This is a genomic window from Cyclobacterium salsum, assembly GCF_010119245.1.
Taxonomy (GTDB): domain Bacteria; phylum Bacteroidota; class Bacteroidia; order Cytophagales; family Cyclobacteriaceae; genus Cyclobacterium; species Cyclobacterium salsum.
Genome location: NZ_WNKG01000014.1, coordinates 1 through 115,343, shown reverse-complemented (window position 1 = coordinate 115,343; position 115,343 = coordinate 1). Strand labels below are relative to the sequence as shown.

The window sequence follows — 115,343 nt, the reverse complement described above, 5'->3', positions numbered from 1 at the left end:
GCCTTTTTATTTTATTCAGCCCAATGACATTTTGTATTTACAGCCGATGCAAATACGGCAAATCGGGTCAGGGGAAAATTTTTCCGCAAGCCTGCAGCTGGGGATTTCCATCATCACGGCGATGATGTTTATATATGGTATCACCTCTGGAATTTTTTAATTATGGAAAATTTAGATTTATCCAAATTTGAGGAACAGGAGCGGCCCATTGATATCAAATATTATATCATCAAGTATTCCCGTTACTGGCCGCTTTACCTTTTTTGTATCCTGATAGGTATGCTTGCTGTTTTTCTCTTTCATCGCTACACTATGGAACGGTACGAGGTAAAAGGCAGTGTCATGATAAAAAGTAACCTGGCACCGGAAGTAAGAATCCTGGACCGTTCCAATATTTTTTCAGGAGGAGACAACCTTACCAATGATATTTTGTTGTTTTCTTCTAAAAACCTGGCCGCTGAGGCGTTAAGCAAAGTACATTTTGATGTCAGTTATTTTGCGTCCACCAATATTAAGGAAATTGAGTTGTATAAAAACAGCCCGATCCGGGTGGAGGTTGATTGGGAATATCCGCAGTTGGTTAACAAAAAACTCCGTATTAACATCCTTTCCGATTCTACTTTTCAGCTTTTGCCCGGCGAAAACATGTTTCTGGATCGGTTTTTTATGAGTTACCAATATGAAGAGGAAGACAGGGATATTTTTCAGAGGGAATTTTATTTTGGAGAGGAAGTAAAAGGGGAGAACGCAAAATTCACTGTTTTTTTGCTGAACATGACAAGGCAGTATGATGAGTATGAATTTCTGCTACATTCGCCCCAATCGCTAATTGAACGATATGCCGGTGTGGTGCAGGTGAGACCACTGGTCAATTACGGATCGGTATTGGAAGTGAGTATGGTGACCAAAATCGTGGAAAAAGGGAGCGATTATGTGAATGCATTAATGGATTCCTTTCTGGAATACGATCTCAGGGAAAAAAATCGGATCTCTGAAAATGCATTGAAATTTATAGAAGAGCAACTATATATTGTCGAAGATTCGCTGAATTCCGTAGAGCGGAGGATGCAACGGTTTAAAGTGGACAATAAGATGCTGGATGTGAATGCCGAATTTGGGGGGGTCTTGAACAGCATTCAAATGTTGGAGGAAAGCATCCAATCCATTGATTTTGAACTGGCTTATTACAAAACTCTGGAGAATTACCTGGTTAACAAAACGGGAAATTTTGAGGAAATCGTTGCTCCCTCTTTAATTGGCATTTCGGATGGCTTGCTCAATGACCTGATCCAGCAACTGGTAAGCCTTTCGCTTGAAAGAAGAAAGTTGTTAGCAGTGGTGCAGGAAACGCATCCCGATGTCGCTGCACTGGATCAGCAGATGGAGCGGTTGAAAGAAAATGTTTTTGAAAATATCGAGAACCTGGTGAGCAATACCGAAAGAAAGAAGGAGGAATACCAGCTAAAGTTGGAAACCTTTGATCGTCAGTTTGCTAACCTTCCTCAGGCAGAATCCGACTACACCTCTATTTTCCGGGAGTTTAAGCTAAGGGAAAACCTTTACACTTATTTATTGGAAAAAAGGGCAGAAGCTGGCATCGCAAAAGCTTCTAACGTGCCGGATAACAATATCGTGGACTATGCTAAAAGGGGTGTACTTATTTATCCTAAAAAAGCGCAAAACTATTCCTATGCATTGGGCCTGGGTTTTTTCCTACCCTTGGGCTTTCTGCTTTTATTTCATTACCTCAACAATCGTATCATGGACCAGGTGCAGCTAAAGAACCTCCTGAAAATACCACTGTTGGGTACGATTGGATACAGTGACAAGGATACCAATTTGCTAGTCGCTGAGCACCCGCGATCACTGGCATCCGAATCATTCCGGTCTCTGCGATCGGCCTTGTTTTACATTGCAAGTGAGAAAAAATGTAAAAAGATACTGGTGACTTCCAGTGTTTCCGGGGAGGGAAAAACCTACATTAGCCTGAACCTGGCTTCTGCCATGGCTTTAAGTGGTAGAAAAACTTGTATTTTAGGCCTGGATTTAAGGAAGCCCAAGCTTTCCAATTACCTGGAAATTTCCAGTAAAAAGGGCTTGTCGGGATATTTGATAGATAAGGATTCGGCGGATGAAATTATCATTCCTACCCAATACGAGAATTTATCGGTGGTTCCCTCCGGGCCCGTGCCCCCCAACCCCGCAGAATTATTGCTAAAAACCAAAATGAATACCTTTTTGGAAAAACTGGAGCAGGATTTTGACATCATTATCATGGATTGTCCTCCAGTAGGCTTGGTTTCGGAAACCATGGATTTGCTGCGGTTTTCAGATGTGAATTTATACATTGTCAGGCATGATTTTACGCACAAAAATCAACTCTTGATGATTAACGACCTCTATGCCAACGATCAAATAAGGAATTTTTATGCCATTTTTAATGGCCTTAAAAGCGGAGGGGACACCTATGATTTTGGTGGCTACAATTACGGCTATGGTTATAATTATTCCTACATGAAGAAAAACAGGTATGGAGAAGGGTATTATTCCGAAGAGCCAGTCTACAAATCCGGATGGTTTAAAAAATTTATCAATAGATTCAGAGTATGATTTGCTTTTTGACAAAGCTTTTGGAGATTTACATGTTAGTTTGTTTGGATACATAAATTATGGAAAAATCTGTTTTGATTACCGGAGGAGCCGGGTTTATAGGTTCGCATGTGGTAAGACTTTTTGTAAACAACTATCCCGATTACCGCATCATTAATCTGGATTGTCTCACCTATGCGGGAAACCTCGAAAATCTTTCCGACATAGAAGGTAAACCCAATTACGTATTTTCGAAAGTGGATATAAATGATGCCCAGCTTTTGGAGCAGGTTTTTAACGATTACCAAATTACGGATGTGATCCATCTGGCAGCAGAATCCCACGTTGACCGGTCCATTTCAGACCCTTTGTCCTTTGTGAAAACCAACGTGATGGGGACCGTGAATTTGTTAAATACCGCAAAAAATTTCTGGAAAGACCTGCCTAATCACCTTTTCTACCATGTTTCTACCGATGAAGTCTATGGATCACTGGATCAGGGGGGGTATTTCACTGAACACACCGCATACGATCCGCAGTCTCCTTACTCTGCTTCAAAGGCAGCTTCAGACCATTTTGTACGGGCTTATGCCAATACCTATGGTTTGCGCACGGTGATTTCTAACTGTTCTAATAATTACGGACCCAATCAATTCCCGGAAAAATTGGTTCCCCTTTGTATTCACAATATCAAAGAAGGAAAAACCCTCCCTGTCTATGGCAAGGGAGAAAATGTGAGGGATTGGCTGTATGTAGAAGACCATGCGCGTGCCATTGATCTGGTATTTCACCAGGGGGAGCAAGGGGAAACGTACAATATTGGTGGTTTTAACGAATGGAAAAACATCGATATCGTAACGCTAATTTGCCAAATCATGGACCGAAAACTAGGAAGAGAGGAGGGAGAATCCGCCAAACTGATTACTTTTGTGAAGGACCGGGCCGGACATGATTTACGCTATGCCATCGATGCAGCAAAGATCAATTCGGAGTTAGGATGGAGTCCGGTGCAGACCTTTGAGTCGGGCATTGAAAAAACGGTAAATTGGTATTTGGAAAATGAGTCCTGGCTAAGCGGTGTCACCTCAGGCGATTACCTGAAATACTACCAGGAACATTACGGTTAAGAAATGAGATTATGAAACAATACCATCAGCTACTTCAACATATTTTAGACAATGGTATCCGGAAGGGAGATCGCACAGGTACCGGCACCTTGAGTGTATTTGGGTACCAAATGCGATTTGATCTCTCGGAAGGATTTCCCCTGGTGACGACCAAAAAGTGTCACACCCGCTCTATTTTTCACGAGTTGCTCTGGTTTTTGAAAGGGGATACCAATATCTCCTACCTAAAAGAAAACAAGGTGTCCATATGGGATGAGTGGGCGGACGAGAAGGGTGATCTTGGCCCCGTGTATGGCTACCAGTGGAGGCACTGGCCGGACGGAAAAGGGGGAGAAATAGATCAAATCAAAAACCTAATCCATCAAATCAAGACCAACCCGAATTCCCGCCGACTGATTGTAAGTGCCTGGAACGTGGCGGATGTGGACCAGATGGCACTGCCTCCCTGTCACCTGCTCTTTCAGTTTTATGTGGCGGGGGGAAAGCTTTCCTGTCAGCTGTACCAGCGAAGTGCTGATGTATTTTTGGGCGTGCCGTTTAATATTGCCTCTTATGCCTTATTCTTAACCATGATAGCGCAGGTTTGTGATCTCGAACCAGGTGAATTTATCCATACTTTTGGCGATGCTCACTTGTATAGCAATCACCTGGATCAGGCAAGATTACAACTCAGCCGGGACTGCAGGCCCTTACCTCAGTTGAAACTAAATCCGGAAGTGAAGGATATATTTTCCTTTACTTATGAGGATATCCTTTTGGAAAATTACGATCCGCATCCGCACATAAAGGCCGCTGTAGCGGTCTAAAAATTCTTGATTAGCTTTGTGTGTCAAGGTTGAAGATGGATTCCAGTTCCGGAATGGGATGCGTATCAAACTGCCGCCCGTTTAGGTGTTTAAGGTAACTTATTCCGGAAATATTACTCACAAATACCTGCTCGGCATCCATAAGTTCATCGGGTCGGAAGCTACCCTCGGAATGTTTGATTTTCAGTTGTCGGAGTCGTTCTAAGATATGTTTTCTCCCAACACCGGCAATGCAGGCATGATTTAAGGAGGGGGTGAAGATCCGGCTATTTTTACGCCAGAAAAGATTAGAACTTCCCGCTTCGGATAAAAATCCCTTGTTATCCAGAAGGATAACTTCGTCCATCTTTCGTTCCACTCGTTCCTGATTAGCCAATACATAGGGAAGGGCATTTAGGGTTTTACAGTTTGCCCAAAGGAAATCATACAAGCGAACAGATTCACTGATGAAAGCCCTTTCCTTTATTTTTGGGGCTGCCTGAAAGCCCGAGATCGTGAGCAATTCGGAAAAATCAGATGCCACTGGGGTATACTTGCCCAATCCGTTGCGAAAAATATTCCAACGAATCCGGTACGTGTTTTGGCTGTCAAAATGGCTGCTAATCAGGGTGGAAATCCGGGCAATATCAAGGGGCTTTTCGGGCAACAGGTGAAGAATGCGGAGGCCCCGGTTTGCTCTTTCCTGGTGTGCACTGCTAAACCGAACTTCTCCTTGATGATAAACCATGGTTTCAAAAATACCATCCCCGAAAAGCATCGCCCTGTTTAACGACAGGGAATCGACTTCTTCAAATGCTTTTTGGTTGTTGGAAAGAAAATGTTTCATTACCGTACAGTTGACCGCCCGAATACGGACAGTGAGTATTCACTTATTTTATCGAAGGTTAAATTTAATTAAAAAATCAGGTTCAGACGGAGCTATTGCATATATTCGCATAAACTTATAGGTAGTGCTGAATGTTAGCATCAATTTTGGATGCTGTTGAAAAGTTTTTATTAACTTTATAGTCATCTTTTGTATTCATATCATGCTTCGATATAGTTGTTTAGGTAAATTCCAATATACCCTCATTTCATGAAACACATTTTACTGGCATTTTTATTAGGACTGGGTCAATGGACCACTGGGTTGTCTCAAGATACCGCAGGAAAATTATCGCTGGAAGAGTGTGTAGCCATTGCATTGGAGAACAACCTTAATTTAAGAAGGAGCGAGTTGAATTTGGTTTCATCGGAGGCCACCTTGTTGGAATCCAAAGGACAAAAGTTGCCCTCCTTCTCAATGGGAGGCTCTTCCGGATTTCGCTGGGGAAGGTCTATTAACCCTGTTACGAATCTTTTTGAAACCAGGAGAATTGGGAATGTTAATATTTCTGCCAGCTCAAGTTTACCCGTCTTTGCGGGTGGCCAGATTCGGAATAGTGTGAAGCAGGCCTCTTTGAATGTGGAAACGGATCGGTTGAATCTGGCAGCAAGCCGAAATGATATTACGCTGAATGCGATCAATCTATTTATCAATATTGCTTTTTCGAAAGAACAACTCAACATTGCAAATTCCCAGTTGACCACAAGTAAGGACCAGCTTTCACGAACCGAAAAATTAGTAGCGGCCGGTTCTTTGCCAATGGCAGATCAACTGGATTTGCAGGCACAAATGGCGACCAACGAGCTGGAAGTAATCAATGCGGAAAACAATTTGAGGATTGCCCGACTAAATTTATCACAGGCACTTCAAATGCCTTTTTCAGAGGATTTTGACATCCTTATTCCGGAACTTGAGGTAGATGGATTGGTAGTAGGTACTGAAGGAGTGGAGCAGATCTACTCGGTTGCCGTTGGTACGTTACCGCAAATTAAGGCAGCCGAATTTGGGGTGCAAGCTGCGGAATACGGTATAAAGATAGCCAAAGGAGCCTACCTGCCAAGCCTCAACCTGAGTGCCAATGTCTTTTCCAATTACGTAGATCAGACTAGTTTTACCACCTCAGACCCGATTCTGCGGCAATTTGAAAACAACCTCTCCCAGTCCGCAAACCTGGGGCTATCCATTCCGATATTTTCTAATTTCAGAAACCAAGCCGGTGTACAAAGGGCGCGGGTGCAAAAACGCTTGAGTGAAATTCAGCAGATTGAAGTAAAGAACCAGTTGCGACAGGATATTGAGTCTGCCTACACTTCGGCCTATGCTGCCCGACAATCTTACAGAAGCTCACAATTACGAGTAGAGGCCTTGGAGGAAGCGTTTCGAATGGCCCAGCAGCGTTTTGAAGTAGGAGCCATCAACGCCGTGGATTTTCAGGTAGCCCAGAACAATCTTTTCAATGCGCAGGCGGATCTCGTTACCGCCAAATATGAATATGTTTTCAGTGCTAAAGTGCTGGACTTTTACCTGGGAAACCCACTTACACTATAATCCAACCAAAATCATGGCAAAAAAGAAGTCAAATAAGTTAATTTATATCCTTTTGGCCATCGTGGTGGTCTTGGTACTGGCTACGGTTATCGGAAGAAAAGCAGGATGGATTGGAGGAGAAAAGCCGTTGGAAGTAGAAGTTGGAGCGGTCGTCAAAAGAGATATTGTGGAGAAGGTAAGTGCCTCAGGGGTGGTGCAACCCGAAACGGAGATAAAAATGAGCCCGGATGTGGCGGGAGAAATCATCGAACTGAACGTCAATGAAGGCGATTCCGTAAATAAAGGGGATTTGTTGGTGAAAATCCGACCGGATAATTTCATATCTGCTTTGGACAGGGCTCAGGCCAATTTAAACCAGCAATTGGCAAATCTTGCCCAATCCAAAGCGACGCTAAAACGTTCCGAAGCGCAATTTAACAGGGCGGAGCTTTCGTTTAATCGAAACACTAAGTTGTACGAGGATAAAGTGATTTCGGATGCTGATTTTGAACAGGCGAAAGCGGATTTTTTAACGGCTCAGAACGACTTGGAAGCGGCCAGGCAATCGGTATTAGCTGCCGAATACATCATCAAAAGCTCACAGGCATCTGTAGATGAGGCAGCTGAAAACCTACGGTTGACCAACGTGTATTCTCCCACCAACGGGGTGGTATCCAGTTTGCTGGTTGAACAGGGAGAGCGGGTAGTGGGTACAGCCCAAATGGCCGGAACCGAAATGTTGCGTATAGCGGATCTGTCCCGAATGGAAGTACGGGTAAATGTGAACGAAAATGATATTGTACGCATTAATTTGAAAGATACGACTTTAATTGAGGTGGATGCGTATACTTTTAGCGGGAAAAAGTTTACGGGGGTGGTGACCGCCATTGCCAATTCTGCCAACGAAAAAGCAAGTTCAGATGCCGTTACGGAGTTTGAAGTCCGCATACGAATTCTGAATGATTCCTATAAAGAACTAATAACGGATGAAAACCCCTTTCCCTTTAGGCCCGGGATGACCGCGAGTGTAGAGATCATTACCGAGAAAAAAGAGGGGGTGCTTTCAATTCCACTTGCTGCCGTTACTACTCGTGCCGGTCAAACGATTGATTCCGAAGATGGAAATGGTACCATGAAGGAATTGGTGTTTATCAGGGACGGAGAGCTTGCCAAAATTCAGGAAGTAAAAACCGGTATATCTGATTTTGAAAATATTCAAATTTTGGAGGGGCTGGAAGAGGGAAAGGAAGTGATTACGGGCCCTTATTTTATCGTTAGCACTCAATTGGAAAATGATAAGCCTGTGAAACTGGTCGAAGGCGCAGATGCTCCAGGCGAGTAGCGTAACTCATTTTAGATCAGAAGACAAGCTTCAACCTACGTTCATTTCCTTCAAATATATCTCTGGCAGATTTTGTTGGGAGTATTTTCGTTATTCTACTATTTTTTTTCTTATTTTAGCCTAATCACCCGCTTTTATGGTATGATTAGGTCAACTTGTATTTTCATTTACAACCGGGTCCTTTTGGGAGTCAGTGTTGTTGTATTATGGGGTTGCGGCCCATATCCTCCGGAGGCCGTTCGCGAGGAAGCGGAGCTGATTCCCGAACAAATCGTATATAACGTACATGTAAAGCCTATTTTGTCTGATCGGTGTTTTTCCTGTCACGGACCGGATCCCAATACCAGGGAGGCAGGGTTAAGACTGGATACGGAAGCGGGTGCTTACCAGTCGTTACAAGGAAGCTGGATAAAAAAAGCCGTATTTCCAGGCAAGCCTGGAAGAAGCGGTCTGTATCATCGAATTATTTCCAACGACCCGGCTTACCTAATGCCCCCTCCTGAGTCAAATCTAAGTTTATCGGATCGGGAAAAAGCCATTTTAATTCGCTGGATTGAACAGGGAGCAGTTTACCAACCCCATTGGGCTTATATTTCACCCCAAAAAGCATCCATACCCCGACCAACCGATTCTCGAAAGGTCGTAAATGAAATAGACGCATTTGTTTTTAGCCGCCTGGACAGAGAGGGATTGTCTCCCTCTCCGGAAGCTTCGCGGACCACCCTTATCCGCAGATTGGCCCTGGACCTGACCGGTTTACCTCCCGATTGGGAGTTGGTAGAAAGGTTTCGACAAGATACTTCCCAGGACGCCTATGAAAAAGTTGTGGACGAATTATTGCATTCAGATGCTTACGCCGAACGCATGGCACTAGATTGGCTAGATGTTTCCAGGTACGCGGATTCACATGGATTGCATGCAGATGGCATTCGGATGATGTGGCCCTGGAGAGATTGGGTAATCAAAGCCTTTCAGACCAATATGCCCTACGATCGCTTCGTGCAGTGGCAAGTCGCGGGAGACATGATGGAGGATAGGGAAAAGGAGCAGGTACTCGCAACGGCCTTTAACCGAAACCATCAGATGACGGCGGAAGGGGGAATTATTGACGAAGAGTACCGCCTGGAATACGTTTTTGACCGCTCTGAGACTACCGCCAAGGCATTCCTGGGTCTAACCATGGAATGTGCCAAATGCCACGATCATAAATTTGACCCACTTTCCCAGAAAGATTATTTTAGTCTGGCTGCTTTTTATAATAATGTAGACGAAGTCGGAATGACCGGTGATGATATGAATGCCGGTCCCATGATGCTGTTTACCGATGAAAAGACGGATGCTGAAATCGCCCGCATCAAAGAAGAAATTAAGAGGCTGGAAAGAAAATTAGCGGATTCCTACCGGGATGGGGAGCTGGGAACCGAACCGATTTCACCCGCCAAAACCATCGATAAGGGGTTGGTGGCCCATTTTCCTCTTAGTGATTATGCCAATGAAACAACCTTATCCAAACAAAAAGGTAGGGAAGGACGGGTTTCCGGAAGTCCGGAAATCGTTCCCGGACCAATACCAGGAGCGAAAGCCTTGCGATTTAAAGAAGATTACGATATTATCGAAATTCCCGCCACAGGACTGTTTGAAATGAACCAGCCATTTTCCTTTAGTATCTGGATTAATCCGGAAACGATCGAACCTTACCGGTTTATATTGGGGAATATTGGTAATAAAAACACCTATTGGAGGGGCTATGAGCTATTTTTGGATAGTTTAAATCAGGTCAACGTTCAGTTGATCCATGCCCTTCCCCATAACGCGATCAAAATTAGTGGAAGCCCCATTCCATCCAACCAATGGACACAGGTAACCTTTACCTACGATGGCTCGGGAAAAGCCCGGGGACTAAAGCTCTTTGTAGACGGGAGAGAATCACAGAAGTTAATTGAAAAAGACAACCTGTATAAAAGTATCCTTCCTATTAATACGAGTTACAAAACAGTAAAGAAAGCCCTGCGGCTTGGCAGAAGCTATCGGGTTTTTAGCGGGGATGACGGCATATACACCGGAAGCCTGGCAGATTTAAAAATATTTGACCGGGAATTGACCGCATGGGAAGCATCCTGGATTTTTTCCGAAGGTACTGGTAGACCGTTTTCCGATTCATCAATGAAGCTTGCCCATGTAAATTACTGGGAAAATTCTGAAGGGGGGGTAATCAGAGACTCCCTTGCCCGTTTAAGAGCCGAAAAATTGAAGTTGATGGCAGGAATCGAAGAGGTCATGGTCATGCAGGAACGCAGCAGCCCTAGAAAAACATTTGTGCTGGACAGAGGCGCTTACGATGCCCCCGGGGAAGAGGTACAGGCTGCGGTTCCGGAAATTCTATCCGGGTTTTCTCCCGATTGGCCAAAAAACCGACTGGGTTTAGCGAAATGGCTCACCAGCAAACAAAATCCTCTGGTAGCCAGGGTTACGGTAAACCGATACTGGTATCGGATTTTCGGTAGGGGCATCGTGCCCACGGTAGATGACTTTGGCAGTCAGGGGCAGTTGCCCAGCCATCCTGAATTGCTGGACTGGTTGGCAGTGGATTTTATGGAAAATGGATGGGATTTGCGCTACCTGATCAAAAAGATCGTCATGTCGGCGACCTACAGGCAATCCTCTGAAACGAATGAACCGCTTCTGGAAAAGGATCCGGATAATGTGCTGTTGGCCAGGGGGGCTCGTCACAGGCTTCAGGGAGAATTTATTCGGGACAGTTATTTAAAGGCCAGCGGACTTTTGGTCAGCGACCTGGGAGGACCTAGCGTGAAGCCCTATCAGCCGCCAGGTTTATGGGAAGAAAAGGGAGAATTTTCCTATTTTCTGTATAACTATGAACAGGACAGTGCGGAGAGCTTGTATCGCAGAAGCATGTATACTTTTCTTCGCCGAACGGCTCCTCCTCCTTCGATGACAACCTTTGACGTGCCTAACCGGGAGGAATGCATGGTAAGCAGGCAGGAAACCAATACGCCTTTGCAGCCGCTGGTTCTGATGAACGACCCTCAGGTGATCGAAGCTTCCCGGGTTTTGGCAGAGAAAATGCTGAATGCAGCCGATCAGGATTTGGATCGCCAGCTTAGCTTCGGTGTTCGAAACTCCCTGGGTCGGAATCCCAAACGGGAAGAACTGGAAGTATTGAAGCAGATGTATGAGTCAGAAAGGAAACGGTTTGGGGATGATTTGGAGTCGGCCAGGAGTTTAATTTCCGTAGGAGAATATCCCGTCGATAGGGGCATTGCGCCTGAAAAGACGGCAGCCATGACCATGGTGGCAAGTTTGCTGTTTAACCATTATGAATTTTATACCAAAAGATAAGTAGTCGCCATGTCCGATTTGTGCCAGCACACCAACAACTATTCGAGAAGGGAATTTTTGAGCAAAACCGGACTGGGCTTGGGAGGGCTAGCCCTTTCTTCTTTGGTATCCCCCTTTGAATCCAGGGCTGCCTCTACGGGAGGAGTTGGATTCGGGGGAGGTACGCACTTTTCTCCCAAGGTAAAGCGTGTCATTTATCTTTTTCAAAGCGGTGGGCCTTCTCAGCTCGAATTGTTTGACTACAAACCTGAATTACAGAAAAGAAACGGCGACCAATTGCCGGATAGTGTCCGTCAGGGACAGCGGTTGACAGGGATGACGGCCGGGCAGAAGTCCATTCCCATGGTTGGGTCTATCTATGATTTTAAGCAATATGGGCAATCGGGAGCCTGGGTAAGTGAGCTTTTGCCGCATATTGCAGGTATTACCGATGATATTTGCATGGTGAAATCCATGTATACGGAAGCCATTAATCACGACCCTGCCATTACCTTTTTTCAAACCGGTTCTCAGCAACCCGGAAGACCATCGATCGGTTCCTGGGTAAGCTACGGCTTGGGATCCGAAAATGAAAACCTCCCGTCTTTTTGTGTGTTACTCTCACAAGGGAAACAAGGTGCCCAGCCGGTTTACAGCCGCTTATGGGGAAATGGTTTTTTGCCAAGTCTTCATCAGGGCGTACAATTTCGCTCCGGAAAGGATCCGGTCCTTTACCTGAATGACCCGCCGGGTATTTCGGGCAGGGACCGCAGAAATTACCTTGATCATTTAAAGAAATTGTATGATTTAGGTTATCAGCAGTCCCATGACGAGGAAATCAATGCTAAAATTGCGCAGTACGAAATGGCCTATCGCATGCAGACCTCTGTGCCGGAGACGATGAATATTTCGGATGAACCGGAACATATCACAGCCATGTATGGCCCTGAGGTACACCAACCGGGAACCTATGCCGCGAATTGCTTGCTGGCCCGGAAACTGGCAGAAAAGGATGTCAAATTTATCCAGCTCTATCACAAGGGATGGGATCAGCATGGAAACCTTCCCAAAGACATTCAAACCATGTCCCAAAGCATGGATCGTCCAACGGCGGCCTTAATCAGAGATTTGAAGCAAAGGGGCATGTTGGAGGATACCCTGGTCGTCTGGGGAGGGGAATTTGGTCGAACCAGTTATTCCCAGGGTCGCCTAAGCCCGGAAAACTACGGCAGGGATCACCACCCCAACTGCTTTACCATGTGGATGGCCGGAGCCGGCGTAAAGAAAGGCATCACTTACGGTGAGACGGATGATCTGGGATATAACGTGGTCCGTGATCCGGTCCATGTGCACGATTTTCAGGCCACTTTATTACATTTATTGGGAGTGGACCATGAAAAACTTACCTTTAAACACCAGGGTAGACGCTATCGGCTGACCGACGTTCACGGAAAGGTCGTAAAAGGAATTCTTGCCTAACCGCTCAATAATTTAACTCTTCGATTGGTCCAGTGCCCGCTCAATATCCAGGATGATATCGTCCACGTGCTCCAGGCCCACCGAAAGCCGAACCAATCCGTTAAGGATCCCTACTCGCTCTCGTTCCTCTTCCGTCAATTTGCTGTGAGTGGTAGAAGCCGGATGGGTGACGATGCTGCGGCTATCGCCCAGATTGGCGGTGACGCTGATCATCTGCAGTCGGTCAATGAAATTTTTGGCTCTGCTCAGCCCACCTTTTAAGGTTAGCGTGATGATGCCCCCGCCATGGCGCATTTGTTTTTTGGCAAGGCGGTATTGGGGATGGGATGGTAAAAAAGGGTATTTCACTACTTCCACTTCCGGGTTTCCCTCAAAATAGCTGGCAATTTTAAAGGCACTTTCACAATGCCTGTCCATTCTGACGGCCAGGGTTTCCATGCTTTTGGCTAAAACCCAGGCATTGAATGGGGAAAGGGAAGGACCGGTGTGGCGCATAAAGAATTGTACCTCATTAATCAATTCCTGTTTTCCCAGAATCAGTCCGCCCAGCACCCGACCCTGACCATCTATGAATTTAGTTGCGCTGTGCGTCACGATATGGGCTCCCCATTTGGCTGGTTGCTGTAAATAGGGGGTGGCAAAACAATTGTCTACCACTAAAATAAGATTATGGGCATTGGCAAAACGGGCGATGTATTCCAAGTCTATGATTTCCAGGCCGGGATTGGAAGGGGTTTCGACGAACACCATTTTGGTACTCGGCTGAACCAGTTTCTCCCAATTGCCAATGTCCGAAATATCGCCATACGAATGAGAAATGCCCCATTTAGGAAAAACCCGGGTTAGTAATTGATGGGTGCTGCCAAACAGTGATCTGGAAGCAAGTACATGATCTCCCTGACTCAACAAGGCTGCCATACTGCCAAACATGGCCGCCATGCCGGAGGCGGTAGTAACACCGGCTTCGGTCCCTTCGGCCGCACACACTTTTTCGATCAAATCACTGGTATTGGGATTGGCGTATCGGGAATAAATATTTCCAGGTAGTTCATCGGCAAAGAGTTGCCTGGCCTGTTCTGCCGAATCAAAGACAAAACTGGAGCTCAGGTAAATGGGAGCCGAGTGCTCGCGCTGATCAGAGGAAGAGGCAGCTATGCGAACTGCCTGAGTTTCAAAGTTTTTATAGTCCATCTATGGTTTATTTCAAAGGGTTTGGTAAGAAAGGAGGAAATGATTCGAACTCAGCAAAAAACGTTGCCAAGAAGGTAGCGGTTCGGATTGGAAGGAAGTAATTATTATTTTCATATTGTCTAATTTATCGGTCCCAATTGGGTCAGGTCTTGGCACCTTTCCGTTGGGCGGAAGGTTGCCAGAGGTTCACGGAGCCTGTTCTCTCGCCTCTTCTTTATAAATCAGTTTCCTGAATTAAGTGCAAATAAAGGGAGGGGATGGATCATATCCAAATCTAAGGCGGAATTTGGGTGCCTAAAATGAAAAATCATATTGAACCCGGAACCTCCAGCCTGAAGCTTCCCGGTTGATAGACTCCTCTTCGAAATCAAAACGGGTTATATCTACCGTCAGTTTATTCAGGTGATCTTTAAAAAAGCAATTGAAGGCCAGTGTGTATTCCCTTTCCTGATTTCCATCTAACTCCCTATCGGGTTGGAAAAGGGCATACCGACCAGCAAGCTCAAGTTTGGGTCCCATAGGGGCCTGCTTGGGGTTTAGCAAAAAACCTCCCTGAACGAACCAGCCCTGCAGTCGGGTAAACCGATCTGTTTCCTTGTCCAGTATGTTTTTTCGGTGAAACTCACTGTGCCAGCTAAAGTACCTGTATTTCAAACTACTTTCAATGAGGTATTGGTCCATTTGGTACTGTCCCGGAGATTCACTTTCAAACCCCACCAATTGACCACCTCCCTGCGATGAATAGCGCGTATATTGACTGCTATTGGTACTTCCGGCTACTGCCAGGGAGGCCACTGGTTTGGGGTAATATTCTAAAGCCGATCCTGACATCGCTACCCCATCGCCTAAAAAATTCCATTGCAGGCGGCCAGCGTACATAAGTCGATTGTCGTCGTTGGTACGGGCACCGATACCTGTGCCTGTCAAGGCCATTATATGGTAATTGAAATCGGCTAACCCTCCGCCATCCAACCTACCATATAGGGTGACACCTTGCTGCCTGTCCAGGGTAAACGGTCGGTTGACAATGGAACGCTCCATCATCTGTTGCTTGCCACTGGATATCACCCTTTCTCTGGAATATTCTGATTTCCACTGTCCGAATTTAAAGCTTAGCCAGGGCCATTTTTCTACCATAACCCTAAAATCCAGCAGGCGGGATGCGGAGAGCTCGTATTCGAAATAATACTTCAGCCAGGGCTTGTGTGCATGGCCCCCTACCTTAAAGCGTGCCCGGTTGATCTTAAAAAGGTTTTGCTTTTGTTCAAAAAAGTCATCGTAAGTGACCGGATCCTGATCAGCCGGAGTGGCAAATCGAAACTGAAGCCTGCCAGCCAATTGCAACCGATACAAGCCGTCCGCAGAAGTAAACTGAAAGCCTCTAGAACTGTAGGACGTTTCGCTTTGCGGCGGATCGTCCTGAAAAGCCAAAACAGTGCCCTGAAAAAACCATATTAAAATAAAAATAAAAGGTGTTTTCAATGGCATACGTTGTTGGAGTTAGCTTCGCATTTATTTTTTTTCGACGGATTATCAAGCGGCTTTAACGATCGGTAGGCCTGCAGGAATCTAATATTATATATATGTTAAGTAAATGTTAACTTTATGTTACTATACCTGCAAAGGTAAAAATTGACTATTTAGGAAAAAAGAATCTTTTATCGACGGCCTGTTCAAAGCTGAATTAGCCTACAATAGGAAGCAGGATACCCGATTTATAATTGAGTTAGGAAAAAAACTGTTTCAGGTGAAAATGGCCGATGTTAAGGGATAGGCCAAAAAAGTTTATCGAGATCGATTTTCGCCCCAATAGTGGGTGAAAGATCCGCCATTAAGCGTCAAAAAATGAGTAGAATGATAACTCACAAAAATTGAAACACGTTTACTTACATGAAGGATGCACCCGGTTTGGAGGAGTAAAATAGATCTAACGAGCTACAAATATTTCTTAATCTGCCTTGCCCAAATGGAATATCCCTTAGCGTTCATATGAAGATCATCCTCGAGAAAAATATCTTCCATTGGTGTTTTATTGGAATTTAGCATGGGATTCCATAGGTCAGCATAGGATACTTTTTTCTTTCCTCTGGCATATTTTTTCAAGGTGGCATTAAGTTCCCGGTAGTTATCGGCCAGCTCCCATCTAGCCAGGCTGGGCTTGGGACTGATCAAAACGATTTCGGTTTGAGGGCGTTCCAAGTGGATTTGACTAACGATCAGATTATACGTTTCAATGATTTCCTCGATGGTTTTCCCTGCAGCCAAGTCATTATCTCCTTCATATATAAACACCTTTTCGGGCGCATAATCCAAGACCAATTCATCCAGGTAATGCAGTAAATCACTGGCCTGTGAGCCGCCGAAACCACTGTTGACTATTTTTTCTCCTGGAAAATCCTCCTGTAAACTTTTCCACATTCGGATGGTAGAACTTCCGGTGAAAACAACTGAAGCCTGAAAATTCTGAGGAGGATAATCCTGTGTTATTTGCCTGACCTGAGCGGAAAAGCGTTCGGGGTCCTGAGCAAAAGAATCTGGACAAAGCATTAAAAAAAGCAGGGAAAGGAATAGTAGGTTTTTCATGGGGCACATCGTTAACGGGCTCTAAACTACTATAATAATTCGAAAGATTAAAACCTGCTGTAAAAATGACTGTCACAAAAACGGACATAAAAAGCGTACAGTTTTGGATTTTAATGAATCCAGATGCTTAATCAGGGCTAATCTTTAAATTTCCGGATCGAATTTTTCTTAATCCTGTCCTGCTATAAATAATATATATGGCTGTAATATAGATTGTTATATATTATTAATATCAAGGTGTGCTTTTTATTTTCTCCGGCCTTGTGTCGGCACTTCCATGGTATACATTTTGAATGGCAATGTTCAAAAGATTAAATGATAGATGCATAATGTAGAGAAATTCCTGATATTTTGTTCCGGTGCTTACCTGCCATTGGTGCGGAGGTGTCCGGTAAGTATAAACAGGTTTTTAGGGATTGGAGCAACGGTCCTTTTTACGGCAGTTTTTGCAGGACTATCTGTAAGCTATGCCTTGTCAACCATTTTTTCCTCTTTTTGGGTGATTTTGGTCATCGCTTTGATCTGGGCGTTGATGATTTTTAATTTAGATCGCTACATCGTTTCCACGTTAAAAAAGCAGGATCAATTTTTTCCGGAATTCAAACAGGCCCTTCCCCGATTGGTCTTGGCTTTACTGATAGCCCTGGTTATTGCCAAGCCCCTGGAGTTGCGGATTTTTGAAAAGGAAATCAATAGGCAACTGGATGAACATCGACTCCTTACCATTGAAAATAGCCGGGAAAAAATTTCCGAGGGGTTTCCGGAAATTTCAGCCCTGGAAAGTAAAATCCAAGGTCTCAGAGATGCCATCGCAGCTAAGGAAGCGTTCCGAAACCAAAAGCAAAGGGAATACGATCAGGAGAGATTTGGCATCAAAACCGAAGGCACCACGGGCCTGGCCGGAATCGGTATAAATGCCGAAAAGAAAGAAAGGCAACTGGATCAGGCGGAACAGGATTATCAATATACACAAAGGCTAAACGAGTCTAAAATCCAGGAATTGGAGGAAGAGATCAGAGGAATTAATGTATTAAAAGAGCAGGAATTTCAGAACCAAATGGTTTCAGTGGATGCTTATGATGGATTGGCGGCCCGATTGCAGGCTTTCAAGGATTTGACATTGAAAAATACGGCGATTTACTGGGCCAATTGGATGATTATTTTGCTGTTTGTCATGATTGAGATGGCACCCATCCTGGTCAAGCTGATGGGAAACAGGGGGCCTTATGATCAGTTGCTGGATTTCCATGAAGCAGGTATTGTCCTGGCAGGAGAGGAGCAATGGCACAAAAAATCGGGCGATAGTGCACTGAGAAAGGAGGTCTATGATGATTTGTACGAAAAGAGGAAGGAGAATCGTGTGGATTTTGAACTGGGTATGCTTGGCGAAAAATAAAACAGCAGAAAATGCGCTATTCGACATTTGCAATGTCGAATCCAGATAAACAGGGTTTGCAACCCTGATAACGGGATCGACCGATGATTCGTAGCTGGTTCCGAAGCTGGTACCAGGTTGAAGCATTTCGCTACATTTACTCCAAAGCGCAGGAATTTACCATCAATGGGGCAAAGCATATCTCTGATACTATTATTAGCAGGTGATATGGGTTATGGGAATATAGATGGCTCAAATCCAGGTTTCAGCAAAAACTCCCTTACTTGCTGTAATATTTTTACCCTTGGATGCGATTCTTGTTTTTCAGGCCTGCCTGTTTATTTAATGACTGATCAATTTCAAATGCTTTTTTTGGCCAGGTAGAAATCTACCATTTCCAAATCACTATTTTCCCTTTCCTGCATCTCAGCTACGGTTTTTGGCGGGGGAACAATGACTTTATCCCCTTCCCGCCAATTCAATGGCATGGCTACCTTGTATTTGTCAGCCGTTTGTAAGGCCACCAGCGACCTTTTTATTTCGTCCATATTCCGTCCTACATTTAAAGGATAGTACATGATCAATCTTATTTTCCCTTTAGGGTCAATAAAAAATACAGCCCTCACGGCTGCCGTTTCACTTTCTCCAGGTTGGAGCATGCCGTATTTTTTGGAGACCTTCATGTCAATGTCTGCGATAATGGGAAATTCAAACAAGACACCTGTATTTTTTTTCACATTATTTACCCAGGCAATGTGGGAATGGATAGAATCGATACTTAATCCTGCCAATTTGGTTTTCTTCTCATCAAAGAAATCCTGTTCCAGTGCAAACCCACTCATTTCTGTGGTGCAAACAGGTGTAAAATCAGCCGGGTGAGAGAACAGTATGGTCCAGCTTTCTTTGATGTATTCTGAAAATTTCATCGGTCCTGTAGTTGTCATGGCTTCAAAATCCGGAGCCTGATCACCTATTCTAGGTATGGTTATTATTTCTTCTTCGTTCATGGTATTTTAATTTATTTGATACCATAAAATTCCCATAAATTAAATTCAGACCCAGTGATTATTATCACTTCGAACGGGTTTTATTTCAAATCGATCAGGTAATTTTCATTTGTCCAATGGTTATTCAGACGATCCCTGTATTGGATACTTATGACAAATGGCCCGTTTAGCAAAGATGGAGTGAAGTACAGTTCATTATCCTTAGCAGTACTCCAATAAAGGATGTTCCGGAAATCAGGAAAATGGGCTTCTATATTTTGGCGGGGCAGGGTGTTGTTAAATGACTTCGGATGTTGCATTCCCTTGTATTCGATAAACAAGGCTTTCTCTGGCAAACTAAATCGGCCAAAGTCATTTTCGAAAGAACTTAGGCTCACCAAACCATTGAATTGGTGGTCCTTGATGTAAAGGTTTCTGTTGATAACATCCATTTTACGGATATTTTCTGGATTGAAGGAGGCAAAATCGTCACTTTCAAAGACAGGCATGCCATCTACCAAAAGCAATGGGTTTTCCCGGAATACTTCGTCGAATGGAATATTGAAGTTTTTGAAGATGGTCTTCTTGTTTTGGCTTCTTACCAGCACTTTGGGCACATATTCCCGGATGACGGTGGCCATGTCATCAAACCGGTTGTAATCGTCCAAAAGATAGGTGTAGTCCGGAATGAATTGAAATGGGACGGAATCCACTTTTTGCCTTTCTGGTGCCAGGTAATACTGATGGCTGGCTCTTGCCAATAAGCGCTCTTCCATATATTCCCTGTCCTCCGGACTCATGATCAATTCAGGAAGTTGAAAGCTTTCATTCGGCCTGACCTCCCAAAAGGGGGAGTCCAGGATAAAATTTACCTGCTCTTCGGCCGATGAAGCCTGGACGACGACATAATCGAAATCCATAAAATGACCGGTTTCAAAGTAGCAGGTGCCGGTGCTGTCCGGTCGGCTGATAAAAAGGTGAAACTGTTTTCCATGGGCAGTCAGGTAGTAAAAAATTTCAGGGTCGATGGTTTTATCCAACACCCTGCCCTTGATGATATGTCCGTATAGTTCCGGAACCAGTGGGCTCTCCGGGCTGACTTTCCCATACATTTGCTCAAAATCCAGGACGATTTCCGGTTGAATGGAAGGGTTAGCCTTGCGGATGACAACTGAGGTCATGGAGTTTTTGGGTATGGAAACCTTGATTTGACCCAGGCTGTCATTTTCAAGGCTTCCGGGAAAGGTCGGGTATCCGCTCTCTTTACCGGTGGAAGGCCGGGTATTATCCGTGATTTTAGGTGGTTTGTTGGGATTGATGATGGTAATGACTTCCTGATAAACACCCTGGTCCCCAGTAGCGAAGGGACTGATCCTCGTGTAAACCCTGAGCAGGTAGTGGTCCGAATCAATAGTGGAAGGGATATCCAAATAGGCCTGCACCTTCCCATTTTCCAATAGCGCCATCTCCTGAACTACCGGTACGCCCTGTCTGTCCAGCATTTCCATATAAATTACCCTGGAAGGACTTGGATTGTTCTCCACCAGGACCTTGATATCCAGCCACAGGTATTCTTCTGTCAATAGAACCGGGTTGGATAAATGTACTCCAACAGCTTCTCTTGGAAGGTCAGGAATGGACTGCCCCTTCAGGCTAAGCGAAGTACCGACCAGAAGGATTGCCATAAGGCTTACCATTTTAATAGGAAAAACGTGTATTTTTTTATTTTCTTCATTCATCTTTCCAATAATCAGGTTTAGTAGTGGTTCCACCCCTTATCCGACAATCAGTGCAACCTGTAGTGGATGCGAAAAAACCGGAACAGGGAAAGACTTCACAATCTTCGTATAAGGGGACATATTCACCTTGCCCGAATTTTTCATCATAGTCGGCTATGGCCACGGTGTCGATCAGGCATCCCTGATAATCTCCAATAATTGTCCGCCAGGGACTTACCTCATCCCGATTGATGTATAATTCCTTCTCCCGGGAAACGCCTGCGGAGATGTAGCCAATTACCGGAATATCCGGGTTTTCAGCATGGTGTATGTTGCTGCTGACAGCGGAAGGCAAAGGACTGAATATGCTGCCAATATCATCCGAATTTCTACGGATTCCTTCCCAAAACACATAAGCTTCCCTGTCCAGTACATACTGCCTGGTATGGATCCTGTAGCGGATACCCAGCTTTTCGGAAAGGCTATCAATGGTTAGCAGTTCTTTTTGAAAAATCCGGTTATTCTCAAATCTGGCGGAAGATTCCAGAATAACTCTTCTGGACTGATCAAAATTCCAACAGCGGTAAGTCAGGTCTTCCTGGTCGATCAGCACCATATTGCCACTCGCTTCGTCGTAATTGAAAAAAGAAATTTGAGGCGTCCGGTACATCCAGGTCTCCTCATATACCCACAGGAAAAACTCCGTTTGTTCCTCTCCACGGGTATTGGTATACACCTGAACGTCTCCATTCTGCTTGGTGTAGCTGATGTCAAAATCTGGAGAAATCAGGGGGCTGATCATTTCAGATAGGTACCTTTCCCCATTCTCCAGGTGGATACTTAGGGAATAATTTTGATTTTCGGGTAGATTCTCGGAAAGCAGGTATTGCCCATTTCCCATAGACTGGAGGGGCCACCTTCCTTCCTTTTCTCCCTGGATCACCAACTCCCCACCTGAAATGGGGGAGGTGGCGATTTCGCTGTATAAGGAGGAGGTGCCGCTCAGGTTGATCTGAGTGGTGCCTCCACCCACCTCAATGTATCCTTCGACTACCAATATGTCATCTTCAAAATCACTGATTTCAGGAAAAAATGGTTCCCGGCATCCCAAGTTGGTTAATAGCAGGAGACCAATGATGTAGTAGGAGGTATTGTTCAGTAGGACATCCATTAAAATTTAAAATTATAGGTGATAAAAGGGATGGGTCTTGCAAAAATGGATAATTTGTATCCCTGTATGGTTCCGTTTTCCGGAGAGAAATAAATGGAATAAGGGTTGGCCCTGCCAAGTAAATTATAGATGCCCAGAGACCAGGATGCATGGGCAAGTTTACGGATTTTATGGTTGCCTTCAATATTAAAAGAAAGGTCCACTCTGAAATAGTCCGGGATCCGGTAAGCATTTCTATCTGAGTAATATACCCGTTCTGATCCATTATAATTGAATTTGGCCACCGGGTAGGTTATGGGTCTGCCGGTACTGTAATTGGCGTTTATAGAAGTATTGATTCTTTTGGTGAATTCAAAATTTCCTGCCATCATGATATCATGGGGTTGATCAAAATTACTGGGGTACCATTTTCCTGAGTTTACCCTTTCTCCCCATTCGTTGGGATTGGTTCCCAGCAAGGACCTGGAATAGGTATAACTGATCCATCCATTTAGTTTTCCCTCATTTTTTTTAGCCATCAATTCAATTCCGTAGGCTTGGCCACGGGTATTGAGCACGTCCTGTTCCAGTTCATTATTCAAGATCAGGGTAGCACCACTTCTAAAGTCGACCAGGTTTTTCATTTTACGGTAGTAAATTTCCGCAGAGGTTTCAATGGTATTGTTTTTAAAGTTTTTAAAATATCCTAGGGCAAATTGGTTTCCCCTCTGAGGCCTCAGGTAGGGATCACTTAATTTCCAGGTGTCTGTGGGGGCTATGGCTGCGGTATTGGTCAACATGTGCAAATGCTGTCTCATGGTATTGAAGCCTGCTTTGATGGAAGTGAAATTGTCGATGGCATACCTGGCAGATATTCTCACCTCTGGTCCCTGATAGGTTTGGATAATTTCGCCGGCTCCGTAGCTAATTTCGCCGGTTTTAGTATCATCCGTCCTGATGGTCTGATTGGGGTATTGATTGATGGTGTTTGGGCCAAGGTAGTTGTATACCACATATCTCAGCCCATAATTAATGAGCAGTTTTGGATCCAACTCAAATTCATCCCCAATATAAAAGGCGGATTCAAGGGCTTTTTCCCGGTTCACCCTTTCATCTAAAACGATCGACTCCTGACCTCTAGGGATTTGTTTTCCAGGGTTGAGGTTATAAAAAATGTGATTCATGCCAAAACTGAGCTGGTGCTTTTCGTTGAGATCAAAGGTAAAGTGGTTTTTCCAACTGCTTTGATCCATTGAAAATCCGAAATGAAAGGCATTAAGTGAATCCGGCTGACTCAAGATTCCAAAACCATATTGATCATGGCCCAGGTGAAAATGACCTTCCAGTTTATCATTGAAAAAATGCGTCCAACCCACATTGAGGTTCAGGTTGTGGTAATCATACAAGGTATCCTTGTCAAAACGAAAAGCATCCTGACTCCAATAGGCTGAGAGGGTGATCTCGTTGTTAGGGTCTGGTGCATGTCTGAAGTTCATATTTAAATCATGAAATGAAGCCCGACTGTCGCTAAAACCGGATGCTTCATCTAAAAAGCCAAAAAGCCAATTTGAATAGGTACCCCTGCCTCCTAAAGCAAAGGTGGAGTTCTCTGAAAGTGGACCCTCCAGGTAAAGTCTGCTGGTCATCAAACCAATTCCTCCTCCGCCTTGTATTTTTTCCTTATTACCAAATTTGCTTTTCACATCCAGGACAGACGAAAGCCTGCCACCGAATTGTACCGGAATGCCTGCTTTGTAAAGGTCCACTCCCTCAATCATATCGGGATTAAATGCGGAAAACATTCCAAAAAGGTGGGTAGGGTTATAAATGGTAGCTTCATTGTATAAAATCAGATTTTGGTCAGCAGCACCGCCCCTGACATTAAACCCCGCACTGGCTTCGCCCACCGTTTTTACCCCCGGTAAGGTCAAAACAGCCCTTAATACATCTACTTCTCCCAGGACTGAGGGGAGTTTTTTTAAAGATTGCACCGTAATACTGGCCAGACCCATTTCCGGTCTTTCAATATTGGCGGATTTTTCGGAAGTTACGGTTACTGCAGAAAGGGATATGATATTGTCATCCATGGCTACATCAAGCTGTCCATCTCCCAAAAGGTTGATTTGACGCTGTTCCTGGTAAGCGCCAAAATTTTGAAAAATCAAGGTATGCCTGCCCTTAGGCAGGGTTATTTCATACTGCCCAGACTCGTCCGTAATGGATCTGGCATATTGTCCTGAAGTATAGACCAGGGCACCGATTATGGGTTCTCCCGATTCCACACTCTGTACGATACCTTTTAGGCTGGCATTTGGTTTTGAGGAGTTCGCGTTTGATTGGCCTACTACCCATAACCGGTTTTTGGCAAAATCCTGATTGGCATTTTCCGCAGGGCTGGCCTCAATCTCATTGGGTTGAACAGCATCCTGTTGGATTTGGAAGAAATCTGCCGGAAGCCCTATTTCCAATCGTTTTTGTTTACTAAGAAAAATCCGTTGTTCAGGGTCGATGGTGAAAAATATCGCTTCGGGCTTGAGTATTTCTCCTAATAAGTCTTCTATCGGACTGTCATAGGCATTGACGTTGACGACAATTCCGTTGACATCCTCGGTATTAAAGAAAAACCGATAGGAAGTTTTATTTTCAACCATCTCTGCAAAACGCTCGAATTCCAAACCCGCAAAGATACCGCTGATGCGCTCCTTTTCGGTTGTTTGAGCGATGCTAAGGGAGCTTGCCACAAGACAAAGAAAAACCACCGAAAGTACCTTTTTACTCATTTTTCCCTTGTTCATTTGCCAGGTTTACCAAAGTCTTTAGATAGGCTTCCCTGTTTTTCCTAAAACGCAGCCCATCTTTCCGTAATCGCCTTTTGGTTGTTCGCTTGTCAATTTCCAAAAGGGAAAAAATTCTTCTTTTCGCCGGCACAGCTATCAATGCACCATTCATTTCAAAAAAATATTTTTGCACCTCCTCATAACTTCTGACTAATCCTAATGTGGAAGTCTCTTGCTTTCGTTGTTTGCGGTGCTTGCAATAAAGGCCGATGTGGCCGTTGACGATCTCCCGATAAAATCCATTTTGGTGAAAAATAAATCCTTCGGGCTGACTCTTTTTAATAATTACCGTCCCATCATTTAGCACGATGTAATCAATTTTAGAATGATTCAGAATCATTTTTTGTTTGAAAGTAGAGGAAAATGAAAGTATCAGGTCATCCCATATTTCATATTGGATGGGAATATTCTCAAAAATAAAACCAGCGATAGACAAGGTACCGTTTTCCATTGTTGAGCTGGAGTAATAGGGATGTCCATCCAGGGATCTCCTTTTTTCTATATAGTGGCTTCCGGTATTGATTTCCGGGTACCATTGGATTACTTGTTCATATTGGTTGATGAAACCGATTTCGGGTACTGATTGGCCATTTGTAAATTCAACCCGGAAAAAGAGGAAAAAAAATAACAGGAAACATTTTATCATGATACTGGTTTGATGGGGAATTTCGCAATTCATTAAAGCTGATTTAAATATAACCTAATTTTCTCCTTATTTGATAGTTGCATGCTTTTAATTCTTTATTTTTGTTTCCTTGATCTCAGCCTCATTTGCGGTTCAATCGTTAAAAAATAAATTTCTGATATCAAAATGTAGCCATGGTAAAAGAACCAAAAAAAATTATTAATCCCTTGGTTAACCCCGAGGAAGAAGCTTTTATGGCTGGCCCTCAGACCAGGTTAAAGGATTTTAAATTTTTAATTAAAGTGATGCTTGAATTTATACGCGGATTCCGGATGCTTCATTTCGTGGGGCCTTGCGTGACCGTCTTTGGCTCGGCCCGGTTTGAGCCTTCTGATTATTTTTACAAGTTAGGGGTTAATGTAGGGCAGGCAATCAGCCATTTAGGCTTTACGGTAATGACTGGGGGAGGGCCTGGCATTATGGAGGCAGCCAATAAAGGAGCGAAATTGGTGGGAGGCAAGTCGATTGGTTGTAATATCGTGCTTCCTTTTGAGCAATTCCCCAATACCTACTTGGACAAATACATGGATTTTAATTATTTTTTTGTGAGAAAAGTTTTGCTTTCCAAATACAGTTTTGCTTTCGTAGTGCTTCCGGGAGGGTTTGGTACGCTGGATGAGTTTTTTGAAGCATTGACCCTGATTCAGACTCGGGTGATGAAGCGATTTCCCGTAGTATTAATGGGAAAGGAATTTCACCAGCACCTTTTCGAGCATATCCGCTCCATGGCCAGGGAGGGAACAATCAGTGACGTGGACCTGGATTTATTTTTATTGACAGATAGTGTGGAAGAAATGGAAAATCATCTCAAAAAATACGCAATAGAGGAATTTGGACTGAAAAGAAAGAGTCCGGTGAAACCGTCTAAATTACTAGGGGAGAGCCGTTAATATCAAAATAGTGTCAATCGGAAGATTACCTTTTTTAATTTGGCCTGATTGTTGAAAACCGAGTAAGATAAAGTGTGGATTATTTTTTTAAGGTGAATATAGTTAGTATCAGGCCCAATGAATAGCAGTTCGAAAAAAGAAAGAAGTAAGCATATTGTTTTGATGGGAATTGGCCTTTCCGGAATTGAATTCCTTAAGGAGTGGTTACCAGCGCCCAATGGTTTTCGGCTAACGATCATTGCGGAACACCCCTCTGATCTTTTCTATTTGAATGCCCTTTGTGCCCTGAAAGGATTAAACCGATCGTTTTCAAGTGAGCCGAAGAAGCTATCTGATTTGCAATTTATAGTTGCATCCGTAGAAGCGATTGATTTTGATAAAATGAGTCTCTTAATGCCTGATGGGCCGCTTGGATTTGATAGGTTGGTAGTGGTAAATGAACCTAAACCTAAGTTGTTAATCCACCGAAAGGGTGACTTTCTAAGGCATTTGACTGCTGATGACTATTTATATTGGATTCAGGAGTCGGTCAGGGAGGCCATTGTAAGAGGCGATGGATTCATGGCCATCGCTATGGCTGATCAGTTGCAACGAATGGGCTTGAGGGTTACGCTAATCAGTAGCGAGAGCAGATTAGCGATACAAAGCATGCCCGAAGAAGAGGCATGCCTGGTAGCCAAGCAACTAAAAGGAAGCGGCGTTCATCTAATTTTTAATGAGATAATAAGCAACTATTTGTTGGGTGAAGAAGGGGAAATCAGAGGCGTACGACTGGATAGTGGTAAGGAATTGCCCGTTCAGGCGGTGATACACGAAAAAGGAAACTTTCCCGATTTTTTCTTTTTGAGAGGTCAACCGGCTTATTCAGGAGAATCGTTTCGAGTAGGCCCAAACTATGGGTTGGAGACTAAGGATGGCATTTTTGCCATTGGTCAAAACCTAAAGGGACTCCATGCTGGTTCGGCTGAGGACCTCAAAATCCCACTATCCACCCAGGGGATTACCCTGGCAAGGTATCTAAAGGAAAGCTCCCTACAAGAAGCGGAAACATTTGAATGGAAAGACCCCTATCAGTTAGCGGGCCTGGATTGGTGTACGTATGGAGATTTTTCCACTTTTTGGGGAGATAGTTCACATAATTTTTACTGGGAACATCCCAACGGCGAAATAGCTTTTCGTCTCTTATTTCGTCAACATGATTATTCAATTTTGGCTTTAGCTACTTTGGGAATTACGTTTGATCAGGAATTTTTAACCAATGCCTTCAACGAGCGGTGCAAGGCATTGGACTTCATTAATAAAATGAAAAGCGAAGTTTTTTCCAGGGAGAGTTCTGAAGACATGATCTTGCTCATTTCCAAAGCTTTTGCGGTGGAATTCAAAGGCATAAAAAACGAAAACAGAACCTCCTTATTTAGTAAAATTCTGGAAAAGTTCCTCTAGTTAATGGAAGTTTAGGTATCTTCACTGCAATCGAGTTCTTGAATTTCGGTTTCAGCCTCTTCCACTGCATTTTGCCAATCTGACCTGCTCTGACCGGTTAGGGCTGAACAATTTCCATAGGGACGTAATGCTTCCAAATAGTCTTCTGCAGCCGTTCGAAAGTTTTCGCAGGTAGTTGGACCTGGGTTTTGTCCTCGCGCGACCGCAGCCTGTGACAGGGCATTTATTTCATCCTGGAGTTCAATCGACCATTGAGCGGAGCAGGATGCCACATCGTTATCCTCTCCAACAGAACAACCAACGTTTAAGAAACAAAAGAGTAATGGCATGCTTACAATCAGTGATTTCTTTAAAAATTTCATAATTACTTATTTACGTTTAATCATTTAACAAACTTTAAATTAAAAAATACTTTTTAAAATGTAAAATAAGCTACGAAATAATGGCATTAAAAAGCTAAAAATTAGATGTAAAAGGAATGCTTGTACCGCTATGAACCCCATTATTAGAAATGAGTTGGTTTTTTAAGAATAGAAAACTGAACTACTGACCTTGCTCCCGTAGCCCTCCAATCTGCCTTCCCCCTGAATATTTTCACTGCTCTACAAACATTTGTATGGTAGCGGAGTTTATTCTAAAACTGGAAAAAATAATCATTCAATCAATATGGGACTCAAAGAAAATATACAGGAAATAGCGGATAGAGCGGTGAATGGCGTGGCGGATACTTATGATGGATCCAAAGAGATTCTTATCAAAGATGCTATTTTCATAAGGGATAAAGGTTGTCTAACCAAAATTGCCTATTCCGAAATCGTTTATCTCAAAGGAGATGGCAATTATACCACCTTGGTGACCAGGGAAAAAAGTTTTTCATTACGAAATATATTGAAAGAGTTTGAGGAAATTTTGCCAACGGAATCGTTCCTCAGAATTCATAAATCCTTTATAGTGAACCTGGAAGAGATCCGAACTATTTCACCCAAGGAGGTTTCCGTTCGAAACGAAAAGGTTCCTGTGGGGAGAACGTATTACCAAACGCTCATCAGTGGCGTTCAAAAGCTAGGCAGCAACGGGTTTGATTAAAAGATTAAACCTCCAATTTATTGTACCATAGCAAACTGCTGTCTCCATAGCTTAAAAACCGATATTCATTCTTCAATGCTTCTTCGTAAATCACCCGCCATTGCTGATGGGTGAAAGCAGCAATCAGCAGAATTAGCGTGGAACAGGGTTGATGAAAATTAGTTACCAGCCCGTTGCAGACCCTGAAACGATAGCCAGGAAAAATGAAGATCTCTGTGGCACCGATCAGTTGGGCCTGATTGGTGTTTTTCATATGGGCCAAAATGGCTTCAAAGCTTTTTTGTTTAGAAATGTTTTTTTCCTCGCCATGGTAGGGGTCTAACTTTCCTACCTGAAACTCAGTATTGGACCCCGAAATTAGCTTAACCCCGTACCAATACAAGCTTTCCAGGGATCGCAAGGAGGTGGTGCCGACCGCCACTATATTTCCCCGGGTACGGCACAAATTTTCGATATTTTCTTTGGAAAAGACCATTTGTTCCCGATGCATGGGGTGCTCCAGGATGTTTTGGTGCTTAATCGGCAAAAATGTACCTGCTCCCACGTGAAGGGTAAGGTAGTGAAGGGGGATTTTTCTTTTTTTGAGTTCCTCCAGGGTCTTTTCAGTAAAATGAAGTCCGGCAGTGGGAGCGGCCACAGCTCCCTGAATTTTCGAATAGACCGTTTGGTATCTTGATTTATCCGAGTCATCTGCTTTTCTATTCAAGTAGGGAGGGAGCGGTACTTCTCCGCTAGCTTCCACAATGGAGGCAAAGGTAAGTTCAGCCGGATCCCAACTGAATTCCACCGCTTTCGTTTCCCTTGAGAGTAATTTTGCCCGGAGCACTATATTTTGCTGGTTCAAAGGTATTTCGCATTCAATCTGCTCGCCTTCCTTCCACCGCTTTAAGTTTCCCACCATGCATTCCCAGACCACCGGTCCATGGCTCTCCATGCTTTGTGGAATAAGCGTAGACGGCTTCAGTGGGTTTAGTAAAAAGAGCTCGATAGCCGCGCCAGTAGGCTTTCTAAAATGCAGTCTGGCCGGAATAACCTTGGTGTCATTGAATACCAATTGCGTATTGGGAGGCAAGACCGTAGGTAGGTCTGAAAAATGTGCGTGTTGAATTTTTCCATTTTCGTAATGGAGTAATTTGGAGGCATCGCGCTTTTTTAAGGGGTATTTGGCGATGAAAGCATCCGGTAAATGGTAGTCGTAGTCCTTGAGGCTGGGGGTAATCTCCATGTGCAATGTCTGGTAATCCTTTCAATTTTAAATTCGGGCAAATATAGTATTTTTAGGCCAATTGCCGGTAACCTGACCATGCACAGATACGACTATTTGGGAGGTCATTACCAGGATTTGGGAATAAAAGGGTGTCGGGATTAAAAGAAAATGCGCATATTTGAACCTATTTAAAGACGGAAATGACTCAAACCTTTAAAGTCAAAGCAGCCATCAAGCCCTACATCCTGGATTTCTCATTCGATGCAGGTACCAGTAGGGGGGTATTGAAAGATAAACAAACCCACTTTATCCGGGTCCAATCCCCCGTTTTTCCTGAAATCTATGGGATAGGAGAGGCAGGACCCCTAAGAGGGCTGAGTCCGGATGACCTTCCGGATTTTATGGACCGGGCGATGGAAGTTTTAGGAGAACTGGAGACCATTCCTTTTTCAACGGAACCCACAAAAATCCTACAGATGCTTTCTGAAGTGGGGCTAGATGAGTTGCCCAGCCTCCGGTTTGGCCTGGAGGCAGCCATGTTGGACCTCGTAAACGGGGGGATAAGGAAAATTCTTCCCAACCGTTTCTACGAATACGGCACCGAAATCCCCATCAATGGACTTATCTGGATGGGTGAAAAGCCATTTATGAAGCAGCAGATAGAACAGAAGTTGCAGCAGGGCTTTGATTGCATCAAGATGAAGATTGGTGCCATTGATTTTGAATCGGAGCTGGCCTTACTGGAGTCGATCCGAGAAAAATACAGCAAAGAACAAATCACGTTAAGGGTAGATGCCAACGGTGCTTTTAATCCAAACGAGGCCATGGGTAAGCTGAATCGATTGGCAAAACTGGGAATTCATAGTATTGAACAGCCTATTGGTCCAGGAAATGGGAAAGCCATGGCGGAATTATGCCGAACATCCCCCATTCCGATTGCGCTGGATGAAGAATTAATCGGAATCAACGATATCCAGCAGAAAAAAGCCCTACTGGAGGATCTTAAACCGGCCTATCTGATTTTGAAACCGAGCTTAGTAGGCGGGATTCTGGCAACAAAAGAGTGGATCAGTCTCGCTGAGGATTTGGGAATTGGATGGTGGATGACCTCTGCGTTGGAAAGTAATATCGGTCTAAATGCCATTGCTCAATTGACCTCTTCCCTGAACCCTATACTCCCACAAGGCCTGGGGACCGGGATGCTTTACCGGAATAACGTTTCGTCCCCTTTGGTGATTTCTTCGGGGAAACTAAAATATGATAAAAATATATCCTGGTCCATTCCCGATTAGGCAGGCGTCTTTCGAGTTTATTGGTTGGAAAGGCATGCAAAACATCCCGTTTTCAACAAGAAAAATTCTAACCCTATACGTAAATTTTCCATCATCAATGCTGCAAACCAATGATATTTGATGCTTCCTTTCGGTATATCCTGACACTATCGCTGATTGCGGCGATAGGTGGTTTTTTGTTTGGATACGACACGGCAGTGGTGTCCGGAACCATAGGTCAGGTAAGCGAGCTTTTCGATTTGGATGCCATGTCTCAGGGATGGTATGTGGGCTGTGCCTTGCTGGGATCTATTTTGGGAGTAACCATTTCGGGGCGGTTGGCAGATCTTATTGGCAGGAAAAAGGTGATGTTACTGGCAGCCCTTTTGTTTGCGGTATCTGCCTTGGGATGCGCTTTGGCACCTACCTTTTTTTCACTCGTAATTTTCAGAATCATTGGCGGAGCGGGTATTGGAATGGTTTCCATCGTATCTCCCATGTACATTTCAGAGGTGGCACCAGCCAAGATCCGGGGCAGCCTGGTCTCCCTGTATCAATTGGCCATAACCGTAGGCTTCCTGGGGGCCTACCTGGTGAATTTTCAGCTATTGGAATGGTCAGTAACGGACCTTTTTAGCGAGCAGAAGCCCTGGGATTTGCTTTTTCACCAGCAGGTATGGAGGGGAATGCTTGGGATGGAACTACTGCCCGCATTGTTTTTTCTGCTGGTATTGTTTATCATACCGGAAAGTCCCCGATGGTTGGTCATTAACCAACGTGCGGATCGCGCTGAAAGGGTGTTTAGCCGGCTATATCCGGATAGGAAGTTGGCGAAAATTAAGATTGAGGAAGTAAGAAAACAGGCAGCTAAGACCAGCGAATCCAACTTCGAGCTGTTGAAAAACCCGAAGATCCTCCGGCCAGTCCTCTATGGGATGGCTATTGCGGTATTGGGGCAGTTTATGGGCGTAAATGCCGTATTGTATTACGGTCCCGGGATTTTTGAGCAAAGTGGATTATCCGGTGGGGATGCCTTGTTTTACCAGGTAATGGTAGGCTTGGTCAATGTCCTGACCACTATTTTGGCCCTGTTGATCATTGATAAAGTGGGTAGAAAAAAGCTGGTGTATTTTGGGGTAAGCGGAATGATTCTTAGCTTACTTTTGATCAGTTTCTATTTTTATGCTGGTACCCATTTAGGTTTGTCCTCGTTGTTGCTGTTGACCTTGTTTTTAATGTATATTTTCTGCACTGCCATCAGCATTTCAGCGGTAATCTTTGTGTTGCTTTCGGAAATGTACCCCAACAAAATACGGGGGCTGGCCATGTCGATTGCCGGGTTTTCGTTATGGGTAGGGACCTATCTGGTGGGGCAATTGACCCCCTGGTTTTTGGAAAAACTGGGCCCCACGGGGACCTTTTTGTTCTTTGCGTTGATGTGTTTCCCTTACCTCTACCTTATTTGGAAGAAAATCCCGGAAACATCAGGCAGGAGCCTGGAGGACATTGAATCGTATTGGTTAGGAGACCAAAAAGACCAACATAATAGCATATGAAACAGTTTCTGGATACGTACAAAAACGAACTTCTCGATCAGGTGATTCCATTTTGGCAGGAACATAGTCCCGATAAAGAGCAGGGCGGGTATTTTACCTGTTTGGATCAAAAGGGAAAAGTCTATGATACCGATAAATTTGTTTGGTTACAAGCCCGGCAGGTATGGTTCTTTTCCATGCTATGCGAAAAGGTGGGTACCAACCCTGACTGGTTGAATATGGCTAGAGACGGTGCTCATTTTCTTCAAAAAAACGGCAGCGATGCGCAGGGTAATTTTTATTTTTCATTGAACAGAGCCGGTAAACCCTTGGTGCAGCCATACAATATTTTTTCGGACTGTTTTGCAGCCATGGCCTTTTCGGCACTATATAAAGTGGATCAGCAGGAAGAATATGCCCGCCTGGCAGTCAGTACCTTCGAAAACATCCTCTCGCGAAGAAGCAATCCCAAAGGGAAGTACAATAAGGCATTTCCCGGTACCCGAAGCCTGAAGAGTTTTGCGCTTCCGATGATTCTTAGCAACCTCACCCTGGAAATGGAGTCTTTGTTGGATGAAGGGCTGGTGCAAGACCTGGCATCAGGAGTTATTCACGAAGTGATGGATGTGTTTCTGGATCCCCATTCGGGATTGGTCTTGGAAAATGTGTTGGAAGATGGCAGCTTCTGCGATTCCTTTGAGGGAAGACTGACCAGCCCGGGGCACGCCATAGAAGCCATGTGGTTTATGCTGGACCTCTCGAAGCGATTTGGCGATCCAACATTGCGGGACAGGGCCATCGAGACGGGATTGCGAACGCTGGAATACGGTTGGGATTCCAAATACGGTGGCATTTATTATTTTTTGGATATCAAAGGCCATCCGCCCGATAAACTGGAATGGAATCAGAAGCTTTGGTGGGTGCACCTGGAATGCCTGGTATTTCTGGCCAAAGCATTCCAGATGACCGGGGATCCGGTTTGTCGAAGTTGGTTCGAAAAAGTGCATGCGTACACCTGGACCCATTTCAAAGACCCGGACTATCCGGAGTGGTTTGGATACCTGGACCGGTATGGTAAGGTGCAGCTACCTTTGAAGGGAGGAAAGTGGAAAGGCTGTTTTCACGTACCCAGGGGCCTTTATCAGGTTTGGCAATCACTAGCTCAATTATAAGTTTATATTATCATCCATCAGCCCAAAATTTGTAATCGTATGAAGAGAAGAGACTTTATTGGAAAGGTAGCGCTAGGAACGGGTTCCTTTGCTTCCGTGATAGGAACGCCCGCCGCTGCGCTGGGATTAAACAGGGAAGTGAAGGTGGCGGAAAACGGAGCGGTTTTTGAAGCCGATCTGGTCATTGCTGGAGCAGGTTTAGGCGGTTGCGCATCAGCGCTGGCTGCCCTAAGAAACGGCCTTTCTGTACTGATGACGGAAGAAACCGACTGGTTAGGGGGGCAGTTGTCTCAGCAGGGAGTGCCACCAGACGAACACCAGTGGATCGAAACCCATGGTGCACCGGCACTTTACCGGCAATTTCGGGAAAATGTCCGGGAGTATTACAAGCGGCACTATCCCCTTACTCCGGAAGCGGCTGCCAATGAACGATTAAATCCTGGAAATGGCTCTGTTTCCCGCTTGTGTCATGAGCCAAAGGTAGCACATCGGGTGTTGGAGGAAATGTTCGCACCCTACGAAAGTGCCCGAAAAATTCTCATCCTAAAAGAACACAAAGTTGTTTCTGCTAACGTACGCCAAAATCGGGTTCAGGAATTGAGGTTCAAAAATTTACGGGAAGGCAGTACCATCATCGCCAAAGGCAGGTACTTCGTAGATGCCACGGAGCTGGGAGACTTATTACCACTCACAGATACCGAATACATCACCGGCAGTGAATCCCGGGCGGACACCGGAGAATTTCATGCTGGGAGCAGCCACCGGCCGGATAATAATCAGGCATTTACGGTTTGCTTTGCCATGGATTATGTCAAAGGGGAAGATTGGACCATCCCAAAGCCAGTTGATTATGCCTACTGGAAAAATTTCACTCCCCAAATGGATCCGCCATGGGCAGGGAAAATGCTGGAACTGAATTACAGTAATCCCCGTAACCTGGAACCAAAAGAACTGGGCTTTCACCCGGAGGGGATCCCCACGGCTGACAAGCTTAACCTGATGCTTTACCGGCGAATTTTACATCAGGACAATTTTAAATCGGGTTTTTATCAGGGGGATGCCACCATTGTTAACTGGCCCCAAAATGATTACGTATCCGGAAATATCATTGATGTAAGTGAAGCGGAGTTTAACCGACATGTAGATGCCGGCAAGCAGCAAAGCCTTTCCATGCTTTACTGGCTCCAAACGGAGGCTCCCAGGCCGGATGGTGGAAAAGGTTGGCCGGGTTTGCGATTGCGGCATGACCTGATGGAAACCTCTGATGGACTGGCTAAATATCCGTATGTACGGGAATCCAGAAGAATAAAAGCGCTATTTACGGTTCTTGAGGAACATGTGGGCGCCGAACAGCGGGCGAGTATTACCGGCTTAAGTGGGCAGGAGCTCACATCGGCAGATTTTTACGATAGCGTGGGGATAGGATATTACCATATCGACCTGCACCCCAGTTCCGGTGGGGATAATTACATTGATTTTGGGTCGCTACCCTTCCAGATTCCTTTAGGGGCCCTTATCCCCAGAAAAACAGAGAATTTATTGCCTGCAAATAAAAACATAGGCACCACCCACATTACTAACGGTTGCTACCGGCTGCATCCGGTAGAGTGGAGTATCGGAGAAGCGGTTGGCATGCTGGTGCCCTTTGCGCTGGAGAAAAAGGTTCGTCCAAAAATAGTCAGGGAAGACAGGTCGCTGCTGGCCGAGTTTCAGGATTTTATCCGGTCTCAGGGAATAGAAACAAGGTGGCCGGAAAAATGAACGTAGCAATCCGGCAGTGGGTCTGAAGAAATACCCCTGCCGGATTTTCCTTTGAATTCGTTATTCGACGCCTAGTTTTTTCATGATCCAGGCATGGCCTTCTTCGCTCTGTTCAGCATAGCGCCAATGAGCGGCATCCTGATAAAGAGATAAGGTCTTATCCCCAGGGATGACATTGTAGGCTGCATACATGGAGGTTGGCGGGCACACATTATCGTTGAATCCCCAGGAATAGAATCCGGGTACTTTAATAAATCGGGCAAAATTGGCCACATCATAATACTTTGAAGTAGCAACCTTGGCCGGTTGATTGGTCCATTCCTCTTTGAATAGGTGAGGCCAGCCGCCGGCCCGTCCGTGCAGGTACCCGGTAAGATCTGAAAGGGCAGGGTAATAACTTACCAGGAAATCAATTCGGTCGTCGAGACTGGCCGTAACGATGGACAAGGCGCCTCCCTGACTACCTCCCATAACGGCCAGGTTTTCGCCGTCGAATTCACTCAGCGAATAGATAAAATCCACTGCTCTAACGCAGCCCAGATACACTCTTTTGTAATAATACCGGTCTTTATCTTCCAGAAAAATCCGGTTGTAATCCCTTAGGGCTCCAGCCGAGAGGTTTTGATAAATGGGGGAATCGTACAGGTTTACCGGAATGCCATGTATACCAATTTGCAATGAAATTACATTTTCATCCTTATTGGCCCCATAATAAGGTCTAATTCCGGCTCCCGGAACATGTAAAATAGCCGGATAGGTACCGGGTTTTTTGGGCTTGCTGAGAGTCCCATAGATGTACCCGCTGATATTTCTGAATTGTACATGGTATACATCTGTTAGGTGGGTTGACCGATCGGGAAGGTGTGTCAGGACGGGTTCGAGGGGGATTTGGCCTAACTCCTCTTTGCCCTTTTTCCAGAATTCGGAAAAATCATCCGGCAGACTGGTGGTGGGTTCAATGGATTCGGGATCGATGCCAGCAGTGCCCGTGTTTTGATAGGTTTTTCCATCTTCCTGATAGGTGATTTTGCACCTGATAAAACCCGGAACGGATAACTCTCCTCCTTTAATCTGTCCGCTACCCGTTTTTAGCACCGTTTGGCCTTTTATTTCGGGTTCCATTAGCTCCGGACCAATCTCGTACTGGATGTCAGCGTCTTTTACTAATTGTCCAAATTTGTAGATCGCCACATCAAACGTGATGGTCTCTCCGGTACCATAGATCATGTCCGGTGCGGATGGGCTGACCATGATGCGGATGTACTGGCCTTGCTGGGATTGGGCCAATGAGTCCAGGGAAGTAATCCAGGCTAGAAAAAACAGTAGTAATGCAGTCTTTCTCATAAATAGGGGTGGGTTAGATGTGGGAAATTTTGGTTGGTTTTGAAGTTGTTGGCAAAATTAGTTTCCTAAATTAAAATGGAATACCGAGTATACCAATCGCTTACCCGAATTAAACTGGGGTAAAATCAAAATAGAAGCACATTGAGAAATATATTGCAGCAATGAAATAGGAAAAATCCATTTTTTTGGTCAAATTTGTGATCCTAAAAAGCCACAACATGCTTTCCAGGATTAGGTTACTGATCGAAATTGATTTTTTTATTTCAGTTCCTAGTGTCGTTCGATTAGTAGAAACATCAGGCTTTTATGCAATCTTATTCGGATAATCTGTGTTGTGTGTTAGGAGTAAGTTACGTTCAACAAAAATTAATTTATGGCAAAATCGAAAGAAACTTTTAACAAAAAAGAAAAAGAGAAAAAAAGATTAAGGAAGAAGAAGGAGAAAGAAGAAAAGAAAGAAGCCAGAAAATCGAATTCCAATAAAGGGGGCGATCTGGATGACATGATTGCCTATGTCGATGATGAGGGCAATATTACTTCTACTCCTCCCGATCCAACGGTAAAAAAGAAAAAAATCGAATTGGAGGATATTGAAGTCAGTGTGTCCAAACAAGCTCCTGTGGATCCGGAAGATCTGCGAAGGAAGGGAAAGGTCACCTTTTTCAATGAGTCCAAGGGATATGGTTTTATCAAAGACCTGGAATCCCAGGATAGCGTGTTTGTACACGTAAAGGGTTTGGTCGATGATGTTCGTGAAAATGACCAGGTCACCTTCGAAACCGAGAGAACTCCGAAAGGGCTGAGTGCCATTGATGTGAAGTTGGCCAAATAGTCGCTCCCCCTTTGTGAATCGCCTGGCGGTGGAGCATCGATGATGGGAAATCCCTACCGGTTTCTTTTGCGACAATTCTAATATTTCTCATTCCCCAATTAATCCTTTACATTAATTATTACATGAGAAACAGGTGATATATTCTTCTATGATGTTATAGGGCAAAGAATCACGTTAAACCACAAGGGTGAGTCGGCGAGCTTTTCTTTTGAGTGCCATGAGGGCAAAAATCAGGGCTTTTTCCTGTTGATGGATGCTTTCAGGCATTTGATAGGGCTTCCCGATATACATCTACCCATTGGAATAGCTGTTGCCATAGAGCAGGTCTCCGATGAAATAAAGTAGCATACTGGCGAAGAGTCGCCCGAGAAAGGCTACAAATAGCAACTTGTATTTTTGTTAATCCAATCGCCCTTTGCCCGCTTTTTGCTAAAAAAATAAGACGGCAGGATGGTGTAGAGGATTTTGACTGACCCGCCTTTCGAAAGCTTGTCTCGTTCAAGCTTAGGAGCTGCCCAAACGCACCATTGATATTCCGGTTCGATGATGATGGGCGTGTAGGTTTTTCCGGTCAGTTCCGCAGCAGTAGCCCGATCCCGCTCCAGGTCGTCCAGGTATTTCAAAAACAACACCCAGGAAGTCTGCTCCACATAATCCAATTCACTACCACAGCCGGCATCTTTGTGCAGGATATCGTCTATATTTTTGAAGGTTTGTTCGAACATTTTTTTCGATTATTTCAAATTTTTAGTTTCATTCTTTTCTGACCGTGGGCTGCTGAAAACCAAGGTTCTTCCTTCTTTGTTTTGGGATATTGTCTCAAGAAAAACCAATTTTAAATAAATTTGTGTAGTATTTTATTATATGGTAATACCAACCGTATAACCGTCAGATTTGGGTTTACATGCGTTAATTTTTACCCTTAATATTTTCTTCGGTTGAATACAATATTGCCCATTCAGTTCTTGCTTTGTTCTCAATATCTGATAGGGTTTCTCCATCATCAATTTTAATATTTACAAATTTGGTGTTGTCATAAAATTTGCTTCCCATCTCATCGCCTATCTCTGTAATTAATTTATCTCGCAGAATTGCATTCATAAAAAAACTTTCACTTTTACCTTGGACCTCATAAATTATTATTCCTATTTCATCGGCAGATATCCAAAATACATCTTCATATTTTTTTATATTCATATCGATTTTTTCGATAAGACCACCAGACAGAGATTTTTTTACCTCCAAAGCATTTTTGCCTAATTTTCCATAAATCAAGCTAACATAATGATTTTTTGGCCTAACCTTAAAAGTATAACTTAGATTGTTTTGAATATCAATTTTTCTTTCCAAATTGTATTTAAGTATTCTTACTTCTTGTTGATAGTAAATCATACTTAGCCAGATTATCAGGAAAATTATTAAAAAGAAAATAGCTTCTGTACTCCAATAATAATTAGCATAACTATATAGGTTGTTTTTTAAAATCTCAAACTTTTCTTTCAATATTTTCGAATCTTTCTCAATAAAAAGTGGTAAAATTCCCAATATAGTTGCGATACCTAAAACCCAAGCAGAAATAATATTCACCAAAGACCTATTTGCATGAATTACTAACTTACTTCTATTTACAAATTTGTAAACACTATTACCTAATCCTTGACTTAATTTCCTTTTGTTAATCATTTAAAACTACGTTCTTGGACTTCCTACTTTTTTAACATCTCTTAGTTTTTCTTCTCCAATTTGAAGAAGCTCTCTAAACGTTTTTGCCCTATTAACTTCTACTGCAGCAAAACGAAAGGATATTTCAATTGAGTCTTTCTTATAATTTGAAAAGAAATTAAATTTTTCACAATTATTTTTTATTCGTACAAAAATTTGATTGGTTTTAATTAAGCTTTTAGGAATGAAAAATATAAATTCATCTCCGTGTCTAAATCTTAACGTTATTGATCCTTTAGGTATTGAACTTCTAGCTATATCAATAAATTTTAAGATTACTTTATCTCCTGTGTCATAGTCATAAATATCATTCACAATATGAAAATTTTTTAAGTCTAAAAATACAATTGAATAATTACTATTTCGCTTCTTAACAAGGTCAAAAATCGGTGGTAAATATTCTAATCGTGGAATTAACAATAATGGGTCTAAAGCACACATTGGTTCCAGATGGTAATTATATTCTTGATTTTTAAAAAACGAATACGATTGATGGTCATGCATAGGGGATTTTCAATTGAATTATAGTTTTGAATACTAATGGCTACGTATTTTATCCATGACAAAACTAGCTTTGTTTGCCCAAATTGGGTAAATAATCTCGGTTATTAAATTTTGCTACCGGGCCATTCTAGTAACAAGGAGCAAGGAAAATTCTATAGTTTCGGCTATACAGTGGTTTTTAAAAACATATGAATTAGTTAAGAACCAATCTTGCGATCAGGTTCCAAACCTTACTCCATATACACGAACAATATAGTACATTTTTCTTAAATGGGTAGGGGTCCGTTTCGAAAAATCCAATCCTGCCATCAAAAAAAGCTGATAGCAAGAAAATTTCCGGAAGGAAAAAATAAAAAAAGGATACTTCCGAATTGCCTGGAGGTACTTCGCAAGTACCCCCCTCCACTTATGAAGTCCCTTCCCCTACTTGCGAAGTGGGGGGAGGGACTTCAAACTGACAAGCCTGAGGTTCGGAACTCGAACGTTGCGGTTCGGAAGTACCCCTTTGCGGTTCGGAACCTCAAATTTTGACCTAAAATTCGGAACTTTCAGGGAAAAAATAGAAATTCCTGACATTTTGACCGGAAATTATTCAGGTTCTTATGCGAAAGGGGTACTTCCGAAGTGGGGGGGAGTACTTCGGAACTCGGCCTGTCAGGTTCTGAACCGGAAGCTTGGAGTTCGGAAGTGGGTCAGTGCAGCTAAAAGGCGGAAAATGGTGTCTTTTTGGCAGATCAGTCGAGCAAAAAGCCACATGATTGAAGTTAAAAAGTGAACGTTTTCAATTGAGAACCGCAGATTTGAAGTTGGGACGCTTAACACGGCGCCTGGAATCGAAATAAGGAAGTTTAATTTGGGGACTGCCCGAAAATTGAAAAAGGGCGCAGTCTGGAGAAATCCACCTGCACCCTTTAGTTAATTTTAGGTGACATAAGCAACTTTTCTTTTTTTACACATCCGTTCCATTGGTTGAAGCACTACCGGGCTTTTCAAACCGTTTCCTGAGGTCCTCATAGATTACCTTGGCATCTGCAGCGTTCATTTTTGCTCCGTAATTAACGGAATCATTTTTTCGATTTTCTCATTTTTGTACGAAGCATCCTGTTGACGTCTTCGTCTGTCCATCCTTTTTCATCCCAAACCTTGTTTGCCGATTTTATCGCTCTGTCAGCGAAAAAGGTAGCAATCGTTTCCTTGAAATCCTTTAGCTCCTCATCGGTCAGATTGTGGGAAAAGGCTTTTAAAATTTCAAGTTGCCCGTTGGACAATGGCTGTTTTATTTCATCCATGATTGGTTCACTTTTCTTCCAATCTACTTATTTTATGTTTTGTGTCCAAGAACAAGCCATGAAGTTAAAAGGGGAAGATTGTGTCTTTGTGCAAAGAAATTGGAGCAGAAATGCGTTTGACTAAAGATAAAGAGCTGAAAATTCGACTTCTGCACTGCAGCATTGAATTTCGGAAAAGAAACGCTCGGGCCTGGAATCTAAAAAAGAAAGTTTAATTTGGGGCCTGCCCGACAATTGAAAAAGGGAGCCGCCTGGAGAAATCCAACTGCACCCTTTAGTTATTTTTAGGTGACATAAGCAACTTTTCTACAAAGGGGGCAGTGCCATCTCCCATTTTAGGAATAGTTTGCCGCTCGGAAGGCGAAAGTGCCGCCAGGTCAAACCACTATATTTACTACCGGTTATTTCAGGTTAAATAGTATCTTTCCGCCTTGCAGGTTTTGGCGTTAAGAAATCCGGGCAGTGAGGTGGTAAAGGCAGAGGCATGTCTGACGATGGTTTTGGTTTAGTATTGCTTTACTTAAAACATGCATTTATTACCAAAACCTGAGGAGTTTGCCTATGCGCGGGAGGCGCCCGGGTTTTAGCCAAAAGATGCACAGCGGCGGGGTTTTTTGGTCACTTTTTTGATCCCGATTCGCTTCCCTGCTCGGGACGGGCTCTGCAGCAAAAAAGTGACAAGGTAAAACAAAGCTAAAACGCTATGAAGTTCAGGTTTAGCGTTAATACATATAATCGGAGAAATCACCGGGAATAGAGTCTATTTTATTCTAAAAGCTCTGTTTTACATAGAGAAAACGCATTTGAGTGGTCTTCTTCGCACTATTTCATTGATCGTTTATTATTCCAATCTGGATTACTGGCGAAATTCCTAATTTAAAAATTTCAATCTGATAATTTTCTTGTAACAAATGAGATTTCCAAAGATCAATTAACCTACCTTATCGAAGTCCCAAGAAAGAACATAAAAAAAGCCTCAAAGTCAATTTGAAGCTACTATAAACTTGCCTGGGCTACATTTGGGAGCTTAATTTCCATTTCTTTGGAAATAGCCAAATCAGTCCTGAAATAAATCGATTCCTACTACGGGATTGATTAATTTCCCATTGATGCTGTTTTGATTTGCGGTTAACAGGTCCCAGGGCTCCATTCTAGGTTCGTCCGATAAGTCAAACGTTCCGAAGTGCATGGGAATAAAATAGCTGCCTCCCAGCGTATTAAAAGCCTTGATTGCGTCGGTTGGGCTGATATGGGCTTGGGCCATAAACCATTCCGGTTTGTAGGCACCTACGCCCATCAGGCAGTATTGGGGCTTGCCCATGATGTCAGAAATATCTCCGAAATGGGCTCCGTATCCGCTATCTCCCATAAAGTAGACGGTCTTGTCCGAACCTGTCAAATAAAAGCCTCCCCATAAATTTTCATTCAGATCCCAAAGCCACCTTCTGGACCAGTGACGGGCTGGCAGGTAGGTGATGCTAAGTCCTTCGGTCTTAAATTCCTGGTACCAGCCGGCTTCCTGAATTTCCTGGCCGTTTGTCCATCCCCCAATGACTTCTCCCAGCTTTAAGCCGGTGAGAATTTTCATATCGGGATGGTTATCCGATAAAAAACGAATGGTCTTTTTGTCGCAATGATCCCGGTGATTGTGAGAAAGGAGAAGGTAATCGATCGGCGGGAGGGATTCGGGTGAAAATGGTAGTTTGCTTTCTCTTTTCAGAAAGATGTTATCAAATAATACCGGATCGGTTAAAATCATCTTCCCGTTAATTCGCATCAGGTAGCTGGCATGCCCCAGCCAGATTAGAAAATCACTTTCTCCTTCTGGTAGGGTAGCTATTTCTTTGACGTTCAGGGTACGTGTCTCTGCTTCCTTTTCCTCCTTTTGCGGGTTTTCGGAGGTTTGCCATTTCCACAAGTCCCCAAAACTGGACTCAAATTCATGGTATAGGTTGGTAAATTGACCTTTACCGTTGACCGGATTTCCTTTCCAATCCGGCGAGGGGTGCACGGTCTTCAATTCGGGGTTGTGCATGTAAGTGGTTTTATTTGAATCTTTTGAAGAACTGCACCCAACAGTTAGAAAAAAAACCGTGCTTGCCAGGATTAAGAGTCCTATTTTCACTTCGGTCCTTGTGTTATAATTCATTTGCTTACGGAGTATTCAAGATGACTTCAACTGGAAAGGAATGGGCTTTGCTAAGTCTGGTAAATGGAAAACCACCTCGCTGATAAAAAGGTTTTAATCCAGGCTAACCATGACATGGTTACTGCTGCCATTTATCAGGGTCGGGAAGTAATAGCTTCTCCACCTCTTTCCAGGAGCTTACCCGAACATGTTTTCCCGGAGAAGTGGTCTCATTATGGGGTTGGCTGAAAAGGTACGTTTCTCCGCTAAAGTGATCCAGGTTTTTAAAATGATCGTCGATCATTATATCCGTTTTGATAATTTCCTTCGACCCACAAAATACCATCTGCCGCCAATGAATAAAGGGAAAATGCTTGTTCAGCCAGCGTTGTTTTTCGTATAAGCTCAATGGGAATTCGGTGGCTGCGGAGACAATAAATACCTTATAATGAGCACTTATTTTTTTCAAGGAATCCTGCGCCCCAGGGATTAATGGAGCATTTTCAAAAAAGCCCGGAGCATACACATGCTTTTTTAGTAGTGGAAAGGCCTCTGCTTCTTTTAGGCCACGGATGGCCTCCGGACTTATTTTTTCTCCTGTATCCTGAAAATGCATTTCTAAAAATTGACGGTAGACATCAGCTAATACACCGTCCATATCCACGGCAATGCTCTTCATGCGTCTTTGTTATTTAAGGCATCTACCAATTGCCTGTTGAGTTTGCGTTCCCTTTCCAAGGTATTGCGGCGGTGTTGATCAAATTCTTCCCGAAGATCTTCCAGGGTCTGTTGGGTTTCGGCCGTAATTTTATGGCCGCGTTTGAATTGAATAAACGAAATAATCAGAACAAGGAGTAGAAGGACTATGACTCCCCATACCAGATTGTTGTAAAATTGCTTGTGCAAAAGGAACCCAAAGATACTGAAGCTGTCTCTTTCTTCAATGGCACGAGCCAGTTCCTCCCTGGTTTCGGCCAATTCACTGTTTAATTGGGTAACCTGGTTGTTGTTTTCCGAGAGGCTCCTTTTTAACTCCTGAATTTCATTCTGATACCTTTGTGTAGAGTCAAGGATGGTGGCCTGAAGTTGATCCAATTCCGCTCTTTTGATTACCTTGTATTCCTGATAATTGGAAGAAATCCGTTTCAGGTTTTCAAATTGTTCCTGGATCGTGCCGTTTTCTGCGGTTTCCGTTTCGGCGCTTTCACCTTGAGCGAAGGTTGCTGCCTGAAAGGCTATAAAAAGCGTAAATAAAAAAAAGGTAACTTTCATAATAGGGCTGTGTTATAATGCTGATTCGTATTGCTTCCCTCAACAATATTCATGCAAAACTAAAAAATAATACACGAATTCAGCTTATTTTTTTCAAAGAGATCGGCTTTTTATGTTTTTTCTTTGAAATCCATGGAGATTGAATTTATACAATACCGGGTACCTCCCTTGTCTGATGGGCCATCTGGAAAGCGATGTCCTAAATGGCCGCCACAAACGGCACAACAAATCTCCTCTCGCACCATGCCATGCGAATAATCCATGGTAACAGTGATGGCATCTTTTGAAACCGGATGGGTAAAACTGGGCCAACCGCATCCACTGTCGTATTTATCACGGCTGTGGAATATTTCATTCCCGCAACCACGACATTCATAAATTCCTGTGGCCTTATTGAGATAATATTCTCCGGAAAAAGCCCTTTCTGTTCCTTTTTGCCTTAACACCCGGTAGGCATCCGGATCCAACTTGCTTTTCCAATCTTCTTCAGTCAGCTTTTTTGCCGCATCATTTTCCATACTATCCTATCTTTATTTCTATACCATAACTCCTATTTAGCCGGAATGGTTTCGCTACGAATCGATGGATCGAATAATCTGGGAACAGGCAAATTCAATTTCCGAGCGACTAATCGTCAGGGGAGGGGCAATGCGCATGGCATTGTCACAAAACAAAAACCAATCGGTGATCACGCCATTATCTATGCACCGGTCAATGATCGGTTTCAGGACTTCAAAAGACTCGAAACTTAGGGCCATCATTAGTCCTTTGTTTCGAATACCGGTTATTTTTGGATGCACCAGAAGCTTTTTGAACAAGTTGGCTTTTTCGGTCACAGCAGCGACCAATGCCTCGTCCTGAATAACCTGAATGGTGGCCAGGGAAGCGGCAGCACTTACCGGATGTCCCCCAAAGGTGGTGATATGACCCAAAAGCGGATTATTCTTTAATACTGACATGATCTCCCTGGACGAAATAAAGGCACCGATAGGCATGCCTCCGCCCATACCTTTGGCGCAGACCAGGATATCCGGTTGGATTCCAAAATCCTCGAAAGCCCAGAATGTCCCTGTTCTTCCGAATCCGGCTTGTATCTCGTCCAATATGAGAAGGGTTCCTGTTTCATTGCACTTTTTTCTCAAGGCCTGAAAATAGGCCCTGTCAGCCACCCGTACTCCTGCCTCTCCCTGTATGGTTTCCAGGATTATGGCTGCTGTATCAGTGGTAATCGCTTCCAGATGGTCCTGATTTCCGTAAGCAATTTGGCGTATTCCGGGTACAAGCGGACGATAGGCTCGTTTAAATTGTTCATTACCTCCGACGGAAAGTGCCCCATGGGAGGATCCATGGTAGGCATTTTCACAGGACAGTATTTCCCGGCGATTGGTGTACCTTTTAGCCAGTTTCAAGGCTCCTTCCACCGCCTCACTGCCACTGTTTACCAGGTAAACGTTGTCTAGCGGGTCGGGTAAGGTCTGTACCAGTGCCCGCGCCAATAGGGCCTGGGGTTGTTGCACGTATTCGCCATACACCATCAGGTGAAGGTACTTGTCCAGTTGTGCCTGTATGGCTGCGAGGACCTTTGGGTGCCGGTGGCCCACGTTACTTACCCCGATACCGGAAATCAGGTCCAGGTACTGCTTTCCGTCCGGCCCGTAGAGAAATACGCCCTCGGCTTTCTCTATTTCGATCATAAGCGGGAAATCGGTTGTCTGGGCTAAATGAGCAAGAAATAGTTGACGATTATTCATGAATTGCGATGCAGTTTATTGGGCGTATCGGCTTGGGTTTACGAATGCTGCAAAAGTACACATATGCCAGCGTTAAATAAAACCGAAACGAATCCCTGCCGGTTTACAGTGAATTGGCTGCAAACTTTAAATAATTTCGCTGGGATGACGGATTATTTCATTCAAATCCCTTAATTTGATCCTTCAATAAACCGTAAACTAAAAAAAACCTATGAAATTTAAATGCCTTAGCTTGTTGTTATTGCTGGGATCAGTCAGTTCATTTTCCCTTTTTGCCCAGCAAAATGAAACCAAATTACCACCGGAAGCAACCGAATTCTACGAACCAAAAGTACAGCCTGTAAGCCCGGGTAGCGAAAACCACCTTCCGCCTGCAGATGCGATCGTACTCTTTGGGGGCAACGATTTGAATGCCTGGGTAAGTGAAAGAGATGGAAGTTTTCCTAAATGGAACGTGGAAGATGGGATTCTGACAGTAGCTCCCAGAACCGGCGGCATAAAGACCAAAGAAGCTTTTGGAGATGTTCAGGTACATATCGAATGGCGTGCACCTAGCGAAGTGGTAGGAAACGGACAGGGAAGAGGTAATTCCGGATTTTTCTTTATGGGAAAATACGAGCTGCAAATTTTAGATTCCTACGATAACGAAACCTATTCGAACGGTCAGGCCGCCAGCATTTACAAGCAACATCCCCCCCTCGTTAACGCCATGCGTGCTCCCGGGGAGTGGAATACCTACGATGCCGTATTTACGGCTCCCAGATTCAACGAAGACGGAATGTTGATTTCACCGGCACGGATAACCGTTTTTCATAATGGTATTTTGGTACAAAATAATGTAGAGCTGAAAGGCCCAACCCAATACATCGGGATTCCTCATTATGTGGCGCATCCCGAAAAATTACCCTTCCATATCCAGGATCATAGTAATCCTGTTAGCTTTAGAAATATCTGGGTGAGAAAACTAGATTGAGGTATTCGCTGTAATAAACCAATCAAATCATGAATTCAAGAAGAAAATTTTTACACCGTTCTTTACTGGCTTCGGCCGGAATGGCGGCTTTTCCCGCTGCGCTATCCGCAGGAGAATTGAATGCACCGTTTAGGAAAGTCGGCGCTAATGATCAGATCAACTTCGGCCTTATTGGATGTAAGGGCATGGGTTGGTCTAATATGAACAGCCATTTGCTTTTACCAGAAGTCAATTGCGTAGCATTGGCAGATGTGGATCAGAATGTACTCGATCAACGCACCGAAGATGTCTATAAACTGAGGGGAAAGAGACCCAAACAATACAAGGATTACCGGCAGCTATTGGAGGATCCGGATATCGATGCCGTCATCATCGGAACGCCTGATCATTGGCATTGCCTGAACCTGATAGACAGCTTATCTGCCGGTAAACACGCCTATACCGAAAAGCCATTGGCTAACAGTATAGAAGAGTGTAAGCTGATGGTAAAAGCGGCGGATCGATACGGAAAACTGGTGCAGGTAGGACAGTGGCAGCGTAGCGGATCCCAATACGCCCAGGCGATCGATATGGTTAAGTCTGGAAAACTGGGAAATATTCGCCTGGTAAAAACCTGGGCCTACCAGGGTTGGATGAAGCCTGTGCCTGTAGTGCCTAACGCACAGCCTCCGGCGGGAGTCGATTATCAAATGTGGCTGGGACCTGCTCCCGACAGGCCGTTCAATCCCAACCGATTTCACTTTAATTTCCGCTGGTTTTGGGATTATGCCGGAGGGCTTATGACTGACTGGGGCGTACACGAAATTGACATTGCCTTGTTCGCCATGGGAGTCAGTGCCCCCAAGTCCATCATGGCTTCGGGTGGTAAATTGGCTTATCCGGATGATGCTTCGGAAACACCCGACACCCTGCAAACCGTTTACGAATACGATGGGTTTAACATGCTGTGGGAGCATGCTACGGGTATTGATGGCGGAAATTATGGAACCACGGAAGGAATCGCCTTTATTGGGAATAACGGAACCCTGGTGGTCAATAGGGGTGGCTGGAAAGTCATTGCGGAAACAGAAAATGTGGATGGCCAGCGAAAAGAGAAAATTGAAGCCATGGAGCTGGTCCGACCCGAAGGAAATGCCCAGCGCATTCATTGCAAGAACTTCGTAGAATCCATCAAAGCAAACGACCCAACCATGCTTAATTGTGGCATAAAAACCGGATCGGTGGCGGCCATCAATGCCCATATGGGAAATGTCGCCTATAAACTAGGTGAAAAGATCTACTGGGATGCTGCCAAGGATCAGTTTACGAATAAAAAAGCCAATAAAATGATGAAGTCAGACTATCATAACGGCTGGAAACTTCCCAGCGTTTAATAGTTCATAATAAAAAAGGGGCCAATTGGCCCCTTTTTTATTAATAATTTTCCAGCATGCGTTTTATGTGCGCTTTGGCATCCAGCATGTTTTGAAAAACATCCTTGATGTGATGATTCTCATCCAACAGGTAGGTGATTCGCTTTGGAATTCGAATAAGCGGAACCAGGGCATCGTATTTTTCGCATACCTTGCCGGAAGTATCGGAGAGCAATTCAAACGGTAAATCATGCTCTTTCTTGAAGCGTAGGTGGGTGGGCATATCGTCCCGGCTAATTCCGATTACGGGTAACTCCAAGCCCCTGAAATCCTCAAATTGATCCCTGAATTCACAGGCTTGAGCGGTGCATCCTCCGGTAAAATCCTTTGGATAAAAATAAACCACACAGGCTTTGCCTTTTAGATCATTCGATAGTGAAAATAGCTTGCCGGAAGTAGATGGCAAAGTAAAATCAGGTGCTTTTTGACCAATTTTTAATCCCATTTCTTTTTTAATTTATTACTTCAAATCCGCTACCTAATCCTATATTCAACTGATAAAGTAAAGGTTAAACCGGTCAGGTTTCCTCTACCCAACGTTTATTGTTGGCTGAATAGCAACAAAACCTGACCAGTTTTCGGATGTTAGGTAGTAACAAAACGAGGGGAAATTAGTTTAGAAACAGCCTGAAATATTCCTCTGGAAGGAACCAAAAGCAGTAATTTTCACTTATCCTAAAAGTTTTCTCACGAAGTAAATCGATTGGTTTGAGCAATGATAGCGTCCGGCACATGTTGCTGGCTGGATTTTTTTTCGCCCTTATGAATGTGACGGTCAAATATTTACCGCACATCCCTGCAATTGAAATCATCCTTTTCCGCTCTGTTTTTAGTTTTGTATTCAGTTATATTTTGTTGAAACAGCAGCGAGTACCCGTGATGGGGAATAATAAAAAGCTGTTGATACTGAGGGGAGTGGTGGGTTCTATTGGCCTGATTACGTTTTTTTATACCTTGCAAAATATTCCACTTGCCAGTGCGGTGACGATCCAATACCTAGGGCCTGTGTTTACCAGCATTTTGGGGATTTTTATCGTGAGAGAAAGAGTCTTGCCCGTTCAGTTTCTCTATTTTGCCGTGGCTTTTTCGGGTGTATTGATGATTGAGGGCTTTGATTCCCGAATTGATCCGGTGTTTTTGGGAATTGGGATTACCTCAGCCCTTTTTTCCGGCCTGGCCTATAATGTGATCCGGAAGCTGAAAAACACCGAGCATCCTTTGGTAATCGTTTTTTATTTCCCATTGGTCACTACCCCGTTTGCGGGGCTGATTAGCTATTATTTCTGGGTAACTCCTCAAGGCTGGGATTGGGGTTTACTGTTGTTGATAGGTGTTTTGACTCAGTTTGCACAGTATTTTATGACCATGGCCTATCAAAATGCCAACCTGGCGAAGGTTGCCAGTCTGAACTATGTGGGAATTTTGTATGCCTTGGGATTTGGCTATGTTTTATTTGAAGAGACCTATAATCTATGGACGTATGGTGGCATGCTGCTGGTCCTTTCCGGGGTCATCCTAAACTTGCTTCACTCAAGAGGGGTTCCTTCAAATAAATAGGGCAAAATATGGCATAAGAAGTCGAATCCTGTAAATTTGGGTTTTATACCTAGTTTTTATGAAAATCACCAAAGATCTCTACCAAAGTTCGCTGACTTTACTAACCGATTATTACCAATTTACCATGGCCTATGCTTACTGGAAGGCTGGTAAAGCGGAAGAAGAAGCCATATTTAATCTTTTTTTTAGAAAAAATCCTTTTCAGAGCGGATTCACCGTCGCTGCAGGTTTGGACTATATCATTGATTATTGTCGAAACATGACCTTTGGCGACAAGGAACTGGCATTTTTAGCGGAAATGGTAGATAAAAAAGGCGAAAAAGTGTTTGAAGCGGAATTTATCAGCTACTTGAAACACATGACCTTTAGCTGCGATATAGATGCCGTGGAAGAGGGGGAAGTGGTCTTTCCAAACATGCCGCTTGTTCGGGTAAAAGGCCCGCTGATTCAGTGCCAGCTTCTGGAGACACCTTTATTGAATATCATTAATTTTCAGACGCTGATTGCCACCAAGGCTTCTCGGATTGTGCTGGCCGCAAATGGCGATCCGGTGATGGAATTCGGTTTAAGAAGGGCTCAGGGAATAGATGGAGCGTTAGCGGCCAGCCGGGCTTCTTATATTGGTGGTTGTACCTCAACCTCTAATGTCATGGCAGCGAAGCTGTTTGATATTCCGGTTTCAGGCACCCATGCCCATAGCTGGATCATGTCTTTTGAAAGCGAAATGGAAGCTTTTGAGGCTTATGCAGCGACCTTTCCAGATAATACGGTGCTTTTGGTGGACACCTATGATATTATTCAGGGTGTTAAAAATGCCATTACCCTGGCCGGGAAATTAAGGGAAAATGGAAAACAACTGCAAGGGATCCGGATTGATTCGGGTGATTTGGCCTATTTCAGCAATCAGGCTCGGGAAATGCTTGATAGAGCCGGATTTCCGGAAGTGAAGATAGTGGCCAGTAATGACTTGGACGAGCACATCATCACCTCCCTCAAAATGCAGGAGGCCTCGGTGGATATTTGGGGCGTAGGGACCAAACTCGTTACCGCCTATGATCAACCAGCCCTTGGGGCGGTTTACAAACTTTCTGCCCTTAAAAACCGCAAAGGAGACTGGGTGCCAAAAATTAAGTTATCCCAACAGTCGATAAAGATTAACATTCCCGGGTATCATAACGTAATGCGTTTTACTTCTCGTGGAAAAGCCATGGCGGATATGATTTACCTGGAAGGAATGGAACATGGCAATTCCGTAACCATTATTGACCCCATTGATCCTACCCGAAGAAAAAAGATTTCGGTGGAGAACGCCAGCACGGAGGTTTTGCTGAAACCCATATTCAAGAATGGAAAAAAAGTGTACCACAGACCCACCATTCACCAAATTCGTGAGAAAGCTCAAAATAGATTGGAAGCTTTTGATAAAACCCATAAACGGCTTATTAACCCCCATATTTATCCGGTCGGTTTAGAGGCCGGATTATATGAATTCAGAACGAATCTGGTACTGAAGTTAAAATCCATGGACAATGGTACTTGATCAAAAAAAGTGCCTTGCTATATAACGTCGAGCAGCGTGCTTTCCTTCTATTCTATTTTCACCATCGGGGAAATGTGGTAGCTAATGCGACTATTTTGGGAATTGTGAAAGGATGATTTTGATCCTCATCCAGTTTTCTCATTTTCATGATTTCCAGATTCCCACAAGAAAATGAAAGCACTCCCTCCTCATCAATTTCAAACGTATGTGCCGACTTGAGTACGGTTAGGAAAATGTCCTCCCCATCCCCTTCACACCATTTCTCGGTCATTCCCATAAATCCGAGCACATCGATTCCATTTCCTTCCAGGTAGGTAAGAATGCTGAAAATATTGCATCCAGTATGTCCAATAGCGGTCTTATTAGCCGTGTCAAAATAAAGGGTAGGCTTCTTATCCGGAAATAGTTCTTCGAACGGCTTGAATTTGTCGTAGATGTAACTCAATTCCCACAAGCCTTCCAGGTCTTTTTGAGAGGTGTTTTTATGGGACTTTTCGGGAAACGGTTCGATTTCTATGGTATCCGGCATTTGCGCAAATCCTAAACCTGCCAGCATTGAAAACAATACTATCCATATAGGGAATATTTTTATCATGGTTATAGGGTTCAATGTCAAGTGAAATATAACAATTAATTGATAAGATTAAAATGAAAAGCGCAAATATTAAGCCACATTCAACTTGCATTAGATTAAACCCTATCAAAAAGTAAAAACCCTTTAGAAATAAGATTCTAAAGGGTTTTTCATTGCTAAATCAGCCTAAAGGCCGTCGGTAGTGGCATGAAGCTTTCCTAGTTCCTGGTCAATGGTCCATAGCCCTATGCCTTCTTCTCCGATAATTTCAAATATTTCCAACGCCCTCCTCGCAAGGGTTTCTTCCTCCCGTTGCTCCGTCACATACCACTGCATAAAGCTGAAAGTGGCAAAGTCCTTCACATTAAAACAGTGGTCTACGATCAGATTGATGGATTTCGTTACCTCAATTTCATGTTCCAGAATCAATTCGAAGACCTCGCGAAGCGAGTTGAAGTTATGCCGAATGTTCGTAATTTCCGGTTGAACAGCATGTCCGCCAGCCTCATTGATGTATCGGAATAATTTTAGCATGTGCCCACGCTCTTCTTCGGCATGGTCGTATAAAAACCGTGCGGAATTCGTGAAGCCTTGCATTTCAGCCCAGGAAGCCATTGATAAGTAGTAGGCGGAAGACTTTCCTTCCATTTCTACCTGCTTGTTGAGCTTTTGCTCTGTATCGGTAAGTAAGGACCTTTTTAAGGTTACAATTTCTCTTTCAACTGTTTTCATAGCGTGTATATAGTTACATCTTTAACTTAAAAATAACGATTTTTTCATTAAAACAAGCCACTTTCAGAATGGAATTGACCATCAAAGACTTGCTAGTTGGATTTAGGCAAAACCATCAGGTTGATTTTACTAGGGTAATTCTCCGAATGAAATACTTTATGAATGGCTTTCACAAAATCTTCCTCCTCCGCTTCGAAAATGTTCTCCACGTATTTTTGTGGATTTCTGTCGATTAATGGAAACCAGGTGCTTTGGATCTGAATTTGGATCTTATGCCCTTTCTTAAAGGTATGGTAAATATCCTGCAATTGAAAATCCACATCTGTAATCTGATCCGGAATGAATGGCCGGGGCGATTCAAAACTTTCTCTGTATCGGCCTCTTATCACTTCTGACCTCACCATCAGGTGGTAATTACCCATGTCCACACCATCCAAAACGTATTCGTGGTTGGGGTAGTCCCCGGGGAAAACATCTACCACTTTCACTATCCAGTCAGCGTCGGTTTGAGAGGTGGCCACTTTTAATTGGGCCATGATTTCACCGGCCACTGTTAGATCGTCTTCCAGCACAGAGGATTCAAATGTTAGTACATCCGGTCGCCTGGCAGCAAATCGCTGGTCATCGGCCATGTATTTTCTGGGAGTGAAATTGAGTTTGATGTCCTGGCTGTACGGAACCGGATTTTCGGGATCGGATTCAAATTCGGAAAACCGGTTGCCACTGGGTTTATCCGTAGACAAGCCCCCGTTTTCCTGTAGGTAAAAACTCGTCCATTCGCTTTCTTTTGGAGGCCAATTTTCAAATTTGGCCCATTGGTTCTCACCGGTATCAAATAGGTATGCTTCGGGTAATCCGGTATTCCCATTTCCTTCTCCTTTGAGGAAATGGTTGAAAAATGTAAACTCTACCTCTTTTTGGTACCAGGTAGAAATAGAATCACCAAAGTACATGTTGGAAACGGTTTGAACGCCTCTTTCTCTGGACCAGTCTCCATGGGACCAGGGTCCCATTACCAAGGTATTGTAGGTATCTGGGTTGTTTTTTTCGATGGTTTTATAAATGGTAAGGGGCCCGTAGAGGTCTTCTGCGTCAAACCAGCCTCCGACCACCATCACAGCAGGAGAAACATCGGTTAAATGCGGAATGATACTCCGCTCTTGCCAAAACTCATTGTAATTCGGGTTGGATTTCAGTTGTTGCCAGAAAAAATTATCCTCCCCGTAGTAGGCATCGGCGTTTTTCAGCGGTCCCATATCCATAAAAAACTGGTACCCGTCATTCGTTCCGGGATTCACCATTTCATACCAGGCCTCGTCTGTCGGGCCGTCTTTCTGGTACCCGAATACAGTGGTAGCCAACCAGTAGCTCAGAAAGTAGGCTCCATTGTGGTGAAAGTCGTCAAAATAAAAATCGCCGATGGGAGCCTGAGGTGAAACCGCTAGCAGATTAGGATGGGCATAGGGAAGGGCGGCGGCACTATAAAACCCCGGGTAACTGATGCCCCATTGACCGACTTTTCCATTGTGATTTTCCAAATTTTCCAGTAGCCACTCAATGGTATCATAGGTATCCGTGCTCTCATCGATTTCCTCAGGGTCTCCAGTTCGGATACCGACGGTTGGCCGCATATTGTCGTATAATCCCTCCGACATCCACCTACCTCTGACATCCTGATAAATAAAAATATACCCGTCTTTCATTAAAAAAGGAGAGGGACCCAGAGCATTTCGCATGTTCCCTTCCCCGTAAGGTCCCGCGTTGTAGGGAGTACGTTGCATCAGAATGGGATAATTCACCGATTGATCTTTTGGATGGTAGACAACGGTGTGAAGGGTTACACCGTCTCGCATGGGGATGTCGTATTCCGTTTTGACATAATTTTCCTTAACGAAATTTTCGTTTTGTGCCTGCACAAATGAAAACGCTGAAAGGATCCAGAATCCCAGCAGGTAGCGAATTATTTTTTTAGGTTGCATCTTTATTTCTTTGGTTGTGCTTATGTAAACTTTTTATAATTTGAAAGGTTAAAACTTCATTTGGGTAAAAAATGAGTAGTTTTGTTTTTTAGTTTTGTCCCTTCCCCCGAGTCATTGGTTACCGGAGAGTAGAACAGTGTTCGGATGAATAAAGTTAAAACAGTAATTTGAATAAATGAAAACAGTAGCATTAATTCCCGCAAGATTTGGCGCTACCCGATTTCCTGCGAAGTTGCTGGCCGATCTAAGGGGAAAGCCTCTGATTGCCCGAACCTACCTCAGTACCCTGAATACCGGAGTATTTGATGAAGTAATGGTGGTTACCGATCACCAGGATATAGCTGCTGCCATTCAGCAGGAGGGAGGGAAGGTATTTATTAGTAAAAAGGAACACGAAAGCGGATCAGACCGAATCGCGGAGGCAGCCGCGTCCCTGGATGCCGAAATAATCGTGAATGTTCAGGGGGACGAACCTTTTCAGGATGAAAAATCCCTTTCGGATTTAGTAGCGGTATTTGCAGACAAGCAGGTACAGGTGGCTTCTTTAATGACTCCCATCTCCGGAGATGCCTTGATTCAAAACCCGAATATTGTAAAAGTCGTCACTGATTCTGACAATTTTTCTCTTTATTTCAGCCGATCGCCCATACCGTTTCAACGAGACAATAACAGCCAACCGAATTATTTCAGGCACATAGGTATTTATGCCTACAAAAAGTCGTTGCTGATGAAATTCACCGGTTGGGAGAAGTCAGCACTTGAGAAGGTAGAAATGCTGGAGCAATTGCGACTGCTGGAAAACGGTTATCGGGTAAAGATGGTCGAAACCAGCCACCAGGCGGTGGCCATCGATGTACCGGAAGATCTGGAAAGAGCCCTTCGGTATTTCGATGCTATCAACCCACGGTAAAACCGTATCCGCCCCATCCCTTTGCCAATGGTTTGAATAGAAAATTACACCCAGTTTCCTCTTTATTCTTCCGAGAGGTTAACCAGGTTTAACGAATGAACCGCAGCAAGGCCAGCTGTTTCGGTTCTGAGGCGGTGTTTTCCAAGGGAGCAGGGGTTGAAGCCTTTTTCCAACGCCAGGCTGATTTCACCCGGACTGAAATCTCCTTCCGGCCCGATTAAGACTAGGTAGGATCGGTTGGGCTTTGCCAGTTGCATCAAGTGTTGGGTATTATCTTTATCCAGATAAGCAATGTACCGATCGTAGGTAGCAAACGTTTTGTCCGCAACAAATTCTTCAAAGGGAGTGATCTCATTCATTTCCGGCAGCCAGGCTTTAAAACTTTGTTTGCAGGCTGCAATGAGTTTTTTTGTAAGTCGATCCAGGTTAACCTGACTTCGTTCGATATGGGTGGTCTTCAGAAAAGTGATCTCATTAAATCCGATTTCGGTAATTTTTTCTACCATCCACTCCATACGGTCCGTATTTTTGGTAGGGGCCACAGCAAGATGAATGTGAAATGGTTCCTGAGGAGTAAACTCCTGTTCAATAATTTTTAGTTTACACTTCTTTGGATGGTTTTCCGCAATCATGCAGGTAAAAAACGATCCTTTTCCATTGGTGAAAAGCACGGTGTCACCTATATTTTTTCGTAAAACCTTGACCAGGTGGTGGGATTCTTTATCACTTAGTGTAAACGCCTCCCCGTTGATATGTTCTTCAAAAAAAAGTTGCATCCTTGATTTGTTGTTTGGTCGAATTTATAAAAATTCATTCAGAATGAAGGGAGAAAATACGTAATATTGCATGCATATTCAATAATAAACCTCCCCAAACCATGACATCTGAAGACCTGATTGAATCCATAAAATCAACCAACAATCCAGATTGGCAGCAATGGCTGGAACAAACGCTACAGCTATTTGACTGCGTGACGGGTACCTTGCATGTGTTGAATCCTACAACCACTATTTTGGAGTTAAAGGCAAAGCAAGGAATCCCCGACTTTTTATTACCCAAAATGACCCAAATCCCGGTAGGAAAAGGAATGGCCGGGATCGCTGCTGAACGAAAGGAGGCTGTGCAGGTTTGCAACCTTCAGACGGATGACTCCGGTGTGGTCCGGCCTGGAGCAAAAGATACCAAGGTGGAGGGTGCTATCACGGCTCCTATGCTTTTAGACGGCGAACTTTTCGGGACCTTGGGAATAGCCAAAAAGGAGCCTTATGAATTCACCGAAAGTGAAACCGATTCTCTGATGGCTATTGCCGCTTCCATGGCAGTATTGGTAAAGGATTCCGAGGGCTAGACTTTTACGAATATTTTCAGTCGGTAGAGCAGGTACAGAAACACCCAGACCAACAGAAATGCCCCAAATGCCTGGAATACAGGGTACCAATCCTCGGGCAAAGGAGCATACAGTCCTGAAAATAGCTTATTGCTTGTATACCCAAAATCGATGAAACTGTAAGCGAAGTAGATGGTTAGGGAATTCAGTCCGATAACCTGAAAGAAGAACGCCCACTTTCGGATATGCCACACATCGATAATCCAATAGAACATTAGTAAAAACAAAAAGGCCATTCCTGTAGTCAGCAAGATAAAGGAGCTGGTCCAGAGGTGCTTATTGATAGGGAAATGCAGGCTCCAAAGTAACCCCACGGCAATTCCCGCTACTCCTGCTATTGCCAAATATTGCCCCTTTCGCTTATCCAGCCAGGCTTTACCTAGTATTTCACCGGCAAGAGTCCCAAATAGGGTTAAACACAGTGATGGTAGTTGGGTCAATATACCCAATTCGTCATAGGTTCCCTGCAGTAATCGGCCTGGTAGGAAGGTTCTGTCAAACCAGCCGACCAGGTTTCCTTCGAAGCTTAGGTCACCTGCTCCGTATCCCGGCACAGGAATTAAATACAAAGCTGCGTAGTAGAGCAATAAGATACCCAACCCGGAAGCCAATCTTTTGTAAAAATCCATATTCAGGTAAAACAGCGTAGCGACAAAGGTCGCCAGGCCAATCCTTCCCAGCACACTTCCCAACCTGATTTGGGAAGGTTCGAAAAAGGGGATGGGGGAATTTTTATATACGATGCCTAAAAGTATCAGGATAAGCATACGGATAAAGGTTTTTCGATACAAGGTGGAATTGGGCAAGCCCATAGCCTTTCCCTTATTCAAAGAAAAGGTGAGGGAAACACCGGCGATAAATAGAAATAAAGGGAAAATAAAATCGTAAAAGGTAAAGCCATTCCATGCAGGATGTGTTAGTTGGTTGGCCATCCAATCGATGGCTCCGATTCCAGTCTTTCCTTCAAGCAAGACGAGAAAAGTACCCCCTCCTGCAATCAATAACATGTCAAATCCCCTTAGGGCATCTATAGAAAGTAAACGTTTGGATGAAGAAGGAGCGGAAGATACTGGCGATCCTAGCTCAGGATCTTTTCGTTGTTCACTGGAAGTAGTAGTACTCATGATTACTTTATTAGGTGATTTGGGGTTATATATCCGAAAATCCCTTGATTTGGCGGATTCCTACCAATTTATTTTATTTATTTGGAATTTAAAAGTATTTTTAATTTCTCCATCTTTAAAAAACCGCAGGACAGATGGAAATATTTTCGAAATCAACGACAAGATACAGGTATGAAAAAGAATCGAAGAGATTTTATTAAAATAGGAAGTTTAGCTGGCCTTTCTGCCCTATCCGGCTGGCCTACAGAATCAAACGGATCTCCTAACCCCGGCAATATCCCGGCCAGGCCAGCAGGATTTAATATGAGTGGTTACGCCGCGCCCGCCCTGGACAAAGTGAGGATAGGGTTTGTAGGACTGGGAAACAGAGGACCGGGAGCCGTCGTCAGAATGAGTAAAATAGAGGGGGTTGAGATAGCAGCGTTATGTGATCTAAGGCCGGAGCGAATCAGCCACGTGAAAGAACGCATCAAAGAAACTCCTCACGACCCTGCTGTCTATACGGGTTCAGAAGATGCCTGGAAGGAAATGTGTGAGCGAGAGGATCTGGATCTGATATACATTGCAACCCCCTGGTACCTCCACACCCCAATGGCTGTCTATGCCATGGAGCAGGGCAAGCATGCTGCCACCGAGGTGCCTGCAGCGATCACACTGGATGAATGCTGGCAATTGGTGGAAGTCTCCGAAAAGACCCGGAAACACTGCATGATGCTGGAAAATACTTGCTACGATTTTTTCGAATTGCTGACCTTGAACCTGGCGAGACAGGGATATTTTGGGGAAATTATCCATGGAGAAGGGGCCTATATTCACGATATCCTGGAGGGTAATTTTTCTAAAACGAAGTATTACGACATGTGGCGGCTTAAGCAAAACATGCGCAATGGAAGCCTTTACCCAACGCATGGATTAGGTCCTGTGGCGCAGGTGATGAATATCAATCGGGGGGATCGGATGGATTATCTTGTTTCGGTGTCCAGTCGCGATTTTATGATGGGGAAGAAAGCGAAGGCGTTAGCTGCCGAGGATGCCTTTTACCAGCCGTTTGCGGGCAAAAATTTTCGCGGCAACATGAATACCACCACCATCAAGACCGAGCAGGGAAGAACCATCCTGCTACAGCATGATGTCACTTCTCCCAGACCCTATTCCAGGCTGCATACCATCAGTGGTACGGATGCCTATGCCCAGAAATATCCGCTGCCGGGCAAAATTTCCGAAGGACACGAAGGCTGGTTATCAGAAGAGGATATGCAAATCCTGGAAGATAAATACCAGCCCCCCATCGTCAAAAAAATCGGAGAATTGGCCAAGCAAATTGGCGGCCATGGTGGTATGGATTTTTTGATGGATTGGCGAATGATTGATTGCCTTAGAAATGGAATTCCATTGGATATGGACGTTTACGATGCCGCAGCATGGAGTTCCATAGGACCATTGAGTGAATGGTCGGTAGCCAATAGGAGTGGAGCAATCGATGTGCCTGACTTTACCCGTGGTGCCTGGAAAAATAATGCTCCGGTAGATGTGGAATTGAGTAAGGGAGGAACCACCAAAATTCTAACTGCCTAGAAGGGTTATTCACAAAGAAAAAGGACCAGGTATTTAATTCTATTTGGAAATTCATTGAATTTCTCTCACTTTCAGGCTAAACCCTAAAAAAATTGTTGAATGAAAATTTATAAACGTAAAACCCCGGCGGAACTTGGAAAAGCTGCCGGAGAGGAAGCGGCTCTTGCCATCCAATCTGCGATTAAGAATCAAGGTGAAGCAAACATTATTCTGGCCACCGGAACCAGCCAGTTTGAGACAATCAAGGGCCTGTTGGCGCATCAGGAGATCGATTGGAAGAAAGTAAGAATGTTTCACCTGGACGAATACCTGGGCTTGGACATTACACATCCAGCCAGCTTTAGGAAATACCTGAAAGAACGATTTGTCGAAAAAGTCGCGCCCTTGAAAGCCTTTCATTTCATAGATGGAGAGAAAGACCCAATAAAGGAAACGGAACGATTGGGGGAATTGATTCGGAAAAACCCAATTGATGTGGCCTTAGTGGGTATTGGTGAAAATGGCCACCTTGCCTTTAATGATCCGCCTGCCGACTTTGACACCGAGGAGCCGTATCTGGTGGTGGATCTGGACGAGGCTTGCAGGAAGCAGCAGTTTAATGAAGGTTGGTTTCCGGACCTGAATGCTGTTCCCACCCGGGCGATCAGCATGTCCATACGGCAGATCATGAAGTCTAAAAAAATTATTTGTTCCGTACCGGATTCCCGGAAAGCAGCGGCAGTGAAGTCCTGCCTGGAAAATGAACCTAGTCCGGATTTCCCTGCCAGCATTCTTCAGGAGCATCCGGATTGTTCCCTGTACCTGGATGAAGCATCTGCCTCCCTTCTGGATTCATCCACTGCTGTAAACGAATAGCCAAACCCCACCATGCCCAAAACCCAAACCGTAGAAATCGGAACGCTCAACCAACGGCAAACCTATCAATCCATTGCCATTATCGGGGGCTTGTTTTTCATCTTTGGATTCGTTTCCTGGGTGAATGCCATTTTGATACCGTATTTCAAAATAGCCTGTGAGCTGAATAATTTCCAGTCCTATCTGGTAGCCTTTGCTTTCTATATCTCCTACTTTATTTTCTCGGTGCCAGCCTCTTATTTGCTTAAAGCGGTAGGCTTTAAAAAGGGAATGATGGTCGGTTTTTGGGTCATGGCGTTGGGTGCCTTTGTGTTTTTGCCGGCAGCAATGGTCCGTACCTACGAGCTCTTTCTGTTGGGACTGTTTTTGATAGGTGCGGGATTGGCGGTGTTGCAGACGGCTGCAAATCCTTACATCACGATTTTGGGACCAAAAGAGAGTGCCGCCCAACGGATAAGCATCATGGGAATCTTAAACAAAGGGGCTGGAATATTGGCCCCTTTGATATTTGCAGCCGTCATTCTCCGGGTTTCAGACGATCAAATCATTTCACAGTTGCCCCTTATGGAAGCTTCTGAAAGAGAAAGTTTTCTGGATGAATTGGTCCGCAGGGTCATGGTGCCCTATGCGATCGTGGGCACGGTGCTGGTGCTTTTGGGTATTTTGGTGAGAATATCCCCTTTACCGGAGATCAATACCGAAGCAGAAAATGAAACAATCTCTCAGGCGAATGCCAGCAAGTCTTATATTCTTCAGTTTCCCCATTTGATATTAGGTGCTGTAGCCATTTTCTTACATGTAGGCACGCAGGTGATTGCGATCGATACCATTATGAGCTATGCGATTTCCATGGATATTTCTTTGCTGGATGCCAAAGTGTTTCCGTCCTATACCCTGGCAGCCATGATTGCAGGCTATATTTTTGGCATCATCGTTATTCCCAAATTCCTTTCACAGGTGACGGTACTTAAAGCTTTTACCACCATGGGGCTGTTGTTTACCTTTTGTATCGTATGGTGGGGAGGAGCGGTTTCATTTTTGGGAATGGAGGTAGACATTTCCATCTGGTTTGTGGTGTTGCTTGGACTGGCAAACTCCCTGGTTTGGGCAGGAATATGGCCTCTGGCGTTGGACGGATTAGGAAAATTCACCAAACTGGGAGCTTCCATTTTGATAATGGGACTGTGCGGCAATGCGATCCTGCCCATGGTGTATGGGTATTTTGCAGATACGGCGGGATTAAGAGAGGCTTATTGGGTACTGGTTCCCTGCTATCTGTATCTCATGTTTTATGCCTTTAAAGGATACCGGATCAGAAAATGGAGCCGGGCTTAGTCAAAATGACTCCAATTGGAACTATTTAATGCCCGTAGGTCATCCTGCGTATCGATGTCAATCTTTGCAACTTCAAGCGATACCAGCCCAACCTGCTCCGGATGGGTTTGAAATATGTTTTTAGCGCCCTGTTTGTCTTCGAGTGAAAGCAAACTGGAAAAACAACTTTTATCAAAAAGAGCGGGCACCCCTGGGACTCTTTTATAAAAGGAAGCGATCATAGGGAGGGCCGTTTCCTTTTTTTTATCCAATAGGGCTTTTAGATGAGTTGTGGTGATCAACGGCTGATCGGACAGAAGTATAAGGAGCTGATCGATGGTGGCGATTTTCTCAAGAGAAGCCAACCCCAGTTTGATGGAGCTACCCATACCTCTTTTCCACTCGTTGTTTCGGATGGTATGCAACCCTGGCTCAACAGACAGGTCAAAGGTATAAGCCCCCTCGACCACCATAACTGGCCCCACATGCAGTTCCAGAGCCATTTTTATGGTGTTTTCTAATAACGAACTTCCCTGGAATTCCACCAGCTGTTTGGGATGCCCCAACCGGCTTGAATTTCCCGCTGCAAGAATGACAATACCCGTTACCATAGGCTATCTGGGCAAATCATTTCCCATGAAGGCGTTGGGATTAACCTTTGGAATGGTGCTTCCCCATTTGGCCTCAATGGCCTCAATAAAGTAATTGGCAAGAAAAGCATTGGCGCGGGCATTGGTATGCACGCCGTCCACCGAAAAACCACCGTTCGGAGGTACGATAGAATTGGACAGCGGTACCGATCCCGCATTGACATTTCCAGCGGCCACCTGATCTAAAAATGCCTTGACATCCACCAGGACAAGGCGATCGCTCTGTGACGCAACAGCCGCTTCAATGAACCCATTGAAGGTATTGATTTTTTCTTCCAAAATAGCTTGTTCGGAGGGCAGGAGCACGTACTGATCTCCAACAGGAACCATCACGCCCCTGATGGCCGTGTTATTACCTCCTACGGGTTCACCCAGGACCGTGGCAAGCGTCAAGGCTACCTTGTCGTTGGCGTTGCTTAGCCGAATAGAGGGGATACCCGAAGCACTCAGGTCGGTCAGGGTTTTGTCCTCCATTACAAAACCGTTAAAGCCAGGTTGAAAAGCAATGGTCCGCAGGTTTCTTTCAGTATCGGTGATCAACCCGGCTTGCGCCACCTCATTCAAGGCCTGGTTGTATTGAGTATAAGCGCCATTGGCCAAACCCGCCAAACTTTGGTTTAGGGGTAGAGCGTTCCAGCTTATGGTGCTGAAAAAAGGAAGGCTGTTTAAACTGGGAATGTTTGCAACGACTCCTTTGGCATCCGGATTGGCCTGAAGCAGGGTACTCAGGGCAGTGTTGTATAGTTGCTCAAAGGTTTCGTCCGCTGGCAATAGGGCAGGGTTGGACCCTCCCTGGAGTGCATAAGGCAGGACATCATTTTTACCTAGCCAGAAAACCAGGAAAGTACCGCCATCTGCCAATGCTGCGGCGGCATCAGCTACCAAGGTGGAGGTGCCCGGGTTGCTCGCAAAACGAGCATAATGGAGGTTAAACAAGGGATGTTCCGGTGCATTTATATTACCGGTTTCCGGGGACAAGGCGGCCGCCAAATTCATTCCATTCACCCCAAAATTGTTGATTTCTGCCCGGTTTCCTTCAAACAGAAGCAGGGGATTTCCTGGAACGATCGGAGAGGGGATGACGGAACCGGAATTGGGGTCTACCCTTAATATCAGCCTACCGATGGTGGTACCGGGAGGGCTTAAAACATAAGACCCCACCTCAGCATCCACATCCGGAAGATTGAATTCTCCTCCGCCAGCTTCTTTTAGCTGTTCTGCCAAAATGACCGCATAAGAATTTTGTTGGGCCCGATTATACAGGGCACCGTCCATAACGCCGGCAGTGACCGAGCTTCCAATCGCAATGGTTTTACTGAAATCGACTTGCCCGGGGCTTGGTTCGGGATTTTCTATTTCCGGGAACTCATAAAAACCATCACAGGCACCTAACAAAAGAAAGGCTACTAAATACAGGAAATTTTCAGTCCGTTTCATTTTTCCAGGGTTTAATTTAGCAATTCATCAAAAGTGATGGAAAGGTAGTAAATGGCCCCAATGGTAGGCCCACCGAAATTCAGAAAATAACGGTTGTTGAAAACGTTCGACCCGCCCAGTTTTACGACCGATTTTAATTGCTTTAGCTTATACGATACCTGTGCATCGACATTATGTACTTCCGGGACGTCCCCTTGGGCAAAGGAGGATTCCCAACGAAATGCTGTTTGGTACCTGTAGGCGACATTAAAACCCAGGTTTTCAGTGAGTTTTCGGTTGCCGAAGGTAATGTTGTATTTGTGCTCAGGGGTGTTGAATTCGGATAAGAATCCTTCCTCGAAAGCGGTGATCATGCGGTTGAAATTGTAGTTTCCTCCAATGCTGTAATTATTAGGCAAGTTGTATGTGAGGCCAATAACCGCTCCATGGGCCTCTACCTCCCGATCAACGATATTGGTGTAGGTTTGAAAGGTGTTTTCCTGACCGGGGATGGTGACGGGTGTCAATAGCGTAGGGGCATTGATGGCATTGATAGCGCCCTGATCGGTAGCGGGTGAAGCTCCCGGATACACTGGGCCCGGGGCTTTGCGTATAGCTGTTTGAGATATAAAATCATTGTAACTATTGTAGTAATAAGCGAGGTCAATCAATAAGCGATTGTCGGCTAGTAGTCCTTTATAACCCACCTCAATGGAATTGACTTTTTCTGGCCTGAGTGCCGGTAAATCCGTCACTTGCTCCAATAAGTTGGTGGCGGAGGCAGCTACCGGACTTGCTCCAGCTGCCACCGCTTCTGTATACTCCTGAACAGAAGCAAGGGAAAAAGCATTTTCAAACACATTGTATTTTTCTCTGTAGTAGGGTAAGCCAGCAATCAATCGTGCGGAAACCACATTTAAATCAATATGTTGTGCCTGGGTGCTAGGCATTCGAAACCCTGTTTGGTAAGAAAGCCGAAAGTTGCTGTTTCCCTCTGTAAACACCCCTGAAATCCGGGGACTAAACTGGCCATCAAAATTCTCATTCTTGTCGTATCGGACCGAAGCGGTAATTTTTAACTTTTCCTGCAAAACCCGCTTGGACCCTTGCGCATAGCCACCAAATTCGGTCACCGAAATATCATTGCCTTCCACGTCGGCAAATATCGTCCCGTTGGACCTTAAGTCATAAACCCGATAAGAGGCACCTACCTGAAGGTCCATAAAATCAATTTCATTTTTGAAATTGTATTGTCCTTCAGTCATATACATCCGGGAGCGGTCATTGAACAAAGATCCCTGCGGGATAAAGTCTGCACGAATGTTCCTCTCTGCATTTTCAAATTCATCCGATCCTGGTAGGAACCTGCCTTGATCGGCCTGGTTCCTGGCAAACCGATGGGCTTCCGTTTGCTGGCTGGCTGTTCCCATGCTGCCGGGAGCTACCTGCTGCAGGGCAAGGGCACCGATGTAATTCAAGGTATATTCTCCAAACCACTGGGCATTGCCCTTCCATTGATCGTTGATATTAACTCCCGTCAGGTCGGCAATGTAGGAGTCCCCGGAATCTTCCCGCGTGGTGTAGGCTCTCACAAAATAGCTGTCTGTCGTTAACTCCAGTTTATGTTGCGTGATGTTAAAATTATTCAATGAGTAACGCTGAGCTCCCGTATAAACGGAAGTTCCGGAACCGTAATTCAGCGTATAGGATAATTCTGCCTTGTCATTTACCCGGAAATGAAGGGCACCGCTTACTTTGTAGTTTTTGGCCCCATAGTCTACCAGGTCGCGTTCGTCGTAACCTGTTCGCGACACGACCTGATCTGGAATGCTGCCAATATAGCCCCCCAATCCCAATGCATTGGCTTGTTGCTGAATGGCCCCCACATTTCTCAGTAATCCGATATTATTGGCCACCTCATCCCCAAACACATGCACCCGATTTTCCCCCGGGTTGAAGGGTAGGTCTCCTTGTGCTCCCTGATTGAGATCGGTCTGGTCCGTTCCGTACCAGTCTTCTGCTTCCATAAAGGAAGCACTTATTTTAAAGGCCCATTTGTTATTAAAGGTCTTGGCATACCGAATGGAGCCCTCAAACATGGGTTGGGGGGAAGCAGGTTCTCCTGCTCTTCCTCCTATATGGTTGATGCCCTGCTTGTAGAAGGCACTTAGGCCCTGGTATTCAAAAGGGCTCTTGCTGTTGATTAACAAAATACCGTTAAAGGCATTGGGGCCGTAAAGGGCAGAAGCGGCTCCCGGGATAAATTCCACACTTTCCACATCCAATTCTGAAGGTCCGTTGAGGTTTCCAATGGGGAAATTTAAGGCAGGCGCCTGGGTATCCATGCCATCCGTCAGTTGGACAAATCGGGTATTACCCGTGGAATTGAAACCCCGGGCATTTAGGATCTGAAAATTGATGGAGGTGCTGGTAACGTCCACTCCCTTGAGATTGGCAATGGCTTTATAGTAAGTATCACTGGCGGTTTCCCGGATGTCCAGTATGTCCATCTTCTCAATGGTCACCGGGGACTGGAGAATGCTTTCTTCTACCCTGGAGGCGGAAACCACTACTTCCTGCCCCAGCATGGTTTGTTCTTCTAATTCAACCTGTAGGCCGGTAACCTCATTTTCGGTAATTTGAATTTCCTGGCTGGCAAAACCGATCATTGAAAATACGAGGGTTAGAGGTGGGGGCTGATTGATGGTTAAGTTAAAATCACCATTTAGGTCTGTGATGGTTCCGATAACCTTCCCTTTTACCAGTATGTTGACTCCTATTAACGCTTCGTTGGTTTCGGATTCCGTCACTTTTCCCGAAATAGAGGTGGTACTTTGGGCGTTTAATTGGGAAAAAGAAATGAAAAACCCCAGAATTAGCGACCAAAAGCCTGGCCTGAAATACATTGTAACGTTTTTCATGACATGATGAGCTAGGGTTAAAATTTACTTTTTTATAGATCTTATTCTGATAGTCCCCTTAAAATTATCCAAACAATTGAATAATTTGAGTATTAATTTACAATTGGTCTTTTGATTGTTTAACGAAAAGCATTCGCTTAAGGTAATAAAAATCCAATATAGTTTTAATGTAGGTGAATCCTGAGGGGAATAAAAAAGCCCCAAAAAAACAGGGGCTTCGAATTTTGGGGCTTTTTGGTACCTTACTTTGATTTGTTTTCTTCGTTGACATGCGTGACCAAGCGGTCGCAAAGTGCTTTGATTTCTTCTGAAAAATACTCGTCTCCGGTACTGTTCAGGATGGTTTGGCCCATGCCACCTAAGATATCGATGTAGAAACGCTTCATTTCGGCCACTGACATTTCATTGGTCCAGAGATCGATTCGCAAGGTGCTTTGATTTAAGTTATCCCAAACATTCACGCTAATGCTTCTGGTGGATTCCATTCCTTCCGCTTCTTTATCAGAAGCATCCCATTCAATACTTTTAGGGAGGTTTTTATCGTCCAGGGATACAGTGAATTTGATTTCGGATTTTTTCATTTTTGTACGTTTACCTTTTGAGGAGGCAAAACTAACAAAGAATAGCGAAAGTTGGATAGGATTATTATTGAAAGCCCGTCATTTCAGGAATTTCACCCTTGATGACCAACCTTCCCTCGGTTTTATTTCGGATCTCATCCGGATCCACACCCGGTGCGCGTTCCAGTAGTTTGAATCCACCTTCGGGAAGAATGCTAAATACGCCCAGGTCTGTAAAAATCTTATGTACGCAACGTACGCCGGTTACGGGGAATTTGCATTGTTTAAGCAATTTGGAACTACCGTCTTTGTGGCAATGTAGCATGGCCACCAGTAGTTTGGCATCTGAAGCTACCAGATCCAGGGCTCCGCCCACTCCTTTTATGAGTCCGGAAGTTATTTTCCAGTTGCTGATATCTCCATTTTCGGACACTTCAAGTGCCCCCAAAATCGCCATGTCTATATGCCCTCCCCGGATCATGGCAAAAGCATCAGCCGAATCGAACAAAGAGGAACCCTTGACCATGGAGATGGTTTCTTTGCCGGCATTGACCAGGTCAGGATTGATGTCCGAAGACTGCGGATAGGGACCGATACCCAACAGTCCATTTTCAGATTGGAGGACTACCTGTAGGTGGTCGGGTATGTAATTAGCGACCAGCGTAGGGATGCCAATCCCCAAATTGATGTACTGTCCATCTTTAATTTCTCTGGCTATTCGGCGGGCTATTTGTTCTTTGCTAAGCATGGGTAAAAATTACGGAGAAACGGTGATGTTTTCAATTCTTTTTTCATAACCGGCTCCCTGAAATATGCGCTGAACATAAATTCCCGGGGTGTGAATTTGATTCGGATCCAGCTCGCCGGCAGGCACTAGTTGCTCCACCTCTGCTATGGTTATCTTTCCCGCAGCTGCCATCAAAGGATTGAAGTTTCTGGCCGTACCCTTGTAAATCAAATTCCCGGCCGTGTCTCCTTTCCAGGCTTTGACCAGGGCAAAATCTGCCTTGATCCAGCGTTCCAGCAAGTACAACCGGCCGTCAAATTCGCGGATTTCTTTTCCTTCTGCCAATTCAGAACCAATGCCTGCCGGGGTGAAAAAAGCAGGGATTCCTGCACCCCCGGCACGAATGCGTTCGGCCAGCGTCCCCTGCGGGATGAGTTCCAGCTCCAGTTCACCCGCCCGATACTGGTCTTCGAATTCTTTATTCTCACCGACATAGCTGGCGATCAGCTTCTTGATCATTCGTTTTTTCAGCAACAAGCCAACACCAAAATCATCGACACCTGCATTATTGGAGATACAGGTAAGCCCTTTTAGATTTTTTCTGACAAGTGCCTGTATTCCTGCTTCCGGAATGCCGCAAAGCCCAAAACCTCCCAAAAGGAGCACCGATCCATCGGTGATGTCCCTGATGGCATCTTCGGCATCTCTTACTTCTTTATTTATCATGCGGTTTGATTTTATCCGGTCCGAAATAGGCGAGCGCTTGTTGTCGGTCTTTTTGCAATTGATCTTTCAAGGCCTCTAAATTTCCGAATTTTTTTTCTGGCCTCAAAAATTCCAGAAACGCAACTTCAATGGTTTTTCCATATAAATCACCGTCGAAATTTAATATGTTCACTTCTATGTTTTTAGCTTCACCCGAAACAGTAGGCCTTTTGCCTATATTCAGCATTCCTCCAAAGCTCTCAGATCCTGTATTTACACGAACAAGATAGGCCCCATCCATAGGAATCAGCTTGTCCGGTTCTTCCATTTTGATATTGGCAGTAGGAAATCCCAGCGTACGGCCGATTTGATCTCCACGAATGACCACGCCTTCCAGAAAATACGGTTTTCCAAGAAATTCATTGGCGGTGGCAATATCACCCGACTCCAGTGCTCTTCTTATTTTGGTACTGCTAATACCGACATTATCGATGTCCTGCCGCGGGATTTCCTCCAATTCAAAATCATAGTCCTTTTGCCGGGCTTTCAAATGCTCAAAACTTCCCTCCCTACCTTTTCCAAATCGATGGTCGTAACCGATTACCAAAATTTTTGTCCGAATCTTTTCTACTAGCACCGAACGGATAAATTCTTCAGAGGGCATTTTTGAAAAATCCTTCGTAAATGGAATGAATAACAAATGGTCTATTCCATAAGAAGCCAGTAAGCGGGATTTTTCTTCAAAAGTGCTTAGCAACTTAATACCGTGCTCTTCCGGAAACAATACCATCCGGGGATGCGGCCAAAAAGTCACCAGGACGGTTTCCCCATCCATTTTTTGGGCGATTTTATGAATTCTTTTGAGGATTTTTTGATGGCCGAGATGAACGCCGTCAAAGGTACCTATGGTGACTACGGGACGCGTCACTACTGGAAAATCATCAAGAGATTTATAAATTTTCATTTCGCTCTTTATTGATTTTTTCTACCAATTCATCCAATTCCCAGGCATTTTCCAGCCTGAACTCACCGATTGCGGTTCGTTTTAGAGAAGATAGGTAAGCACCTACCCCCAATATTTCCCCCATATCCCGGGCCAAACTTCGGATATAGGTTCCTTTGGAACACTGTATCCGGAAATGCACTTCCGGAAGGGAAATGCGGACCACTTCGAATGTCTTAACCGTCACTGGCCTGGGGTCTAATGTAACAGTAATTCCTTTTCGGGCAGATTCATAAACCCTTTTCCCATCTTTTTTGATGGCTGAGTGACTGGGAGGAATTTGCATGATTTCCCCGGTGAGTGCTTCGGCAGCCCGTAGAATAGCAGCTTCATCCAAAAAAGAAGGATCTGCCACTTCCACTACTGCTCGTTCCAGGTCAAATGACTCGGTGGTATTGCCCAAAACAAAGCTTCCCTCGTATTCTTTTTCCTGGGCCTGATACCCTTCAATGTTTTTAGTTTCTTTTCCCGCACAGATGATCAGCAGCCCGGTAGCCAGCGGATCCAGCGTGCCGGCATGGCCTACTTTTTTTACCTTAAGCGCATTTCTGATTTTTTTGACCACATCGAAGGAGGTCCACCGGTAAGGTTTGTTGACTAAAAATACGGCTCCATATGCTTGGTCTTTCGGCCCCATCAAAATACCCAGCCAGAGAGTATGGCCAAAAGGCCTACAATGGTACAATACACCGAAAAATAACTAAGCTTACTTCTTCGTACCAATTGAATCATCCAGGTGCAGGCGACCATTCCAGCAATGAAGGCAGCTAAAAAAGCCACCACCATGGTTCCAAATTGCTCGTTTTGATAACTAAGGGCTCCATCGAGAATGTCTTTTCCGATTTTCCCCAAAATCAAGGGAACCACCATCAAAAAAGAAAAGCGAGCAGCCCGGTTTTTATCGATCCCCAACATCACAGAAGTGGATATGGTAGCCCCGGAGCGAGATATTCCCGGTAGCATGGCGAACGCTTGGGCAAGTCCAATAATAAGGGCATGGAGGTAGGATACCGGCTTTCCGGTACTTTTTGCGCGATCGGCCAGAAATAGTAGTAAGGCCGTTACCAACAACATAAACCCCACGAAAACCACCTTTCCTCCAAAAAGCTGTTCCAATTCCTCCTCAAAAAACAATCCAATGCAAACCGCCGGAATCATGGACAAAATTATTTTGAAAGAAAACTGCGTTTCTTCGTTGTTTTGAAATTGGAATAGCCCTCGAATGATCTCATAGACATCTTTTCTGAAAACCACCAGGGTGCTCAGTGCGGTGGCAAAATGGACCACCACTGTAAAAAGTAAACTTTCCTCAGGAACAGAATCTCCCCCAAGAAGGGCAGAGGCAATCTCCAAATGGCCACTGGAGGAAACAGGTAAAAATTCGGTCAGCCCCTGAACGATGCCCAGAATTACTGCTTCAAAGAATGTCATTAATTGTTCTTTTTATAAAAGATGGCGTAAAATTGAAAGAGGAATCCGGACAGTACTACGATCGGGCCTAACGTTAATCCCATAAAACCGAATCCATGTGGCTGCTGATCCAATCCCATGATGACAAAACCCAACACGATAATCGCAATGCCAGTCAACATTAACTGGTAATTTCTTTTTCTAAAAGGCAAATGGTTATTTTTCATAGTGTTAATATAATTCGTCCAGGGACATATTCAGGTATTTGTTTATAGACCGAAAGGTGCTAATCCAGGACATAAAGGCCCCCAATAAAATCAAACTTCCGAAAAGTAAGGCTAATAATTCCGCATCGTATAGTAATTGAAGCCCTTCAATAAAATTTTTCCCATATTGCATCAAGCCAAAAATGATCCCGGATGCCAATATGCCCGCCAACGCCCCGTAAAGAAATGAGCGCCATAAAAACGGGCGCCTGATAAAACTCTTGGTAGCGCCGACCAGTTGCATGCTTCGGATCAAAAAACGCTGGGAAAATAATGCCAACTTAATCGTATTACTAATTAAGATCACTACGGTCACCAATAAGATCACTATCAGCGTCCCCATTATCAGGCTTACCTTCAATAAGTTCTCATTGATAGAGGCGACCATATCCTGCATGTAGGTAACTTCAAAAACACCAGGGATCGCTTCCAATTCCCCTACAATGGTAGCAATTCCCTCCGAAGTCTGAAAATCTTCGTTAATGGAAAAGGTAAAGGAGTCTCTCAGTGGGTTTTCATCCAGAAATTGCGTAAAATCTTCTCCCACTTCCTCCAGAAAAAGGCTGGCGGCATCCTCTTTTGACGTAAAGTGCATCACCGGCTCTTCTGCTCTTCTGAGTACATAAGGTTTATTTTCTATTTGCCGGAGCATTTGATCAATAGCATCCTTTTGTACGTTTTTGGCTAGGAAAACTTGTACCTCTATATTTTCCCTGATCAGGGTGGTCAGCTTTTTGGCCTGAATCATGACGACACCGAAAATCCCAATCATCAGCAACGAAAGGGTAATGCTGAAAAGCACACTGGCAAATTTATAGCTCCCCAGCCTTGTTTTTTTTCTTGGTTTTCCGCTCATGACAGGTACATATTCGAATCAAAATTAATCAGGTAAATTTACTTAACCAACCTTATTATTTAATTTGATTGGAATCACTGCCTCCCCTGTGGTCACCATGATACAGGCAGCTTTGTCCTGAGCAATCGTCATTAAACCGGTAAACTTACCAAAAGCGGGCATCACCAGGCAATTTTCCCTGTAGAAAAAGCAAGGTAAACTAATTCGCTGCTTGCTTTTACCCTTGATGCTAACCCCGGGATGCAGGTGGCCGCAAACGTTTAGATATCCTTCCGGAATTTGATCCTGAGGCTCGTGGCTTAACAATAGCTTGCCCAAAACCAGGCACTCTGAATGGATGGTGAATGGACTGTTTTGGTACAATTCTTCCGGCAAAACATCATGATTCCCCTTGATTAAGTGAAAGGAAACGGCATCATTTAATTTCATGAAGTCAAGAATCTGAACCCAGGATTGGTTGTACTCGCTATGAAACAAATCACCTAAAAAAATAAATTTCCTGGGCTTGTAGGCAACTATTAATCGCTGCATGTTAGTGAAATCTTCCCCGTGTACGGATTCTGGGATAGGAATACCCGATTTTCGAAAATGGCCTGCCTTTCCGAAATGAGTATCTGCCACCAAAAGGCATTTTTCTTCCGCCAGCCAAAGGGCTTTTTCTTTAAGCAAGTGCAGCTGCTTCCCCCGCCACTGCCAGGTGCAATGTTCTTTTGTTTCTTTGGTCAATGCTCATCTCCCGATTCAGCTTCAAAGGTAAGCGGAAAAGTGATGATAGGAAAAGGAAAACCAATGTTCGTCTTTAAAAGTGGCCATCACCTCCTCCCAATCTTCTCTGGATTATATGTTTTTGGAATAAAAATTGCATGTGCGGAAAACAGTATTCATGCAATGTGAGTAATCCAAACCCAAAACTAACGTGTAATCGACATCTGTCTATGAAGGTACTTTCAATAATCGCATTCCTTTTGGTATTTCTGACGGGATCAATGGGTCATGCTCAGGAATTGGAGCTTAGTGCTGGGATGACCTACAAGTCTTTATTGGGTAAACAGCGTCAGCTATATGCTCCCGTTTTTGGCTTTGAAATGGGAGCCGCCCGGCAGGAACAGGCACCATTTTCAGCGAATATGATTGCCTGGGGGGTCAATGTGGGCGTTTTCAGAATGCATCGGTCAGATACGGAAGGTGTTGGTCAATCTCAACAAATTGTGGAAACCAAAGCCACTTTTCGGTACGACTATTATTACAATGATTATTTCTCCTTTTTTTATGGAGCCGACGCAGGGTTTTCTTTTACAACACTTCAAAGCGACCAGCCAATGATGTCCTCGGAAACCAATTCTACCCAACTCTTTACCCGAGGAATCATTGCTCCCAATGGGGGAGTCAACTTTGAAATAAATCGTTATATCGTCCTCTACTACAAATTGCAATACGATTTAGGTAAGTATTTTGGACCCCAACCAAGCTGGGGCAGCCCTTCCTCCAAATGGAATCACCTGGTGACTCAGACCGCCGGTCTTCGGGTGAGGTTTTGGTAGATTGCCTATTCTCAATCGAGTTGCTGTTGGGTTTGCAGATAGGCCATTAAATCAACCACTTCCTGGTTGGACAATGGCTCAAATAATCCCGGTGGCATCAAGGACACATCGGTAATCTCTTTGTTTTGAATGGAGGATTTATTGATCAGGACCGGATCTTGTCCGGCTATTTTCAGGGTAAGTTGCCGGGGTGTCTCCGCCACCACATTTCCAGTATAGGTGCGGCCATCCATGGTGGTGATCACTACCAAACGGTAGGCCTCCTGAATCTCCGCACTTGGCTCCAATACATTTAGCAATATGTAATCGGGATCCTGCCGATTCGAACCCGTCAGATCGGGTCCGATTTCTGCACCCTCAGCAAACATTTTATGACAACTTCCACAGGATTGCATAAATAGTCGCTTCCCTTCCTGAAGGTTTGCCGCTGCCAATGCTTCTTCTGTCAGCAGGCTTCGGTATCGTTGGTAAGCCGCTTCATCATTGGGAACATGCTCTATGGGGCCCCAAATTTCAATAAAACCGCTACCAATCACCCGATGCAATTGCCTGGCTAAGGTCACTGGAATCTCTTTTTTGGAAATGGTTCCGGATTTAATTTCATCCATCAAGAGGTTGCCGTAAACAGGTCTGGAAGCCAGGGATTGCAGGATAGCCGTTTTCTGCGCTGCCGATGCCTGGGGATAGAGGCGAAGCAGCTTGGATCCCAAATCTGCCCGATTGTAACTGGCAACAGCCTTTATGGCTTCTAATCTCAACGCTTCTTCTTCCAGTAGTTTTGGTAGTAGGGGAATTAATTCTTGCTTTTGCTGCGCCGAAAGCATTTGCAGTGCCTGAATTTTAACTTCCTTATTTGTTGTTGGTGCCGTTAAAGTACGGATTGCTTCTTGGGTAGCCTCTGCATCCCCAAATTGAGCCGTAATTTGTGCTGCAAGCCGCTCAATTTCACCGTTCCCTTTCATTTGTTCGGTCAATGCCTGCCAGGCATCCGGCATGGAAAGATCGGTTCTGCCGTCCATTCCCTGAAGCATTCCATTTAGTAATACTTGTTTGTTTTTTTCGGCTTGCCGGATTGCAGAGATTAAAGGAGTCATGTGATCTCCATCCACCGCCCTGCGGGCCATAAATTGCGCTAAAAGCGGTATTTCTGATGTCCTGGCAAGGGATAAAAAACGGGAAGGATTTTTGTCGATCAAGTATTCGGTCCCGAACCAGATCATCTTGGGCAGGTTAGGATCATTCCGGTCTTCATCCCGGCTCATCAATGCTGCTGCCAAATCCCATTTCCATGGTTCGGGGATGCGCTGTAGAGCAGAGGCGAGGTAAAGCCTTACTCTTGGTGATGGATCCGTTTTAGCCAGTTGGGCAAATTTTTCTCTTGCGAATGTCGGAGGGTTCCGGTCTTCACAAAGCAGTTGAATACCCCAGGCCCGGACGTTCGGGTCCTGGTCGTCCAGCAAGGCCAAAAGGTCTGCTTGTTGCCAACCGTTTACCTGGTGTAGGGTCCACAGTGCGCGAAGGCGGTAATCGCCATTTTTATGGTTGTTGAAGATATCTTTTAGTTCGGAAATAATTTCGTTATTTAGCGTATTGCCAGCAGCCCTTTTCTGAAGGATGCCCCTTGCCCTTCGGGAATGCCAGTCACTTTTACTGGTTTGGAGCCCTACCAGTTCGGAATCGGATAGGGTATTCAGATCTTCGTACCGGCCTTCCCATTCTTCAGCGCGGGACGTTTCGGGCATGATGCGGAAGATTCTGCCTGTTTCCCCATGCAGCACTTCCTGCCCGCAAATATCGGCATCGTGCCAGTCCAACACATATACCCCGCCCTCCGGGCCTATTTCCATGCTGAAGCCTACCCACTGGGCATTGTTGGCCATTAAAAAATCATCTCCATGTTGTCCGGTAAATCCGGAGCCAGTTGGAATGAGTTTATCCGTCAATACTGCGTGCTCGTGAATATTTGCCATAAACACCCGACCCCATTCCTCTTCAGGAAAGGCATCGGATTGGTAGATACGGGCGCCACCATGGGCAGAGCGATGGCTATGGTCGGTGATGGTTTTGATGTCTTCGTATACATAGGGATTGAAATGTTGCCCTCCCTGCCGGTGATAGATTCCACCAGGAACCACATGCCACAGGTGAGGGATCACACAGGCGCTCATGATCCATTGCCCTTTGGGGTCGTAATCAATGCCCCAGGGATTGCTAAAGCCATGGGCTACGACCTCAAATTCGTGATTTACGGGATGATACCGCCAGACACCGCCATTGATGTCCACACCATCAGCCTCCAATAAGTCCTCCGGAAAAGGATCCTTGTGGTAGTACAGTTTACTTTTTTCTTCCCCGACGGGTTTTCTGATCTTGGATGGGGTGGCAAACCCCTGCAATCCATATAACCATCCGTCAGGACCCCAATGAAGGCTGTTTAAAGTTTCGTGCCGGTCTCGAATGCCCCAGCCAGTCAGTAAAATTTCTATATCATCACTATCAGCCCGGTCGTCACCATCCCTGTCTGGTATAAACAGTAGATTGGGTGGGGCACCCACATACACCCCGTCAAACCCGACCGCTAATGCCGCAGGAAATGCCAAGCCTTCCATAAATACTTTTTTTTGATCGGCCTGCCCGTCTCCATTGGTATCTTCCAAAATCAGAATTCTACTATCGCCGGCATTCGAAAAACCATCTCCACGGGATTCATAATCCCTGTTTTCTGCAACCCACAATCGGCCCTTATCATCCCAGCAAAAGGCCATGGGCTGCGTAATCATGGGCTCGGAAGCAAAGACATTGACCTGGAAGCCTTCTTTGACGGTCATTTCTTCCACGGCCTCTTCCGGAGAGAGGAATTTGGCTTTTCTACCTTCTTCCCGGGCGATGCCCCATAGAGCAGTGGTATTGTACATGCCGGTATTTCCAGTATACTCCCCCCAGGCTTCGGTTAGGGCCAGGTCTTCAAATTCATCGGTATAAAACAACAGCCGGTGCTTCAGAACCAATTTTTCCCCCGCCGCCAGGTTCCAGTCCGTATCCCGGGTGTAAGCCGGTCCCACACCAAATTGATTGTCTACCCGCCATTTTTGAGGATAGCCTTTATTTTCCGGGTGATCAAATAGCGCAATGTTTGCCCGATTTTCCCTTCCTTCCACCTGCATGCCAATATTCAACCACATGGAGGGCTGGCCTTCAGCCATATCGTTTTGCTGTCGGGCGGTGTTGACGACCCCGGCATCCATTCCTTCTGCCCAGGGCATCCTCAGAAACAGACCTCCATAATCGTATTTACCAATGGTAAGCGCCTCTTCCGCCTGCCCAACCCATTCCAGGTCCAGCAAATATTTTTGATCCTCCATTCGAAACGTCCAGTTTTGGGTTTCGGTAAGGAGGGGGTTGCCGAGGCTGTCCAACATTTCGTACACCGTCTGCCATTCCACCTGTTCTCCTTCTTCCTGAAGTACATTGGCTGCTACCTTTCGCCAATGGCTTTGGTCTGGATTGTGAAAATAATCCCGGCCGTTTACCCGGGTAAAACCCCAATAAAGCCCGGTTTGGTGCTGGTGGTGGTCCGGGCTGTATTCGGTTAACTGTCCGTCCCCATCCGGGGAACGTATGGGATGAATGTAGGGCCGAAATCCTTCTTTCGTTTCCTGTACGAGGAGGGGCTCGTCCGGCAGGTCCTTTCTGAAAACCTGAAGCTGCCCGGTGGATTCATTCCGAATAATTTTCAAATCAACGGGACCTTCTGCGGGACCTTCGTTTTCTCCCTCTCTACTACCTCCACAGCCGAAGGTCAGCAGCAGTAAAAAAAGGACAAGGTTATTTCGCATGGGTTTTATTTGGTTAATAGTCACTTTTAGGGTGGATGACTCCATATTGCCTTTTTATTCGCTTAAAGCGGTCAGTCAGATGACTTTGTATGGAATCGTACTCGGGATGATTGTAAATATTGTTCATCTCCATGGGATCTTCCTGTAGGTCGTACATTTCCCACTCGTCCAGATCGTAGAAATGCATGAGTTTGTACCGTTCTCCGGTAATGCCTTCGTGTTTATTCACGCTATGCACCGCAGGAAATTCATAATAATGATAATACAGGTAATCCCTCCAGTTTTCTGGCGTATTTCCGGTCATTAAGGGAAGCAGACTTCTGCCCTGCATCCGGTCAGGAGCTTCAATGTCAGCTATATCCAAAAACGTCTGCGCGAAATCCAGGTTGGAAACCAGGTCTTCGTTGACCGTTCCAGCTGGAATTTTGCCCTGCCATTGCATTAATAGCGGCGTTCGAAAGGATTCCTCGTACATAAAGCGCTTGTCAAACCATCCATGCTCTCCCAGGTAAAAACCCTGGTCTGAGGTATACACAATCAGGGTGTTTTCATCCAGCCCGTTTTCCTCCAAATAATCCAGTACCCTGCCCACGTTGTCATCGACGGAACGGATGGTGGCCAGGTAATCGCGCATGTATCGCTGGTATTTCCAGCGGACCAGTGCTTCTCCCTCAAGATCCTTCTCCTGAAATTCCTGAATAATGGGATCGTAAACCGCATCCCAGGCGGCTCGCTGCTCCTCATTCATGCGACCGTAAGTACGGTTAAAACTGCCTTTGTTCTTGTTTTCTTCCGTCCATAACTTCAAATCGGAATCTAACTGCATGGTTTCCCGAATGGTCATGTCCTGCTCTTTTGCGGCGGTTCCCCGGGTCTCATAATCATCAAAAAGGTTGGATGGCTCTGGAAATTCTACCTCTTCGTACAGTTCCAGATGATCCGGTCCTTTTTCCCATTCCCGATGGGGTGCCTTGTGTTGGAGCATCAGCATAAAAGGTTTGCCATTGTCTTTATTGGCCTCCAACCATGCCAGGGATTTGTCAGTGATCAGGTCGGTGACATAGCCCTCTACTGCTCCAGTGTCGGAGTCAGAAATAAAATCGGGATTGTAATAATGGCCCTGCCCCGGAAGGATTTCCCAATGGTCAAAACCCGTGGGTTTGGAGCGCAAATGCCATTTTCCAATCAGAGCGGTGGTATAGCCGTTTTCCCTCAGTACCTTGGGAAAAGTGATTTGTTCTCCGTCAAAAATATCGCCATTGGTCCGGTGTCCGTTTACATGGCTGTGTGCCCCGGTTAATATCGTAGCCCTGGAAGGCGCACAGATAGAGTTCGTGACATAGGCCTTGTCAAAGCGCATCCCCCTGTTGGCAATTCGATCAATATTGGGAGTGGGAGCAAGTTGGGAAAAGCGATCTTCATAGGCACTAATGGCCTGAAAGGCATGGTCATCGGAAAAAATAAATAAAATGTTGGGAGGACCGGATGCGGTGGTCTCTTCTGTTTCATTCTCAGAACAGGCAACCATTGCCAAGGTAACAAACAAAATAAAGATCCGGGTGATTAAGGGTAAGGAATTGACTTTTCTCATCATACGATTTTAACAGATAATAGGGATAATATTTTAAACGTAAATGCAAACGATAAAGGAAACAATATAAACACATTTCCGCGCACAAAGAAATTTGTTCGCAGCAAAACCCAGCGTTGTTTACCGAAGGGTTTGTTTATTATAGAAAATGGAAGTTCTTTTAGGGTACCGTTTCGCCTGGAATGCAATAGGTGTTCCGGATAGAATGGTTTCGTAATCTTGCGTTTACAAAAAAAGTAATTACCCAAAATGCTGCTTCAAAGGCTTTAAATTTGAAAGGAGATGGTTAAGTCAACAGTTTATAAGATTCCTGTATTTCTATTCTTTATGGTGGCCCAGATAGGGTTTGGCAGACAGGATCCCATGCAGTCATTGACTTCAAAAAGGGGATTGGTGGCACTTTGGGATTTTAAAGAGCCTGCTGGAATGTTAAGGAAAGCGGTAGGTAAGGGAGACTTTCCCCTCAATGAACGGAACGGCCCGATAGCGCGAATGGAGGAGGGGCCGCTCTCTGGTTATTCCTCCCGTTTTGAGAAAAATGCCTTTTTGGCGCTTCCTTACGAGAAGACAGGTGCGCTCAATATTCACGGAAAAGGACAGGAAATTACGGTCATGGCCTGGGTGAAATGGTTCGGTAAAACCGGTTTTGTAGGAGGTATGTGGAATGAATATACAGACGGAGGGAAAAGACAATACGGACTTTTTGTCGACCTTCCCCATTACAACGGGGCCAATCAGGTATGCGGTCATGTATCCGCCAGCGGGGGTCCCACGCCTCCCTTTCCGTATAGCTGTGATTACTCGGCCAGCAAGCAGGAACTGACCCGAGGAAAATGGCATTTTATCGCTTTTACCTATGATGGCACGTATATTAAATCCTATCTGGATGGGGAGTTTAAGGAAAGAGCGCCAGAGCCTATAAAAAATACCCAGGGTTTTCCCGGAGTTCCCAACGGTTTGGTGCATTCCAAAAACCCCTATTATTTCCCGGATGGGTTAGGGAATAATGGTTCGGATTTCACCGTTGGGGCAGTGGTATTGCAAAGGGGCATGGGCAATTTTTTCAACGGCCTTATTGGGGGGCTTGCCGTTTTTGACCGGGTTCTGGACGAAGGAGAGTTGCAGGAAATCAACCGGCTGACGATGAATCAAACGGCTATCCCTTAAGTTTTCAAGATATAGTCATTCCTTCCTGAATTTCATTCGATGATTTCAAACTGAATGGGATTTAATAAATCATTTTGGATGCTTTCAATAACGTTTTCGTTGGGTTCTCCCTGATGTACGTAATACCGAAAGCTGCTTTTAAACGTTTCTCCCGGAGCGATGGTAAATTCGCCATCGACCATGGGAGCGTAGACCCAATAAGGCATGGTGGGATGAACGCGTATGGCTTGCGGGTATCGGAAATTGTCCGGATAACCAAACACGGTAGCTCCGGCGGTTTCGCCTTCCACCTCTCCGAAGGCTGTTACCCAGGACGCATGGGTGTGGTTGGCGTTTTCACCGGTATAGCCTTCCGAAGTTAAAATGTTCCAGGTGTTGGTATAATGGACCGAGTCCACGGAATTCCATTCTTTGGAGCCCCGAAACCCCATACCCCCATAGTGGTAATCCAAAATAAACAAGGTATCACTGCTAGTGTTCGTTTGCTCTGACATCAGGTCAAACAGGTAATAATCGGAAATGGGGTAAACCATTACTTTCCAGGTTTCGGCTAGTACTTCGCCGTGTTTCAGACTAATATGACTTAGCAGACTTTCGAATAAAGCGGCATTAACTCCCTCTTCCACATGCATCAATTCGACATGCTCCACGGTTCCGGTTTCTTGGTGCTGGTTCCAGAAATCTACTTTTTCTCCTTTGAACTGCGTATTTACCCAGGCGTTGAAGACAGCATGCTGATGGGTATGGCCCACCGGGAAGGCATCTGTCAGGACCTGGCCTTCCGGGCTGTAGAGCGGGTGGATCATCCCGCTTCGTTTGTAATATTCGGGAAGCCCTTCATCGGGCATGGCGGTAGCCGTTTGGTAAAATAAAACCGGTTGTTCGTTCACTGCCAATTCCACTCCTTCCTCGGATTGGTTTACGGATACCCGGTTAGAAACCGTTCCCTTAGCCTGCTGCAATCCAAAATCGCCGGTCGTTCCGGCCGGCATCTCGTCAATGATGACCAACAGTTCTCCCGATGCCAACACCTGCGCCGGATAGGCCTTTCCGCTTTTTTCATTCACCAGTTCATAATCACTTCCAGCGGGCAAATCCTTGTCTAAGGGGATTAATAGGGGGCTGTTTTTTCGATCCACTTCACCCGCATCCAATACAACGCTCATAATAGGCGAGGAAGAGCAGCCCATTTGAGCAAATAAAAGTACACTGATGTAAAAATAAGCTTTTAACATAGATTATATGAGTTGAAAGACAGAATCCAATGGTAAGATCGTAAGGGGAAAGTGGAATTCCAATTTGCTGCCCTAAAATTTTGAAATGGCAGCCAAACAAATGTAGGGCCATGCCATTTTAGCCTTAATATTTTTCAATTTGGCTTTTTATTCACCATATTGTTCGTCTTAATATCTTCTATTATCGTTTTCAATTTCTTATGAAGGAAAAGTTTCAGTTCCTAGCCCTTTGGTTTTGTTTTTCTGTCGGCCTTTCTTATGCTCAATTTGCCCCTACGGATAAGGTCCCTTTGGATTCCAGGGTGAAAGCAGGGCAGTTGGACAATGGAATGCAGTACTATATCCAGCAAAACCCCAAACCAGAAAACAAACTGGAGCTTCGGCTGGCGATCAAAGCAGGTTCCATGCAGGAACGGGAAGACCAACGAGGCCTCGCTCATTTTGTGGAGCACATGGCTTTCAACGGGTCGGAGCATTTCAAAAAAAACGAACTCATCAGTTATTTACAATCCATTGGCGTGGCATTCGGAAGTGATCTGAATGCCTATACCAGTTTTGATGAAACGGTGTACATGCTGCCCATTCCTACCGATGACGAAGAAAAAATACAAAATGGCTTTCAGGTGATGCGCGATTGGGCCGGAGGGCTGTTGCTGAATTCAGAAGACATTGAGGCGGAAAGAGGAATTGTAGTGGAGGAATGGCGGACGGGTCAGGGAGTAGATCAACGGATGAGAGATGCTTATTTGCCCGTTTTGTTACACGAAAGCCGCTATGCAAATAGATTGCCCATTGGCGATATGGACATCATCCGGGGGGCGGAGGAAGAAGTGATCCGGGATTTTTACAGGGATTGGTACCGTCCGGAGCTGATGGGAGTCGTAGCGGTGGGGGATGTGGCGCCCGAAAAAGTAGAAGCCCTGATCAGAGACTATTTTGGAGACCTTGAAAATCCCGTGGAGGCACCCGATCGGGTGTATTATGAAGTACCGGAACACGAGGAGAATTTTGTGAAAATCATTACCGATGAAGAAGCCCCCGGTATTCAGGTACAATTATACTACAAACACCAACCGGTAGCTACCGAGACCTACGATGACTACAAGGACCGGATTCTGAGAACCATGGTGGGTGGCATGCTAACGCAGCGGTTGGATGAAATCAGGCAAAAGCCCGATGCACCGTTTATTTTTGCAGGTGCCAGGTATGGAAAATTGGTTAAAGGACTGGAGTTTTTTACTACTTCCGGCGTGGTGGGTCCGGGCAAAACCCGGGCAGGGTTGCGTTCCTTTCTGGAAGAAAACAGGAGGGCCGTCCAGCACGGATTTACAGAAGGGGAACTGGAACGCGTGAAACGTTCGCTTTTAAATAGTGCAGAACGATCCTTTAAGGAAATGGATAAAGCGGAGTCCCGTTCGCTGGTAGGACGGTATGTTTCCCACTTTCTAAACGAATCCTTTGCCGATAATCCCGCTCACCGAAATCGTTTTTACCAGGAAGTAATCCCCGAAATCACCCTGGATGAAGTGAATGCCATGGTCGATAAGTTGGTTCGGGAAAATAACATCGTCGTGGTGGTCACCGCACCGGAAAAGGACAAGGAATCTTTGCCGACAGAATCCGAACTGGCGGACGCACTTAAAGAAGCAAAAGAAATGGAGACCAGTCCCTATCAGGAAAAGGAACTGAGGGAAGAGTTAATGCTGGCCATACCCGAATCGGGCAAGGTGGTGAAGGTGCAGGAAGTGGAGGAAGTCGGCATCACAGTTATCGAATTGGACAATGGACTAAAAGTCCATTTCAAACCCACCGACTTCAAAAACGATGAAATCCTGTTTACCGGGTCCAGCAAAGGCGGCACTTCCCTATATCCAGACAAAGACCATATTCATGCCAGCTATGCGGGAACAGCTGTAAATGTCATGGGAGTAGGAGATTTTTCTCCCTCCGATTTGAGAAAGGTGCTGGCAGGAAAAAATGTTCAGGTAACGCCGAACATTGGCAGGTATTCTGAAAACATATCCGGGAGTACTTCTCCGGAGGATCTGGAGTTGGCCTTGCAGCTTATTCATCTTTATTTTACAGCCCCCAGAGTAGATTTAGCGCTTTGGGAGGTATTTCTTACCAACCAAAAAAATCAACTGGAAAGTGCGCAGGTTAATCCTGATTTTCAGTTTAATAAACGGGTCAATGAAATAATCAGTAACGGAAATCCCAGGGGAATGGGGATTTTTTCCCCTGAAAAATTGGATTCCATTGACCTGGAGCGAAGTTTGGAGATTTTCACCGAACGGTTTGCCAATGTGGCCGATTTTGAGTTTTTGTTTACCGGTAATTTAGATTTAGACCTGGTAATCCCCATGGTGGAGCGATACCTGGGAAGTTTACCCGGAAATCTTGTAGACGGAAAAGAGCAATTCCGGGATTTAGGCATCAAGGCTCCGCAGGACCAGACGGAGTTGATAAAAGTCGGCGTAGACGAAAAAAGTCAGGTGATCCTGTACTTTAATGGGGATACCGCCTATGACCTGGAAAAATCCCAGCAGTTATCCTATCTGGGGGAAATTTTAACCATTAAATTGATCGAATCCTTACGCGAACAAATTGGCGGGGTCTATGGTGTCGGTGCCAGAGGAAGCTTAAGCAAGGTTCCGGATGAGCGGTTTAGCTTTGTGATCAACTTTCCTTGCGCCCCGGAATCTGTCCCGGAGTTGACCGCTGCTGTCTGGGAGGAAATCGAGAAAATTCAAACCAATGGTCCCGAAGCGGAGGACTTGGAAAAAGTAAGGGAAACCAAACGGATATCCCTGGAAGAAAACCTGCGCAGGAATGGTTTCTGGCATGGGCAGATTAGCGCAGCCATCAGCGGCAATATGCCCTTGGATACCGTACTGGGAGCAACGGATAGGGTGTTGGGTGTCACAGGGCCGCAGGTTCAGGCGCTCGCCAGAGAATTTCTAAAAACAGAATTTTTACTAAAAATCATTCGGTATCCGGCCAACTATCAGGAAGAATAAGACAAGATCTAAAGGCGGTGCCGAAGCAAATCAATACGCTGTTAACCAATAGTTTAAAATTATGCTAATTCCCTTTTTAATATTCTTTATGGGTTTATTTCCCTTCCTGCTGGCAGAAGAGGTCTCCGTACCTGCTACAATAGACCAGGAGGAAGTAGCCCTGTTTGTAAGTGGAGAGGATGGATACCATACGTATAGGATTCCGTCCCTTCTGGTGGCGCAAGATGGCACTTTGCTGGCTTTTGCCGAAGGCAGAAAATCCGGAAGTGGCGATACCGGAGATATTGACCTTGTGCTTAAAAGGTCAGAGGATGGGGGGCATACCTGGTCCGAACAAATGGTGCTCTGGGATGATGGAAAAAATGTCTGTGGAAACCCAAGCCCGGTGCTGGATGAAACCACCGGAGAAATTCACTTGCTGCTTACCTGGAACAGGGGAGATGACCACGAAGGGGATATCATTCGAAAAAACAGTCGTGATACGCGCCGAGTATTTGTTATGAAATCCACCGATCATGGTCATACCTGGACGGAACCGAAGGACATTACCTCTAGCACCAAAAATACGGAATGGGGCTGGTATGCCACTGGTCCGGGAATGGGCATTCAAATCCAACATGGCCCCGATAAAGGCCGTTTGGTGATTCCATCGGATCACAGTTACGATGACCCAAACGGGGATGTAAGGGGAGGACCCTTTGAATACGGTTCGCATGTGATCTATAGCGACGATCAGGGCAAAACCTGGGAGCTGGGCGGAACCATCCGACCCAAAATGAACGAATGCCAGGTCGTGGAAATGGCGGATGGGAAAGGAAGTCTTTTGATGAACATGCGTTCCTATTTCGGAAAAAACCGGCGGGCCTTATCGGTCAGCAAGGATGGGGGGATTTCCTGGTCGGATCCCGTGGAAGCAGTATCATTGGTAGAACCTGTTTGTCAGGCGGCACTTCTCAGGTATTCCTGGCCCAAAGATCCGGAGGGAGATGTCGTCTTGTTCTCAAATCCCGCAAGCACGAAAAGGGAAAACATGACGGTAAAATTGAGCAGGGATAGTGGGAAGACCTGGGTAGCCTCCAGGACCCTTCATGCCGGCCCTGCTGCGTATTCTGCTTTGGCCCGATTGCCAAACGGGGAAATCCTCTGCCTTTATGAAAAAGGAGATCAACATCCGTATGAAAAAATTAACCTGGCCCGGTTAAGCCTGGATGATTTTCAATGACGGACGAAATTTTTCGGGTTTCAAATCAAACAAATAGGATAATGGACAAGTCTGGACTGGCAAGATGGCTGAAAGGGGGTTTTTTGATAACCCTTTTTATGGTTTCCCCAATGCTGCTCTTCGGACAGTCGCCAACCTTACCGTCAGATCCGGGTTTAATTCCGATAGACGGCCCGGGCTATTACGGTAAGGAAGGTAGCACCTATGTATTGACCCGGGATATTCGTGCTGAAAAAAGCGCCCTTTTTTTGGGAAAGGACCTGACGCTGGACCTGAATGGCCATACCATTACGTTTGCCGACGGAGCCTATGATAGCCTGGAAAACGGAGGCTTTGAAAGCGGGCTGGACGGCTGGGATCTCTCGAACGCACCGGGTGCAGCATTATTGGAAACCCGGAAAACACGTCCGTTTGTGGGTGAAAGATTGCTCGGACTTCAAAAAGGAGACGAAATTGTATCTGCTTATATCGATTTACCCTATGCCCATAGGTCTTATTATGCAATCTGTGGCATTACGGGAAGGGTTTTTAGCGATATGGGAGGGGATCTTGCCAACGAAATGAAAATCAGCTTATTTGTGGAAGACGAACAGGGGAAGGAGGTAGAGGTGATGACGGATTATGGGTCCGGACCAGTAAGAAGCAGTCCGGTATTTCACAAAAGCCCGCGCTTGGGTGGCGGTTTTATAGTGGCACATCTTCAGGGGCTTCCCGCAGGGAAATATCGGATCCGGGTGAAGGCCGAAACCGACTGCCTGGTAGACGAAATCGGTATTTTTCCGGCATTTGACGTGGGTATAGCGATCGTAGGTAAGACCCATCCCAAAGGTCATTACGATCATTTGTATGAAAACGAGCATGCGGCCTTTTACGATTATACAGCTGATTTTCAAACCGGAAACCCGCTCCCAGAGGTTCCTCAGGTGAGTGGAAAGGGAACGGTTACCATAAAAAACGGCACCATAAAAGCCGGATTCCGTGGAGTAATGAGTTGGGGTATCCAATCTACGGCCGAAGATGTCGAGTTGATATTGGATGGAGTGACCATTATTAACCAGGGAATCAATGCGACGGCAGTGGACGTTCCGCAGGCCAGCATCAGTCATTGCCGGTTTGAGGTGACCAATCCTCAATTGATTCACCGGCATGGTTCCCAGCATTATGCCGTGGACCTGAGAGGTAGGGGCGCTTCGGAAGTAGCTTATTCGGCGTTTTACGGAGGGCAGGGATGCCTGGTGTTTAAGGGGAAAAAGTCTTCCATTCATCATAATACCTTTGTCAACCAACAATTGGTAACCAACCATTACAGCATCATGGCCATGGGGGATAGCTCTCTGATTTATGAAAATAACATTGTTCCTGAGGTGGGTTCCGGAATAGAGATTTTTCGTCACAAGGGAATCGAAATATTCAATAACCGAATTAAAATTGAGGCTTCACCACCTACCACTGAATACGGGAAGGAGGAATTCAGCACCGCTGCGATACGAATTGCAGACTACCGCGACAGCCCCGGGTCGCCGACGGGTGCCTTTGGTAATAAAGTATATAACAATACCATAGAGGTACGCGGGCGTTCCTTTCCGGAATATCCGGAGTACACCCCGATGGCATGGGCCATATTTTACAGTGCCAGCGCTGGAGATAATTTCATTTTTGGAAACCATATCACCGTGGAGCACCCAAGCCCCTCTTCCCGTTCCGAAGCGGCTGCTTTCTACATTGGCGGAGGCCTAACGGGGTATGGAGGAGAATTTCGGGACAATACGGTTTACTCCAATGTTCCTGCTGCCTGGATAGGCTGCCGGTATGGGGGAACGGTAAATACCAGATTGGCTTTTAACCATTTTATCAACACCAGTTCCGGAGCGTTACAACCGTTTCGTATGGGTTGGGAATCCTGCGACAGCTGCTATGCCAAAGAGGTAACGTTTGTAGGCAATACTTTTCACCAAATGGACTTTGGGATCCTAATGACGGAGCAGCCTCATTCGTATCGGGTAATGATGCCTGTTGAGGTTCTTTGGCAGGGAAATAAGATGGATATGCCGGTAATTCAAGTGGAGGATAAAGACGGTATGCTCATTCAGACCGCCCAATTTAACAAGGAAGGCCTTTGGCTGGGTGAACTGCTTTTGGAAACCTACCAGCATCCACAAAGTAACCGAAAGGAGGGATATTGGCTGGTGGTAGGAAAGGAGAAGCGTTTTGTGACCAGACAGACATTCCAGCCCATAGTCTTTGGAGCTTTGGAATAACACGGTTACTTTAAAAATAATTGCTCAATAAAGACGGCCCTTGGTATGGAGATGCTTTTTCCGGTGGGCGCAGGGATGCCGGTTTGGTCCTGAATTCTGAAGATTACGACATTGTCGGATTCCATATTCGCAACCAGAAGTAGCTCCCCCTTCTCATCTACTTTAAAATTTCGTGGATGCTGACCACCGGTAGGGACATGTCCCATTAGCTTTAGCAGTCCGGTTTCCTGGTCTACCTGGTAGATGGCCAGGTTATCCTGACCCCGGTTACTGGCATAGAGCCACTTGCCATCTACCGATAGATGGATATCTGCAGCGGCATTGTAATCCGATTGAATTTCCGGCGAAAGCATTTCGACGCGGGCCAATAATAAAAGGTCCCCGCTTTTTGGTTCAACCGTGTAAATTCCGACAGTATTGCTCAGTTCCTCCACAGAATACGCGTAGGGAAGGTCTGGATGGATGACAAAATGTCGCGGGCCGGAACCTGCTTTCACAGGAAAAATCTCTGGATCCTTTTTCACGCTGCCTTTTTTGGGATTCACTTCGTATTTCAATATCTGGTCAATGCCCAGATCCGATGCGTATACCCATTTGCCGTGCAAGGAAGGAATCATGGAATGCATATGGGGTTTGGTTTGGTTTGGGTGAATACTGCTTCCCTCATGCTGCACAACTGAAACAGCCTCGCTGATAGCACCGGAGTCGGCCACCTTAAACGTAGATAAATTACCTCCCTGGTAATGTGACACAAATACTACCTTCCCGGTAGGGTCCACGCTGATATGGCAGGGGCTGGCTCCGGCAGAAGATACCTGATTAATCAACGTAAGCTGTCCGGTATTCCTATCCACTGCATAGGAACTAATGGTCCCATTGGGATCGTCCGCGTCTTTTCCCTCCCGGTAGGCTGCGTACAGATATTTTTGCGACGGGTGCAGGGCCAAAAAAGTCGGATTTTTTTTGTCATGAACGGTTTGTAGGATGGAAGCCGATAGGGTGGACCGGTCAAAATCTAGCACATAGATACCTTTACTTTCGTTTTGGCTGTAGGTACCTATGTATAGGATTTCTTTCGTAGATTGAGCCATGGTTTTTCGGGGAAAATGCAATAACGGAATAATGAGTAGAAGAAGTAAAATGATTCTCCATATTTTGAAACAAAGGGAAGGTGTACAAAGGTGCCTGTTCATTCTTTGAATATAGTATAATTTCCGTTAAAAATAGAAATAGGTCAGGAGATGGCCGCACTTATTTGGATGGCTCCAGGCGGAGGGCCTTTAGTAGTTTACTGAAAATTTCGGTGTTTTCATACACGCCTCTGAATTCCTGCGAATGAGGTCCGTAAGCAAAAATAGGAACCATCAATCCCGTATGATCTTCTGTGGAGAATTCCAGTTCCACGGTATTAGCGGCCACCTTTCCCTGGGGGAGGGTGACACCCCCCGTTTCATGATCCGCCGTGATTAGTACCAGGGTGTGGCCATCCCTGTCAGCAAACCGAAGCGCCTCCGCAACAGCCTGATCAAAGTCAATCCCTTCTTTAATAACGGTGCCTACCTCATTGGCGTGTCCGCCTGAATCAATGTACGCACTCTCGATCATTAAGAAAAAGGGTTGTTCTTTGGAATCAAGGAAGTCGATTCCGGCTTTGGTGGCTTTTGCGAGAAAATCCTCCCGTCCCTGACTTATTTTTGGCAGGCCTTGATTGGATCCAAAATAACCTGTTTTATCCCCGGAATAAGAAGCCAATGCTTCTAAAGAGCCGCTTAGCAAAAAGCCAGCGTTTTCCAGATTTTTGAGTTCATGGGGGTTGCCAACCAGAAAGTCCGATTTCCCTCCGCCGATAAACAGGGACAGCGGACTTTTTGCCAGGTCCTCAGCAATATTCCGGGTCAGATCCCGCTCGGGTTGATGGGCAAAGAAGGCTGCCGGAGTGGCCCCGGTCACATGATCCGTAGTGATAATTCCCGAGTTAAACCCGTAGGGAGCCAGGTATTCCGGAAGATTAGTTGCAGGTGTGCCATCGGGTAGCATGCCAATGCTTCGGTTTTTCACCCTTTTCCCAGAGGCCAGGGCAGTGCCCGCTGCAGCAGAGTCGGTCGTGAAATCGTCGGCCGACTGGGTTTTGATCAAGCCCAGGTTTTTTAAGTGTGTCATTGTTAATTGATTATTGTTGGCATACATGGCTGCGGATATCTGGGCCAGCCCATTTCCGTCTCCAATTAGTAAAATGACATTTTTGACTTTTCGATCGGTGCCGTCTGATTCGTAGGTAGGCCGGTATGCTTCCTGTGGTGTGGGATGGGTGTACCATCTGTTTTGAAGGCTGGACAGATAGCTTTTCGCCGCGGCAGGATGATCGGTATTGATATAGTCTACGCCAAGTTCATGCAATGCTTTCCAGGCAGTTTTACTGTCCGGGGTGGCCCAAAACCGAAAGGGCTTTCCGTGTTTATGTGCCACATTTATGGCCTCCTTTAGTTGCTCAATATCCGAATCAATAAGGCGTCCTTTACCGTTCCACTGCGAAAAATTTCGGAAGCTTAGGCTAAATAACTCAATTTTGTCTAAGGGTAGGTTTTCGGTAGCTTCTACACTTTGGTAGTCAAAGAATATCGGAAAGGGATACTGATGGTAATCCTCTTTTCCTGGACGGTTGCCGGAAATTACAATCTTTACAAACGGGTTTTCCCGGTCCTCCCAAAGCTCCTCGTAGGGCTCCAATTCCTTAAGAAGTTGATTTAGGGTGGAATAGGCTTCCGTTTTAAAATCCACCAAAAGAATAAAAGGATGCAGGTTGCCAAGCTGTAGCCGTTTGGCCCGGAGAATGGGCTCCAGGTAAAGGCTTGTTAAGGTATGTCCTGTTCGGATGCTCTCTTTTTCATGGGCCACAAATAGGGTGTCGCGTTGCAGGATCACATCTGCTTCTATGGAAGCGGCCCCATTGGCATATGCCTCCCAAAAAGGGACTTGTTGCAAGTAATCGTTATGGCTGTGAATGTTGATTTCCTGGGCATTCAAAGGCACCGGGAAGCCTGCTATTAGGCAACAAACAATCATTAAAAAAACAGAGGCAGGGATCGATAATTTCATACGTTTTTTAATTTCTCCAAAAATAGCGCAAACGGGCGACTTCCTTCGTTTCGATTGGTTAAATTAGGGTTAATTTTGAAGGTAATTACCATGTTTTTTGACAAAACCGCCAGTTATCGGACTCAATATTGGATTATGGAAGAGAAAATTGAAAAAATCAAAACTTTGGTATAAATGTTGTTGTAATCTAAGTATAGAATATCTTCTGAAATGAAGATTTGTTTTTCATAATTTAAACCATTAATACCAGATAGTATGAATTCAACAAAAGTTATTTTAAGCGCATTGGCAGGAGTAGCAGTAGGAGTACAAATAGGTCTGTTGATTGCTCCGGAGAAGGGCGAAGATACTCGCAAAAAGTTAACCAAGAAAGGGGAAGCGTACTTGAAGGACATCAATGGTCAAATCGATGGACTTCTCAATGGAATGAATGAGAAAATGGACAAAATGAATAAGAACATTGCTACGGTAGCCGAAGAAACCAAAACCAGGGGAAAAGAACTTCTCGCTGAGGCCAAAGAAAAGTCGAAATAAGACAATCTTTACTGTTTGGGCCAATGATTTTTCATTGGCCTTTTTTATTTAAACCCACAAGAAGTAATTATGTCTTTAAAAAATACATCTGCCATCATCACCGGTGGCAATACAGGAATTGGCTTCGGCATAGCAGAAGCCCTGGCAGCTGAAGGGGTGAACGTGGCTATTAGTAGCCGTAGTCTTCAGCGAGCAGAAGAAGCCGCCGAAAAAATCCGGAAAAATGCCCAAACCAAAGGAGAAGTTCTTCCCTTGGAAATGGACGTACGCGACTTTGACGCACAAAAGAAAGGCGTGCAGGATGTACTCAGAAAATGGGGGAAGTTAGATTATTTCGTTGCCAATGCAGGTGTGGGGCACTTTGCATCGATTCAGGAGATGACTCCTGAAAAGTGGCACGAAACCATTGATACGAACCTGACGGGCGTATTCTATGGAATCAAGGCATCCGTGGATGCTTTAAAATCCACCAGAGGCTTTTTCCTCACCATATCCAGCCTGGCTGGTACCAACTTCTTTGCGGGGGGATCGGCTTATAATGCCAGCAAGTTTGGCTTGACTGGTTTCTCTCAGGCGATCATGTTAGATCTGAGGCAGGAAGGTGTGCGGGTAAGTACCATCATGCCCGGGTCAGTGGCCACGGGGTTTAACGATCACGAAGTAAACGAAAAGGATGCCTGGAAAATCCAGAAAGAAGATATCGGCGAAATGGTCGTCGGACTATTCAACCTGGATCCCCGTACCCTTCCGAGTAAGATAGAGGTAAGGCCTAGCATGCCTCCCAAAAAATAGGGTTTCCTACCCCGCAACAGGTTGTTTATTTACCGGCAGGCTTTTTTAGCTGCCGGTTTTTTTTGCTTAAAAAGTTACCATTCTTATTTAAAATCTCAATAAAAACGGCCATATTTACAAATAAAAGATATGTTTATCCTAGATAGACAGAAAATTGATTTTCAAAGACTTTAAAACACCGAAGGGATCGTTTTTAATTTTTTAAGGAGAGGAGAGAGATGCGAAACCGAATTTTCAATACGTTGTTTCTTCAGAAATTGAGTGAAGCAGATGATCCGATTTACCGGACCAGGCTCACCATACTTTCATGGGCCTACTTATCTACGGCACTATGTTTTGTCCATTGCATGATCCTGGTTGGAATTTTTGGGGAAATTCAGGCAAATTCATTGGCCTTTATCCCATTTATGGTGTTGCATGTTGCCCTGTTCTACTTACTCGTATATAAGGAATGGTTGATTCCATTGGCGCATGTGAAGATTTTGATGCTACTGGTACCCATACTGCTGAACCTGTTTCTGATGCAGGACAGGACCTTGATGATGCTGGACATTGCTTCGGTTTTCAATATCTTGATTTTTAGCCTGATCATCCTTTCCCAGCGGTGGACCATCTTCTATTTTGTTTGTAGTATAATTCCTATTTGTTTGGGGTATTTTTTTTACGATAACAATCAATTTCATGCGCTTTTCTACGGGTATGCAGCCGGAGACTACGTATTTGTCTCTGTAATGGCGTATTTATTTGCGATGGCTTTTATTTCGTTGTTGTGGATTAAAAATGCCTTTATGAAATCCTTCTCCAGGTTATCCGGCTTATCGGGTTTGTTGATAAAGCAAAGATCCAATTTATTGGTCCAATCGAAGGAACTAGAAAGGACGAATAGAGATTTGGAGAATCAACGACTCGCCGAGCAAAAGGCGCGTGAAGTTGCAGAAATGGCCAACAGAGCGAAGAGTACATTCCTTGCGACCATGAGCCACGAAATCAGAACCCCTCTGAATGGCGTGTTGGGCATGGCTGGATTATTGAAAGAGACCACCCTGGACGAGGAGCAGCGAGAGTTTACGGATATCATCTGCACCAGTGGCGAATCGTTGTTAAACGTGATTAACGATATCCTTGATTTTTCCCGGCTGGAATCAGGAGATGTAGAAATTGATCCCCATGATTTCAATCTGCGGAGTAGCATTGAAGATGTGTTGGATTTGTTCTCCAGACAGGCTTCCAAAAAAGGAATCGACCTACTCTATCAGCTTCCCGATGGGATTCCTTCACACCTGTGGGCAGACGGCATGAGACTGAAACAAGTGCTGATGAACTTGGTAAACAATGCCATCAAGTTCACCTCTCAGGGGGAGGTTTTTGTAGACATAGAAGTGGCGGCAAAGGAAGGAAAGGATTGGCGCCTAACCTTTAAAGTAAAGGATTCGGGCATAGGAATTCCTGCCGACAAAATTTCCCGCCTTTTCAAATCCTTTTCTCAGGTAGATGCATCTACTACCCGAAAATATGGAGGAACGGGATTGGGTTTGGCCATCTGCCATCATTTGGTTACGCTTATGGAAGGAGAAATCGGTGTTGAAAGTAATGAGGGCAAAGGCAGCATGTTTTATTTTACCCTTCCTATGAAAGCATCAAAGGCCGGGATTCTAAATGAAGTGCCAAAATCAGATAATCGTGTGCTAAAGGGTAAAAAAGTCCTTATTGTAGACGATAATCTTACCAATTTAAAAATTCTTCGCCTGCAATTAGAGAATTTAAGCATGAAACCCTATTCAGCTTCCTCGGCTGATGCAGCTTTGAAAATCTTAGAAAAGGAAAATGGAATTGATCTGGTAGTCACTGATATGGACATGCCCGAAAAAAATGGTTTACAATTGGCGAAAGAAATCAAAAGCACGTTTCACAATAAAGCCATACTGCTGTTAAGTTCCATTGGAGATCAGTCAAAAAAGACCAATCCGGGCCTGTTTACCTCTGTCCTGAATAAGCCGGTCAAATATACCCACCTCATACAGGCACTTCATGTAGCAGTACACGGAACCTCGGGAATTTCTCCATCGTCGAATAGACCTGAAAAAAAGCTCGAAACCCATTTTTCGGACAAGTACCCCTTATCCATCCTGGTGGCGGAGGATACGCCCATTAATCAAAAATTGATTTTGATGATCCTCCAGCGGTTGGGTTATCAACCCGAATTCGTTCATAACGGTCTGGAGGCACTCAGGAAAGTCTCGGATAAAAAGTTTGATTTGGTACTGATGGATGTTCAAATGCCGGAAATGGATGGGCTTCAGGCCACCAGAGAAATTCGGAGTCAACAGGTTGAAAATGCCCCTCTGATCATTGCCATGACAGCCGGTGCGATGGAAGAGGACAAACAGCGCTGCTTTGCAGCAGGAATGGATGGCTACATTTCCAAGCCGCTGGAAATCGACAAATTAAAAGAAGTGCTTAAAAAATCCAGTAGTACCATTCCACAAAAAGCATAGGCGGCATCAAATGTAAAAACGGGGCGGCATTACCTGCCTTATTCACCTTGTTTTTGTGCCAGCCTCTTTTCTTTTTGTTGGGTTTTTGGAGTAGGTACATCAGTAAGGGGCTTCCGTTCATGAAAATCTCCAGCTACCCGCAGGATAAAAGGAATACTTGCTAATTAAATCACTTTTAAGGGCTTAACCGGTTCAAAGGTCTTCAGAGACGGTGTCCTGGATGCAGGGATGCAGGGAATTTTGCGTTTCGTGGAATAGTCATGAGCACTTTTTTAATTTTTTTGTTAAATTGACCCATTAACCAGTAATTAATCTTAATAATAATCCAGAAACCAATCAATAATTTTGTAAACGCATTCCGACAACATTTATGGACTCAGCACTAAACAGAAGAAATTTTATGGAAAAGGCAGCACTGGCAGGCCTGGGCTTAAGCCTGGCACCTGGTTTTGTGTCCGCTCGCCCCAGAAACGAAAAGCGGGTCGGCATTATCGGCCTGGACACCTCCCATAGCATCGCCTTTACCAAAGCTTTTAATGCCACGGATGCGGCGGCGGACCTGGGAGGCTATAAAGTGGTGGCCGCCTATCCCCATGGCAGCAAGGACATACCCTCCTCGGTGGAACGAATTCCGGGATATACGGAGGAAATTCAAACCTTAGGGGTAGAAATGGTCGACTCCATTGCCTCCCTGCTGGACAAGGTGGATGTGGTGCTTTTGGAGACTAATGACGGCAGGCTTCACCTGGAACAGGCCCTGGAAGTCTTCCAATCCGGAAAAACTGTTTTTATAGACAAACCCATTTCGGCATCCCTGGTGGATGCCATTGCCATTTTTGAAGCGGCAAAAAAATATAAGGTGCCTGTTTTTTCCAGCAGCTCGCTGCGGTATATGGAAAACGCCGTAGCCGTCCGAAATGGAAAAATAGGAAAGGTAATGGGAGCCGATGCCTTTAGCCCGGCTACCCTGGAACCTACCCATCCGGATTTATTTTGGTACGGCATACACGGGGTAGAAACCCTCTATACCCTGATGGGGACCGGTTGCGAAACCGTTCAGCGGACGTTTACGCCCGGCGCAGATGTGGTAGTGGGCACCTGGGACGGAGGCCGAATTGGCACCTTCAGGGGCACCCGTTCGGGTAAAAGCGGTTACGGCGGAAGGGCCTTTGGTGAAGAAGGCATTATGGATATGGGCTCCTATGGAGGCTACCGACCCCTTTTGGTGGAAATAGCGAAGTTTTTTGATTCCGGGAAGGCACCCGTATCCGAGGAAGAAACGATTGAAATCTTTGCCTTTATGCAAGCTGCAGACGAAAGCAAGAAAATCAACGGACAGGCCGTGTCCCTGCAGGCCGTTTTGGACAAAGGCAGAAGAGAAGCCGCTCAAATTAGCATTTAATTTAATACCCAATACGATGAAAAATAGCAGAAGAACGTTTGTAAAAAAAGCAATAGCGGGGGCAACCCTGGCATCGGTAGGAGGCGTACTGCCCGGTATGTCCGCCAAAAGTTATGGTAAAATCATGGGAGCCAATGACCGCATCCTGGCAGCTAGCATGGGCGTGGTGAGCAGAGGTCATGCGGTTGGAACCAATTTTGCCAGCCAGGAGCAATGTGAGGTAATCTACAGCTGTGATGTGGATAGCCGCGCCGCGGAAAAGTTTGCAGGTTCGGTGAATGAAATACAGGGAAGAGCACCCAAAATCGAAAAGGATGTTCGCAAAGTACTGGAAGACAAAGAGGTGGACGTACTGATCGTCACCGCTCCGGATCACTGGCATGCTCCGGCTGCCCTGATGGCCCTGAAGGCCGGAAAGCACGTGTACCTGGAAAAACCCTGTAGCCACAATCCACACGAGGGCGAACTCCTGATAGACGCCCAAAAGAAATACAACAAGGTAATTCAAGTCGGCAACCAACGCCGCTCCTGGCCCAACGTGATGAAAGGGATAGAGGAGTTGCACAATGGAGTGATCGGCAGGGCCTACATGGCCAAAACCTGGTATGCCAATAACAGGGGACCCATAGGAGTAGGAAAGCAGGTGCCGGTACCGGAATGGCTGGACTATGAACTCTGGCAAGGACCCGCGCCCCGGGAGACTTACCGGGACAATATTCTGCACTACAACTGGCATTGGTTCTGGAACTGGGGCACCGGGGAAGCCCTGAACAACGGCACCCATATGGTGGACCTGGCCCGATGGGGGCTTCAGGTGGATTATCCAAACCGCGTGAATTCCTCCGGTGGCAGGTACCGGTACGATGACGATTGGGAGACTCCGGACACACAAATTATCAACCTGGAATTTGATAACAATTCCCTTATCACCTGGGAAGGCAGAAGCTGCAACGGAAAGCACATCGAAAGCGGAAGTGTCGGTACCCTGTTTTACGGAGAAGAAGGAAGCCTCTTGATCGAAGGGGGCAACTCCTACAAAATTTTCAACCTGAAAAACGAATTGGTGAAGGATGTTAAAAACGATCAGGTGATCGATCCAACCAACCGGACCAACCCGGCGCAGGCATTGGATGCGATGCACATCCAAAACTTTTTTGACGGCATCCATAAGGGCACGGAAGTCCGGTCGGAGATCGTTGGCGCACACAAAAGTACGCTGCTCGTTCAACTGGGAAATATTGCCCAGCGGGTGGGAAGGACCCTGGATATCGATCCCAAAACGGGAATTATTCAATACGATCCCACCGCTATGGAACTCTGGAAAAGGGAATACGAGCCCGGCTGGGAACCAAGTGTCTAAGTTTTCTTACATCTCAAAAAGGCCAAACAAACCTGGTTTGGCCTTTTTTCTTTCTTCACCTTAATCGTCTGTTATGGAGTTGAGTACCCTTGACCTGATTGTGATTGGTCTGTTTTTTTTATTGATGTTGTTGATTGGCGTCTGGTCGTATTTCAGAAATACCGATTCAGAAGATTACTTTGTGGCTGGTGGTAAGCTGCCTTGGTGGCTATCAGGAATCAGTCACCATGTTTCCGGATACAGCGGTGCGGTTTTCGTAGCCTATGCCGGGCTGGCGTATACGCATGGGTTTTCAGTATACATCTGGTGGGCACTTACGATCGGCTTGACCGTGATGATTTCGGCCAAGGTATTTCCGGTCTTCTGGGTCCGGCTGAGAAAGCGGTTTAAAATCCAATCTCCTTTGGAGTTTCTGGAAACCCGTTACAACCTGGCCACCCAGCAGTTGATGGCCTGGAGTGGGGTGATTCTGAAATTGTTTGACATCGGCGCCAAATGGGCAGCGATAGCCATTCTGCTAAATGTCTTTACCGGCATTTCCCTGACTTGGGGAATTCTTATATCCGGAGGTATTTCCCTGCTGTACATCACCTTTGGAGGACTGTGGGCAGTAATTATTACCGATTTTGCGCAATTTGTCGTACAGATAATCGCCGGACTGGTCATGTTTGTGGTGGTCCTTCAGAAATTGGGTGGAGTGGATGCTATATTTACCGTTTGGGATCAACTTCCCGAGGGAAATAGTCAGGCCTTTAACGATCCCTATACGGTTGGTTTTGCCCTGGCCTTTTTGTTTATCAACTTCCTTTCCTACAACGGCGGACAGTGGAACCTGGCCACGCGCTATATTTCCTCCCCAACGGAACAACAGGCATCGAAAGCCGCCTGGCTCTCCGGAGCCCTGTACCTGGTTTGGCCCCTAATCCTGTTTTTTCCCATGTGGGCCGCGCCCGTGCTCCTGCCCAATATGGAAGACCCCACCCAGTCCTATGGTATCCTTACCATGGAACTCCTTCCCATAGGATTGATAGGCCTGGTGATCGCTTCTTTATTTGCCAACACCATGTCCATGACCTCCTCCGATATCAATACGATCTCAGCAGTCATTTCCCGGGATATTTTACCTGCGGTCAATAAAAAATTCAGAAAGGAAACCACCTCCCTCACCACTGCAAGGATTACCACTTTCCTGTTTACTCTGGGGACCATCGTGATTGCCTTGCAGTTTGAGCGCTTTGGTGGCGTATTGGGACTGATTATCAGTTGGTTTGGCGCATTGGTGGGACCCATTGCCATTCCCATGCTCTTTGGTTTGATTCCCTGGTTCAAATCCTGCGGACCCAAAGCTGCTATTGGATCCATTCTGGTGGGGCTGCTGGCCTTTGTGATCACCAAAAACGTGGAATTAAATAGCCTGGCCCTGGAAGTAAGTTTGCCTGTACTCAGCTCAGCGGTTACCTATATTTTTGTAGGATTTCTGCAGAGGGATACGGTTCCTGATAAAGTAAAGCAAATGCTGGAAGACATCGCCCAGGAATAAGTCATTCAACCTGGCTTTATCCTGCTTTAAGAGGGAGCTGGGCGGTAAAACGGGATTCAATTTTCTCAACTAAACCTCAGCAACGGTATTTTTTCTCTTAACCGCTGCTTTAGATTATCAGGAAAGGCTTTCTTTCCCATAAACAGATCCGTCAGCAGTTCGCAACCTCGCTGCCCGTATTTCTGAATTAGCAGATTCCGCATCGATGGCTGGGCATAAAATATCCAGGCCATCAAACTGGATGTTTTCAACTCTGAAAGCAGTCTTTCTTCCAGCAAAGCCTGATAGGTCTGCCCGGCAGCAACGCTTGATTCACCACTTTCTATAAGGGCCTTGGCGGCCAATTCCCCGGAATACAAGGCATTGGAAATGCCTTCGGCGGTCAACGGGTCTGCAAATCCTGCCGCATCTCCTGCCAGAAAAACCCGGCCCTTGGAAAAGCCTGTTGTTCTGGGGGCAATCGGAATCTGGAAGCCATGCGCGGAAGCGGAAAGCAGCTCGTTAATCTGTAGTTTTTTCAGATAGGCCTGATAGTATTCTTTTAGATTTATTTTCTGCTTTTTGAGGCTGCAGACTCCCAGGGACAAATGGTTCTTTTTGGGAAAACACCAGGCATAGCCATAGGGTACCGCATCCACGTCAAAGCGAGTGGTTCGGGACAGTCGCTCAAAATCTTCCGGATTCACTGTTACTTCGTATTCCAGCGCCGGAATAAGCTTTCTGCTTTCTTCCCATCCGGCCAATTTGGCGGTAGGACTAAGGGCTCCATCCGCAGCGATTACATATGTGGCCTTGATTTCCCCCATTGACGTCTGCAACAAAACCCCGTTTTCTTCCTGCGTCAACCCTTGAAGGGTACACTGTTCCAACAATTCCGCGCCTTTTTCCCGGGCTTTTGTCACCAGCAGGGAATCGAAGGAATCTCGCATTACCATGCTGATAATCGGTTCCTCTCTTCGCGCGGAAAAATACCGCTTGGAACCTTCAAAATAGACTTCGATTTCCCGGCATTCCTTTTCTATCGTGGCTTCTATTGAAAAGGGTAAGCGGCTTTTTCCCCGGAATACCAGGCCTCCTCCGCAGGTTTTGTAGCGAGGGAGTTGTTCTTTTTCGATCAGGAGGACGCGTTTGTTTGCAGCGGCGGCGGTGTAGGCCGCCATGGCACCGGCCGGTCCCGTGCCGATTACGGCAATGTCGTATGCATTCATGGGCTGAATCAGAGCTCGTCCGGCTCCCTTTCGGGCACATACGGACCGGTGAGGACTAGTTTTCCTACTGAGGGATCGATTAGATACCGTACCTGTATTTTATCCAGATCGGTTTCATGGATATTGAGACAGGCGTTGTAGTGCACTTTCTGAAACCCGAGCCAGAGCGACCCTTCCTGTGGGGATAGGGGCTCCTCCATTTCCAGCAGACGGACATTCTCGGCGATGGCTCCTTCGGAGCGGGTATAATAGCTTAGAAATATCCCCAATTCCTTTGCCTTCTCTGAAAATAAGGACTCCAAAGATGCCTTTAAACTGTCTTTAGGATCCTGTTCCTGCCAATCAAAAACCCACTTTTCCTGCATGTTCCTCGAAAATTAATGATTTTAAGTAGTACCTGAATTCGCCCAAATCGGTAATAGTCCATTCCTGAAAGATTAGCGTATTACTTGCGAAAACCCTAAGGAGCTTTAAATATAAATAGTTAACTTGGAATCGAACAGAATAATAACCAACAATTCCCCATTTTCCATGATAAGCACCAACGCTTTCCCTAATTCCCCTGATTTTTTTTACCGGAAAATACCTGTTTTCCATTAACAATTGCCTGAATTTGGAATCCTTCCTTCAGACGCAAACAAGCAATCAATTATATCTTTATAAATAACCCAAACGAATGAAACCAATTGTTCAGATCAGTTTAGATTTAACGAATATTGAAGAAGCGCTGGAAACAGCGGCTATGGCCATGCGTGCCGGCGTAGACTGGCTGGAAGCCGGAACACCTTTGATACTGGCCGAAGGCCTGCATGGAGTCCGTAAATTACGCGAAGCCTTCCCCGATACACCCATTGTAGCCGATTTGAAAACCATGGATGGGGGCTACCTGGAAGCAGAAATGATGGCAAAGGCCGGTGCCACCCACGTGGTGGTCATGGCCCGTGCCCACGAAGAAACCATCAAATGCGTGGTGCAGGCAGGGAAAGATCATGGGGTAAAGGTGATGGGGGACAACCTGGGTTGCCCGGATATGGTGGCCGGAGCCAAATTCCTGGAAGATTTGGGCTGTGATTTTATCGTTCACCATATCGGTTATGACGAAAGAAGAGGAATTGCCGCAAAGGGCCTACGCATGCCCAGCCCCCTGGATCAGCTTAGAGAAGTGGTAAACGCCGTCAGCATTCCCGTGCAGGCGGTGGGCGGACTAAGCCTGGAGCAGGCCATTTCCACCCCTACCTATGGCGCTCCGCTGGTAGTGCTGGGCGCACCCCTGACCATCGATGCAGATGCGTTTAAAACTGCCGACGGAGATCTGGAAGCTTCCCTGCGCAAAATCTGCGATGCAGTACATGCCCATGGGGATGTGGATATATCTAACTAAAAAACAACAGGTACATGAAATCAGCAGCAGTAGTAAACTATGCAGAAGCCAAAGGCTCTGTAGAAGTTCGTGAAATCGAACAACCCGAAATAGGAGAGGACGAAGTATTGTTGGAAGTGGCCAACGTGGGTGTTTGTGGCAGTGACCTGCACCAATGGACCTCGGATCACAGTTGGCCGGTGAACTACCCGGTGGTACTGGGACACGAGTTTGGCGGTAAGATCCTGGAGATCGGGCCGCGGGTGGAGGGATGGAAGACCGGGGACCGGGTGGTGAGTGAAACTGCCGCCGTGATCGACCCTCTGAATCCCATGAGCCGCGTCGGGCTGTACAACCTGGACCCCACCCGAAAAGGCTTTGGCTACGGGGTGAATGGGGCCATGACCCGCTTTGTTAAGGTTCCGGCCCGCTGCCTGCACCGGGTTCCGGAGCAGGTGCCTTTTGAGGAAGCCTGCCTGACCGAGCCTTGTTGCGTGGCCTACAACTCCGTGGTAATGAACTCCAATATCCGGCCTGGCGACCGGGTGGTCGTCATCGGACCGGGCACTATTGGCATGCTTTGCGCCGTCATGGCCCGCTTAAACGGCGCTGAGGTGGCCGTTCTGGGGCTGGAAGCAGATAAGGGCCGGTTGGAAATTGCCAAAGGCTACGGCTGCGAAGGCATTATCGGAGACGCTACCGACTGGGCCAAATCCCGGGACGGCCTGGGTGCCGACCTGATTGTGGATGCGGCAGGAGCAAGCGCCACCCTGAAAATCGCCATGGACCTGGTGCGCCCCAACGGGCAAATTACCAAAGTGGGCTGGGGACCGCAGCCCTGTAATTTTTCCCTGGATCCGATCGTTCAGAAAAACGTCCGCCTTCAGGGTAGTTTCAGCCACAACTGGCCCATCTGGGAAAAAGTTATCGGCATGATGGGTTCCGGCATGCTGGATGTCAAACCCATTATCGGAGGCGTATGGCCTGTTACCTCCTGGCTGGAAGCCTTTGAGAAAATGCATCATGGAGAAGTGGTAAAAAGCGTACTCAAACCCGTCTGATCATGCGACTAAAAGGAAAAGTAATCATCGTCACCGGCAGCACCACGGGCATCGGCAAGGCCATCGCCCTTCGCTGTGCAGCCGAAGGCGCCAAGGTGGTGCTACACGGGTTGGAAAAGGATTGGGGAGAAGCGGTAATGCAACAAATAGGAGCGGAGCAGGCCGTTTTGCATGTGGAAGACCTGCAAGAAGAAGGCTGCGCGGAGCGCCTGGTGGCCCTGGCCAAAGAGCGTTTTGGAAAATTGGATGCTGTAGTCAACAATGCTGCCTGGGTGGTGTCCTCCGATTTGGAACGCGTGGACCGGGCCTTTCTGGAGAAAGTGCTGGCCATTAATTCCATCGCCCCGCTTTTGCTGATCAAAGCCGCCTTGCCGGAATTATCCGCCAACAAGGGCAATGTATTGAACATCGGTTCCGTCAATGCCTGGAGCGGCGAACCCAACCTATTGGCCTACAGCATGTCCAAAGGCGCGCTGATGACCATGACCCGAAACCTGGGCGACAGCCTTTTTCGGGATAAGAGTGTCCGCGTCAATCAGATCAACCCAGGTTGGGTGCTTACGGAGACCGAAAAGCAACGGAAAAAGGAACACGGCCTTTCGGATACCTGGTACGAAGACCTTCCCAAAATGTACGCCCCGGCCGGGCGAATCATTGCTCCGGAAGAAATTGCCGCCGCCGCTATCTTCTGGCTCTCCGACGAGTGCGGACCCGTGAGCGGACAGGTGATGGAACTGGAACAGTACCCCCTGATTGGCCGCAATGCCCCCAAAGATGCAAGTACCATTCATTAATTTTTCAACCAATAGATTATGCCAAAATTAGCCGCATTTCCCAAAGCCTACATGCAAGCCCTGTGCAAGGACGGAACCATGAAACTGGAAGAATGGATCCAGCTCGCCAGTACCCTGGACATAGACGGTCTGGAGTGGTACGCGGGTTTTCTGGAAATGGAGGACCGCTCCCGCTGGCCCGAATTCAAGGCCCGGGTGGAAGATACCGGAAAAGTAATTCCCATGATGTGCTGTTCCCCGGATTTTACCCATCCGGATGCCGCCTTTCGGGAAAAGGAAATTGCCAAACAAAAACACTGGATCGACATGACCCATGCCCTGGGCGGTAGTTATTGCCGGGTACTTTCCGGGCAAAAACGACCCGAACTAAGCCTGGATGAGGGCGTAAAACTGGCGGCCGATGCCATCATGAGTTGTATTCCCTATGCCGAAGAGCGGGGAATTACCCTGATTCTGGAAAACCATTACAAGGACGATTTCTGGACCTATCCGGAATTTGCCCAGAAAATGGAGGTATTCTGCCAACTGGTAGACAGCATACAGCATTCCCATTTTGGGGTCAATTACGATCCCAGCAATACCTTTCTGGCCGGCGAGGATCCCCTGGAACTGCTCCATCGGGTGTCGGATCGGGTGGTCACCATGCATGCCAGCGACCGTTTCCTGAAATACGGCACCATCGACGACCTGAAAAAAGAAGAAGGCGGGGCCGTGGGCTATGCCAAACGATTGAGTCATGGGGAGATTGGCAAAGGACTGAACGACTACGATGCCATCTTTACCGAACTGAAGCGTGTGGGATTCGACGGCTGGGTCAGCATCGAGGACGGCGTGGACGGCATGGATCAATTGGAAAGAAGCGTGGCATTTCTAAAGAAAAAGCTCGCCACCTACTGGCCCGAACAAGCCTGATTTTGTGCCTCCCAGTCGACCGCAAGTTTGAGGTAAATTGGGAAAAATGAGGGCCTTGAATAATAAAGGATGCTTTCACGCCGCGCTCGCCGCGAATCCGCAGCGCTCGCCGCGTGAAACCCTTACTTGTCAAGGGGAGCCGTATATAGCTTCCTTTAAGCTTATTCCAAATCAAGTTTGGTACAGGCTTCCTCAACCTTAGGTGCCGGAAAAGTTATGAGTGCTGAACAAAAACGATAAACAGATGAAAGCAACACTACTCTTTGATTCCCGCTGTGTACTGGCCGAAAGCCCCGTTTGGGAGCCGACGGAAGGCCGGTACCTCTGGGTGGATATCGAAAACGGAAACCTGTACCGCCTGAAAAGGGGAGATACCAGCCCCGAAAAATGGAGCTTTCCCCATCGCTTGACCATGGTCATTCCCGACGGAAACGGCCAATACCTGCTGGCGCTGGACCGGAAACTGGCCAAATTTGACCCGGATTCGGAGCAGCTTGACTGGTTATGCGAAGTGGAGCAAGATAAGCCGGACAACCGCTGGAACGACGGTGCCTGTGATAGCAAAGGCAGGCTATGGGCCGGCACCATGAGCTCCAAATTCACCAAGAATGTAGGTTCGCTGTACCTGGTGGATAAGGAGCTGGCTCCAAAGAAGGTCATCGATTTGGTTAGCATCTCCAACGGCATCTGCTGGTCCCTGGACGAGCGCACCCTATACTATATTGACAGCCCCACCCGAAAGATACAAGCCTTTGACTTCGATCTGGAGAAGGGCTTTATCAGTTTTAACCGGGTAGCCGTGACCATACCGGAGGAACTGGGCACGCCGGATGGCATGTGCATGGATCAAAACGGCAAGCTCTGGGTGGCCCATTACGGAGGATTTGGCGTGTACTGCTGGGACCCCAATACCGGCCTGCAACTGGACAAAGTCGACGTTCCCGCCCCTCACGTCACCTCCTGCGCCTTCTCAGGACCAGACAACGACGAACTACTTATCACCACCGCCCGCGAAAACCTCTCCGCCGAAAAGATACAGCGGTACCCACAAAGCGGAAGTGTTTTTATCGGTAAGGTTCCGGTAAATGGAGCAAAGGTCTACGGACCGGCCTTTTGATCACAAGAGGGAGGTAGTGAATGATCGGTTCTTCCCCCGGGACGTTTTTCGGGAAGGAGGGAGCGGCTGGTTTTGTTCTGGCGTATTTTTTTCTTGTACCCAGGTTATTTTTATTCGGTTGGCTGGATTTTTTGGACGGTATTCCAAGCCATTCTTAAATAAAACTACTATATTGTTCGTGTGTGTGGTAGGATTTGGAAACGGCTGTAGGACAACTTTTCCATGGAAGCTCGATGTATTTTCAAAGGCTGACGAAACTTCGGGTTAAATGGCTTACTTCCCTATCGGACATAGCAATAGTCGAAAAAATAAACCCTGACAAAAAAACAGACTAATGAGGGGTATCCAGTCGTAAATGGTTGGATAAGCCTGATTTTTGTTTGGTATATAATATGAGTTATCGCTCAGTGTAGAAAACCCGAATATCAAAATGACATTAGGAAAAAGAGTAAATTTATAACTTATAAATTATTAACTATCTGTAGTGACATCAGAATCGCAAAAAATTGAGCTCAAAGTAACCTGGAGAGACGAATACCTGAAATGGATTTGTGGTTTTGCCAATGCTTATGGTGGTATTATTTTTATCGGTAAAGACGACACAGGAAAAGTAGTCGACTTGAAAGATGCTAAAAATCTAATGGAAGAAATCCCAAACAAGGTCAGAGATACTTTAGGGATTTTGGTTGATGTTAATCTGCACCAAACCGACGTAGGGAGATTTATTGAAATTCTTGTTGAGCAATATCCTTATCCAGTCAATTACAAAGGACAATATCATTATAGAAGCGGAAGTACCAAACAGGAATTAAAGGGGGCAGCACTTGACAAATTTCTCCTTCAGAAAAAAGGAAAAAGATGGGATGGAGTTCCTGTTCCGAATGTTTCAACTAATGATCTTAAGCAAGAAACATTTGATTTTTTTCGAAAACGAGCTTTCAGAAGCCAAAGAATCGATGAAGAAAATTTAGCTGACAGCAACGAGCATCTTATTGAGAATCTTCAACTCAAGGAAGGAAAATTTCTTAAGCGTGCCTCTATCCTGCTTTTTTATACAAATCCTGAAAAATATGTAACAGGGGCTTACATAAAAATTGGATTTTTTGAAAGTGACAGTGATTTGAGATTTCAGGATGAAATCCACGGTAATCTTTTTGAACAAATTGAAAAGACCACAGAGTTGCTTTTCACAAAATACATCAAGGCTTTGATAAGCTATGAAGGGTTGAATCGTGTGGAAACATACGAGTATCCAAAAGAAGCAATCAGGGAAGCATTACTAAATGCTGTTGCCCATAAAGACTATTCGGGTGGTGTTCCAATTCAAATCAGTGTTTATAATGACAAGTTAATGATTTGGAACGAAGGACAACTACCTGAAAATTGGACAATTGAAACACTTTTAGACAAACACTCATCAAAGCCATTCAACCCAGATATTGCAAATGCACTTTTTCGTAGCGGATACATTGAATCTTGGGGTCGGGGTATTTCGAAAATGACAGAGCAGTGCTTTAATTTTGGACTTCCTGCGCCCTTGTTCTTTTTTAAAAGTTCGGGTTTTTGGGTTGAGTTTAGAAAGGACATTTTTAACTACAATCAACTTAAAGACCTTGGACTTAATGAACGACAAATAAAAGCTGTGCTTTTCGTAAAAGACAACGGGAAAATAAATAACAGTGATTATCAGACTTTAAATGATGTTTCAAAAGCAACTGCTACGAGAGACCTTACTGAACTTGTTGAAAAATTCAAGGTATTGGGCAGAAGTGGAGAAGTTGGAGCAGGAACAACCTATGTTTTGATTGGCTCATAATTGGCTCAATTGGCTCATAGGGCAAATCAAATAAGAGAAGTAAATGAACAGAGAAAAACACCGAAGCGATAACATCACCTTGGATCCACCGGGCGGTTCAGAGTAAATAGAAAATCCAGTATCTTTAAAAAGTTAGGAGTAGGCTGGAAGAGAACGGCTCCGAATGCCCGCCGTCTCCAAGCTGAATCCCGTTGCCACGTTGAAAGAATGATTGTGCAACAAATTAGAATTAAGATAGATTTAAGAAAAAAAGGAAAATTCATATGGTTAAAAATGGACGTGATTACATAAAGGAATCCTACTTTGTTGGTGGTAAAATGAAATTTCGGAGAATTTATCTCATAGATGGCATACCAGAAGAAGATTTCTTTAAGGAGAATGCATCTGATATTGATCGTTTAATAAATGGAGAATATTGGGAAATAAGCTATGAAAAAGATTTTATTAATAATTCCGGTGAATCAACTAAACAAAAAACCGATTCATCAGATAATGAAATAGAAGATTTACCATTTTAACTAGTAGCATTGGGGCCTGATGTGAATGAATTCTACCAATACTAAACCAAGGATTTTAACTCAGTAAGGTTGATCAATTAGTGGGCGCAAGGAATGGATGTCATCCTGCATCCGTTTATTTTTTCCATTCATGGATAAACTCCGTTCCAAATGCCCATCCAATACCCTAATAGACAATCTCGAAGCCGGAAAGGGGAGGCGCTTAGCCTCATGGCTACACTTCCAAGCTTCAAACGAGCGGTTCCGATCCGAAACGATTCGGCTTTAAACCGCAAGTTCGTGGCTTTTAGCCTTAACGATCTGCCAAAATGGCGCAAGATTTCACTAAAATTCCGCAAGCACCCGGTTCCGAACTGCAAGCTTGCATCTAAAAACCTGACAGGCCGAGTTCGGAAGTACTCCCCCCCACTTCGGAAGTACCCCTTGTCGAGTTCCGGACCGGAAAATACCGGCCAAAATGGCAAAAAATTTGTGATTTAACCGGAACGCTTCGGTTTTTATGCAAAAATGGGAGCATTTTCGCTTCAACCGCCGGGTTCCGAACCGCAGCGTTCGAGTTCCGAACGCCAACGTTGTCAGTTTGATGTACCCCCTCCCACTTCAGAAGCCGGGGGGAGTACTTAACAAGTGGGGTAGGGTACTTCCGAAGTACCCTCCGGAGCTAAAACGATTCCTACCGGGACTTGAAAAGTAGGCTGTTGCCAGGTAATTGTGGGCTTTCCAAAAATCATTTATCCGTAGATCTTTATAGCCAGTTATCAATAGGGTGTCCTTTTGACCAAACAGGAATGCATGTCCTTTGGCAAGTATCACGCAGCAGGGGTTTGAGATGTTTTCGGTAGCAATTGGGGCACAGAAACAGGAAAAGTTGATCGGCAGGCTGTTATGGCTACAGATAAAGGCTCCGTTCGATGGTCATTTAAGAAAAAGTTAGTATTATTAATTTCTGGTGGGAAAGCAAAACCAAGAGGGGTGTGCAAGCGGAGTGGGATGGGGATTCTTGCCTTTTTTCTTGGATATAGGCTTGGCCCCGCTAATGTTAGGAAACCGGCACGATAAACCAAATCAATACCTTAAAGGAGTTATACATAAAATGGAAGAACCAAAAAAAATTTACTCAACAAGAGCCATAGCGATTGCCACTTTCGTAGGGGGACCGCTTGCTGCCGGATATTTGGTTAAGAAAAATTATGAGACCTTCGAACAACCTGATCATGCCAAAAAATCGCTTGTTATAGGAGTAATAGCCAGCATAGTACTTTTTGCCGGCATTTTCTTGATTCCGGAAGAGGCGATTGATAGCATACCTAGTGCCCTCATTCCATTAATTTATACAGTGATCATCTACCTAATCGTTGAGAGCATTCAAGGGGAACGACTAAAAGATCATAAGGCATCGAATGGGGCATTTTATTCTGCCTGGAAAGCGGCTGGAATAGGTGCTATTGCGACGTTGATTACCATTGCGGTAACGTTCTTGTTTGCGGTTATTTTTAGTTGATTTAGGAATTTTAAAAGGGGATGGTTGCCCTTAGTGCCGTATTCCTTGTTGGCACCGGATGTTGATTTGTGGCCAGCTGCTTGAGGTATTCATTTTGGCTAAAGCCAGGGGTATTTCTATTCCAATTTTAAGAATGGGCTAAAGCCGCATTCCTATAGAGGAAACGTTTATTTAAAACCCGAGTCCTGATAATCAATTGCCTACTGCTTCAGCTGTAGGCATCATTGAATTTTTACCCCATCATTGGCTTTAGCCAAATCTTTTATCTTTGAACCTTTCCAACCCAAATTTCACCATTTGATCCATTTAGGCGATGGTTTGAGATTCTATTCTATGAACTGGGCTAACGGAGCATTTCTATTTATGTTGGGGTTTCTAAGAGGACCAAGGCGGCTGATGGGATCAGGCCAACAGGTAAAATCTCCCTTCGATAGGACATTGGTTTTTGTTTGATTAAGAATTTAATTTTTGAAACAGTTGACCATCGACCTATTAATTTCGTAAATTGAAGCAAAAAGCATGGCAAGCCTCACGTTAAAATAACAAGCCATTGGAAAAATTGACCGCATCTCTCGAAATAAAGGAAGGGGAGAGGGCCTTGAAATCACTTTTTATAGCATGGGAAGACAACAACGATTCCAAAGAAATTAGAAGCACGAGTTGAAAAGCATGAGATACTGGTTCCGAATGAAGTACCTTTTAGACACCAATAGCTGCATTCATTTTTTAAGACGAAAGTTAGCGCGGTTCGAAAGGTTTCAGGAGATAGAAATTGAAAACGTTGCTATTTTTAAAATTACATTTGCTGAACTAGTTTTAGGGGCAGATGTAGAATAAGAGCACCCAAAATGATCGACAAAAAAATCACCACACTTATTGGTAAAGCCATACGCGAAGGGAGATACCTGAGTATTACCTACCAAAATAGGAGCGGGGAGATTACTCCTTTTTGGATAAGCATTCTAGATATCAATGCAAAGGGTGAACTGTGGGTAAACATGTTTAATGTTACCAAAGATGACCCCATCAGAGATGCCAAAATTTTTATTTCCAGCATTCAGACTGCTGAAATCCTGAAATTTTCACACTATGAGGTATCGGAAAAGCTGATTAGAAAGCTGGAAGAGGATGAAAGTTTACAGGTTTTTGAATTTGACCGGTATGACAATAGTATATTAAACTACTACCTGGAATGTTACAAAGCCAATAAGGACCCCTTTCTTTACAAAGCCCATTTAATTCCGGGGGTGGACTTAACAGAATTGGCGAAGAAAAATCCGTATCCGTTATCCGACGAACAGCAAAAACAGATCATAAAAGATATCTATCATAATGATTACAACAAGTATTTTAACTACGAGCTGGCGATAAGTGAATTTTCGATTGATTTATATTCAAAAGGTAAATTTGTAATTGCCTACCGCAAACTCGAGCTAGATCCCGTCGACAAAACCCTGCATGTAGGTAGCAAAACACAATTCAATCCCAACTTTTATATCAAGGATGTAAAGCATTCCTTATCCTACTACACCGATTTGAGTCCGGAAGATTATGAAGCGATGTACCTAAGGGATAGGTCCGAAGCGTTAGCCCTATTGCGGGCCAATTTTAAAACCGGCGAAATGCCAAATACCAGGCCGGAGGTAGTTGTTTTGGGATATGCACAGATAGATATAGCTGGAATTTACGATAACATACACGCTGCCTATGAGCAAAAAGAAATGGAGGTTCCCTTAAAGGCATTTTTTCAAAACCTATCATTGCTGGACAGGCAAAACCGAACCGAACCGCATATTGCGCTGTATGACCGGAATATTAATATTGATCAGATTCAAACCATTTACAATGCGTTGAAATACCCCATCACCTATGTGCAAGGACCACCCGGAACCGGCAAAACGCAAACCATATTGAATATTATTGTGAATTGCCTCACCAATGGCAAAACGCTATTGATTTCGTCAAACAACAATGTACCTATTGATGGAATTAAGGATAAACTATACATTGGCAGGTACCGGAACAAGGAAATCCTGCTTCCTGTACTCAGGCTTGGGAACAACAAATGCGTCGCCCAGGCACTGGATTTAATTAGAGAAAGGGTTGCCTTTGAAACAAAAGATGTGCCTAAGGAAAAACTCTTGTTTAATATCAAAGAAAAGTCGAAAGAGAAAAACAGAAAATTGCTGGAGAAGATTAAGAATTATGAAACCAGCATGGAACAGACACAAAACCTGTCTTTCGTTAGCAGTTTGTTGTCAAAAGGAAAAAATCATTTACTGGAAAAGGAAAAACAGGCCATTGAAGAAAAACTAAGCCAAATCCCAGAAACCAACAATGATGATCTGGACAATTTATTTGAAGTGATAAAAGATAACCAACAGCTGTTGCAGTTTTTCTACTTCGAATCCTTGCGCTATGTAAAGCGTTTGAATAGCAAGGATTTTACTCCACTGATAGAAATACTGGCTATTGAGGAATCCGAAAAACAGGTAAAGGAATTTAATAAATGGATTGCCGATGACGAAAACCTAGAGAAGCTCACAAAAATATTCCCCATTATCCTTACAACCAATATATCCAGTCGTAAGTTGGGACGGAAATATAAATTTAATTTACTGGTAATGGATGAAGCCGGGCAGTGCGATATAGCCACCAGCCTGATCCCGATTTCAAAATGCAAAAACATGGTTCTGATTGGCGATACAAACCAGCTAAAGCCGATTGTTGTTTTTGAAGAAAGCAGAAATCGACACCTGATGAGCCAGTTTGGTGTAGATAATACCTACGATTACTATAATAATTCTATTCTGTCCATTTATAAAAGGATAGATAATATTTCCAGAGACATTTTGCTAAGCTACCATTATCGCTGTGGAAGGAAAATTATCAATTATTCTAACATGCGGTTTTATGAGAACAGATTAAACCTTTCGAAGACTACAATAAAAGGTGAGGTGAAGCTGATAGATGTGAATAATGTAAACCAAAAGGATAGAAATGCGTGCATTGAAGAAGCACAGGAAATAGTCAAATACATCGCCGAAAATAAGTTAACGGATACGTTTATCATCACCCCCTTTCGAAATCAGCAAGAAGTTTTGAATCATTACCTGAATAAGGCAAAAGCAAATGCCGAAATTGATTCTTCTGTGAGTTGCGGTACAATTCACAAAATCCAGGGGCAAGAGAATAAAACTATCATCATATCTACTTCCATATCCAGCAACACAAGCCCCAGAACCTACGACTGGATAAAAAACAACAGCCAGTTAATCAATGTTGGCGTTACCAGGGCACAGCATAACTTGGTTGTGGTAGCCGATAAAAAGGCAATAGATAGGTTATCCAGAAAAGATGACGATTTGTACGCGCTGATTGATTATGTTCAGAAAAATGGTACTACCCAGATCCAAAAAAGCGCTGCAAACAAGTTTACCATCGGATTTTCGAATGATTCCAAATTTGAAGACGAATTTTATAAAACAATGAGCCATTATTGCACCATTCAAGGCACCCGTTTTGAAAGAAATGTAAAGGTAATCGATGTTTTTCCGGGAGAATTAAACAATCCGGATGTAAACAAAAAGGAATTTGACGGCGTCATTTTTCAGGGTAGGATGCCAAAAGTGGTATTTGAAATAAATGGTATAGAGCATTTTAAAAATAAAAAGCGAATTGAGTCAGATAAGATTAAAATGCAACTACTGCATTCAAAAAATATCGACAGAATAATTGTACCCAATCATTATGTGAAACATTATGAATTTATACGGGAATTAATGAATAAAATCAAAGGAGGTGTTTATCAAAAAGCATTGTTTGATGGCTAATATGTTAGTTTAAATCTACCTCTTCGTCCGACGCTGTTTCATCTTCAATTTTTTTTTAAATTGATTTAAATAGTTTCCTGTTTATGGATGATTTTTTCAAAAAAATGTCGTTCTTTTCGTTTCTATACGTATTCAGATGCTGAAGAAAATCGGTTTTCTATTGCTCGCATTCTTTCTGGCCTTTAGGTCTTATGAAATGGTGAATGGGCTACTTCGCCATAACCTCTCGGATTTGTCTTTTATTGAATCAGTTTTGATTTCTTTTTTGTTAGCCCTATTTCTAACGGGTGTTTTTGCGTTTCCGGGATTTGCTTTTCCGACAAGTACGCTGCTTCCTGACGCATATTACCGAATTCGCGAACCCGAGCGGTTAAAAGCGACTTATGAAGGGTTGGGAGGGGAGTATTTTAAACGGATGCTGCTTATTGGCTTCTGGGGTAAGGAGAAGCAGCGAAAGAAATATTTCGATGGCACCAAAACAGGGATTGCTAACCTGGATTTCCAGACCAGGCAATCCGAATTCGGCCATTTGGGGGCCTTTATTTTGCTTGGTGTTGCATCGGTTATGTTATTGTTCCGGGGATATACTTTCATTTTCTTTCTCACCACCTTGCTAAATATAATCGGAAATGGCTATCCGATTTTGTTGCAACGGGTGCATCGCATCCGGATTCAGAAAATACTAGGTGGGTAAATCGATTGGAACCTATGGACCTATGTAAAAGAATGGACTAAAGCCCGATTCCTATTGGATAATAACCAATTTGAGGAATAGTCTAACGCCTCATTTTTTTGAAGATTCATCGCTTGAAACCAGGATTCTTTTAATAAATTGCCTACTGCTTCAGCTGTAGGGAATAGAGATTTTTTCCTCATTTAGGGCTT

At 45.1% G+C, this 115,343-nt stretch carries 94 protein-coding genes and 1 riboswitch (1 of these 95 running past the window's edge); of the genes, 47 read left to right on the top strand and 47 right to left on the bottom strand.

Features of this window, described 5'->3' with window-relative positions:
• The 4 genes in view from GJS45_RS21065 to GJS45_RS21050 are tightly spaced (at most 59 nt apart) and all read left to right on the top strand, a layout consistent with a single transcriptional unit that may run on beyond the window.
• A protein-coding gene (locus GJS45_RS21065; protein WP_162343859.1) for a polysaccharide biosynthesis/export family protein crosses the window boundary here: on the top strand, positions 1-160 show its end. The gene continues 650 nt to the left of window position 1, outside the view; only the last 160 of its 810 coding nucleotides appear in the window; the start codon falls outside the window, past its left edge; the stop codon is at positions 158-160.
• Positions 161-162: 2 nt separating this feature from the next.
• On the top strand, positions 163-2,610 hold the full coding sequence (locus GJS45_RS21060; RefSeq protein WP_162343858.1) for an exopolysaccharide transport family protein: 2,448 nt from the start codon (positions 163-165) through the stop codon (positions 2,608-2,610).
• A gap of 59 nt (positions 2,611-2,669) precedes the next feature.
• Positions 2,670-3,716, top strand: a complete 1,047-nt coding sequence (rfbB, locus tag GJS45_RS21055) for a dTDP-glucose 4,6-dehydratase (protein WP_162343857.1) — start codon at positions 2,670-2,672, stop codon at positions 3,714-3,716.
• Positions 3,717-3,727: 11 nt separating this feature from the next.
• A complete protein-coding gene (locus GJS45_RS21050) occupies positions 3,728-4,522 on the top strand; it encodes a thymidylate synthase (protein ID WP_162343856.1) in 795 nt (264 codons plus the stop codon).
• Positions 4,523-4,532: 10 nt separating this feature from the next.
• Here the strand turns inward: GJS45_RS21050 and GJS45_RS21045 are convergent, their stop codons facing one another.
• Positions 4,533-5,348: an aminotransferase class IV gene (locus GJS45_RS21045; protein ID WP_162343855.1), complete on the bottom strand. Its 816-nt coding sequence runs from the start codon at positions 5,346-5,348 to the stop codon at positions 4,533-4,535.
• Positions 5,349-5,597: 249 nt separating this feature from the next.
• Here GJS45_RS21045 and GJS45_RS21040 point away from each other — a divergent pair, with 249 nt between their 5' ends.
• The 4 genes from GJS45_RS21040 to GJS45_RS21025 all read left to right on the top strand — a co-directional run bounded on the left by GJS45_RS21040 (position 5,598) and on the right by GJS45_RS21025 (position 13,074).
• Positions 5,598-6,935 (top strand): TolC family protein, encoded by a 1,338-nt coding sequence (locus GJS45_RS21040; protein ID WP_162343854.1) that lies wholly within the window; start codon positions 5,598-5,600, stop codon positions 6,933-6,935.
• 13 nt (positions 6,936-6,948) lie between these two features.
• Complete coding sequence (locus tag GJS45_RS21035; protein WP_162343852.1) at positions 6,949-8,256, top strand: efflux RND transporter periplasmic adaptor subunit; 1,308 nt, start codon at positions 6,949-6,951, stop codon at positions 8,254-8,256.
• Between the two features lie 141 nt (positions 8,257-8,397).
• Entirely contained in the window at positions 8,398-11,616 is a 3,219-nt protein-coding gene (locus GJS45_RS21030; RefSeq protein WP_162343851.1) for a DUF1553 domain-containing protein, read from the top strand.
• A gap of 9 nt (positions 11,617-11,625) precedes the next feature.
• Positions 11,626-13,074, top strand: a complete 1,449-nt coding sequence (locus tag GJS45_RS21025; RefSeq protein WP_162343850.1) for a DUF1501 domain-containing protein — start codon at positions 11,626-11,628, stop codon at positions 13,072-13,074.
• Between the two features lie 12 nt (positions 13,075-13,086).
• Here GJS45_RS21025 and GJS45_RS21020 read toward each other — a convergent pair whose 3' ends face one another.
• The 3 genes from GJS45_RS21020 to GJS45_RS21010 all read right to left on the bottom strand — a co-directional run bounded on the left by GJS45_RS21020 (position 13,087) and on the right by GJS45_RS21010 (position 16,848).
• Positions 13,087-14,265 (bottom strand): trans-sulfuration enzyme family protein, encoded by a 1,179-nt coding sequence (locus GJS45_RS21020; RefSeq protein ID WP_162343849.1) that lies wholly within the window; start codon positions 14,263-14,265, stop codon positions 13,087-13,089.
• Positions 14,266-14,386: 121 nt separating this feature from the next.
• A riboswitch (SAM riboswitch) is annotated at positions 14,387-14,488 on the bottom strand.
• Between the two features lie 71 nt (positions 14,489-14,559).
• Positions 14,560-15,753 (bottom strand): porin, encoded by a 1,194-nt coding sequence (locus GJS45_RS21015; RefSeq protein ID WP_162343848.1) that lies wholly within the window; start codon positions 15,751-15,753, stop codon positions 14,560-14,562.
• Between the two features lie 447 nt (positions 15,754-16,200).
• Positions 16,201-16,848: an SGNH/GDSL hydrolase family protein gene (locus GJS45_RS21010; protein ID WP_162343846.1), complete on the bottom strand. Its 648-nt coding sequence runs from the start codon at positions 16,846-16,848 to the stop codon at positions 16,201-16,203.
• A gap of 322 nt (positions 16,849-17,170) precedes the next feature.
• Here GJS45_RS21010 and GJS45_RS21005 point away from each other — a divergent pair, with 322 nt between their 5' ends.
• Positions 17,171-18,244, top strand: a complete 1,074-nt coding sequence (locus tag GJS45_RS21005; protein ID WP_162343844.1) for a DUF4407 domain-containing protein — start codon at positions 17,171-17,173, stop codon at positions 18,242-18,244.
• A 338-nt stretch (positions 18,245-18,582) separates the two neighbouring features.
• On the opposite strand, the gene GJS45_RS21000 is transcribed toward GJS45_RS21005, so the two are convergent.
• The 5 genes from GJS45_RS21000 to GJS45_RS20980 all read right to left on the bottom strand — a co-directional run bounded on the left by GJS45_RS21000 (position 18,583) and on the right by GJS45_RS20980 (position 25,560).
• Positions 18,583-19,230, bottom strand: a complete 648-nt coding sequence (locus GJS45_RS21000; RefSeq protein ID WP_162343843.1) for a peroxiredoxin — start codon at positions 19,228-19,230, stop codon at positions 18,583-18,585.
• Positions 19,231-19,310: 80 nt separating this feature from the next.
• Complete coding sequence (locus tag GJS45_RS20995) at positions 19,311-20,894, bottom strand: hypothetical protein (protein ID WP_162343842.1); 1,584 nt, start codon at positions 20,892-20,894, stop codon at positions 19,311-19,313.
• Between the two features lie 46 nt (positions 20,895-20,940).
• Positions 20,941-22,098 (bottom strand): DUF4249 domain-containing protein, encoded by a 1,158-nt coding sequence (locus GJS45_RS20990; RefSeq protein ID WP_162343841.1) that lies wholly within the window; start codon positions 22,096-22,098, stop codon positions 20,941-20,943.
• Positions 22,098-24,872, bottom strand: coding sequence for a TonB-dependent receptor (locus GJS45_RS20985; protein WP_235954904.1), 2,775 nt, complete (start codon positions 24,870-24,872; stop codon positions 22,098-22,100). The genes GJS45_RS20990 and GJS45_RS20985 overlap by 1 nt, the downstream gene beginning before the upstream one ends.
• Positions 24,850-25,560, bottom strand: a complete 711-nt coding sequence (locus GJS45_RS20980) for a hypothetical protein (RefSeq protein ID WP_162343840.1) — start codon at positions 25,558-25,560, stop codon at positions 24,850-24,852. The genes GJS45_RS20985 and GJS45_RS20980 overlap by 23 nt, the downstream gene beginning before the upstream one ends.
• A 173-nt stretch (positions 25,561-25,733) precedes the next feature.
• Between GJS45_RS20980 and GJS45_RS20975 the strand changes: the two genes are divergently transcribed.
• Both GJS45_RS20975 and GJS45_RS20970 read left to right on the top strand, forming a co-directional pair.
• Positions 25,734-26,489, top strand: a complete 756-nt coding sequence (locus GJS45_RS20975) for an LOG family protein (RefSeq protein WP_162343839.1) — start codon at positions 25,734-25,736, stop codon at positions 26,487-26,489.
• A gap of 117 nt (positions 26,490-26,606) precedes the next feature.
• The gene (locus tag GJS45_RS20970) at positions 26,607-27,932 is read left to right on the top strand and encodes an NAD(P)/FAD-dependent oxidoreductase (protein WP_162343838.1); all 1,326 of its coding nucleotides are present in this window, start codon (positions 26,607-26,609) and stop codon (positions 27,930-27,932) included.
• An 11-nt stretch (positions 27,933-27,943) separates the two neighbouring features.
• On the opposite strand, the gene GJS45_RS20965 is transcribed toward GJS45_RS20970, so the two are convergent.
• On the bottom strand, positions 27,944-28,294 hold the full coding sequence (locus GJS45_RS20965; RefSeq protein ID WP_162343837.1) for a hypothetical protein: 351 nt from the start codon (positions 28,292-28,294) through the stop codon (positions 27,944-27,946).
• A 304-nt stretch (positions 28,295-28,598) separates the two neighbouring features.
• Between GJS45_RS20965 and GJS45_RS20960 the strand changes: the two genes are divergently transcribed.
• Positions 28,599-29,018, top strand: a complete 420-nt coding sequence (locus tag GJS45_RS20960; RefSeq protein ID WP_162343836.1) for a LytR/AlgR family response regulator transcription factor — start codon at positions 28,599-28,601, stop codon at positions 29,016-29,018.
• 4 nt (positions 29,019-29,022) lie between these two features.
• Here the strand turns inward: GJS45_RS20960 and GJS45_RS20955 are convergent, their stop codons facing one another.
• Complete coding sequence (locus GJS45_RS20955) at positions 29,023-30,243, bottom strand: S-adenosylmethionine:tRNA ribosyltransferase-isomerase (RefSeq protein ID WP_162343835.1); 1,221 nt, start codon at positions 30,241-30,243, stop codon at positions 29,023-29,025.
• A 182-nt stretch (positions 30,244-30,425) separates the two neighbouring features.
• On the opposite strand from GJS45_RS20955, the gene GJS45_RS20950 reads away from it, so the two are divergent.
• The 4 genes from GJS45_RS20950 (at position 30,426) to GJS45_RS20935 (ending at position 35,964) form a co-directional block, all read left to right on the top strand.
• Positions 30,426-31,517 (top strand): o-succinylbenzoate synthase, encoded by a 1,092-nt coding sequence (locus tag GJS45_RS20950; RefSeq protein WP_162343834.1) that lies wholly within the window; start codon positions 30,426-30,428, stop codon positions 31,515-31,517.
• A 110-nt stretch (positions 31,518-31,627) separates the two neighbouring features.
• Positions 31,628-33,052 (top strand): sugar porter family MFS transporter, encoded by a 1,425-nt coding sequence (locus GJS45_RS20945; RefSeq protein WP_162343833.1) that lies wholly within the window; start codon positions 31,628-31,630, stop codon positions 33,050-33,052.
• Positions 33,049-34,203, top strand: a complete 1,155-nt coding sequence (locus GJS45_RS20940; protein ID WP_162343832.1) for an AGE family epimerase/isomerase — start codon at positions 33,049-33,051, stop codon at positions 34,201-34,203. The genes GJS45_RS20945 and GJS45_RS20940 overlap by 4 nt, the downstream gene beginning before the upstream one ends.
• A 39-nt stretch (positions 34,204-34,242) precedes the next feature.
• The gene (locus GJS45_RS20935) at positions 34,243-35,964 is read left to right on the top strand and encodes an FAD-dependent oxidoreductase (RefSeq protein WP_162343831.1); all 1,722 of its coding nucleotides are present in this window, start codon (positions 34,243-34,245) and stop codon (positions 35,962-35,964) included.
• Positions 35,965-36,024: 60 nt separating this feature from the next.
• On the opposite strand, the gene GJS45_RS20930 is transcribed toward GJS45_RS20935, so the two are convergent.
• Entirely contained in the window at positions 36,025-37,308 is a 1,284-nt protein-coding gene (locus GJS45_RS20930) for an acetylxylan esterase (protein WP_162343830.1), read from the bottom strand.
• A gap of 373 nt (positions 37,309-37,681) precedes the next feature.
• Between GJS45_RS20930 and GJS45_RS20925 the strand changes: the two genes are divergently transcribed.
• Positions 37,682-38,140, top strand: a complete 459-nt coding sequence (locus GJS45_RS20925; RefSeq protein ID WP_162343829.1) for a cold-shock protein — start codon at positions 37,682-37,684, stop codon at positions 38,138-38,140.
• Positions 38,141-38,514: 374 nt separating this feature from the next.
• Here the strand turns inward: GJS45_RS20925 and GJS45_RS23745 are convergent, their stop codons facing one another.
• The 9 genes from GJS45_RS23745 to GJS45_RS20880 form a co-directional block, all read right to left on the bottom strand.
• Positions 38,515-38,865: a type I restriction-modification system subunit M N-terminal domain-containing protein gene (locus tag GJS45_RS23745; RefSeq protein ID WP_202928146.1), complete on the bottom strand. Its 351-nt coding sequence runs from the start codon at positions 38,863-38,865 to the stop codon at positions 38,515-38,517.
• 184 nt (positions 38,866-39,049) lie between these two features.
• Positions 39,050-39,823 (bottom strand): hypothetical protein, encoded by a 774-nt coding sequence (locus GJS45_RS20915; protein WP_162343828.1) that lies wholly within the window; start codon positions 39,821-39,823, stop codon positions 39,050-39,052.
• A gap of 6 nt (positions 39,824-39,829) precedes the next feature.
• Complete coding sequence (locus GJS45_RS20910) at positions 39,830-40,366, bottom strand: diguanylate cyclase (protein ID WP_162343827.1); 537 nt, start codon at positions 40,364-40,366, stop codon at positions 39,830-39,832.
• A 1,064-nt stretch (positions 40,367-41,430) separates the two neighbouring features.
• On the bottom strand, positions 41,431-41,655 hold the full coding sequence (locus GJS45_RS20905) for a hypothetical protein (protein WP_162343826.1): 225 nt from the start codon (positions 41,653-41,655) through the stop codon (positions 41,431-41,433).
• 1,057 nt (positions 41,656-42,712) lie between these two features.
• On the bottom strand, positions 42,713-43,690 hold the full coding sequence (locus GJS45_RS20900; RefSeq protein WP_235954903.1) for an MBL fold metallo-hydrolase: 978 nt from the start codon (positions 43,688-43,690) through the stop codon (positions 42,713-42,715).
• Positions 43,691-43,922: 232 nt separating this feature from the next.
• A complete protein-coding gene (locus GJS45_RS20895) occupies positions 43,923-44,462 on the bottom strand; it encodes a 5' nucleotidase, NT5C type (RefSeq protein WP_162343824.1) in 540 nt (179 codons plus the stop codon).
• A complete protein-coding gene (locus GJS45_RS20890) occupies positions 44,459-45,055 on the bottom strand; it encodes a hypothetical protein (protein WP_235954902.1) in 597 nt (198 codons plus the stop codon). The genes GJS45_RS20895 and GJS45_RS20890 overlap by 4 nt, the downstream gene beginning before the upstream one ends.
• 110 nt (positions 45,056-45,165) lie before the next feature.
• Positions 45,166-45,573, bottom strand: a complete 408-nt coding sequence (gene msrB / locus GJS45_RS20885; RefSeq protein ID WP_162343823.1) for a peptide-methionine (R)-S-oxide reductase MsrB — start codon at positions 45,571-45,573, stop codon at positions 45,166-45,168.
• Between the two features lie 54 nt (positions 45,574-45,627).
• The gene (locus tag GJS45_RS20880) at positions 45,628-46,806 is read right to left on the bottom strand and encodes an aspartate aminotransferase family protein (RefSeq protein ID WP_162343822.1); all 1,179 of its coding nucleotides are present in this window, start codon (positions 46,804-46,806) and stop codon (positions 45,628-45,630) included.
• Between the two features lie 211 nt (positions 46,807-47,017).
• On the opposite strand from GJS45_RS20880, the gene GJS45_RS20875 reads away from it, so the two are divergent.
• A complete protein-coding gene (locus GJS45_RS20875) occupies positions 47,018-47,779 on the top strand; it encodes a 3-keto-disaccharide hydrolase (RefSeq protein ID WP_162343821.1) in 762 nt (253 codons plus the stop codon).
• A gap of 29 nt (positions 47,780-47,808) precedes the next feature.
• Positions 47,809-49,152, top strand: a complete 1,344-nt coding sequence (locus GJS45_RS20870; RefSeq protein WP_162343820.1) for a Gfo/Idh/MocA family protein — start codon at positions 47,809-47,811, stop codon at positions 49,150-49,152.
• Positions 49,153-49,192: 40 nt separating this feature from the next.
• On the opposite strand, the gene GJS45_RS20865 is transcribed toward GJS45_RS20870, so the two are convergent.
• The gene (locus GJS45_RS20865) at positions 49,193-49,636 is read right to left on the bottom strand and encodes a peroxiredoxin (RefSeq protein ID WP_162343819.1); all 444 of its coding nucleotides are present in this window, start codon (positions 49,634-49,636) and stop codon (positions 49,193-49,195) included.
• A gap of 287 nt (positions 49,637-49,923) precedes the next feature.
• On the opposite strand from GJS45_RS20865, the gene GJS45_RS20860 reads away from it, so the two are divergent.
• Both GJS45_RS20860 and GJS45_RS20855 read left to right on the top strand, forming a co-directional pair.
• Positions 49,924-50,748, top strand: coding sequence for a DMT family transporter (locus GJS45_RS20860; protein WP_162343869.1), 825 nt, complete (start codon positions 49,924-49,926; stop codon positions 50,746-50,748).
• A gap of 58 nt (positions 50,749-50,806) precedes the next feature.
• Entirely contained in the window at positions 50,807-52,288 is a 1,482-nt protein-coding gene (locus GJS45_RS20855; RefSeq protein WP_162343818.1) for a nicotinate phosphoribosyltransferase, read from the top strand.
• 58 nt (positions 52,289-52,346) lie between these two features.
• On the opposite strand, the gene GJS45_RS20850 is transcribed toward GJS45_RS20855, so the two are convergent.
• From GJS45_RS20850 to GJS45_RS20840, 3 genes are all read right to left on the bottom strand, one after another.
• The gene (locus tag GJS45_RS20850; RefSeq protein ID WP_162343817.1) at positions 52,347-52,883 is read right to left on the bottom strand and encodes an META domain-containing protein; all 537 of its coding nucleotides are present in this window, start codon (positions 52,881-52,883) and stop codon (positions 52,347-52,349) included.
• Between the two features lie 165 nt (positions 52,884-53,048).
• Positions 53,049-53,594: a ferritin gene (locus tag GJS45_RS20845; protein WP_162343816.1), complete on the bottom strand. Its 546-nt coding sequence runs from the start codon at positions 53,592-53,594 to the stop codon at positions 53,049-53,051.
• A gap of 92 nt (positions 53,595-53,686) precedes the next feature.
• Entirely contained in the window at positions 53,687-55,573 is a 1,887-nt protein-coding gene (locus GJS45_RS20840) for a CocE/NonD family hydrolase (RefSeq protein WP_162343815.1), read from the bottom strand.
• Positions 55,574-55,748: 175 nt separating this feature from the next.
• Between GJS45_RS20840 and kdsB the strand changes: the two genes are divergently transcribed.
• Entirely contained in the window at positions 55,749-56,483 is a 735-nt protein-coding gene (gene kdsB, locus GJS45_RS20835) for a 3-deoxy-manno-octulosonate cytidylyltransferase (RefSeq protein WP_162343814.1), read from the top strand.
• Positions 56,484-56,545: 62 nt separating this feature from the next.
• Here the strand turns inward: kdsB and GJS45_RS20830 are convergent, their stop codons facing one another.
• Positions 56,546-57,259, bottom strand: a complete 714-nt coding sequence (locus GJS45_RS20830; protein ID WP_162343813.1) for a 16S rRNA (uracil(1498)-N(3))-methyltransferase — start codon at positions 57,257-57,259, stop codon at positions 56,546-56,548.
• A 101-nt stretch (positions 57,260-57,360) separates the two neighbouring features.
• Between GJS45_RS20830 and GJS45_RS20825 the strand changes: the two genes are divergently transcribed.
• Positions 57,361-57,831 carry a GAF domain-containing protein gene (locus GJS45_RS20825; protein ID WP_202928145.1) on the top strand — a complete coding sequence of 157 codons (471 nt, stop codon included), beginning with the start codon at positions 57,361-57,363 and terminating at the stop codon, positions 57,829-57,831.
• Here the strand turns inward: GJS45_RS20825 and GJS45_RS20820 are convergent.
• Positions 57,828-58,994 carry an acyltransferase family protein gene (locus tag GJS45_RS20820; RefSeq protein WP_162343812.1) on the bottom strand — a complete coding sequence of 389 codons (1,167 nt, stop codon included), beginning with the start codon at positions 58,992-58,994 and terminating at the stop codon, positions 57,828-57,830. The genes GJS45_RS20825 and GJS45_RS20820 overlap by 4 nt on opposite strands.
• Positions 58,995-59,165: 171 nt before the next feature.
• Here GJS45_RS20820 and GJS45_RS20815 point away from each other — a divergent pair, with 171 nt between their 5' ends.
• The 3 genes from GJS45_RS20815 to GJS45_RS20805 all read left to right on the top strand — a co-directional run bounded on the left by GJS45_RS20815 (position 59,166) and on the right by GJS45_RS20805 (position 62,759).
• Positions 59,166-60,569, top strand: a complete 1,404-nt coding sequence (locus GJS45_RS20815) for a Gfo/Idh/MocA family protein (protein ID WP_162343811.1) — start codon at positions 59,166-59,168, stop codon at positions 60,567-60,569.
• A gap of 99 nt (positions 60,570-60,668) precedes the next feature.
• Complete coding sequence (locus tag GJS45_RS20810) at positions 60,669-61,424, top strand: glucosamine-6-phosphate deaminase (protein ID WP_162343810.1); 756 nt, start codon at positions 60,669-60,671, stop codon at positions 61,422-61,424.
• Between the two features lie 12 nt (positions 61,425-61,436).
• Positions 61,437-62,759, top strand: coding sequence for a sugar MFS transporter (locus GJS45_RS20805; protein ID WP_162343809.1), 1,323 nt, complete (start codon positions 61,437-61,439; stop codon positions 62,757-62,759).
• On the opposite strand, the gene GJS45_RS20800 is transcribed toward GJS45_RS20805, so the two are convergent.
• From GJS45_RS20800 to pdeM, 12 genes are all read right to left on the bottom strand, one after another.
• Positions 62,756-63,349 carry a nucleotidyltransferase family protein gene (locus tag GJS45_RS20800; protein ID WP_162343808.1) on the bottom strand — a complete coding sequence of 198 codons (594 nt, stop codon included), beginning with the start codon at positions 63,347-63,349 and terminating at the stop codon, positions 62,756-62,758. The genes GJS45_RS20805 and GJS45_RS20800 overlap by 4 nt on opposite strands.
• Positions 63,350-63,352: 3 nt before the next feature.
• Positions 63,353-64,825, bottom strand: a complete 1,473-nt coding sequence (locus tag GJS45_RS20795; protein ID WP_162343807.1) for a hypothetical protein — start codon at positions 64,823-64,825, stop codon at positions 63,353-63,355.
• Between the two features lie 11 nt (positions 64,826-64,836).
• Positions 64,837-67,725: a TonB-dependent receptor gene (locus tag GJS45_RS20790; protein WP_162343806.1), complete on the bottom strand. Its 2,889-nt coding sequence runs from the start codon at positions 67,723-67,725 to the stop codon at positions 64,837-64,839.
• A gap of 242 nt (positions 67,726-67,967) precedes the next feature.
• Entirely contained in the window at positions 67,968-68,306 is a 339-nt protein-coding gene (gene gldC / locus GJS45_RS20785) for a gliding motility protein GldC (RefSeq protein ID WP_162343805.1), read from the bottom strand.
• Positions 68,307-68,370: 64 nt separating this feature from the next.
• Positions 68,371-69,033: a 3-oxoacid CoA-transferase subunit B gene (locus tag GJS45_RS20780; protein ID WP_162343804.1), complete on the bottom strand. Its 663-nt coding sequence runs from the start codon at positions 69,031-69,033 to the stop codon at positions 68,371-68,373.
• A 9-nt stretch (positions 69,034-69,042) separates the two neighbouring features.
• Positions 69,043-69,738: a CoA transferase subunit A gene (locus tag GJS45_RS20775; RefSeq protein ID WP_162343803.1), complete on the bottom strand. Its 696-nt coding sequence runs from the start codon at positions 69,736-69,738 to the stop codon at positions 69,043-69,045.
• Positions 69,728-70,681 carry a bifunctional riboflavin kinase/FAD synthetase gene (locus GJS45_RS20770; protein ID WP_162343802.1) on the bottom strand — a complete coding sequence of 318 codons (954 nt, stop codon included), beginning with the start codon at positions 70,679-70,681 and terminating at the stop codon, positions 69,728-69,730. The genes GJS45_RS20775 and GJS45_RS20770 overlap by 11 nt, the downstream gene beginning before the upstream one ends.
• Positions 70,668-71,357 carry a tRNA pseudouridine(55) synthase TruB gene (truB, locus tag GJS45_RS20765; RefSeq protein ID WP_162343801.1) on the bottom strand — a complete coding sequence of 230 codons (690 nt, stop codon included), beginning with the start codon at positions 71,355-71,357 and terminating at the stop codon, positions 70,668-70,670. Before truB ends, GJS45_RS20770 begins: the two co-directional genes overlap by 14 nt.
• Complete coding sequence (locus GJS45_RS20760; protein ID WP_162343800.1) at positions 71,357-72,151, bottom strand: undecaprenyl-diphosphate phosphatase; 795 nt, start codon at positions 72,149-72,151, stop codon at positions 71,357-71,359. The genes truB and GJS45_RS20760 overlap by 1 nt, the downstream gene beginning before the upstream one ends.
• On the bottom strand, positions 72,151-72,357 hold the full coding sequence (locus GJS45_RS20755; RefSeq protein ID WP_162343799.1) for a DUF3098 domain-containing protein: 207 nt from the start codon (positions 72,355-72,357) through the stop codon (positions 72,151-72,153). The genes GJS45_RS20760 and GJS45_RS20755 overlap by 1 nt, the downstream gene beginning before the upstream one ends.
• Before the next feature lie 4 nt (positions 72,358-72,361).
• A complete protein-coding gene (locus GJS45_RS20750; protein ID WP_162343798.1) occupies positions 72,362-73,252 on the bottom strand; it encodes a cell division protein FtsX in 891 nt (296 codons plus the stop codon).
• 42 nt (positions 73,253-73,294) lie between these two features.
• A complete protein-coding gene (gene pdeM / locus GJS45_RS20745; RefSeq protein ID WP_162343797.1) occupies positions 73,295-73,978 on the bottom strand; it encodes a ligase-associated DNA damage response endonuclease PdeM in 684 nt (227 codons plus the stop codon).
• Between the two features lie 209 nt (positions 73,979-74,187).
• Between pdeM and GJS45_RS20740 the strand changes: the two genes are divergently transcribed.
• Complete coding sequence (locus tag GJS45_RS20740) at positions 74,188-74,793, top strand: hypothetical protein (RefSeq protein ID WP_162343796.1); 606 nt, start codon at positions 74,188-74,190, stop codon at positions 74,791-74,793.
• 11 nt (positions 74,794-74,804) lie between these two features.
• Here GJS45_RS20740 and GJS45_RS20735 read toward each other — a convergent pair whose 3' ends face one another.
• Both GJS45_RS20735 and GJS45_RS20730 read right to left on the bottom strand, forming a co-directional pair.
• Positions 74,805-78,629 (bottom strand): PVC-type heme-binding CxxCH protein, encoded by a 3,825-nt coding sequence (locus GJS45_RS20735; RefSeq protein ID WP_162343795.1) that lies wholly within the window; start codon positions 78,627-78,629, stop codon positions 74,805-74,807.
• 13 nt (positions 78,630-78,642) lie between these two features.
• Positions 78,643-80,223 (bottom strand): sulfatase family protein, encoded by a 1,581-nt coding sequence (locus GJS45_RS20730; RefSeq protein WP_162343794.1) that lies wholly within the window; start codon positions 80,221-80,223, stop codon positions 78,643-78,645.
• Positions 80,224-80,502: 279 nt separating this feature from the next.
• Here GJS45_RS20730 and GJS45_RS20725 point away from each other — a divergent pair, with 279 nt between their 5' ends.
• Positions 80,503-81,387, top strand: a complete 885-nt coding sequence (locus GJS45_RS20725; RefSeq protein ID WP_202928144.1) for a LamG domain-containing protein — start codon at positions 80,503-80,505, stop codon at positions 81,385-81,387.
• Between the two features lie 32 nt (positions 81,388-81,419).
• Here the strand turns inward: GJS45_RS20725 and GJS45_RS20720 are convergent, their stop codons facing one another.
• A complete protein-coding gene (locus tag GJS45_RS20720) occupies positions 81,420-82,622 on the bottom strand; it encodes a DUF6807 domain-containing protein (protein ID WP_162343793.1) in 1,203 nt (400 codons plus the stop codon).
• 200 nt (positions 82,623-82,822) lie between these two features.
• On the opposite strand from GJS45_RS20720, the gene GJS45_RS20715 reads away from it, so the two are divergent.
• From GJS45_RS20715 to GJS45_RS20705, 3 genes are all read left to right on the top strand, one after another.
• Positions 82,823-85,639, top strand: a complete 2,817-nt coding sequence (locus tag GJS45_RS20715; protein WP_162343792.1) for a M16 family metallopeptidase — start codon at positions 82,823-82,825, stop codon at positions 85,637-85,639.
• 88 nt (positions 85,640-85,727) lie between these two features.
• Complete coding sequence (locus GJS45_RS20710) at positions 85,728-86,861, top strand: sialidase family protein (RefSeq protein ID WP_162343791.1); 1,134 nt, start codon at positions 85,728-85,730, stop codon at positions 86,859-86,861.
• A gap of 41 nt (positions 86,862-86,902) precedes the next feature.
• On the top strand, positions 86,903-89,119 hold the full coding sequence (locus GJS45_RS20705; RefSeq protein WP_162343790.1) for a right-handed parallel beta-helix repeat-containing protein: 2,217 nt from the start codon (positions 86,903-86,905) through the stop codon (positions 89,117-89,119).
• A 5-nt stretch (positions 89,120-89,124) separates the two neighbouring features.
• On the opposite strand, the gene GJS45_RS20700 is transcribed toward GJS45_RS20705, so the two are convergent.
• Both GJS45_RS20700 and GJS45_RS20695 read right to left on the bottom strand, forming a co-directional pair.
• A complete protein-coding gene (locus GJS45_RS20700; RefSeq protein WP_235954901.1) occupies positions 89,125-90,210 on the bottom strand; it encodes a lactonase family protein in 1,086 nt (361 codons plus the stop codon).
• A 160-nt stretch (positions 90,211-90,370) separates the two neighbouring features.
• Positions 90,371-92,215 (bottom strand): alkaline phosphatase, encoded by a 1,845-nt coding sequence (locus GJS45_RS20695; RefSeq protein WP_235954899.1) that lies wholly within the window; start codon positions 92,213-92,215, stop codon positions 90,371-90,373.
• A gap of 255 nt (positions 92,216-92,470) precedes the next feature.
• Here GJS45_RS20695 and GJS45_RS20690 point away from each other — a divergent pair, with 255 nt between their 5' ends.
• From GJS45_RS20690 to GJS45_RS20665, 6 genes are all read left to right on the top strand, one after another.
• Positions 92,471-92,749 (top strand): YtxH domain-containing protein, encoded by a 279-nt coding sequence (locus GJS45_RS20690; RefSeq protein WP_162343788.1) that lies wholly within the window; start codon positions 92,471-92,473, stop codon positions 92,747-92,749.
• 69 nt (positions 92,750-92,818) lie between these two features.
• Entirely contained in the window at positions 92,819-93,541 is a 723-nt protein-coding gene (locus GJS45_RS20685; protein WP_162343787.1) for an SDR family oxidoreductase, read from the top strand.
• Positions 93,542-93,759: 218 nt separating this feature from the next.
• A complete protein-coding gene (locus GJS45_RS20680; protein WP_162343786.1) occupies positions 93,760-96,036 on the top strand; it encodes a response regulator in 2,277 nt (758 codons plus the stop codon).
• 400 nt (positions 96,037-96,436) lie between these two features.
• On the top strand, positions 96,437-97,438 hold the full coding sequence (locus tag GJS45_RS20675; protein ID WP_202928143.1) for a Gfo/Idh/MocA family protein: 1,002 nt from the start codon (positions 96,437-96,439) through the stop codon (positions 97,436-97,438).
• A 16-nt stretch (positions 97,439-97,454) separates the two neighbouring features.
• A complete protein-coding gene (locus GJS45_RS20670; RefSeq protein WP_162343784.1) occupies positions 97,455-98,798 on the top strand; it encodes a Gfo/Idh/MocA family protein in 1,344 nt (447 codons plus the stop codon).
• 73 nt (positions 98,799-98,871) lie between these two features.
• Entirely contained in the window at positions 98,872-100,338 is a 1,467-nt protein-coding gene (locus GJS45_RS20665) for a sodium:solute symporter family protein (protein ID WP_162343783.1), read from the top strand.
• Between the two features lie 65 nt (positions 100,339-100,403).
• Here the strand turns inward: GJS45_RS20665 and GJS45_RS20660 are convergent, their stop codons facing one another.
• From GJS45_RS20660 to GJS45_RS20650, 3 genes are read right to left on the bottom strand one after another with little or no spacing between them, the layout of a single operon-like run.
• Entirely contained in the window at positions 100,404-101,546 is a 1,143-nt protein-coding gene (locus GJS45_RS20660) for a geranylgeranyl reductase family protein (RefSeq protein ID WP_162343782.1), read from the bottom strand.
• An 8-nt stretch (positions 101,547-101,554) separates the two neighbouring features.
• Positions 101,555-101,911: a hypothetical protein gene (locus GJS45_RS20655; protein WP_162343781.1), complete on the bottom strand. Its 357-nt coding sequence runs from the start codon at positions 101,909-101,911 to the stop codon at positions 101,555-101,557.
• Positions 101,889-102,143, bottom strand: coding sequence for a hypothetical protein (locus GJS45_RS20650; RefSeq protein WP_162343780.1), 255 nt, complete (start codon positions 102,141-102,143; stop codon positions 101,889-101,891). Before GJS45_RS20650 ends, GJS45_RS20655 begins: the two co-directional genes overlap by 23 nt.
• 79 nt (positions 102,144-102,222) lie before the next feature.
• Between GJS45_RS20650 and GJS45_RS20645 the strand changes: the two genes are divergently transcribed.
• From GJS45_RS20645 to GJS45_RS20600, 10 genes are all read left to right on the top strand, one after another.
• Positions 102,223-102,927, top strand: coding sequence for an orotidine 5'-phosphate decarboxylase / HUMPS family protein (locus tag GJS45_RS20645; protein WP_162343779.1), 705 nt, complete (start codon positions 102,223-102,225; stop codon positions 102,925-102,927).
• A 14-nt stretch (positions 102,928-102,941) separates the two neighbouring features.
• Positions 102,942-103,967: a zinc-binding dehydrogenase gene (locus GJS45_RS20640; RefSeq protein WP_162343778.1), complete on the top strand. Its 1,026-nt coding sequence runs from the start codon at positions 102,942-102,944 to the stop codon at positions 103,965-103,967.
• 2 nt (positions 103,968-103,969) lie between these two features.
• Entirely contained in the window at positions 103,970-104,761 is a 792-nt protein-coding gene (locus GJS45_RS20635) for an SDR family NAD(P)-dependent oxidoreductase (protein ID WP_162343777.1), read from the top strand.
• 18 nt (positions 104,762-104,779) lie between these two features.
• Positions 104,780-105,673: a sugar phosphate isomerase/epimerase family protein gene (locus tag GJS45_RS20630; protein WP_162343776.1), complete on the top strand. Its 894-nt coding sequence runs from the start codon at positions 104,780-104,782 to the stop codon at positions 105,671-105,673.
• A 244-nt stretch (positions 105,674-105,917) separates the two neighbouring features.
• Positions 105,918-106,790: an SMP-30/gluconolactonase/LRE family protein gene (locus tag GJS45_RS20625; RefSeq protein WP_162343775.1), complete on the top strand. Its 873-nt coding sequence runs from the start codon at positions 105,918-105,920 to the stop codon at positions 106,788-106,790.
• A gap of 484 nt (positions 106,791-107,274) precedes the next feature.
• The gene (locus GJS45_RS20620; RefSeq protein WP_162343774.1) at positions 107,275-108,606 is read left to right on the top strand and encodes an ATP-binding protein; all 1,332 of its coding nucleotides are present in this window, start codon (positions 107,275-107,277) and stop codon (positions 108,604-108,606) included.
• 263 nt (positions 108,607-108,869) lie between these two features.
• Positions 108,870-109,124: a hypothetical protein gene (locus tag GJS45_RS20615; protein ID WP_162343773.1), complete on the top strand. Its 255-nt coding sequence runs from the start codon at positions 108,870-108,872 to the stop codon at positions 109,122-109,124.
• A gap of 1,093 nt (positions 109,125-110,217) precedes the next feature.
• Positions 110,218-110,625, top strand: a complete 408-nt coding sequence (locus GJS45_RS20610) for a hypothetical protein (protein ID WP_162343772.1) — start codon at positions 110,218-110,220, stop codon at positions 110,623-110,625.
• An 848-nt stretch (positions 110,626-111,473) separates the two neighbouring features.
• Complete coding sequence (locus tag GJS45_RS20605) at positions 111,474-114,458, top strand: DEAD/DEAH box helicase (protein ID WP_162343771.1); 2,985 nt, start codon at positions 111,474-111,476, stop codon at positions 114,456-114,458.
• A gap of 136 nt (positions 114,459-114,594) precedes the next feature.
• On the top strand, positions 114,595-115,152 hold the full coding sequence (locus tag GJS45_RS20600; protein ID WP_162343770.1) for a glycosyl-4,4'-diaponeurosporenoate acyltransferase CrtO family protein: 558 nt from the start codon (positions 114,595-114,597) through the stop codon (positions 115,150-115,152).
• Positions 115,153-115,343: the final 191 nt, after the last annotated feature.

What these genes read in the sequence shown, in the direction of transcription:
- GJS45_RS20990 (WP_162343841.1), bottom strand. Translation starts at nt 22,098, where the DNA reads ATGGATGTCCTACTGAACAATACCTCCTACTACATCATTGGTCTCCTG.
- GJS45_RS20815 (WP_162343811.1), top strand. Translation starts at nt 59,166, where the DNA reads ATGAAAAAGAATCGAAGAGATTTTATTAAAATAGGAAGTTTAGCTGGC.
- GJS45_RS20665 (WP_162343783.1), top strand. Translation starts at nt 98,872, where the DNA reads ATGGAGTTGAGTACCCTTGACCTGATTGTGATTGGTCTGTTTTTTTTA.
- GJS45_RS20610 (WP_162343772.1), top strand. Translation starts at nt 110,218, where the DNA reads ATGGAAGAACCAAAAAAAATTTACTCAACAAGAGCCATAGCGATTGCC.
- GJS45_RS20935 (WP_162343831.1), top strand. Translation starts at nt 34,243, where the DNA reads ATGAAGAGAAGAGACTTTATTGGAAAGGTAGCGCTAGGAACGGGTTCC.
- GJS45_RS20795 (WP_162343807.1), bottom strand. Translation starts at nt 64,825, where the DNA reads ATGAAACGGACTGAAAATTTCCTGTATTTAGTAGCCTTTCTTTTGTTA.
- GJS45_RS20605 (WP_162343771.1), top strand. Translation starts at nt 111,474, where the DNA reads ATGATCGACAAAAAAATCACCACACTTATTGGTAAAGCCATACGCGAA.
- kdsB (WP_162343814.1), top strand. Translation starts at nt 55,749, where the DNA reads ATGAAAACAGTAGCATTAATTCCCGCAAGATTTGGCGCTACCCGATTT.
- gldC (WP_162343805.1), bottom strand. Translation starts at nt 68,306, where the DNA reads ATGAAAAAATCCGAAATCAAATTCACTGTATCCCTGGACGATAAAAAC.
- GJS45_RS20875 (WP_162343821.1), top strand. Translation starts at nt 47,018, where the DNA reads ATGAAATTTAAATGCCTTAGCTTGTTGTTATTGCTGGGATCAGTCAGT.
- GJS45_RS20830 (WP_162343813.1), bottom strand. Translation starts at nt 57,259, where the DNA reads ATGCAACTTTTTTTTGAAGAACATATCAACGGGGAGGCGTTTACACTA.
- GJS45_RS21025 (WP_162343850.1), top strand. Translation starts at nt 11,626, where the DNA reads ATGTCCGATTTGTGCCAGCACACCAACAACTATTCGAGAAGGGAATTT.
- GJS45_RS20660 (WP_162343782.1), bottom strand. Translation starts at nt 101,546, where the DNA reads ATGAATGCATACGACATTGCCGTAATCGGCACGGGACCGGCCGGTGCC.
- GJS45_RS20820 (WP_162343812.1), bottom strand. Translation starts at nt 58,994, where the DNA reads ATGAGTACTACTACTTCCAGTGAACAACGAAAAGATCCTGAGCTAGGA.
- truB (WP_162343801.1), bottom strand. Translation starts at nt 71,357, where the DNA reads ATGGGGCCGAAAGACCAAGCATATGGAGCCGTATTTTTAGTCAACAAA.
- GJS45_RS20900 (WP_235954903.1), bottom strand. Translation starts at nt 43,690, where the DNA reads ATGCACAACCCCGAATTGAAGACCGTGCACCCCTCGCCGGATTGGAAA.
- GJS45_RS20970 (WP_162343838.1), top strand. Translation starts at nt 26,607, where the DNA reads ATGAATAGCAGTTCGAAAAAAGAAAGAAGTAAGCATATTGTTTTGATG.
- GJS45_RS20725 (WP_202928144.1), top strand. Translation starts at nt 80,503, where the DNA reads ATGGTTAAGTCAACAGTTTATAAGATTCCTGTATTTCTATTCTTTATG.
- GJS45_RS21010 (WP_162343846.1), bottom strand. Translation starts at nt 16,848, where the DNA reads ATGAAAAACCTACTATTCCTTTCCCTGCTTTTTTTAATGCTTTGTCCA.
- GJS45_RS21005 (WP_162343844.1), top strand. Translation starts at nt 17,171, where the DNA reads ATGCATAATGTAGAGAAATTCCTGATATTTTGTTCCGGTGCTTACCTG.
- GJS45_RS20865 (WP_162343819.1), bottom strand. Translation starts at nt 49,636, where the DNA reads ATGGGATTAAAAATTGGTCAAAAAGCACCTGATTTTACTTTGCCATCT.
- GJS45_RS20980 (WP_162343840.1), bottom strand. Translation starts at nt 25,560, where the DNA reads ATGATAAAATGTTTCCTGTTATTTTTTTTCCTCTTTTTCCGGGTTGAA.
- GJS45_RS20730 (WP_162343794.1), bottom strand. Translation starts at nt 80,223, where the DNA reads ATGATGAGAAAAGTCAATTCCTTACCCTTAATCACCCGGATCTTTATT.
- GJS45_RS21015 (WP_162343848.1), bottom strand. Translation starts at nt 15,753, where the DNA reads ATGCCATTGAAAACACCTTTTATTTTTATTTTAATATGGTTTTTTCAG.
- GJS45_RS21040 (WP_162343854.1), top strand. Translation starts at nt 5,598, where the DNA reads ATGAAACACATTTTACTGGCATTTTTATTAGGACTGGGTCAATGGACC.
- GJS45_RS21060 (WP_162343858.1), top strand. Translation starts at nt 163, where the DNA reads ATGGAAAATTTAGATTTATCCAAATTTGAGGAACAGGAGCGGCCCATT.
- GJS45_RS20675 (WP_202928143.1), top strand. Translation starts at nt 96,437, where the DNA reads ATGGAAAAGGCAGCACTGGCAGGCCTGGGCTTAAGCCTGGCACCTGGT.
- GJS45_RS20940 (WP_162343832.1), top strand. Translation starts at nt 33,049, where the DNA reads ATGAAACAGTTTCTGGATACGTACAAAAACGAACTTCTCGATCAGGTG.
- GJS45_RS20655 (WP_162343781.1), bottom strand. Translation starts at nt 101,911, where the DNA reads ATGCAGGAAAAGTGGGTTTTTGATTGGCAGGAACAGGATCCTAAAGAC.
- GJS45_RS20710 (WP_162343791.1), top strand. Translation starts at nt 85,728, where the DNA reads ATGGGTTTATTTCCCTTCCTGCTGGCAGAAGAGGTCTCCGTACCTGCT.
- GJS45_RS20945 (WP_162343833.1), top strand. Translation starts at nt 31,628, where the DNA reads ATGATATTTGATGCTTCCTTTCGGTATATCCTGACACTATCGCTGATT.
- GJS45_RS20955 (WP_162343835.1), bottom strand. Translation starts at nt 30,243, where the DNA reads ATGGAGATTACCCCCAGCCTCAAGGACTACGACTACCATTTACCGGAT.
- GJS45_RS20800 (WP_162343808.1), bottom strand. Translation starts at nt 63,349, where the DNA reads ATGGTAACGGGTATTGTCATTCTTGCAGCGGGAAATTCAAGCCGGTTG.
- GJS45_RS20890 (WP_235954902.1), bottom strand. Translation starts at nt 45,055, where the DNA reads ATGAAAGTTACCTTTTTTTTATTTACGCTTTTTATAGCCTTTCAGGCA.
- GJS45_RS20670 (WP_162343784.1), top strand. Translation starts at nt 97,455, where the DNA reads ATGAAAAATAGCAGAAGAACGTTTGTAAAAAAAGCAATAGCGGGGGCA.
- GJS45_RS20760 (WP_162343800.1), bottom strand. Translation starts at nt 72,151, where the DNA reads ATGACATTCTTTGAAGCAGTAATTCTGGGCATCGTTCAGGGGCTGACC.
- GJS45_RS20825 (WP_202928145.1), top strand. Translation starts at nt 57,361, where the DNA reads ATGACATCTGAAGACCTGATTGAATCCATAAAATCAACCAACAATCCA.
- GJS45_RS20895 (WP_162343824.1), bottom strand. Translation starts at nt 44,462, where the DNA reads ATGAAGAGCATTGCCGTGGATATGGACGGTGTATTAGCTGATGTCTAC.
- GJS45_RS20950 (WP_162343834.1), top strand. Translation starts at nt 30,426, where the DNA reads ATGACTCAAACCTTTAAAGTCAAAGCAGCCATCAAGCCCTACATCCTG.
- GJS45_RS20925 (WP_162343829.1), top strand. Translation starts at nt 37,682, where the DNA reads ATGGCAAAATCGAAAGAAACTTTTAACAAAAAAGAAAAAGAGAAAAAA.
- GJS45_RS20740 (WP_162343796.1), top strand. Translation starts at nt 74,188, where the DNA reads ATGAAGGTACTTTCAATAATCGCATTCCTTTTGGTATTTCTGACGGGA.
- GJS45_RS21030 (WP_162343851.1), top strand. Translation starts at nt 8,398, where the DNA reads ATGATTAGGTCAACTTGTATTTTCATTTACAACCGGGTCCTTTTGGGA.
- GJS45_RS20645 (WP_162343779.1), top strand. Translation starts at nt 102,223, where the DNA reads ATGAAACCAATTGTTCAGATCAGTTTAGATTTAACGAATATTGAAGAA.
- GJS45_RS20625 (WP_162343775.1), top strand. Translation starts at nt 105,918, where the DNA reads ATGAAAGCAACACTACTCTTTGATTCCCGCTGTGTACTGGCCGAAAGC.
- GJS45_RS21000 (WP_162343843.1), bottom strand. Translation starts at nt 19,230, where the DNA reads ATGAACGAAGAAGAAATAATAACCATACCTAGAATAGGTGATCAGGCT.
- GJS45_RS20690 (WP_162343788.1), top strand. Translation starts at nt 92,471, where the DNA reads ATGAATTCAACAAAAGTTATTTTAAGCGCATTGGCAGGAGTAGCAGTA.
- GJS45_RS20905 (WP_162343826.1), bottom strand. Translation starts at nt 41,655, where the DNA reads ATGGATGAAATAAAACAGCCATTGTCCAACGGGCAACTTGAAATTTTA.
- GJS45_RS21020 (WP_162343849.1), bottom strand. Translation starts at nt 14,265, where the DNA reads ATGGACTATAAAAACTTTGAAACTCAGGCAGTTCGCATAGCTGCCTCT.
- GJS45_RS20860 (WP_162343869.1), top strand. Translation starts at nt 49,924, where the DNA reads ATGTTGCTGGCTGGATTTTTTTTCGCCCTTATGAATGTGACGGTCAAA.
- GJS45_RS20775 (WP_162343803.1), bottom strand. Translation starts at nt 69,738, where the DNA reads ATGATAAATAAAGAAGTAAGAGATGCCGAAGATGCCATCAGGGACATC.
- GJS45_RS20715 (WP_162343792.1), top strand. Translation starts at nt 82,823, where the DNA reads ATGAAGGAAAAGTTTCAGTTCCTAGCCCTTTGGTTTTGTTTTTCTGTC.
- GJS45_RS20600 (WP_162343770.1), top strand. Translation starts at nt 114,595, where the DNA reads ATGCTGAAGAAAATCGGTTTTCTATTGCTCGCATTCTTTCTGGCCTTT.
- GJS45_RS20735 (WP_162343795.1), bottom strand. Translation starts at nt 78,629, where the DNA reads ATGCGAAATAACCTTGTCCTTTTTTTACTGCTGCTGACCTTCGGCTGT.
- GJS45_RS20685 (WP_162343787.1), top strand. Translation starts at nt 92,819, where the DNA reads ATGTCTTTAAAAAATACATCTGCCATCATCACCGGTGGCAATACAGGA.
- GJS45_RS20880 (WP_162343822.1), bottom strand. Translation starts at nt 46,806, where the DNA reads ATGAATAATCGTCAACTATTTCTTGCTCATTTAGCCCAGACAACCGAT.
- GJS45_RS20870 (WP_162343820.1), top strand. Translation starts at nt 47,809, where the DNA reads ATGAATTCAAGAAGAAAATTTTTACACCGTTCTTTACTGGCTTCGGCC.
- GJS45_RS20850 (WP_162343817.1), bottom strand. Translation starts at nt 52,883, where the DNA reads ATGATAAAAATATTCCCTATATGGATAGTATTGTTTTCAATGCTGGCA.
- rfbB (WP_162343857.1), top strand. Translation starts at nt 2,670, where the DNA reads ATGGAAAAATCTGTTTTGATTACCGGAGGAGCCGGGTTTATAGGTTCG.
- msrB (WP_162343823.1), bottom strand. Translation starts at nt 45,573, where the DNA reads ATGGAAAATGATGCGGCAAAAAAGCTGACTGAAGAAGATTGGAAAAGC.
- GJS45_RS20960 (WP_162343836.1), top strand. Translation starts at nt 28,599, where the DNA reads ATGGGACTCAAAGAAAATATACAGGAAATAGCGGATAGAGCGGTGAAT.
- GJS45_RS20840 (WP_162343815.1), bottom strand. Translation starts at nt 55,573, where the DNA reads ATGCAACCTAAAAAAATAATTCGCTACCTGCTGGGATTCTGGATCCTT.
- GJS45_RS20750 (WP_162343798.1), bottom strand. Translation starts at nt 73,252, where the DNA reads ATGAGCGGAAAACCAAGAAAAAAAACAAGGCTGGGGAGCTATAAATTT.
- GJS45_RS20910 (WP_162343827.1), bottom strand. Translation starts at nt 40,366, where the DNA reads ATGCATGACCATCAATCGTATTCGTTTTTTAAAAATCAAGAATATAAT.
- GJS45_RS20680 (WP_162343786.1), top strand. Translation starts at nt 93,760, where the DNA reads ATGCGAAACCGAATTTTCAATACGTTGTTTCTTCAGAAATTGAGTGAA.
- GJS45_RS20805 (WP_162343809.1), top strand. Translation starts at nt 61,437, where the DNA reads ATGCCCAAAACCCAAACCGTAGAAATCGGAACGCTCAACCAACGGCAA.
- GJS45_RS20975 (WP_162343839.1), top strand. Translation starts at nt 25,734, where the DNA reads ATGGTAAAAGAACCAAAAAAAATTATTAATCCCTTGGTTAACCCCGAG.
- GJS45_RS20930 (WP_162343830.1), bottom strand. Translation starts at nt 37,308, where the DNA reads ATGAGAAAGACTGCATTACTACTGTTTTTTCTAGCCTGGATTACTTCC.
- GJS45_RS20650 (WP_162343780.1), bottom strand. Translation starts at nt 102,143, where the DNA reads ATGGAAAACAGGTATTTTCCGGTAAAAAAAATCAGGGGAATTAGGGAA.
- GJS45_RS20810 (WP_162343810.1), top strand. Translation starts at nt 60,669, where the DNA reads ATGAAAATTTATAAACGTAAAACCCCGGCGGAACTTGGAAAAGCTGCC.
- GJS45_RS21035 (WP_162343852.1), top strand. Translation starts at nt 6,949, where the DNA reads ATGGCAAAAAAGAAGTCAAATAAGTTAATTTATATCCTTTTGGCCATC.
- GJS45_RS20635 (WP_162343777.1), top strand. Translation starts at nt 103,970, where the DNA reads ATGCGACTAAAAGGAAAAGTAATCATCGTCACCGGCAGCACCACGGGC.
- GJS45_RS20770 (WP_162343802.1), bottom strand. Translation starts at nt 70,681, where the DNA reads ATGAAAATTTATAAATCTCTTGATGATTTTCCAGTAGTGACGCGTCCC.
- GJS45_RS20700 (WP_235954901.1), bottom strand. Translation starts at nt 90,210, where the DNA reads ATGGCTCAATCTACGAAAGAAATCCTATACATAGGTACCTACAGCCAA.
- GJS45_RS21045 (WP_162343855.1), bottom strand. Translation starts at nt 5,348, where the DNA reads ATGAAACATTTTCTTTCCAACAACCAAAAAGCATTTGAAGAAGTCGAT.
- GJS45_RS20985 (WP_235954904.1), bottom strand. Translation starts at nt 24,872, where the DNA reads ATGAACAAGGGAAAAATGAGTAAAAAGGTACTTTCGGTGGTTTTTCTT.
- GJS45_RS20790 (WP_162343806.1), bottom strand. Translation starts at nt 67,725, where the DNA reads ATGAAAAACGTTACAATGTATTTCAGGCCAGGCTTTTGGTCGCTAATT.
- GJS45_RS21050 (WP_162343856.1), top strand. Translation starts at nt 3,728, where the DNA reads ATGAAACAATACCATCAGCTACTTCAACATATTTTAGACAATGGTATC.
- GJS45_RS20630 (WP_162343776.1), top strand. Translation starts at nt 104,780, where the DNA reads ATGCCAAAATTAGCCGCATTTCCCAAAGCCTACATGCAAGCCCTGTGC.
- GJS45_RS23745 (WP_202928146.1), bottom strand. Translation starts at nt 38,865, where the DNA reads ATGTTCGAACAAACCTTCAAAAATATAGACGATATCCTGCACAAAGAT.
- GJS45_RS20720 (WP_162343793.1), bottom strand. Translation starts at nt 82,622, where the DNA reads ATGTTAAAAGCTTATTTTTACATCAGTGTACTTTTATTTGCTCAAATG.
- GJS45_RS20640 (WP_162343778.1), top strand. Translation starts at nt 102,942, where the DNA reads ATGAAATCAGCAGCAGTAGTAAACTATGCAGAAGCCAAAGGCTCTGTA.
- GJS45_RS20845 (WP_162343816.1), bottom strand. Translation starts at nt 53,594, where the DNA reads ATGAAAACAGTTGAAAGAGAAATTGTAACCTTAAAAAGGTCCTTACTT.
- GJS45_RS20705 (WP_162343790.1), top strand. Translation starts at nt 86,903, where the DNA reads ATGGACAAGTCTGGACTGGCAAGATGGCTGAAAGGGGGTTTTTTGATA.
- GJS45_RS20695 (WP_235954899.1), bottom strand. Translation starts at nt 92,215, where the DNA reads ATGAAATTATCGATCCCTGCCTCTGTTTTTTTAATGATTGTTTGTTGC.
- GJS45_RS20995 (WP_162343842.1), bottom strand. Translation starts at nt 20,894, where the DNA reads ATGGCAATCCTTCTGGTCGGTACTTCGCTTAGCCTGAAGGGGCAGTCC.
- GJS45_RS20965 (WP_162343837.1), bottom strand. Translation starts at nt 28,294, where the DNA reads ATGAAATTTTTAAAGAAATCACTGATTGTAAGCATGCCATTACTCTTT.
- GJS45_RS20855 (WP_162343818.1), top strand. Translation starts at nt 50,807, where the DNA reads ATGAAAATCACCAAAGATCTCTACCAAAGTTCGCTGACTTTACTAACC.
- GJS45_RS20615 (WP_162343773.1), top strand. Translation starts at nt 108,870, where the DNA reads ATGGTTAAAAATGGACGTGATTACATAAAGGAATCCTACTTTGTTGGT.
- GJS45_RS20780 (WP_162343804.1), bottom strand. Translation starts at nt 69,033, where the DNA reads ATGCTTAGCAAAGAACAAATAGCCCGCCGAATAGCCAGAGAAATTAAA.
- GJS45_RS20755 (WP_162343799.1), bottom strand. Translation starts at nt 72,357, where the DNA reads ATGAAAAATAACCATTTGCCTTTTAGAAAAAGAAATTACCAGTTAATG.
- GJS45_RS20915 (WP_162343828.1), bottom strand. Translation starts at nt 39,823, where the DNA reads ATGATTAACAAAAGGAAATTAAGTCAAGGATTAGGTAATAGTGTTTAC.